The sequence below is a fragment of the Ruegeria sp. YTSC003 genome, assembly GCF_059609785.1.
Window position 1 is genome coordinate 1 of the sequence record NZ_JBXWMK010000012.1, and the last position, 115,343, is coordinate 115,343.

Sequence of the window (115,343 nt, forward strand, 5' to 3'; positions counted from 1 at the left end):
GGCGCGGTGGCGGCTTGCAGCTTGATCCGCAATCCATGCAGACAACAGCCAAGCTATCGGTGCCAGAGGTCTTTGCAAGGTGTTGTCACGTTAACCTCCTGCCCACCAAAGAATGCTGATAATCAGATTTCAAGCTGCTCGAGTAAAGGACAATTCCGACAAATGTTACATTGGATGGCAGGAGAAGAATGATGGCTTCGGTGGGTCCGCGGCGCAGATTGCGCTGATACACCGAATCGTGGCGGAAATACGCAATTGGCTGAGGGCGTTTTAGTCAAACCGGAGCAACCGTAGTCGCTCAGTTTTCACGGCCCAAAGAATACGCGGGCGCTGCCAAAACCACCGCTCATCGATTGCGCAGCATCCTGTGTGATTGGATCGCGTCAATGTCGGGTTGTCGTTGTAGGTGGACATGGCGGATCGGAGGTTCAGTCATGGAGACACCAAACTTACCTGCCATTCGGGCACTTCGCCCAGTCTGTAGCAAAGGACGTGTCCTTGGTAAAAAAGCGCCCACTGAAACCAAAACATCCGAGTTCGCCTTGAGCTTGCTGGCACCCATCGCGATCTTGCACTCTGCAACATGGCAATCGACAGCAAGCTTCGCGGCTGTGATCTGGTGAAGATGAAGGGGTCGTTGTCATGTCATCGGGGCAGACCAAGGAACGCGCTTCAGTACTGCAAAGTAAGACACAGAAACCTGTGCGCTTCGAGATATCCGAGGGCACCCGTGCCTCTGTTCAGAAATGGATGAAAGATGAACTCATGATCCGTTCGGAATACCTTTGGCCTGGCAGAATCCACATCTGAACGCGTCAATATGCGCGGATTGTTCGAGACTGGGTCTCATCGACCGGCCTTATAGCAAGCGCATACGGAAGCCACTTAATGAGGCGCTCAAAAATCACCCAAACCTACAAGAAGACCGGCAACCTCAGAGCGCTTCAGCACTTGCTGGGCCATACCAAGATGGACGGTACAATCCAGTACCTCGGCGTCGAACTCGAGGGTGTCTTGGCTATCGCTGAAGCCATTGAGACTAGTGCCAATAGGTTGCATTCGTAGGCGGCCCAGACTGGACGAGCGAAGGTGCGCATATTGATTCCACGTGTTTGATCCGGCTTTAAGAGTGGATTCCACTTACTCGAGTTCTCAGGTAATACGAAACTATGGATATCGTCGTCGTTACGACCATCATCACTTCTCTTTTTGTTGTCATCGGCGTGGCGGAACCGCTGGCCGCGCGAATGCGCCTGCCTTACAGCGTTATCCTCGCCGTCCTGGGGATAGTGATCGGGCTTGGCGCGACGTTCTTTCTCGACACAGACCTGACGGATGCATTGAACCCGGGGGCGCAGGCGATCATAGATCTGCCGATCCGGTCAGACGTCTTCCTCTATGTTTTCCTGCCCACGCTGCTCTTTCAGGCGACACTCGGCATGAACCTGCGCAGGATGCTGGATGACTGGATGCCCATCCTGATGATGGCCGTTGTGGCAGTGATTGTCGCGACCCTCTCTATTGGCTATGCGCTGAGTTGGGCAAGTGCGCTGCCGCTGGCCGCCTGCCTGTTGATCGGCGCCATTGTGTCAACAACGGATCCCTCGGCAGTTGTCAGTATATTCCGGTCGATTTCGGCACCGCGCAGGCTGTCACGAATAATCGAGGGCGAAAGCCTTCTTAACGATGCTGCTGCTGTGGCTCTGTTCGGGTTATTCATGAGCTTTGTCATGCTCGGAAGACCCAATCCATTGCTAAGTGAAGCCGTGGGGCAGTTTCCGCTGTTGATCGCAGGCGGAGCACTCACTGGTTGGCTCATGGCGCGCATGGCGGTTTGGACGATGGCTTTTGTCGACCGCTGGGAAATGGCGCAGATTTCCATTTCCATCGCGCTGCCATACCTTGCCTATATCGTTGCAGAACAAAGCGTTGGGGCTTCGGGTGTCATTGCGGTGGTGGCTGCGGGGCTTACGCTCAACCTCACAGGCCCTGGTCGTTTGTCACCGGTCGCCTGGACAAATCTGCAAGAGGTTTGGGACCTTCTGGCACACTGGGCCGGCGCGCTGATTTTTATTCTTGCCGCATTGCTGATACCGCGATTGCTGGAAGAGGTGCGACCGTCTGATTTTGGCTTGCTAGTTGTGGTGGTTTTGGCCGCCATGTTCGCGCGGGCGGCAATTCTGTTCGGGTTGTTACCATTGCTGACAGCAATTGGACTATCGCCCGCTGTTGAACGCCCCTATCGCACCGCAATACTGTGGGGTGGGCTGCGTGGTGCCGTGACGCTGGCCCTGGCTCTGGCAGTCACCGAAAGCACACACATCCCGCTTGAGACGAAGCGCCTGGTCGGCATTCTGGCCACTGGCTTTACCCTGTTTACACTGATTGTTCAGGGTACAACCTTGCGCATGGTGATCACAAAACTGGGGCTCGACAGGCTTTCTCCGCTTGATACCGCCCTGTCGCGTCAGGTGGTCGCCGTCGCCTTGCAATCGGTTCGCGAGGACGTGTCCCGCACAGCAGAAAACTATAACCTGACGCACGATATCGTCAGGAACGAAGCCAAACAGTTTAGTGAACGCCTGGACGAGGCGGTAAAGGCCGCCGAGGACAGCGCGCAGATCCTTGATCGTGACCGGGTCACGCTTGGTCTTATTGCGCTGGCCGGTGCAGAGCGGGACTCTGTATTGGCCAGGATGCGGGAACGCACCATGTCATCGGTTCTGAGTGAGAAGATTTTGTCCGATGCGGATCGGCTCATTGAAGGCGCACGGACTGGCGGACGGATCGGCTATCAGCGCGCATCAAATCGGTCGGTCGTTTACGGCAGATCTTTTCGGATCGCCGTGTTTCTGCACAACCGGCTTCGAATTTCGTTCCCACTCACGCGTATCACAACGGACAGGTTCGAAAGATTGCTCATGCAACGTCTGATCCTGCAGGACCTAGATGGGTTCGTCCGCGGCCGCATCCGCCGGATCCATGGCCGCCGGGTTGCGGAATTGCTGGATGAAGTGTTGGCGCGTCGATCCGAGGCGGTTAAGACGGCGCTTGAAGGCCTGCGACTGCAATTTCCCGGTTATGCCGAAAAGCTAGAGCGACGATTCATCCAGCGAACCGCGTTGCGCCTTGAAGAACGTGAATACGCGGTCATGCGCGAAGACGGCCTTGTGGGCGAAGAACTTTATTCTGTTTTGATGCAGGAAGTGGCGACAAGACGTACGTTAACTGAAGGGCGTCCGAAGTTGGACATCACTCTTAAAGGACGGGATCTGGTCAGGCAGTTCCCACTGTTTTCCGATCTCGACAAGTCTTCGCTTAGGAAACTCAGCCGGGCGCTGCGGACCCGATATGCCAACGCGGGTGATACCATCATTTCCAAAGACGAATTCGCCCAGAGTGTATTCTTCATTGCTTCCGGGGCGGTGGAAGTGGAACTCGGCCGGCACACCTCGCGGCTGGGTCGTGGTGAAATGTTCGGGCAATTGGCCATGTTATTGAAACGGCCGCGTCGCGTAAACGTGCGGGCATTGGCACCGTCGACGCTGCTTATGCTCGACGAGGCAAGTTTCCGACGCTTGCTGCGGCGAAGCAAGGCCATGCGAAACTCTGTCAAGATGAGCGCTGACAAGCGCATGATCGACCCCGCGGTGTTGGATCTGGATGAGGCCGAGGTATCCCCTGAAAAAGGGACCAAATCTTGAGAGGCTCTCAATTGGAAAGGAGCCGCGAAATCAAAAGTACTGGTTCACGGGCACCAGTCGGGTCCTGTTTTGGTGAACGTCTACTCCAGTCAGAGGTTTGTTCCCTCGAAAAACCCGTCACTACCCTCAACATCTTGTACAATCAGCGGCAGGTCGCAGCAAGGAGCGGAAATTGGCAACGGCCAATCACCGAAGACATAGAAAAATGGGCGTCGCCTACCCTGCCAAACCAGCTTGGCGCAGACCAGAGGCAATGTGTTCCCAATCCGACAAATTGCGCCACATCGGTTGAAAGCCACCGGCCAGAGCAATCAACGTGTTTTCCGGAACTGCCATCCCGCGGCTTGAAAACTCCTGATGGCGGTGTCGAACAAAGGCTTGCAACGAGGACTCCGCCTCTTTTTGTCGGCCCGAGTGCGCGTAGGCTGCCACTAGAAACGCAACAGCCAATGAGTTCAGCCGTGCTTCGCCAATCAGCTTGCTGACAGCGTCATCATATCGACCCAAAAAGAAATATACCTGTCCGATAATCCAATCGAGAGAAGGCGGGTGCAGGGGGTCAAGTCGCATGGCCTCGACAACTATTCCATGGGCCTTTTCATGCTGCCCCAACAACAGAAACCCATATCCGCACCAAGCCATCGATTCCGCTTCATTTTCGATCAATGACAGTGTCTTTTGAAACTGCGTATCGGCCTGATCCCAGAGGCCCGCGCATAGGTACGCATATCCAAGTTGGTCTTGAATATAGACGTCCTTGTTGTCCAAAGCCGCGCCCTGACGCGCGATTTCCAATGCCTGGGAGGGGGCATCGGCGTCGGCAAGACCGAGCCAAAGGTCGACGACATAGGTGTCGGCCAGATACATATAGATCCGCGCGTAATTGGGATCGATGGCCAGCGCTTTTTCAAAATATCCCTTGGCGGTGGCGTTGTCGGCGGCGTTCAACCCATCTCGGAGTGCTTTCCCTCGCAGCAAGAGTTCATATGCCTTCATCTTGTCTGTGGGCTTGTTCAAGACATTGTTGGCCACGTCGCTTTGAACGCGACCGGGAAGAACCGCGACGACGCTTTGGGTCACCTCATCCTGAACCGCAAAGATGTCTTCCAGTTCGCGGTCATAACGCTCAGCCCAGATATGTTTTCCAGAGTCAGCCGCGATCAGCTGAGCCGAAATGCGCACTCTGTTACCGACTTTTCGAACACTGCCTTCGACAAGGTATTGTACCCCCAACTTTGCCGCGATTTCACCAATCTCCAGATCTGAGTCCCGAAACCGAAACGACGAATTGCGCGCGACCACAAACAAGGTCCGAAAGCGGGACAGTCCGGTAATGATGTCTTCGGAAATACCGTCACTGAAAAACTGCTGCTCAGCATTGCCGCTTACGTTTGAAAACGGCAAAACCGCGACTGAGGGCTTATCCCGTCCAGTTTGATTTGACTCGTATTTTTTAGAACCTTCATGTGACAAATGGTATATTTTGACGGGCTTTGTTATGTTTTTGAGGTGCTGGGCACCGCCATCTTCAAAGGTTTCTTCAATCAGGTTTCCCAGGCTTTCATAAACTATAGAAGAGATGCAAACACCGCCCACTTTTGCTGCGGCTTCCAGGCGCGACGCCAGATTGACACCGTGCCCATAGACATCGCCCTCATCAACAATCACGTCGCCCAGATGCACTCCGATGCGCAGTTTTATCGCTGAGTTTTGAACCGTCAGTTCTTTCTGGATCTCGATGGCACACCGAACAGCATCCACGACTGAGGGAAACTCAACCAATGTGCCATCCCCAATCAACTTGATCACCCGGCCTTTGTATTTGCTGACTTTGGGATCAAAAACACATTCGCGATGGGTCTTGAGGTGCATCAATGTGGCATCTTCGTCTTCGATCATCATCGAAGAGTATGCAACAACGTCAGCGGCGAGTATGGCGGCGAGTCTGCGTTCCAAAAATGACACCTTTGGTTGGGAGGTCATATTCAACTTTGGAAAAGATCATAACAACACCTTTCTGGGAACATCGCGCAAATACAGATTGCCGAGGTATTTAGCGGATGGAGTGGGTGGCTCTTGTTCCACTGGCGTCGCGATGCGCCATACTACAGTTGTCTTGGACTGCTCGGAAAGGAGCCACCCAATGACGGTTAAAACAGCTGGACTGGATCTGGCCAACGACGTGTTCCAGGTTCATGGATTATCGGCTGCTGGCTGCAAGATATTCAACAAGAAGATCAAGCGCCCGAAGCTGCTTGCGTTTTTCGAGACACTTCCGCGCTGTGTTGTCGGCATGGAAGCCTGCGGCTCCGCCCACTATTAGGGCCGTGAACTCAGCAGGCTGGGCCGTGACGTCCGCCTGATGCCAGCAGCCTATGTCAAACCCTATGTAAAGCGCGGCAAGACCGACGCCGCTGATGCCGATGCCCGGCGCCTGATGCGCATGCCGGGCGTCGGCCGTATTACCGCCTCCGCCATCGTGGCAACCATCGGGAATGCTAAGCAATTCAGGACCGGCCTCGACCTTGCAGCCTGGCTGGGGCTGACCCCGCTCAACAAATCCAGCGGCGGAAAGGAAAAGTTAGGCAAGATCACTAAGAAAGGCGACCGATACATCCGAAAACTCCTGATCACCGGCATGACGTCACGGGCGCTGAAGGGCAGGAAGCATCCGGAGCGCCTGGATAATCTGGGTGATGCTGACAAAACAACAGGAATACCGGCAGCCGACCGCCTGACAAGGCCGACCTGCCCAGAGATGCAAGACGTTTGATGTGATGATGCGGACCTAAGTCAACCAAAGGCCAGGACACTCCGACCAACGTCGCGACCCAAACTGAGGTCATTTAGTGGCACTTTTTCCCTTGTATTGCCCAATGGCTTGCAGGCGCGGCGAATGTCGGCAAAGTCCGCGTGTCGGGAATTGAAGAGCCTCGTTGTGAGCGGCCTATTGGGTCGTTTCTCGCCTCTGCATGTTGCAATACTACCGTTTCATTGTGTTAGCTGGTTAATGGCATCGCTGATGGAACTTGTCAGTCGGTTCAATTCTGCGAAACATGCATTACAAGCATGCGCATATTTGACGCGCATATTTCATAGCGATACAGTGCGTGCATAGGGAGAGCAATACAATGAACGCTCAAACGCGAAAGCCCACGAATCTGTCGCTCGATAGCGCGTTACTGTCTGAGGCCAAAGCGCTGAAGGTAAATCTGTCCCGCGCGGCCGAGGAGGGCGTGCGCGCCGCAGTCATCGCAGCAAAGTCTGAGCGCTGGAAAGCCGAAAATGCTGCAGCACTCAGAAGTTCCAATTCATATGTTGAGCGGCATGGTCTTCCGCTGGAACGTTACAGGCAGTTCTGATGCCAAAATACGACGTCTACCCTAATCCATCCGGCGATGGCTACCTTCTGGATGTCCAGACCGACCTCCTAAGCGATCTGAATACGCGTGTTGTTGTGCCGCTGCTACCGAAGTCAAACGCACCAAGGCCAGCGGCACGTCTCAATCCGGTTTTTGACATTGATGGTGGTCCAGTCGTCATGGTCACACAATTCATGGCCGCAGTACCGGTTGGAATTCTAAAGTCCCAAGTATGCGACTTGAGTGACGAGTTCGATCAGATCACTGTCGCGGTCGATATGCTGATGCAGGGATTCTAGCATGGTATGACCTCAATGTTGGTCAGGTTCTCTGATCGTCACCGTTCAATTTCGAGGATGGCTGCAGTGAGCTGCACCAGGTTCAAATGCCTCATACTCGGTAAAGGACGGGGCCGCATTTGCGGTTTCTAGGAATTTAGCCTCGGTGAGTTAAGATTGTGGCAGTAGGTGTCGGTACTTAGCAACTCGTTTATCAGAGACCGCCAAAGCCGGTCGGAGAAGGAATTATCAAGGATGTTCAGTCAGTTTTGATCTGTAGCCTGGGGAATGCCGGACGTCCTTTCAAAGCCTTGTTTCATTGGAGTCAACGGTGAGTTTCCAAGAAAAAAATGGACTCAATAATCTCCTGATGTCATTTTGAGATTGTGGGCGGCATGTCTATTTTAGCACGTACTGGTTTTCCCAACCGGATTTTAGAGGGGGTATTGAGTGTGATGTGCCGCCCCACGAAACCCCAAAAACAGCGGTCAGCGTGCTCGGGTTTCTGCAGAGATTTATGATCTTCTAAAAAATTGAATCAGGAACAGGATACATGGCATGAGGCGAGTTTATTGCCGACTTCTTGGACATAGATGGCTAGTTCGTTTCGCCGGAGGCGCGTCTGTTCATCAGTGTGCGCGGTGTGGTGTCGCCGGTGATGCGTATGGCAATGAAGTTCGCTGAACTTACCGCTCGCTTCGCCTTATCCTACCATATTGTCCATTGCATGAGTTGAAGTTGTAGCCGGGGTGGATTCACAAACGAAGTGCAATTATGCCTTGATGTTGGTCAAAGAGAGTTAGTCCGAATTCGGGCCGACATTGGCCGCAGAGAAGTTAGCTGAGCATCACGGCTTCACGTGAGACATTGCGCAATTGGATGGTGGAAGATTGAAGCTGGCTATCTCGCAAGCAGCGCCGAACATTCCATCAACCGCGCCTGCAGCGGGAATGCTAAGGTGAGTTGATCCAGGTCGACGGCTCCGATCACCCGTTAGTTCGAGGATCGTGGCGACCCCTGCACCCTTCTCGTCTTCATGGATGGCGCGACCAGCACCTTGATGGAACTTTGCTTTGTGAAGTCAGAAAGCACCACCAGCTATTTCGATATGCTTGAAAGCTATCAGTATAAACATGGCCGCCCGGTGGCGTTTTACAGCGACAAACACGGTGTTCCGTGTGGCCAGAAAAGATGCCAAGGGCGGCGCTGGCATGACCCAGTTCGGCCGTGCGCTAAATGCGCTGAATATCGAGATCCTGTGTGCGAACAACTCTCAGGCCAATGGCCGGGTTGAACGCGCCAACCGCACGCTCCAGGATCGACTCGTCAAAGAGTTGAGGCTAGCCGGTTTGAAGTGCGCTGGGAAGGCCGGGCCCTGCCCTAACGGATCTTCGAAATGGACCAACGCGTCACCCACGCCGCAGTCACTGAGAACAAGCGGTTCGGGGCTGTGCTGGCGCATATCAAGGAGATGCAGGAACAAGCTCCCCAAAACCCAAAGTGAGGACAAATTCCGAAAAGATGGGTTACAGCCCAACGGCAGTAAGCCCGGTCAGCCACCGAGAACACGGGCCAGTAGAAGGACGGCACCAGAACCTGAGTTTGTGCAAAAATAGCAGCTGCGCAGAAGACAGCGCGCCCTACAGGTAAGCTTGAAGCCAACGCCAATAACCTGATTGGCTCTGGCTTCTTCAAATTGACTGCATCTAAAATAATAATAGAGCCACCACATCAGTCACTTCGTTTTTCCCTCTCACTTCAATAGAGTAAGGTGGAATTACGTCATTGATGTCACCGGCAATGCTGTCCCACAGCGCATCCAGATTGTGCCCATGCCAGTTTGGAGCAACAAGCGCAGCCAGCAGTATCGTAAATACGTCATCAAAACTTCCTCCGCACCCCAATCCTCCAAAGATCTGGTTTTCCGAGGCAAACTGGATAGCAAGCAGACGCGATAGCTTAAAATAGCTGCAATATTCCCTGATCGTGTCGCGTTGTCGCTTGACAGGATGGCTGCATGCGGCCTGATCAATTCAGTTCGCCGAATCTATGATGAAAACGTCAACGATTTCCGGACAAAACCTTATCGCGGTGGCCTAGCTCTGCCGCACGATCGTGAACCGCTTTCTGACTAAGCACAGGACAAACCTATGATCCAAGACAACCCTGCCCTCATCGAGGCCGTACGCGGCCGGTTCGCCCATGTCGGCACCTGTCCCTTTCAAGGCGAACGCATCTTTTTTGAGAATGCGGGCGGAGCACTGACATTGAAATCCGTCGCTGAAACCTCGGCTTTTTATGCAGCAATCCCGGACAATCCGGGGCGCATAAATCCTGCAGGTCAGGGAACCCAAGGCGTCATCAACAAGGCCAAAGACGACTTGGCCGTGTTCATGAACGCATCTTCTGGGCAGTTCTTCGCAGGTGAAAGCGGAACCGAGCTGCTGTTTCGCATGATCCGCACCGCGTGTCTGGTCGCCCCCAAAGGTGCAAAAGTGATAGGTTCATCAATCGAGCACCCGGCCACCCGAAGCGCAGCACGTCGCTGGGCTGAAATCGCCGCGCTGGAGTACGTTAATGTGCCCCACGACAACGACGCCGGATTGGTTACGGCCGAGGATTATTCTGCGCTGATAACGCCAGATGTCGCAGTGGCAACGATCCTGCATGCATCGCCCGTGACAGGCATGGGCATGGACGTAGCCGCGATTTCCGCGGCGATCCGTGCTGTGGCACCGGATTGTTTGATAATCGTCGACGGCATTCAGCATGCGGCCCACGGGCAACTGGACCTGGACGCCTACAATGTCGATGGCTACGCGATTTCACCTTACAAAGTGTTTTCCCGCCACGGATACGGCATCGCCTGGATCTCCGACAAACTCAGCGCTTTGCCACATGACATGTTGATCGACGCACCCGCAACCGGGTGGGAGTTCGGGACCCGCGATACGGGATCGTATGCAGCCGTATCAGACGTAGTAGCGTATTTTGACTGGCTCGGTGGCGAAGTTTCGGATGAGACCGAGCCGCGCAAACGGATCGAGGCTGCGGGCCGAGCCATTCACGCCTATGAAACCCACTTGACCGATACTGCTATCAACGGCACCGGCAATCTGCCAGGGCTGCGTGATATGGATCACGTGACCATTCTGGCAGGCGCCGATAACCCGGCACGCGAAGGGCTGGTGTCAATCGTGGTCGAGGGTCATGCATCCGAGGACGTGGTCGAGACACTGAATCAACAGGGCATTCGCACCCATACTCGAAAGGCTGACCACTATTCCGGCAACGTTCTTACACCGCTGGGCCTGTCGGATTGTATCCGCATTTCTTTTTGTCACTACAACACGGAACAAGAAATCGCGCGGTTGTTGGGGGCCATCAAAGTTATGGGCGAAAGCAGTTGACCAGATCCGATTTGGTCGTAGCAAACGGTTACATAGATGGCGGTTCTCAACCCAAACCTGCAACGGGCTTTTGCAGAGTTACGAAAAAAGCGTCGCGTTGTTCCGACACCGCGGCCGGAGTATTTCCGCATGCCGCGGCTTTTACGTTGTCCACCAGTTGCCGGTTCACGCCGTGACCCGTTGTCCCCAGATTGATTGCTTCGCGCCAAATCGCAGCATGCAAGAGATTGACCACGTATCCAGACACTTCTTTGTTGTCGTGCCTAGGTTTTCATAGAACGATTGAGCTGCCTCAATGACCTCGTAGGCGGTTTTGTCATTCCCCAGAACCCCGACCAGCGGCATCAGGTGCGGGGGTTCGAACGGGCACCCCAAAACAAAGCGGCGGGGTTTTTTTCAGCCCTGTTGCATCTATCCCAGCGTCAAACCCAAGGCTGGGCTGGCAACCAACGCATCCAGCGGGATCCAGATGATGTTGTCCTACAACCCTTCGGATTCTGACCCGCGCCCGATCCCTTGCCGGCCACCGGTAGCCAGCGCTCGTTTTCTTACCAATCGCATCAGCGTACACCCAACACAAGACGCGCTGACGTGGGGGCGTCCAAAACAGGGACCGATATGTTGCAAAGCGCGCCTGTGCCTTTCATTGCGGCCCATTGCCTTTCCGCCGCGGGCCACTCATGCTTCTTACATCAGGTCTTTCCGCAGCGCAGTTGAGACGTCATTTTCATCGCCATCGAAACATCCTTGGTCAAAACTGTCGAAGCCAGACCATAGCGCCTGGCGTTGGCGATCCGACGAGCGTTTTTCGCCCTGCCAATGTGCGACAGGGTGACAGTTGGTCCGAACACCTCATTATACGCAATCTCCGCATTGTTGTTGGCATTCACTGCGACCGTCGGCGGGTAGAAGAATCCGGCCTGTTCGCCCAGTTCGCCGCCTATCGCGATTTCGGATCGTTTCAGCCACGGCATCAATATCGGCATCGACCCGTTGGCCCGCTCATAGTGCAGACAATCCGACAAACTGCGTGCCCGATCCAAACGGATATCCCAGCAATACAACGTGGGCGTTTTTTGATGTATGTTTCGAACGCCCAGTTCAACCGGCTATGCGATATACCAGCCCTCATGCAAATCTCGGGCGATGGTATCGGATCTTCCAGATTAGTTTCCCTTGCCGGATTGGCCGCCCTGAGCTTGGCGGGAACCGATGTACCCAAATATTCGCCGAGGCGCTGCCGCCACAACATGAAACCCGGTTTTCATCAATCACCAACAGGTTTTCGACCACTTCAATAACCGAGTAAAACCCCTGAAAGCCATCAATATGTTCCTAGTGACCGGTCGCCCGCCGCGCATTCAGAAGTCCGGACCGCGCCGGCATGAATGCCCTCATGTCCAGCTTGTCAATACCACTACGATGTCGGCCACATCAACGTCACCGAAGACAACCCTTCTTTTCCCTGCACCATTGCTTGCGACACAATTGCCGCCTCTCTCGGCCAAGAAGCCTCTTGAAAACTAGGGCTTGCCATCCAATTTGTTGGTCGCGCGAAACAGATCGGCAAACACTATTGTAGCGGCCAGGTTAAGGCCGGACGAGACCGCAAAAATCACACGGGCAGTAAGGTCTGAGATGTTTGCCACCTGGTCTTCGCCTCAATTGCACTACGTAGAGATAAAGAGAGTTTCACTTCAGTCAACGCGCAAGTCAGATGTCGATAAGCCATTGCCAAAACACCGATTGGGATCTTGGTCGGCGGTATATGGACAATCTGCAACGAGATGTATTTCCACTATTGGGACATCAGTCTAGGATGCGCGCAAATACTAGCCCATTCCAAACCTGCGCAACAAAAACGAGAAGCTTCGTTCGTGAATATTAAGAACCACATGGCAGCACAGCCAAGACGTGAAATGCAATCTGCGCGCAACCAGGGGATCACATTCCTGGCGCTTGCGTTTTTGTTCAGCATCTTTGTCAACTTGTTGATGCTGACCGGACCTTTGTTCATGTTGCAGGTCTATGATCGCGTTCTTGGGTCCCGAGCGGTCGAGACCTTGGCGGCGCTGTTCTTGCTGGTCGCGTTATTGTACGGCCTTATGGCTATGCTCGATTTTGCGCGGGGTCGAATCGTGGCGCGTTTCGGCGCTCGGTTTCAGTCCCAATTGGACGAACGGGTGTTTGACGCAACCCTGCGCCGATCGCTGCACCCGCGCGCGCGCGCCGCGCCGGCAACGGCGTTGCGGGATCTGGAGTCGATCCAAAACCTGTGCTCTTCTCCAGTTCTGCTGGCCGTCATGGACATCCCTTGGACGCCTATCTTTATCGCGGCAATTTTTCTGTTCCATCCTCTGCTGGGTTGGCTGGCCGTTGGTGGTGGCTCGCTTTTAGTTGTGATCGCGTTGCTGAACCAAATACTGACTCGTCGCAAGGTCGCCTTGGCTCAATCAGCGTCGGCAAAAGCCAACATCTTTTCCGAACATGCCCGACAGGCAGCCGAGGTAGTACACTCGCAAGGCATGCAAGAGGACATCACGCGTAGATGGCAGCGTCAACGAACAGACGCCTTGCAACAAACAATCGCCGCCAGTGACTGGACCGGCAGCTTTACGTCAGTGACGAAATCGCTGCGGCTGTTTTTGCAATCTGCAATGCTGGCGCTTGGGGCTTTGCTTGTTCTGCGCAATGAATTGACCCCCGGCGCGATGATCGCAGGTTCGATCCTGCTGGGTCGTGCTTTGGCACCCGTCGAGCAGGTTGTTGGGCAATGGGCTGTCGTTGAACGCGCCCGAACGGCGTGGAACTCGTTGAGCCAGTTTCTGGATGCCACGCCGCCAGAAAAACAGCGCACCAAGTTGCCTGTGCCCCAAGCCCGGCTGACGGCCAAGGGTCTGACGGTCATCCCGCCTGGAGCGGATACTCCAACCCTCCGCAACGTCTCATTGAACCTCGAGCCCGGGCGGGCACTTGGTGTAATCGGAAAAAGCGGGTCAGGAAAGTCCACTTTGGCCAAGGCGCTTCTGGGTATTTGGCGTCCTGCAGCAGGCGAGATCCGTCTGGGAGGCGCAACGCTGGATCAGTACGATCCAACTGATCTGGGCCAACATATCGGATACCTTCCGCAAGAAGTTACGTTGTTCAACGGAACTGTCGCCGAAAACATCGCGCGTATGTCGGAAGACCCAAACCCGGAAGCCGTTGTAGCGGCCGCCAAAAAAGCCAATGCGCATGAGCTGATTCTGACGCTGGAAAAAGGCTACGATACCATTCTGGAAGGCAATGACAGTCAGCTGTCAGGCGGTCAGAAGCAGCGGATCGCGCTCTCGCGCGCGTTGTACGGAGACCCCGTTTTGTTGATTCTGGACGAACCGAACTCGGCGTTGGATGCCGATGGAACCGAGGCGCTGAACGCCGCTGTCCGCGATCTTAAGGCCGCAGGAAAGTCTACGATCATTATGACTCACCGTCCCCAAGCGATCTCGGAATGTGATGATCTTGCGGTGGTCGAACGGGGACAGGTTGTCAGATCCGGCCCAAGGGATGAGGTTTTGGGTGCAGTCGTTCAAAACGCCGGATCGATCAAGCGCAACCTCAGCAAGGCTGGCAACTGATGCAGGACAAAACAAATAGTCAGCGCCCCGTATGGCGCATAACCATCCCTGCCCTGGTCGGATTTACGGCCCTTGGCATCCTTGTTGGCGGTTTGGGTGTTTGGGCAGTCAACACGCGTTTGGCCGGGGCCATTATCTCTCAGGGCATTATCGAGGTCGAAAGCAACCGTCAGGTGATTGAACACCCCGACGGCGGCGTTGTTGGTGAGATTTATGTGCGCGATGGCGATGCCGTCACCAGCGGCGAGTTACTATTGCGATTGGATGATACGTTTCTGTCGTCCGAGAAAACCATTGTCGAAGCCCAGCTGTTCGAACTGCTGGCCCGCCGGGCACGTTTGGAAGTCGAGCGCGATGGCGCAAATGCCGAAGCTTTGGCCACCCGGTTGGCTGAGATTCAGCAACAGGAAAACATCGACCCTGATCTGATCGCCGGTCAGCAACGCCTGTTCGAGGCGCGATTGAATACATTGGACCAGCAAACTGAGCAACTGGGCAAACAGACCGTTCAAATCGAAAGCGAAATCGACGGTACCGAAGCGCAGCTTGTCTCGCTGCGGCGTCAGGTTGAATTGATCCAAACCGAACTGGACGATCAGCAAAGCTTGCTTCAGCGCGGCCTTACCCAGGCCAGCCGTGTTTCGGCCCTACAGCGTGAAGAGGCCAGCCTCACAGGGGATATCGGTCGTTTGGAAGCCGCCGCTGCGCGCCTAGGAGGCCAGATATCAGCGACCGAAATCTCGATCCTTGAGCTTGAAGCAACACGGCGAGAAGAAGCCATCACGACCCTGCGTGATATTCAGTCCCAGATTGCTGAATTGGCCGAGCGCCGTCTGTCGCTGGACACCCGCCTTTCGCGACTGGATATCCGCGCCCCAGTTTCGGGAACGGTTTACGGCAGTCAGGTCTTTGCCCTGCAGTCCGTGATCCAACCCGCGGAACCTATGATGTATCTGGTACCGCAGGATACGCCCCTGGTCGTCGCCGCGCGCGTCGATGCAATTCACGTGGACCAGTTGCATGTTGGCCAGCCCGTTTTGCTACGGTTTCCCGCATTCAATCAGCGTGAAACGCCTGAAATTGACGGACAGGTTATGAATGTCTCGGCTGATACGTTTACCGACGAAAACACCGGCCAGACGTTCTATCGCGCCGAAGTCGTTCCACAAGACGGGCAAGTTGATCGTCTGAAAGGGCAGGAACTGCTGCCCGGTATGCCAGTGGAAACGTTGATCAAGACGGACGAACGTACGCCAATGTCTTATTTGGTCAAACCACTGGCAGATTACTTCAACCGGGCGTTCCGAGAGTGACCGCCCGGTCGCACTAAGGCGCTTCGAGGTTGCCCAGCAGGATCGAGGTCATGTCGGAGGCAATCACGCCATCCACAGCCACCACATTTGCCCCGGTATCATAAGAAACGTCGGTGCGCGTGATCCCTGAAAGGTCCGCGTCACTGTCGATGAAAACCCATTCCGGGCGAACGGCAGTGGGCTGTCCGACCGCCACTTGCAGAATCGACAATGCATCGAGCGCATTCACCGAACCATCCCGGTTGAAATCTGCCGCGATCAAATTTTCCGGCGAGGCTGGACCCCATGTCGGGTCCAGACCGACCGAGATCCGCAAAACCTGCAGCGCGTCCAATGCGTTGATGTCCTTGCTCGCGGTAGAATAGGTCTTGATGACGTCGAATTCACCCTCGAAAGTGCCAGACGGTAAATTCAAATCGAACCGCCCATTGCTGTCTGAACGAACACTGATTGTGGCTCCGCCATTTGGGGTAAAGCTGATTTCTGCGTCACTGAGGCTGGGATTGGCGGTTTCTGAATTGATTGATACGTCCCCCAAAGCCCCATCGGAACTGCCCGGATCGAGCCCCCCGAAATCGCCGAAATCGACAGGAATGTGATCGGGGCCGCCAAAACCCTCGCCAAACACCTGAGCACTGGTCAGCGGACCACCAGTGGCGGAAATCACGTTTATCGTCTCGTTGAGGTACTCAATTCGGGCGCCCTGCGCCGTCGCGGTAAAGGTCAACTGTCCAGGCGTTCTGAGCAGCGGATAATCGAACATATCCAACCGGTCGATACCAGCCTGAAAGTCCGTGATCGTGGTGGTTTCCGCTCCGTATTGCATGACAAAGATGTCCGCACCCGACCCACCCGACATTGTGGTCGCGGCAGAACCGGCAATCAAAATGTCATCCCCGGCCCCAGCAATAAGGGTCGTTGGAAGAATATTGCCGCTGAGCATATCGTTACCAGCTGTACCGTTAACTGTTCCCAAGCCACTACGCACGACACCCAGTTCTGCGACATCCACCGTTAGTTGGGTCAGCCCCGCATCCTGTTGCGAAGCGACCAGAATCTGTAGCTCATCACCGACCTGCGCGACGCTGAACGAACTCACATTCTGCAAACCGCTTTGAAGCGTATCGGCAAAACTGTCCAAATGCACCAACTGTCCACCGAGCGTCATGGCGAACAAGGTTATTCCATCATCGCCACCACCCGCGACAACGAACACATGCCCGTTGACCTCGACCACAGAAAGGTCCTGAACTGACTCGAACCGTGTGTGCAGCGAATCCAGAGCATGGTCGGTTGGAATTAGACGGCCATCGGCGGCTAGTTCCATGACACTGAGAGAGCTACTTTCAGCCCCCGCGACCACCACCCAGGACTTGCCATATGCCTGTATCACTTCAACCGCTGTGGGCGTCGCGATTCCCAAAGTCGTCAGGGCCTCGCTGTTGTCTACCACTGCTATGGCTGCGGTTCCCCCGTCAACCCTGTAAGTCGAGACAGTGTTGCTGGCGCCGTCGGTCGCAATAACAAAGTTGTCTGCGCCAATGCTCAATGACTGCATCGAATCAGATCGTGCCACGATCACGCCCGAGGACGTCAATGTGCCGTCCCCATTCACGGTATAGGTGACAATCCGCCCGGTATCTTCATGCGCCATCATCAGCAGATCGCCGGACCCGGTCGACAGTTTCACCAAGGCCGAAATGTCACCGCCGCCGGTCAATATCCCGGTTTCCCGCAAGGATCCAACGGTCCCATCCGGGTTCAAATCATACCCCACCAGCCCATTTGCCGTGTCGATATCCAATACGAGCTGATCACTGCCACCAAACGAAACCGGAGTCCCCGTGCGGCCCACCTGAAACGTGATCGAACCGCTGAAATACTCGGTATCGACCAGTTGCGGAACCGCGCCATCGACAAGCTTCCAAACTGCAACACCGCCGCCGGGGCCGGTCAAACTGTACAGATACGTGGTCCCGTTAAACGTTTTTAAAGCCGTATCACGGATACCTGAATCGAGCGCTGCGCTTCCTGTTGCAACCACGCTTTCGAACTGAAGCATCATACCAAATCACCCCACGCCAAACTTGGCAATGACTGCAGGATGATCCGATGCCCGGCCCGATACCAAAGCGGAATTGTGGTGAAAACGAGGAGTTCGGTTTCAGTTTAACACAATTTTTCCTGGTCCGACCGCATGAGTCACAAACGCGAAAGACTGATGAACAAAACCTGGCCCACCCAGGCGGACACAGACATCACATGTGAGGGTAAGATGACCAAAGAACATGATCCCAAAGCCAAAACTGCAGAACCCGGATCAGACAATGGTCGCAGGGACCACATTCGCCGGTGGATTGATGGCAAAATGCGACGCTGGGTTGGGCGCGGTATTGCCGGGGGGCTTGGTTCGACGCTCATGGCGCTACCCGCCTTGGCGCAGGCAACGATAGAAGAGCTGTACGCCTATCAGTTTGCAGAAACGATTCCCGGCGTACAGTCAGTGAAGCTGCTGAAAAACGGGGATGTTCTGCTGAAGATGATTGATGGCAGTACGATGATTGTCGCCGCGGAAAACGTTCAGGTTCTGGACAGTGGCGCGATCATGATCGCCGAAAATGCCGTGAGCGAAATTGCGCAATTCAGTCTGGCCGCCGAAGCAGGTGGTGCCGCTGCGGCGGGCGGCGGCATTAGTGGCGTCGGCGCTGCATTGGGCGGATTGGGCCTGGCTGGCGCCGCCGCGGCGGGGGCCGGCGGCGGGGGTGGTGGAGACGATGGTGATTTTCACCCCTCGCCGCAGGCACCACCTCAGGTTTTGAACCTCGCGCAAGCACAATCCACTGCGCTCAGCAGCACAGAGGCGAATATCAGGGTCCCGGGTGGAACCGAAACAGTGGAACTTACGATCGGGTCTTTGGTCAAATCCGTGCCACTCAAGCCCAATGGAAGTTGGAGCATTTCGCTGACAGCTGTCGAAGCGGCCAGTCTGCCACAAGGTGTTCAGAACGTCACGGTTCGCCACTTGGACAGCGGCGGGCAAGAGCTTTCGGTCGAGACTGTATCTTACAACATCGACACAATCCCCCCTACTCTGACAATTTCCGGTTTGTCGGACGGTGTGGTTATAAATGCGGCGGAAAGCGCAACGGATCTGACCGTCTCGGGGACGACAAACGCGGAAAACGGTCAAACCGTGACGGTCACTCTGAACGGCGGCACATACTCAGGCACCGTAGCCGACGGGCAATGGGTCGTCACCGTGCCTGCCAGTGATCTTGCCGCGTTGCCGGATGGGGAAACCATTGTGTTGACCGCAGATGTTTCAGATATGGCGGGGAACCCGGCAGCACAGATCAGTGACAGCATTGAGACAGACTTTACGGCACCGACCATAACTTTGGATCCTCTCCCCGTCGACAAAATCGAATTGGTCGACGTTCAGAACGATATGGAGCTGAGCGGATCGACAACAGCAGCTGATGGCCGGACAGTTATGGTCGAATTTGGGGGGCAATCCTATTCGACGACCGCCTCTGACGGTAGTTGGAGCGTCACTATTCCATCCGCTGATCTTGCAAATCTGCCCTCAGGTACTCCTGTGTCGGTAAGGGTCGTTGTCAGCGATGAAGCAGGAAACAGTTCGGTTCCGGCAACGGCCTCGGTTCCGGTGGATCTGACTGGCCCTGCAATTTCTATATCGCCCCTGTCGGTTGGGTCCGCCTTAAACACCGTAGACGTTGGTTCGGATTTAACGCTTTCGGGAATTACCGGGAACGTAGAAGACGGCCAGCAGGTAACAGTCATGTTGGACGGTCAGAGTTACACCGGCGCAGTATCCGACAACAGCTGGTCGGTGACCATCCCAGCGGCCGACCTTGGAGCATTGGCAGACGGGGGCACATTCACCATCACCGCAAATGTATCCAATACGGACGGGCTCGCAGCCAACCAGGCGAATGCACCCGTATCCAAGGATGTCACTGCCCCAACCTTGACCATCGACGGATACTCTGATGGTGCCGTCCTAAATGCCGCTGAGCGTGATACGGACCTGACAATCACGGGATCAACTGATGCAGAGGACGGACAGACCGTAACCGTATCGTTAAACGGCCAGGATTATACTGGTACCGTCTCTGGTGGCGTCTGGAGCGCGACTGTACCCGCGGCAGATTTGACGGCACTGTCCGATGGCGCAACAATCCCGGTGATTGCAGACGTGACAGATGCCGCCGGAAACCCAGCGCTGCAGGCAAGCGGCAGTTTTGACACTGATTTCTCACCTCATTCCATCACCATCACCAATTTGTCCGACGGCCCGGTCATGAACTTGGCGGAACGCGGCACGGATCTGACGGTCTCAGGCGCATCGGATGCCCCGGACGGCACCACCATCACCGTGGAAATCGTCAGGGCAGATGGCACTGTAGACCTGAGCAATACCACTACGGTCAGTGGCGGCACCTGGACGTTGGTTTCGCCGGCGGCCGGTCTAAATGGCCTGCAAGACGATGAAATTTACAGTGTGCATGCGTCGGTCTCAGACACGGCTGGAAACAGCGCCAGCGCGAGTGCTGGGTTTAGAACAGACTTCACAGCACCGACTGTGACGATCAACCCATTGGCTGTCGGATCGGTTCTGGATGTCTCCGAAAGGGGAGGCGATCTGTCCATCTCAGGGGCGACATCGGCGGAAGAGGGGCAAACAGTCACTGTCACGTTGGATGGCCAATCGTATACGGGTGTCGCTACTGGTGGCACTTGGTCGGTCACCGTACCCGCGGCAGATCTTTCCGGATTGGCGGACAGTACAAATTTCCCCATTTCGGCAACGGTCAGTGACCTGGCCGGCAATAGCGCCAGTCCAGCTACCACAACGCTCGCTACGGATTTCCGACCGCTGTTAGACCTGAATTCTATAGGGACGAACAACTCAGTTTCACTCGGCGACGCGCAGAGTTCTGGCATTGTTGTATCTGGAACATCCGTTGGCCTCGCCGCTGGCCAAGCGGTGAATGTAACACTCAACAATAACTCTGTCGGCACCGCTACTGTCGCAGCCGATGGCACCTGGTCGCTTGCAGTTCCGGCGTCAGATTTCACAGGTATTTCAGCAGGTGATGACCTGAACTTTCAGGCTCAGGCCACGGTTTCGGGCGGCCCTGATCCTTTACCGGCAACCGGTGAGGCGACTGCGCATGTACCGGGCGCATATGTCATTGCAGAAGCGGATCAGAGTGGTTCGACTATCACGTACCAAATCTTCGCAGACGCTGACCGCGACGTTTCCAGCGGGCTAGCGATGACGATCGAGTTGGGATTTGATCCGTCAGTTGTGACCTTCGACGCCGGATCCGATGTTGGGAACGGGGCTTTCGGTCTGTATCTGTCCAACCCGGTTGGGGGCTCCGTGGTCAACTTTGCAGGTGTCGCGACCAGCTTTACGGATCTGAACCAACCGTTGGTGACATTCACCATGACCGTTCAGGACCCCAGCAAACCGGTTGAACTGTCGCTTACCACCCCGGATGGGGGGCCGACGACCGTCGTATTCGGCACTGATGGAAATGACACTTTGGTCGCCAGCGATGTGGACAGCTTTGTTCGTGGTCAGGACGGCGACGACGCCATCAATGTCTCGGACGCGGGTCGCGACGTCGTTGTGTTCGAAGCCGCCCCTGCGGCCAACGGGGTAGACACGATCACCGGCTTTTCACTCGGAGCGGCAGCGGATGTGGCAGATGCGTTGATGTTCAATGGCCTCGATCACTCTACCTTGCGCGGCGATGGCACGGGCATTGAGACATTAAATGTAGGCGGCGCGGTTGGTGCCAACACGGGCGTCATCGGCTTAACCACAGTTCTGGCCGACCTGTCGACCAATACAATTGAAACTGCAGTCGAAAGTTTGACGGGACTTCAGGCGGGTGACGAGATCTACGTACTCGCGACAGATGGAGACGATAGCGTTCTGGTCAGGGTCGACTATTCCTCCCCGACTGCAGCCACCGTTGAAACCATGGCGCAATTTTCGGGGTTAGACGATCTGAGCGGATTGAGCGCGGACAATATCCTGATCGCCGACCCGACCGGAGCAACGGCTTGATCAAAACATGGACTGCCGTTTTTCGACCGGCAGCCACTCCATACTCAAAGGATCAAACATGGCAGAGAACGGCCTGTTTCCAGTCACATATGAGCGGCACGGTGACAAATACTGGAAGCGTTTTTCATCTTACCACTTTGCGGAAACCCAGCAGGCTTGCTCAATTGTCGAGAAAGAAATTCTGCTCGTCGCGGCCACGTATCCGGTAATGTTTCGCGAAACCGGGGGGGAAATTGAACCTATAGCACTATTGTCATTGAACCCCAACGCGCCAACCCCTTTTGTGTCCGACGATGGCCGATGGCTGGCCGCCTACATCCCGTCTGGGTTGCGGTGCCCGCCATTTCAAGCGGGTTTACCGAGTAAAACGGGTTGTGATCCGCAACTTCTGGTCGATGAATCTTCTGGTCTAGTCACCGATGCTCCGAAGGACGAACCGTTCTTTACCGATGCTGGTGAGTTGACCGCTGAACTTTCAAACGTCCTAAGATTTTTCCAAGCACGAGAGGCCTCGGCCAAGGACATAAGGTCCGTGTGTAACGTCATTCAAGGGATGGGTCTTTTCGAACAAATGGCAAGCTACGATAACGTCGCGCTGCCGGCAGGGTTTCTGGTCCTGGATGCCCGACGCTTGAAGGCTCTTTCGCAGGCAGAGAAACTCGCATTGTTCGATGTCGGTGCAATTCAATTGCTGCACGCCCATCAAGTATCACTTTCGCACATTTCTTGGTTGTCGCAGGCGCAAGAGCAGCTGACGAAGCCCAAACTTCAAAGCCAATATACCGAAAATTCAGACATTTCGCGTTTCCTCACCGCCATGGCACACGCGCAAAATGACGAATTTTTCATGGCTGGTGAGGTGTGAAAATGCCTCTGATCTCCTGCAACTCTGGCCTAAAGTATCTTGCCTGTTTGTGTATTCCTTTGATGGCGGCCTGCGCACCTCCACCCGACCTTACGGGCGTAGAGGTTTCTCTGTCAGCAGGTTCTGTCGGGGCTGGCGCGCAGCCCCCCCTTCCACGTCTGACGCAAAGCGAGTTTGGTCAACGGGTGCGGGCGGCTGTCGAAACCAACCCAAACCTCGCACAAAGCGCGACACGACTGGAAATCGCAGACGCTGACGAAAATGCGGCCAAGGGTGCTTTTCTTCCTCGCGTATCAATGGGAATCAATGCGCGATCACAGCGTGTGAATTCCGATATTGCAGACTTCACCCCGTATCTGCGCGTTTCGCAACTCGTCTATGACGGAGGCGCTGCGTCGGGCGAACTGGCTGCGGCTCAGGCTCGCGTCCTCGAAAGCCGGGGCGGTCAACTGCAAACCGCTGCGGCGCTGGCCCTTGCCGCAATCGAAGCGTATGTTGTGGTCCTTGATCGACGCAAGATCCTGGAAATCTCAGCCCAGAATGTTGAGGTGCACGCCGAGATCGTGCGCCAGATCACCGAACGCAGCACGCAGGGCGTGGGCTCAAATGCAGACGTTTTGACCGCACGCTCGCGCATGGCAGACGCGCGAACGCAGCTTGCCGATGCAGAGGCTCGGACAGACAGGGCGGAGGCACAGTACCAGGAAGTCTTCGGACGCCCACCGGGGGCACTTACCGCTCCGGTCGCTGCGCCCAAATTGGCCAGAACGGATTCGCAAATCGTTTTGGACAGCCCACAAGTACGGCGTGCGAATGCCGCTTTGATCGCTGCAAAGGCCGAGCAAACTGCAGCCATTGCGCGGCGACAGCCAGGTGTAGAAATCGCGGCATTTGCAGATCGCGATGACAGCAATGATGCTAATTTCGGTGTCGACCTGTCCGTAAACTATGAACTGGACAGCACCGGTCAACGTAAGGCTGCCATAGCTGCAGCCCAAGCTCAGGTGAAAGAGGCCGAATTCGCCCGTGAGACGTTAATTCGAGAAATCCGCCGCGAGTTAGAGTTCATCCGGTCAGATCAGGACGCGGGAGCGGTTCGCCTGCAAGCGGCTCGTTTAGCTGCCCAGGCCAACGCCGAAAGCGTGGAAGCTGCGCGGGCCCAATTCACTATCGGCCGACGCAGCTTGGTCGAGATACTGGATGCACAGCGAGACTATGTGAACGCGCAGCAAAGGCTGATTTTGGCGGAACAAAGCTTCTTCCTCACAAACTACGCCGCCCTCAGCCTGACCGGGGACATTCTGGATTATCTCGGTATTTCAATTGCAAACACAGGTGAAGATTCATGGCCGCGTTGAACCCTTTGGCACCTAAACAAGAGCTTTCTCCGTTGGAAATTTGCCTGCGGCACGTCGCCTCGCATCTTGGTCGCTCAATCACGGTCGGGGCACTTCACGCTGCGCAATCCGGCACAACAGGTCATTTGAGCCAGCGAGATGCAATTGAGGTTGCCCGCCATGCCGGGTTGCAGGCGGGATTTGGGTCGCGAAGACTTGCGGATTTCGATGACACACTGGTCCCAGCAATTTTTCTGTTGGACGACAATAAAGCAGTTGTATTTCACGGGCGTACCAAGAGCGGCCGTTTTCTGATTTTCGACCCTGAGATGGGTGAAGGCATCGGTGAGGTTGAAGAAACAGTTTTAGGGAAAAGCTACACCGGCTACGCACTTTTGTTTCGGCGCAGCCACAATGAGGAAACACCAGGTCGAAACAGGACCGCATCCGGGCATTGGTTTTGGTCGGCCATGTTGGCAAACCGCTGGTCCTATGCGCAAGTGGTGCTTGCCGCAGCGGTAGCGAATTTTTTGGGTCTTTCCACATCCGTTTTCATCATGGTCGTCTATGACAGGGTTCTTCCGAATGAGGCGACGGAATCCCTTATCGCACTGACCGCAGGGGTTGGTCTTGCCCTTTCTTTCGATTTCGCCCTCAAACTCTTGCGCGCTGGCTTTATTGATCGGGCCGGGCAAAAGGCAGACATGTTTATGGGGCGGCGCGTTTTTGACCAGGTTTTGAACATCAAAATGAAATCGCGGACCGGATCGACCGGTGCTATGGCCAGCACGATCCGCGAATTTGAAACTCTGCGCGAGTTTTTTACATCGGCAACTCTGGTCGCACTCGTGGACCTGCCCTTCATCGCCCTCTTTTTACTGGTCATTCACCTCGTTGGTGGACCTCTGGCGCTGATACCTGCCCTTGCCGTTCCGATTGTTTTGATTGCGGGCCTGGCAGTGCAACCAATGTTATCGCGTTTGGCCGAAAAAAGTTTTGCGGACGGTCAGTCAAAACAATCCGTACTGGTCGAGACCGTTTCCGGTCTTGAAACCATCAAAACAACCGCAGCGGCAAAACAAATGCGGGCGCGATGGGAAGATGCTATCGAGCGGCTGTCCTCCCACGGAATCCGCAGCCGGACAGTTACCCAATTCGCATTGAACCTGACAGGATTCACGCAACAGGCGGCGCAGGTCCTGATTGTTTTCTTCGGCGTGTTCCTGATCACTGAAGGGCAGGCAAGTATGGGTGCGTTAATTGCGTCTGTAATGCTGACTGGACGCGCGCTGGCGCCACTGGGGCAGCTTGCCCAGACACTCACACGTGTGAACCAGGCGCGCAGCGCGTATCGCAATCTGAACGCTTTGATGCAGGCGGAAAATGAGCGGCCCGAAGGACGCAACTGGATCAGTCGACCACATGCAAAAGGCCGCATTTCTTTCAAAGATGTGCATTTTGCCTATCCTGAACAAGCCGATGATGCCCTTTCAGGTGTCTCATTCGACATAGAACCGGGTGAAAAAGTTGCCATTCTGGGCGCGATCGGATCCGGGAAAAGCACCATCGCGCGTTTGATGCTCGGTTTATTCGAGCCGAGGACCGGTTCGGTAATGCTGGATGGGGTCGATATCCGTCAGATTGACCCCGGCGACTTACGTCGCAATGTCGGTTCGGTTTTGCAGGACGTTTGGCTTTTTTCCGGCTCAATTCGCGAAAACATTGCCAGCGGTGCGATCCGGCCCATGGATCAAGATTTGATCAGAGCGGGCCACGTGGCCGGGGTTGAAGATTTTATCGCGCATTGCCCCAACGGCTATGACCAACAACTGGCAGAACGTGGCGAAGGAATATCGGGCGGCCAGCGTCAAGCCATCGCGCTGGCCCGCGCGCTGATTGGACGCCCACCAGTGTTGTTGTTGGATGAACCGACCAGTGCAATGGATGTGAAGACCGAAGCCGAGGTTATCAAGCGTCTGAAACAAGAAACCAAAGACACCACAATGGTTATCGTCACACATCGGACCAGCCTGCTTGATCTGGTCGACAGGGTCATTGTGGTCGAACGCGGCCGGGTCGGCGCAGACGGTCCAAAAAGCATGCTGACCCAGCGCGCGCGCGCAACAGGGAGGCATCTGAATGTCGCGGCATCCTGACCTTGCCATGATGGCAAGAGAAATGCGGGGGAAATCTCCGTTGGGGGGATCTCTCCTGTTGCTTGTTATCCTTGCCTGCCTCGTCTCCGCCGGGCTTTGGGCCTACATGACGGAACTCGACGACGTGACCCGCGTGGATGGCCGGATTGTGCCGTCGGCGGACGTGCAGCTGATTGAGGCAACAGAACCCGGAGTATTACAATACTTGCACGTCGCGGAAGGGCTGGTTGTCGACAAGGGAACGCTGTTAATGGAGTTCGACACAACGCAGATCGACAGTCAGTTGAGCCAGGAACAACAGCGCGCATTTGGATTGACGGCTCGTGCCCAACGATTGCAGGCAGAGATTGACGGCACCCAGCTTACTTTCTCAAAAAAGCTCATTGAAGGCGCGCCAGAAGTGGTCAAATCCGAAACTGCTTTGTATCAGGGCCGTCAGGCGGAACTGGCCGCTGAAATTGCCATTCTGGAGCGACAGCGTGAGCTGCGCCAGCGCGAATATGAGGAAGGGCTGGTAGACCAGGTGACAGCCGAAGAGACGCTTGGGATTCTGGCCGAAGAACGCGCCATCATTACCCCCTTGGTGGAAAAACGGATGGAGCCTGCGACAACGCTTTTGTCGCTGCGCCGCAGTTCCGCTGAATGGGAGGGTCGCAAGGTCCGTGCAGTTGCAGTGACCAACAGGTTGAAAACCGGATTGAAAGAAATCGACGATCGTATTCAAGCCGCACATAGCAGGTTCCGGAGCGCAGCGCTCACCGACCTTGCGGTCTCGACAGCCGAACTCGCGGCACTTCGGCCGTCCTTACCGGCCTTGCAAGACCGCGCGGATCGCGCACAGATCAGATCACCCGTGCGTGGAATCATAAATCGCGTTCACCGGACAACGATTGGCAGTTTGGCACGCAGCGGTGAAGAACTGATCGAGATTGTTCCATTGGACGACAGGCTTCTGGTCGAGGCCTATGTTCGCCCCGAAGATATCGCGTTTCTACACGCAGGCCAGCCCGTTAAGGTGAAAATTACGGCCTATGATTTTGCGCGTTACGGCGCGCTGGACGGTGAGATCACCCGCATAGGCGCCAACACGGTGACAAGGCCCGAACGCAATGATGAAGAGGTCTTTGTCATCGAAATCCAGACACGTCACGCTATTTTGGACGCAAGCGGCGTAGCCGTCGAGATCATCCCGGGGATGATTGCGGAAGTGGATATCTTATCAGGCAAGAAAACGGTTCTAGACTACCTTTTGCAACCCGTAATCAAGATCAAAGATCGCGCCCTGCGTGAATAATCAAGCGCTGTGTGAAACGCAGGATCAGCGATTGTACCGCGAGTTTTTTGAGTGAACAAAGTCGGCTTCTTAGAGGGCACACCTATCCCGCAATCTCGGCCAACACCCGAAATCCGGTTGTTGAATTGCTAGGGTAACTGGCGTTTTAGAACTATGTTGGCAACTTCAATTGTAGCGGTTCCTATGTGATCTGACCGTTGGCTGTTTTTCCGGCAGTGTCTGTCCGGTCAAGTTTGGTACAGGAACTTTTCCTTCCAGATCTCTTGCCCTTGATCATGATTTGGAATGGCGTTTGTGGGGTATGGCTGCTCCCGGTACGATTATGGCGGCCTTCGTTCGATCAATGTTCCATGCCCGGCACGATCAAGGGTCCGATTTCGATGACCAGCACCAGACAGATGCCTGTATGCAAAAAACAGTCGTTACGGCAGAATATCTGATACCTTGCTGAATCCCGTCAGATCGAAACCAAAGGAGATTGGATCTCTTGCTGTGTTTTTACTTTCGATCGTAAATTGCTTACCCGCCCGCATCGCAGACATCCACTCTGTTGAGACAGCGGAACGAGCAAAGCAGCCTTGAGCCTCGCAGGTCAGAAACTCCAGACGGGCGACTTCGACGTCATCGACCTTTGCGATCACCCCTTCGGAAAACAGAAGACCAAACGGCAAGGTCAGCACGGCTTCGGTCTCATCTTTCCTCGCAGGCTTCACGAACGCAACGGAGGTAAGCCTCTGGTTGTTTTCGGTCAAAACAATACTCTGGGACATTTCACAGACCAGCTCGGTTCCGTTGCCCGGATTTCCACAATTTACCGACCACGGGAGTGTGCCTTTCTCTTGCGCGGCAAGAGGGTGTGTCAAACCCAGTGAGATTCCTAGCGCGCCAAGCCAAATTTTCATACTGCCGTCCCTCATTGCTCAAAATTGTACCCCAAGGCCCAGACCAACCTGGAGAGCCTTGGTTGAGTCCCCGAACATATGGTCCAGGCTCAGATTGATAAAGCTGCTGTCATCCAACGCATACAGCCCCAATCGCGCCGAAACCAGCCCATGGGCGTCTCCGATAAAGCTGGTATTCGTAAACCCACCATCAGCTGCGCTTGCACCTGCAAAACCGGCGCTTACTGATACTGTGTCGTTCGACGAGATGATGGCGCCGGCGCGGAAGCTTACGCGTAGCTTTTGAGAGGCGCTGAGAATCTGTTCTGTCCCGATCTCAAGCGATGGGGTCAGGGAGTAGATCATCTCGCTATCATCCTGCAGGACGATCCCCGAAAGAGTTGCATCACCGTTGCTTTCTGTCGCCAGACGGGTGGCGTCAACAGCGATCTCGGGTCGCAGATAAGAACTGCCACCGGCAAATCTGTGATCATAGGCAAAACTCAACCGCAGGTTCTGCTGGTTCATCTTGTGCTTGATCGAACTGACGCCAACGGTGTTAACCACGTTTCCGTTGGGCAGCACACCACTGATCCCACCGGACCGGTCGGAGTCATAGTCTGACCAGCCGGCTGACAGCATGGCCGCGAACTCCCACGGGCCGGTGTATTTGGTCAGCGAAGCACCCAGATTGAACCGGTCACCGGTCGCATTGTACTGCGAACCATTCCGCAGGCTTATTTGGTCGTAACCCAACGCGAAACCGGCATAGAGCTCATCCCCAACCGGCAAACGGACACCGGCAGACAGGTTGGTATTGTTGATGTCCAACTCATCGTAGATACCAGTCTGCTCGCGGTCGTAGAAAGACCTTCCTCCGGAGAACCAGACACAATTGCGTGGATCGTCTCCGGCTTGGTAATCGGTAAACCGCTCGCAGTTATGCAGTGCGTTTGCGAATACCCGGGTGCCGTAGTAGGCATCAACTGCATCCGCAGCGTAGTCGGCCACAGTGAATGCACCGATTGCCGCGATGACATCAGCTTCGGAGGTCATGTTCCCGATCAGGGCGAACAACTCACCTTGCGCAGCGGAGCCCTGCCCATTCAGCACCTGGTTGATGTAGTCACCAACGGCCGCCTCGTTCGCGTTCATGTTCGCGGTCGAATAGTCCGGAGTTATCACCAGATCAATCGAACTGCCGTCCGATGTCGAGCCGTTCAAGCCAATCGAGTAATCCAACACTACTGTGTCCTGAATCGTCGTGCCCGCATCCGCAGCTGTCCCATTCGGGTCGACGATGACTAGAGGTAACGCCCGTTGAAGCGTATTGAGCCGTGGTGTCAGTGTGCCGCCCATTGTGGCGTCACCGCTGACATTAACCAGATCGCTATTGCCACCCGATGCACCCGTGGTGAGGTAATATACGTCGAAGGTCGAGGATGCCGTCGCACCAAAGGCTAGGCTTCCCGTCAGGTTCGTGGTCTGGCTGACGTTACCGGTAAAGACAAAGTCACCCGACTTAACAGTCGGCGTCATGTCCGTATTCAGACCCCAGTTCGCCCCTAAAACAAAGTCGCCATTCACTTGCATCAACCCAGAAGCGCCCAGATTGATCGTGTCCAGCGCATAAAAGGCGCCCTGTTCCTCGACGGTCAGACCGTTGGTACCCGCGCCAAGGTCCAGATTGCCCAGTGCCTTACCCGCCAACGAAATCTGTTCATTGCCGTTTCCGCCGTTCACCAACTGGTTATTCCCGGCGAGAAGCACTGTGTCCTTGGACAAAGTCAGCGCGTTGTTCGCGCCGCCGTCCACAACGATTGATGCAATTGCGTCTGCTTGCCCGGTCCCGCCCATGACGACGCCATCGAAGCCAAGCGTGATTGCACCCGCTCCGTCGCGCCCTTCGGATTGGGCCAGAACGCCGATGCCGCCTTCGCCCACGGACAGGATATTGCCATTCAGCGCCATGTCGATGGTGCCACCGGCCCCAGCACCACCCGCAGATCCACGGAAAGCCGAATCCACCATGCCACCACCACCGCCCAGTGACTGCGCCACAACACCAATCGCGTTTTCACCGGTGGTGACGATATTACCGTTTTGGGTGAACGTAATGTCGCCACCGTTACCACCATTAGCAGGCGAGAGATTCACTGTGATTTGGCTTGCATCCAAATCTGTAGAGACAAGACCGCCGCCGCCGCCTATGCTTTGGATTACGAAACCATGAGACCCAGAGCCGCTGGTGGTGATGCCCCCGATATTAGTAAGACCAACAGTTCCGCCGTCACCGGTTGAATCGTCTTGTGCACCCAAAGTTACATCCAAACGTCCTAGTCCAGCAACAACGACCTCACCGCCACCCGCACCAATGCTTTGAACACTCTGACCAAATGACCGATCACCCGTAGTGGTAATGTCTCCGTCCAGAGAGAGGTCGATATCACCGCCGTCATTGCGGAAACTTGGGTCGGAACCCAGGATCACCGAAGCAGCTTTGTTTGTATTCGCGGTGCCAGCGCTGTTCAGCACAAGCTTACCACCGCCGCCTCCGATAGACTGCGCTGCACCCGCCGAGGAAAATGCGCCGTCTGTGCCCACATCTCCGGTCCGGCTGCCGGTCACGTCGCCGCCACTGGCGTCATCCGTGTTAATCGCACCCAGACGTGCGGTGATGTCGATACCGTCACCGTCCTGAACATTGACGTTGTTCGCTGATATACCACCACCACCGCCAACGCTCTGCAGCATCAAGCCGGTCGAGCGGTCGCTTGTCGTCGCGATATTGCCTGTATGTGATTGCGCGACCTGACTGCCAGCCATGTCTGAAACTTCATCGCCACCCAAAGAGATGTCGCTGATATAGGAAGTGCCGGTTCCTCCAGCGCTGGCAGTTTCGGTTGTGAAATCGACTGATGTTTCGGAATTACCACCACCGCCATTCACGGACTGAGCGAAAATAGCCTCGCTACCTGTCCCATTCACAAGAATGTCCCCGGTCGAATTGACGGTAACGGTTCCAACGGACCCATTGGCACCCTCACGCGCACCAAGCAATTGCGAAACCGTGTAGTCCAGCGCCGAGACAAGAGGGGATGACACCGAATATCCGGCATTTCCGCCGCCGCCTCCAACAGATTGCGCAAAGATGCCAAACCCGTTTTCTGCATTCACGACAATCGCGCCTGTATGGTTGACTGTGACGTCTCCGCCATCTGAGCCGTCCCCGCCCGATCCGCCGATGGCGATCTTCGAATAAGATTTGCCCGTCATGGTGTTCTTGAGGTCATTTACATCCATCGCAACAGCCAACCCGCCATTGCCGCCACCGCCGCCAACGGATTGCGCCATGATGCCGTATGCACCCGCGCCATCAACGCGGATGTCACCGCTGTTTGTTACGACCACGTTACCGGCGATGTTGCCGCTGCCTCCGGAACCGCCAATATTCAACTGCGCGGTCGGAGAACTGCTGTCGCCCGTCTTCAGTCGCAGCGTCCCAGTGATCGAACTTCCACCATTGCCACCACCACCACCGATGGATTGGGCGAAGATACCATGCGCGGCTTCACCAGTTGTCACGATCGTCCCTGCGTTGGTCACCAAGACGTTGCCGCCCGTGCCCCCAGTACCACCCGATCCGCCAAGACCGAATTGTAGTGCCCGCCGCGTGCTGGCCTCAGCCCCGCCATAGCGCCCGTCGACCGAGATCGTAGAGCCACCATTGCCGCCGCCGCCACCGACGGACTGCGCAAGGATGCCATGGCTCTCCTTACCGGTGGTGCGGATAGTGGCATCAGCTTCATTGACGACAGTTACGGTGCTGCCAGACCCGCCAGTGCCACCCGTGCCACCAATCAGAATGGCATTTGTCGTTGCTCCGTCCGAGGACCGGCCCAGAATGATGTTGCGCACCTGTTGCGCATCGCCACCCCCACCGCCGACGGACTGCGCGTAGATGCCAATGGACTTGTCGCCCGTCGTCTGGATTAGGTCCCGATTTGTGACGGAAACCGCTGCAGACACTGCTCCGGTTCCGCCAGTGCCACCAATGGACAGCGTCGCTGTGTTCCCGATGTCTTTGCGCAAGCTGATGATGCGGTTTTCAACCAAACCACCCATACCGCCACCGCCGCCAACGGATTGAGCGAAGATGCCATGAGCCATCGTGCCCTCGGTCGTGATGATCCCATCGCTGACTACGGTCACGGTGTCCGAAGTCATGCCGTCGCCGCCTGTGCCGCCGATGTTAACCGAAATTGTCGTGCCGACCGTCGACGGATTGACCACGGCTTTGATGGTGTCGAGGTTCGATTGACCCGCCTGAACCATGCCGCCGGTGCCACCCGCGCCACCGATAGATTGCGCCATCAAACCGACGGAACGATCACCGAAAGTCGCAATTCGCGCGGTGTTGGACACGTCGACTTTGCCGCCTACACCACCTGTGCCTCCTGTGCCGCCAATGGAAAGCGCAACAGACGTACCCTTACCGGCTGAATTGCTGGCCTTGCCACCATTGCCACCGCCACCACCAACGGACTGGGCAAACACGGCGTGAGCATCCGTCCCCTCAGTAACGACTGTTCGGGCGACAACTGTTGTCACATCGCCCGCTTCGCCACCAGTGCCTCCTTCAAGCCCGACTGACAAGCTGGCTTTGTTGCCCTTGCTGTCGCCGGTCTTGGGCGTACCTATGCTGACTGATGTCGAGGACGAATTGCCGCCGCCGTTACCGATGGACTGGGCGAAGAAGCCGTATGAACGGTTACCAGCAGTGCGGACGATGCCATTCGAGCTTGCATAGACATCGCCACCGCTTCCGCCGGTACCACCGGTCCGACCGATTTGAATATTCACGTTGCCGCCATCTACAGATGTCGAGGCAGAGTTGTAGCCCGCATTGCCGCCGCCGCCGCCAACGGATTGGGCAAAAAGGCCATGAGAGTCCGCGCCGCTGGTCGTGATGTCCCCGGTATTGCGAACATCGACCGAACCGCCGATACCGCCCTCACCCGTACCGCCACCGACAGCCAGGCCAAAGCCCTTGTTGGTCGCGTCTGAGGCCAGTTCGTACGTCATACCAAGGTTCAAAGCCGCGTTGCCGCCGCCTCCACCAATGGATTGACCAAAGACCCCGTGGCTGCCGTCCTGCAGCGTAACGATGTCACCATAGTGATCGATATCCACGGTGCCGCCGTCCCCGGCCGTTCCAGCATCACCGCCTATGGCGATAACAGCCGACACGCCGGTTTTATTGCCGGAGGAGTCGGCAGGGTTCACCTTGCCCTCCAACTCATCGAGAACGGCGTTGTAGTTGGCAATTACCGAGTCATCGACGCCCGTGTTGGTGGGCGTTTTCCGGTCAGTTGAATCGCCGGTTCCGCCATTGCTCTTGCTTCCGGTGGTTTTACTGATGCCCACAACCGCGTTGATACCGGCATCACCGCCGCCGCCGCCAATGCTTGAGGCTTCGATCCCGTGCGAACCGGCACCGTCAGTCGTGATGGTACCCGCAGCCGCAGCCGCGGATCCACGCGCAACCGTGACATCGCCTGCATCGCCGCCGCCACCGCCAAAGCCGCCGATACCCATAGCAATTGGCGAGCTGTCTTTCGTGCCGACGAAGGTCGCATTAATCCCACCGGTGCCGCCGCCGCCGCCTATGCTTTGGGCAAAGACACCGCGCGCGTGATAGCCATTTGTCGAAATGTTTCCAGATTGCGTAACTGAAACATCACCAGCATCCGCGCCGGTACCGCCGTGGCCACCCAGACCGCCCACAATGCTCAGATCGGTTTTACCGTCGGAGTTGTTAGAGTCGCCATAGTTCAGCTGTCCGGTCACGTTCAATGCGCCGTTACCACCACCGCCAGCGATGGACTGTGCCAAAACACCGTGCTTCCAGTTACCTGCCACCGAAACGGTGCCGGTATGGCCGACGGTCACATCACCCGAAACATTGCCGTCGCCGCCAAAGCCGCCGACGCCAAAGGTAACCGAAGGGATCTTGCCATCTTTGCTCAGCGCAATACCGCCCGAAACGTTCAGACCGCCGTTACCACCCCCGCCGCCAATGGATTGTGCCATCAGTCCAGCTGAACCATCGGTATCTGGTTTTTCCTCGTTAAAAACTCCCATATCGATGAACAAACGTTCGAGCCCGAAGGACGAGGCCAGCTCTTCGGTGTCGTCGACAATCGTGTCGCCGAGGAAATCGCGCAGCTTGTCTTCAAATGTTGTCGTATCGGGAATAGAGATATCGTCCGGGTTGGTTGTGACTGTGATGTCAGCCTGCGACGTGACCGTGACGTCTCCTGCCTTGCCGCCGTCACCGGCGAAACCCCCAACACCAACAATCAACGAGCTGTCGGATACGATACCACCCGACACATTCAGGCCGCCATTGCCGCCACCGCCGCCAAGGGATTGGGCCAACAGACCGGATTGGCCGGTTCCGTGCGCCCTGATCGTGCTGCCTGCGCCGATATTCACATCGACATTCCCGGCATCACCGCCGCCGCCGCCGAACCCACCGACGCCCACGACCACCGCATAGGACTTGCTGCTGTCCGTTTGGCCCGCACCTGGCTTGCCGCTGATCGCGATACCGCCGGAGACATTGGTGCCGCCATTGCCACCGCCACCGCCCAGCGATTGCGCGATAATACCGCTGGCGCCTTTGCTTTGGTCGACGGCAAATGTGCCGTCGGGTTGCCTGACCATCGGAACGGCCTGAACATTGCCGGTGTAGTCCAGATCAACATTGCTGGCATCGCCACCCGATCCGCCAAAGCCGCCAACACCAGCCGCGACCGAAAAGATTGTGTCCGACCCCGAGGGCTTTGTCAGCGCCAGAGAGCCCGAAATATTCACGCCGCCTGTGCCGCCACCACCACCGAGGCTCTGTGCAAATACGCCATGTGACCCGTCGCCAGCCGTGACTACATCACTTTCCACATCCAGTGTTACCGCCCCGGCATCGCCGCCGCCGCCGCCAAAACCGCCAAGGCCCAAAGTCACCGCCGCACCGGATTTACCTGTCAGATTAACGGCACCCGAGACGTTGAGGCCGCCATTGCCGCCGCCGCCGCCAACGGATTGCGCCATGACACCGATACTGTCCGCCCCTATTGTGACCACCGAGGTTGTGCCACTGCTATCCGTGCTGGACCGCAGGGTGCTGATCACGTCACCGGCGTTACCGGCCCCGCCCCCGAAGCCACCCACGCCCAGACTGACCGAGCCGCCATTTTCCTGACTAATGCCCAACGAGGCCGAGATATTCGTGCCGCCATTGCCGCCACCGCCACCGAGGCTCTGTGTCAGAATACCTGTGCTGCGATCGCCGACGGTGCCAACACCGCCCGTAACAGTCGACTGAACCAGGGCACCGGCATTTGCGCCGCCGCCACCAAAGCCGCCTACGCCGATACCCACGGCCGCATTGGCCGACCGAGACAGGGACAACGCGGCCGAGATGTTAGTGCCACCATTGCCGCCGCCGCCGCCAAGGCTTTGTGTCAGAATCCCGACCGAGTCGTCTCCTGTTGTTACAACACTGCCGGTAACTTGTTGCGTTACATTGTTTGCATCACCACCGTCGCCACCAAAGCCACCAACACCAATCCCGAGACCGCCTGAATAGTTGCTGGCCACCGAAATCGCGCCGGAAATATTCGTGGCACCGTTGCCGCCGCCGCCGCCGAGGCTTTGGGCAATAATACCAGCCGAGCGTGTGCCCGAAGTGCTGACATTGCCCGAGAACGTATTGTCGACGGCCCCACTGGTACCGCCGCTACCGCCAAAGCCGCCCACTCCGATTCCTGCAGCACCGGACCCTGTGCGCGCAATGCTGAGCGCACCCGAGATGTTGACGCCGCCATTGCCACCGCCTCCGCCAACAGACTGAACCAGAACGCCGGTTGCGTTTTCACCGCTGGTGGTAACGTCGCCGGTTACCGAACCAGTGGCCGCACTTGCATTACCGCCGTCACCGCCGGATCCACCGATACCAACGCCAATAGCGCCGCCGCCGGTGCCCGAAATATTCATGGCCGCAGAGACATTCAGCCCTCCGTTACCACCGCCGCCCGCGGCGGACTGGACCAAAACACCGCCCGAATTGTCGCCGGCCGTTGTGACATCACCCACAACCGTGCCGTCGGCCGTATTGGCATCACCGCCACTACCCCCGCTGCCGCCAAGCCCGACAGACGCACCACCGCTGCCGGTTCCGGCAACCGTGACTGTGGCAGAGACGTTCATGCCGCCGTTGCCGCCACCGCCGCCAAGGCTTTGAACTATGAAACCGCCGGACTCGTCCCCTTGCGTCGAAACGTTGCCGTTCAAAGAGGCCTCAGCCGTTCCTCCGTCGCCGCCCGTTCCAGATGCGCCGCCCAGACCAACGGATGCGCCACCCGATCCCGTACCTGCCGCGGCAACCGCGACTGAGATGTTCATTCCGCCATTACCACCTCCGCCGCCGACGGACTGCGCCAGCAAACCGGTCGAGGTTTCGCCCAACGTCACAAGGTTCCCGGTCACGTTTGCGGTTACCGCTGAGGCATCGCCGCCGCCGGTTCCCCGACCACCTAGCCCAACGGCTGCTGCGCCAGAACCTGTGCCCGCGCCGCCAACTGAAGCCGAGACATTGAAGCCGCCGTTACCGCCGCCGCCGCCGATGGATTGGGCAACAACCGCGCTCGATTGCGCGCCTTCGGTTTGCACACTGTTCGCAACGGTCAGACCAACGACACCGCCGGTGCCGCCGCTACCGCCAGACCCGCCCAGTCCGACACTGATCGCGCCTGACCCGGTGCCCGCACCTGCCAAGGCAGGTGAAATGTTAAAGCCACCATTGCCGCCGCCGCCACCAACGGACTGTGCCAGAATACCAACTGAAGCATCTCCCTTGGTCACTACGTTGGCCGTTGTGCTCGCGGTTACCAGGCTGCCGTCGCCGCCGCCGCCGCCTGAACCTCCTAGCCCAACCGAAACTGAACCCGCTCCGACGCCTGCACCTGACAGGGTTGGCGAGACGTTAAAGCCGCCGTTACCGCCGCCACCGCCAAGGGACTGCGCCACAAAACCGCCAGAGGCAAAGCCGTCGGTCAGAATGGTACCGTTCGACGTCAGTGTCACGTTGCCGCCATTGCCGCCAGTGTCGCCTGACCCGCCGAGCCCGACGCTGACGGCTCCGCTACCAGTTCCTGCACCTGACAGAACCGGAGAAACATTGAACCCGCCATTGCCGCCGCCGCCGCCGATGGATTGCGCCACTACGCCCGAGGACTGATCACCACGGGTTTCGACCGAATTGTTCGAAGTTGCGATGACGGTGTTGCCATCTCCCCCGCCAGCACCATCGCCGCCAAGGCCAACCGAAACTCCGCCCCCGCCAACGCCAGATCCCTGGACCGAAGCACTGACGTTGAACCCGCCATTGCCGCCGCCGCCGCCGATGGATTGGGCCAGAAACGCCGTCGCCGAGTCGCCCTGAGTCAGGATTGTCCCGCCGGAGGTCAGAGTGACCGCGCCGCCATCGCCGCCTCCAGCTCCGTCGCCGCCAAGCCCCACGCTAACTGCACCGGACCCGACACCGGCGCCTGCGCCTGTGCCCGAGACGTTGAAGCCGCCATTGCCGCCGCCGCCGCCAATGGACTGAGCGACTACGCCGGACGACCTGTCCCCAGCCGTTACGATTGCATCCGTGGTTGTCAGATTTACCGTGCCACCGGTTGCACCTGTGCCGCCGCTGCCGCCCAGCCCAACTGAAACGGCACCGCTGCCCACACCCGCGCCCGCGAGTGAGGCGCTGACATTAAAGCCTCCATTACCGCCGCCGCCGCCGACGGATTGCGCCAGAACCGCTGTCGAATCCGCACCAGTCGTGCTGACAGTTCCGGTAACCCGACCAGTCACTGAACGACCGATCCCACCGCCGGACGCGTCGCCGCCCAAGCCAACCGTAACCGCGCCGCCACCAGCGCCTGCACCGGCTACCCCGGCGGTTACGTTGAAACCGCCATTGCCGCCACCGCCGCCGATAGATTGGAATACGACACCGCTGGAATTGTCGGAAAGCGTGGTCACGTTGCCCACGACCTGTCCTTCAACAATGCCGCCATTGCCACCTGTTGCACCGCCTCCGCCAAGTCCGACACCAATCGAACCAGCGCCTGCACCGCCAGCGGCCACACCGGCCGTCACGTTGAAACCGCCGTTACCACCGCCACCGCCGATGGACTGGATCACAACACCTGTCGAGCGCAGACCTTCGGTGCGGACATCACCGTTGACAAGAACACCGGTCACGCTGCCGCCGATACCGCCGCTGCCGCCTTCGCCGCCAAGCCCGACACCAACGGTTCCTGCACCGGCTCCGCCTGCGGCCAGACCCGCGGCGACACTGAAGCCGCCATTGCCGCCACCGCCGCCGATGGACTGAAATACAACAGCACCAGAGTCATCGCCCCGCGTTGTGACGTTTGCGTCAACCTGTGCGGTTACTGCGCCGCCGTCACCGCCACCGCCGGCTTTGCCGCCAAGGCCCACACTGACAGACCCAGCTGCCGCCCCGCCAATATCGGCGCTCGCGCCGACGCTGTAGCCGCCATTGCCGCCGCCGCCACCCACGGACTGTGCGACAACACCGCTGGAAAATGCTCCCCTGGTTTCGATGTTTGTCCCGCCTGCAATCAGGGTGACGTCGCCGCCGATCCCGGCACCGCCGCCATCTCCGCCAACACCCACGTTGATCCCAATTGCCGCCACGCCGCTTGCGCTGACACCGGCTGCAATACTGCCACCGCCATTGCCGCCGCCGCCGCCAACGGACTGTGCGATCAAAGCACTCGAACTGGTTCCCGTCGTTGTGATGTCAGCCTTGGTATAGACCTGCACATCGCCGCCGTCGCCGCCACTGCCAGCCTCACCGCCGATACCAACAGAGACATTGCCGGAAAACAGCGCCGAGGCACCACCGGTTGCCGCCACAGCCAAGCCGCCATTACCACCACCGCCGCCAACGGATTGAAACAGCATACCGGTCGAGCGGTTGCCGGTTGTGACAACGGTGCCTTCAAACCCCGCAGCCGTCGGAGAGCCACTGCCGCCAAACTGGCCGACCGTGACCGTGCCGCCTTTGCCACCCGTGCTACCATCGCCGCCGACACCAACTGCCAAAGAGCCCGAAACCGGGCCGCCAGACACTGCAACAGAAACCGCATATCCACCATTGCCGCCTCCGCCGCCAACGGATTGCAGCATGACGCCAATTGCATCGTCGCCACCGGTCTGCACAGATGCAGACCCGCTGCCGCTGATTGACACATCGCCGCCGTCGCCGCCACTGCCGGCCGAGCCACCAACCGAGACCGAAGCCGCTCCAAAGGCACCGACCGCTACTGAAACAGCGCCGCCGCCATTGCCGCCACCGCCGCCGACGGATTGTGCGAACACACCAGTGGAGCGATCGCCTGAGGTTTGAATTGCAGATGGCTGACTGCTGTCGGTGTTCGACAATGTGACGTTCACGTCGCCGCCCTTGCCTCCGGACCCGCCATCGCCGCCGATGGCAACGCCCACGAATGCGCCGACCGCTCCGGAAGAACCGCCATTGCCGCCACCACCGCCGATGGACTGGGCCAGAATGCCCATCGCATCGTCTCCGGTCGTGGTAATGATCCCGTCATTGACGATGGTCACAGTTGATCCAGCGCCACCGCCGCTGCCGTTTCCGCCAACGGATACCATTCCTGCGGACGAGCCACCGTCGCCGCCACCGCCGCCAATCGACTGAGCGATGATTCCGCGCGCGCCGTCGCCCCCGGTCTGGATTTGTCCGTAGTTACTGACGCTTACTGCAGCTCCTGTGCCTCCTCTTGACCCGGTGCCACCGATTGCGACCAACCCGTATGAGTTCGCACCCGTGCCACCACTGCCGCCAATAGATTGCGCCATGACCCCATCGGCACCTTTGCCTGAGGTCAGAATGCTGCCGCTGCCCTGAACCGTCACGCTAACGGCGCTGCCGCTGCCACCATTCGATCCGACCCCGCCCAGAGACAGCGAAACCAGGCCACCACCTGTTCCGCCAGACCCACCGCCGCCGCCAATGGACTGCGCCACAATCCCGCGCGAAAAGTCTCCCTGTGTCTCAATGGCGCCAGCATGGGAAACCGTGACCGTCCCGCCGTTACCGCCGTTGTCGGCACCGCCGATCAAGGACACCAATAGGTTGCCGCTGGTCCCTGCGGACCCACCCGAACCCCCAATCGACTGTGCATAAATCCCGTTCGCATAGTCGCCGCTTGTCAGAATGCTGCCGGTTGATGTGGTATTGACTGTCACAGCTCCGCCGCTTCCGCCATAGCCGCCGTCACCTGAAGATCCTACCAGGCCCCACTGCGCGCCGCCGTTGCCACCATTGTTCGAAACGCTCAGGGCATAGATACCATCGGCGGAATCTCCGGACGTCGAAATCTCACCTCTCTGCGTGACGGTCACATTGCCGCCATCCGCTGAATGCCCGCCAGTACCACCGCCGGGGGCGGCGAACCCGCTGCCGCCATTCCCAGCCTCGCCACTTCGACTGAATGCGAAAATGCCGTAATTGCCACTGCCCGAGGTTTGGATTGTGCTGCTGCTGGACTGTGTTGCGTTGACGGTGCCGCCCTTGCCGCCATCGCCGCCATCGCGTCCGTCCCAGAAGCTCAGGTAGGAGTCACCACCATTGCCACCATCGCCGCCGACGCTGCCGACCTGCCACCCTATGTTGCTGGTGGCGTTGACATCACTGCTAAGGGTCTTTGTTTGCGTCGGACCAGTTGCGCCATTGCCGCCTGAGCTAGGCGGTACAACCAACGCGCCGTCACGGCCATTGCTCCCATCCTGACCATAGACAACTTGGTTCACGCCGTTCGGTCCCGACACATCTTCAGGTGGTGTCACCGCACCTGGAGTCCCAGAGCTGTTGAAATTGCTATTGTACTGCGACAGCGTCAATTGAGTGGACAAACCGGCCGTACCGGATGCTCCGGAATTGCTAATTTGAGCCGTTGTTCCTGAAATGGATACAATTTCGAATGCTAGCGGAGGATTGTCGGAATTGTAGATTGTGTCCCCGGCATCTTTGACTAGGAAAACGTATCCATCTGCTGTCTCTACAAATGCTGTTGTTCCGGCTGTGGGCGTCGAGGCCGGGTCGACAATCAGTGCGCTGACAGTGGTATCCATACCTGTCACCGGGTTGGCCACCGTGTCGCCTACTTTCGAGTCTGCCGTGGGCGCTGCGAATAAAGGTGTTGAAATTAAAGTATAAAAAGAAACAGCCAGCAGCAAACTTGACTTCTTGGACACCCTTGCACCCCACATACGACTTAGTCACAACACATGGGGGCAAACCGCGTTCGCGCAGAACGGCAACCTACAATTCGAATTTCCCCATCACATATCGGAATAAAATAAACACAAGATTAAGGCGATAATTCGAATTAAATTCGCTCTGTTGGAGTTACTCCGCGCTCATTGCCAAAATGCAACATTGAGTCTCAAATCATTACTAAAAATTTATCGGAAGTGTTTTGCACGCAAAAACCCCTTTCTGACACAATTCACGACGGAGATTCACTCTAAGAAATCAGCAGGGCAACTCGGTCGGTGCCGTCACGCTGACCGTCGTTTAGTTGCACATGTTGGCAATTGTGCATTGATGACTTCGATGAATTTTTCGTTAGTCTGCTACTTGCGCTATCGATTGCCTCGTTAGGACAACACTCACACGGTGTGGCTCTCTTTTTTGCTTCAATTCGAGCCTGCGTGAAGTAGAAGAGATGATACTACGCGTAACCAGCGCGCCCTTGCGATGTCTTGAATAATGAAGTTGTTATGAATCCCTCCGAACGCAATTACCGGCTTTGGCGCGTGATCGATCAGGCTGGAGCGTTGCGCTGGCCTAAGGTGATATACAGCTTGAAACCCGCACTCCGGCCCTGACTCTCGGCCGGATGGGTAATGCCGATGCTACGGCACTGGAAAACTACGAGATTCTGGATGTTGGTCTGGAAGACGGACCATTGACCGAACTTCTGCGGTCCAGGGGATTGATCGTAGCGGGACGTGAGGAATAGGCAGGCGTTTTGCCCGCCTAGTCAGACGAGGACGCGACATGGCTATTGCCGATAGATGGCGCGCAAACCCAGATCAACAACTGGAGGCACGACTATTATGAAAACAGGTCATATTCTTCGCTCGGAAACTTGACGCTGAACGTAATCGTGGCCAACTAACCGAAACCCGAAAGGCCGCATGAATACCTGACCGGAAACCGGGAGAGGTCAAAGCCAACCGTGCACTAACTTTCAATTTGAACCGCTCAAGTGGCGCTGCTCCTTGCCAATTGAGCAAGCCGCAGAAACAGAGGGAGTCCGGGTGTGAACTGACTTTTTCATGCTATGTTGACGCCTCAATAAATTTGCACCCACCTACCGCGAACTCGCAGATAGGTTTCATCCAATCCCGTGGGTAAGTGGCAGCCTTTCAAGGAAATCACTCAGAAACCTGCTCGCGATTGATTAACATCAACAAGCACCAAGGCATGCGTTTACCTCTACCTCAGTCAAAAAACCGCGACACGACCGGAACAGCGCCCTGTCTTTTTGTGCGGCAAGTCGTCGTTTTGACCAGTGCTTACCATTCAACATCGCCCAAAAAAATATATCCGGCACCATAGATAGTTTTGATCAGGCGAGGGTTTTTGGGGTCTTCGCCCAGTTTGGTCCGCAACCTGGAAATTCTGACATCCATCGCACGATCAAAACTGTCGCCGGCAGCACCACCCAGAGCATCTTGCATCTGAGTGCGGCTGATCAATCGCTTGGGACTTTCCAGAAACAGCTTCAGAACTTCGCCCTCTGCATGGCTGAACGGAGTTTCGGCACCGGATCCGTCTTCTAGGATGTAGCGATCAAAGTAGGCCGTCCAGCCGTTGAAACGTGCCACGTCAGATTGTGCGGTCTGCGCCTTGGGGGATCGCAACCGCGCCCGAATGCGTGCCACAACTTCGGCCGGGTCGAACGGCTTGGTAATATAGTCATCCGCCCCCAGTTCCAGACCGGTGACGCGATCCTGTACCTGCGCACGACCAGAAATGATGATGACCGAAGCCCCCTGCTCCAATGCCAGCCGATGGACCAGTGCCAACCCATCCGTATCCGGCAGGGACAAATCAACCAGACATACGTCCGGCGTAACCCGTTTGAGCGACGCTTCGAATTCCCGCGCGCGCGCAAAGCTCTGGGTGCGAAACCCTGCTTCTTCAAGCGCGTCGGTCAGAATGCGCCGTATCTCGGGCTCATCATCGACAATGGTTACCAGCGGTTGGGTCATCAGGCAGCCTCGTCACGGATCAGGGCAGACAGTTGCGCCCGGGTGAAGGGTTTCCGCAGCACCGGCGCGCGTTTCAGCGCCTCGCGATACAACGGATCGGAATAAGGCAAGGATGTCATAAGGATACGGGGCAACGCGGGCTCCAGTTTTGCCAAAAGATCCAAACCCGTCTCCTGCCCTTCAAGGCGAATATCGGACAGCACCAAAGCAATGTCTTTGACATCTTTTGCCAGGGTGATGGCTTCGTCACAAGACGTCGCCTCAATCACTGCAAACCCGATGTCGACCAACATATCGCGGAACTGACTGCGCAGATCGTCGCTGTCTTCGACCAACAGAACCAACCCTTCCTGTACTGGCAGGGCTGCTCGGTACGGCAGTCGCAAAATGACCGATGCACCTGACGGAGTATTGCGCAAACTCAGGTCGCCGCCGGCCAGCTTGACGGTGTCGTAGACCATCGGCAGACCAAGACCCGACCCTTTGTCGCCTTTGGTTGTGAAAAACGGGTTCAACGCCTTTTCCAATGCATCTTTCGAAAACCCGGGGCCAGTGTCTGACACTGCGATTTCGGTCCATATCTCACCAATGGTATGGGCGCTGATTGTGATCTGGCCGGATTCTCCACAAGCATCCCGCGCGTTCAAAACCAGGTTCAGCAAGGCGTCCTGAACCATCCCGGGATCCAGCATCAGAGCTTTGTCCGGCAACGTATTAACCACCGACAAGCCGACCCCGCGCGGCAGGGATGGAGAGGCCAGAATGCGCAAATCCTCAAGCAATCCGCGCATGTCCGTCGCTTTGGGTTGAGGTGTCCGGTTACCCGTCATATCGGCGATGCGATTCAACAGTTGCCCACCCCTGCGCGCTGTCTGCTTGGTAGCGTCAATCAGCTCACGAGCATCTTCCGGCAAATCCATCTTTTCCAGCCTGGACTGCATGCCCAGAATAATGGTCAAAAGGTTCGAGAAATCATGCGCCAACCCGCTGGTCATTTGTGCGGCCATCGCGCGGCGACGGGTTTGTTGCAGCGCGACGCGCGCTTGCGTTTCCTCAGTGATGTCGACGGACATGATGTAAACACCACCTTCGCCATCAGGTGTGAAGGATACGCGAATGCGCCTGGAATCCTGATCCTCGGTAAATTCGAAAACAGAGGTTTCTCCGGCATAGGCCTTTTGCAGATGCGCCTGGACCCGTGTAAAAGCGGCAGAGCCCAAAGCCTTAGAAATATGCATACCCAAAATCTCGGACGGGCGACCTGGCATGACCGAGTTTAGCCGCCGGTTGGAGTAATCGTAGCAGCCTTTGGCGTCCAGATGAGCAATATGGGCCGGCATCATCTCGGTCGTCATACGGGTGCGCGCTTCGATCTCGGTCAATTGGCGTTTGGCTTCTTCCAAAGCCGAGTTTGTGGCCGCCAGTTTTCTGTTCGCTGCTGACAGCTCTTCAGCCCGGTCGAACAACTGACCAGAAAGCTCCTCGGAACGGGCGCGCAACAGCGCCTCAGCCTGTTTCGTATTGGTGATGTCTGTATAGACCGCCACCCATCCGCCTTTGGGCAAGGGGGCACCTTCAACCGAAATAACCTGACCATTGGCCCGAACGCGTTCGATGTAATGAGGTTCGAATGTCAGCGCCTGATTGACGCGCAGATCGACAGCCGCTTCGACATCATCGACATCGCCGTATTCGCCACTGGATGCGAGGTGCCGGATTGTGTCGCTGAACAAGGCGCCGGGCTGTACAAGATGGTCCGGCAGATCAAACATCGTCTGAAACGGTCGATTGCTGACCACCAGCCGAAGCTGGCTGTCATAAATTGACAGGGCCTGGCCGATCAGATTCAGACCAGCCGTCGTCATGGACTTTATCTGTTGCTCGGTTATTTCCAAATCCATCCTCCCCGCGACACATGCGTAACACTGGATCTGTTACAGGTGTAGAGGGCAAGAGCGCGACAGGTTGGAAAAACGGGTCGCACATATTTTGCGATCAATACCTGGATTTGGTCTTGGGACCATCCGCCGTAATGGAATCCAGAGACAGTGTATGATCCATATTTTTCATCCGATGGCGCAACATTTGTCTGGATAGGCGCATCAAGACCGACAAATATTCGGGATCATTCGCCTTGTTCCGCAATTCTCCACCATCCTGGTGATCAAACAGCATGGGCGGAAGGTCTGCGGCGAACTCGACCAGAGTGAAACGCTCATCCCTCAGGATGCCCAGACATGAATCGCTATTACCCGTACCCAAAACCTGCTGCCAGATCGTAGGTTGCTCTGGTTCGGCAAAATCCAACTCGCTGAAGGAATAGCTGCGCCAATCGTCAGGGATTTGCCCTTGCATCAGCGGCAGCAACGATCGACCGTCCATGGAATTTGGGATCGGCTGGCCGATCCAATCCAAAATAGTCGGCGTAATGTCGATGGATTCCGTCGGTACCGAGATCACCGACCCGGCATGCGATTGATTGTTGGGGTCCCTAATCATCAATGGCGTTTTATAGGCGGCGTCAAAGACCGCCATCTTGCCCCAGCTGTGTCGGTCGCCCAGCATCTCTCCGTGGTCCGCAGTAATGACAACCATCGTGTTGTCGTATTGGCCACTATCCTTCAGGAATTGGACTACACGCCCGATGTGATGGTCAACCTCGGTTGCGAGACCCAGATAAACCGCGCGCAGCGTTTGGATGTTTTCAAGCGTCGGCTCTACCCCTTCAAAGCCCAAAACAAAGTCACCGGCGGACGTATTGTCAATTGTCGGGCCAATAAACGGATGCATCGCCCGTTCATCCATCGGATCAGAGAACCCTGCGGGCCGAGGCAGGGTCGCTAGGTCATACATATCGTTGTAGGGTGCCGGGGCGACCAATGGCGGGTGTGGTCGAATATAGGTCAGATGGGCAAACCAGTCTTGGCCAACATAAGGCGCCATGCTGTTCAAGAACACGTCCGTCAGAAAGGCTGTATCGCTGTCTTCAGCCCGGTACATAGCCGGGTCATTCAACCGGGGTTCACCCCCATCCGGCGCGACCGGCTTGTGAACATCCCAGTAATCCTCGAACGCGTAGCCCTTTTGCATCAGATGTCCGCGCCAAGGATAGGATTCCTCCAACCGCATTTCGAGGACCTCATGAAACCCAGCCATTGGGTGTTCATAGGATTTCAGGATCGGATCGTTGTGGTCATGTACCCTAGGGTCGGCGGATGTATCCGTGTATCCAAACAGCATGGGCAGATAGCCGGCTTTGCGCATTTCGGTCGCGATGTTCGGGGTGTCATGCCGCAACGGGGTTCCATTGCGAACCGATCGGTGGTTCATCGCATATTGCCCGGTCAGGATTGACACACGCGATGGACCACAGGGGTTGGTCACCGAAAAATGCCGGTCAAACGTCACCGCCTCGTCCATGAATGCACGCAGGTTTGGCAGATCGACATGGGCCGCTAAAGCGCCGTTCAGACAGTCGGCGCGCAACTGATCTATGATGATGAACAAAACATTCTTAGCGTGCCGCATTTCGCTCTCCTTGATTCCACGTCAGTGGCGCCAGAGCGAACTCTGTCTTGGTTCGCAGAACCCCGCAACACCTGAGTCACGACCCATCGGATTTTCGCCCGGCGCGCCCATGCAACAGAAGCAACAGATTTATTTGAAATGATCTTGCGCCGGTCGGCCCAGTTGAGCGCAAAACCAACCACAACCACGACCTTCGTGTCTGGAGATGTCACTTAGACGCTATTGAGCGCCAATAAATACAACACAGTTCGCAAAAATCCGTTGCAGGTCAATGTCCTTTGCCATCACATACGCTCATGACGCAGCCAGTGATACAGTCGGACCGTGACGCCAACGGCGTTTACCTGCGGGTTTCGGGTGATTTGGTGACTCAATCCCTGGACACGGTCGAAAAGGCGTTTGAAGAGTTTAGCGCTGACAGAGACGAACTAACAGTCGATCTTTCGAAGGTCGGAGCACTGGATACCGGTGGCGCATGGCTGATTGCCGATGTTGCACGGCGCGCAAAGGCAAGTGGCGCGACCGTACATTATGAAGGGTTAAAGCCCGCCCATTCCGCTCTTTTAGACACCGTGGCGGAAAACATTCCCGACGACCCCGGTGTGGCAACTGAAAAGCGCAGTTTTACCGACTGGGTCGCAAGTGTCGGGGAACGCACCGCCCAGGCCGGAAAAGACATGCTATCCCTGCTGGGCTTCCTGGGTCTGACGCTGCATCGCCTTGTCCGTACAATTCTAATGCCGCGCCGTCTGCGCAAAGCGGCCTTGGTCTCGCAAATGGAAGAGACCGGACTCAAGGCCATCCCGATCGTTGCCCTTATGGGGTTCCTGATCGGCGTCGTACTGGCCTTTCAGGGCGCAACCCAGCTAAAGCAGTTCGGCGCCGAGATTTTCGTGGTCGAATTGATTTCGATCTCAGTTTTGCGTGAGCTCGGCATTTTGCTGACCGCAATCATCGTTGCGGGGCGTTCAGGATCGGCTTTTACCGCCTCGATTGGCTCGATGAAGGTTCAGGAAGAGATCGACGCAATGCGCACGTTGGGTTTGGACCCAATCGAGGTGTTGGTGATCCCGCGTGTTGTTGCCCTGTTGATCATGCTGCCGATCCTTGGTTTCATCGCCGACCTTGCCGCCCTTATCGGCGGCGGATTGATGAGTTGGATTGACCTGGGTGTTAGCCCGGGCATGTTCGTCACACGCCTGAAAGAGAACACCGGTATTTGGCAATTCGCCATTGGCATGATCAAGGCCCCCTTCTTTGCTTTGGTCATCGGCGTAATTGCTTGTTGGCAGGCCATGCAGGTCAAGGGGTCTGCCCAATCCGTCGGGCAACGAACCACGGCTTCGGTTGTGCAATCCATCTTTCTGGTGATCGCTTTGGATGCTTTGTTCTCGATCTTCTTTTCGGTGATGGAGGTCTGAGTTGGACGGTACGACGCTGGAACAAACTTCTAAATCCGACGCTCAACGCGAAGCGGTTATCCGCGTTCGCAATCTTACAAACCAGTTTGGGCCTCAAGTTGTACATCAGAATCTGAATCTGGATGTGTGGCGTGGTGAAGTTCTGGGGATCGTCGGCGGATCGGGAACTGGCAAATCGGTTCTGCTGCGCACGATTGTGGGCTTGAACAGACCCGCGGCGGGCAGCATCGAGGTGCTGGGTGTCGACGTATTGAATGGCCCAGAGCAGGAACGCCGCCGGATTGAGCGTCGCTGGGGCGTTGCCTTTCAGGATGGGGCATTGTTTTCCTCGCTAACGGTCTTGCAGAACGTGATGGCGCCACTGCGCGAACATACAGGGCTGAGCGAAAACCTGATGTGCGCGCTTGGTAACCTGAAGATCAGCCTTGTCGGTTTGCCGCAACTGAGTTGCGGGAAATTGCCTTCCGAATTGTCCGGCGGAATGCGCAAACGCGCCGCCCTTGCCCGCGCCTTGGCGTTGGACCCGGAAATTGTGTTTCTGGACGAGCCAACCGCGGGTCTCGACCCAATCGGCGCGGCTGCGTATGACGAGTTGATCGGCGAATTGCAGCATGCATTAGGCTTGACGGTCTTTATGGTCACGCATGACCTCGATAGTCTTTATGCCATTTGCGATAGGGTCGCAGTGCTCGCAGAAAAACGGGTTCTGGTTGAAGGTCCGATTGAAGAAATGACCAAAGTCGACCATCCTTGGGTTCAAGAGTATTTCACCGGCCCCCGGGCCCGCGCGGCGCAAGAGAAGGGTCAGGACAGGTAAAGGCTATGGAAACCCGGGCAAACTATATCCTGATCGGCGCGTTCACAATCGCGGGCATCCTTGGTGCCTTCGGGTTTTTCCTATGGCTCGCGAAATTCGAGGTGTCGCGCCAATACGCATATTACGACGTTCTGTTCGAAAACGTATCGGGCCTCTCCTCTGCGGGCGGCGTAAGCTTCAACGGCTTGCCCGTTGGTCAGGTGATTTCGTTGAACCTGGACGAGGACGATCCGTCAAAGGTGCGCGTTAAGCTTGAAGTAGATGCCGACATACCCGTCACCGAAGATACCATCGCGCAGCTACAATCTCTGGGCGTAACTGGCGTCAGTTATGTTGAGCTGACGGGTGGCAAAAGCAGCGACAAACCCTTGCCGGAAAACAGCGTAATCAAAAGCAAGCGCAGCGCGATTCAATCCTTGTTCGAAGGTGCCCCGAAAGTTCTGGATGAGGCGGTTACCCTGCTTGAGAGTCTGAATTCGGTCGTTGACGACAAGAACCGCCAATCCGTCAGCAAAATTTTGGACAACCTGGCTTCTGCATCCGGCAGGCTGGACAAAACGCTGACAGATTTCGAAAGCTTGTCCACCGACCTTGGCGGCGCTGCCAAGCAACTGGGCAACTTTACAACGCGGCTTGATAAATTGGCCGACACAGCCGAAACCACCCTGACGACAGGGACAGACACACTCAAAAGCGTAAAAACTGCATCCGAGTCCGCAACGGAAACACTGAACAGCGCCAAGACCACAATTGAATCGGCCGATCGCATAATACAGGACGACGTGAAACCCTTCATCGATCGCGCCTCGACATTGGCAGAACGCCTGACCGGCCTGTCCGACGAAGGCAGCGTTGCTTTGGCGACCGCGACCGAGACCTTTGTGAATGCAAACAAAACACTGGGGTCGATCACGGCAGCGATGGATACGGCAAACACCACATTGGCTTCTGCGGAACGCGCTTTTGACTCGGCCAATGAGGTCATCAACAAAGACGTCGGCGCAGTCATGGACGATATCCGCAATGCGGCCAATCAGGTCGCCTCGACGGTGTCTAATGTCACAAGCAAGCTGGACGAGATTTCGGCAGATATCCTCAATGCATCGCGATCGGCATCCGAGTTACTGGGGACCATCGACGGCATCGTCCAGGACAATCGGCGGCAATTGTCCGACTTCCTCCGCGTCGGCCTGCCCCAATTCACACGTTTCATAGAAGAGTCGCAACGACTGGTGATCAGCCTGGATCGGCTGGTGGACAAAGTCGAACGTGACCCAGCAAGGTTCTTACTGGGAACCCAAGCTTCGGAGTTTCGCCAATGATCAGGCTGTTTCTTTTGGTTCTGGCGTTGGTGTCGCTGGGCGCATGCACCGGGTTGGGTACGCTGAGGCAGGCCTCCAAGCCAAACGACCTGTATCTCTTGACGCCCAAAAGCACCTTTTCGTCTTCGTTACCGCGTGTGCAAAAACAAATCGTTGTACAGGAACCGACGGCTACGGCCGCGGTCAATACCGATCAGATCGCTGTTCAGCCAACCCCATTGCAGGTGCAATATCTACCGCGCGCCAGATGGGTCGACCGTGCACCGCTTATCGTACAGGCGCTGTTGGTCGAAAGCTATGAAAACAGCGGCAAGGTGGCCGCTGTTGGTCGCTCAACCGTGGGTCTGCGCGCAGATTATGTCATCGTTCCGGACCTGCGCGAATTTCAGGGGTTCGTCGTCAGCGATGTTGAGGGGACAAAAACCATTCGCGTCGAAGTGCGCATGAACATTAAGATCATTGATGAATTCGAAGACAAGATCATCGCGTCCAGTTCATTTCGGGAAGTTGTTGCCTCTGCTAGCGATGCGACGCCTGACCTTGTGAAAGCCTTTGACGATGCTTTGGGCAGGACCATGCGCGACGCCGTAGAGTGGAGCGTGCGCCGGATCAATACACATGCGGCCAACAACCAAAGATCGTATTGACGGGACACGGGCGCTGCCCAACGCAGCGCCCCATTGCCCGCTGTTACCTTGACAGTGTTTGTGCAAGCCGCATGAGCGTGGCAGCTTCGGCCCTGTACCCAAAGGGATCTTCGCCACGCGCCGCGTTCGCCAATCCGATCGCATCGTCGTAGGACCAGTTCCCCAGATACTCTGCACCGCGCAATAACTGCCCGAATCCGGCGACAGCATAGGAAAAGCGGACATCGTCTGTAGCCTCGCCCTGCAGCGCCGCAATGGGCTGTTCGATCAACTGACTTTGGTCAGATCCCGACATTTTGTAACGCAGCTTGAAAAACCCGATCTCATCCGAACCATCGCGCACCGCTTGGGCACCATAGCGCAACGGGTCGTTCAGGATGGCGTCTGAACCAACAGGCGTGACCTCGTAAATCGCCGTGACCGAATGGCCTGCTCCAATATCACCGGCGTCAACTTTGTCATTGGTGAAATCTTCTCGACGCAACGCGCGCGTCTCGTATCCGATCAGGCGATATTCGGCTATTTGTGACGGGTTGAACTCAACCTGGATTTTGACGTCGTTGGCAATTGGGAACAATGCGCCGGTCAACTGGTCTACCAGGACTTTTTGCGCCTCGCTCAGCGTGTCGATATACGCGGCCTGTCCGTTTCCGTTCTGGGCTAGTGCCTGCATCGTGGCATCATCCAGATTACCCCGGCCAAAACCCAAAACACTCAGAAACGTACCGCTGTCACGTTTATTTGCTATGAAGTCTTTCAGCGCATTAGGATCAGACAAGCCAACATTAAAGTCGCCATCCGTTGCCAGGATGACGCGCGTGACCTCGTCGTCGGCGCTCATGCTTTCGGCTACCTGATATGCCTGTTGCAACCCGGCCTGACCTGCGGTCGAACCGCCTGCCTCCAACTGGTCGAGCGCGCCGAGGATTTTGTCACGTTCCACGACCGCAGTGGGTTCCAGAACCTGCCCCGCGCTTCCGGCATAGGTCACGATCGAGACCTCGTCCTCATCTCGCAACTCTGACAGCATCAAACGGAACGATTGTTTTAACAGTGGTAGTTTGTTGGCATCATGCATCGATCCCGACGTATCGATCAGAAAGACCAGATTAAGCGGTGGTCGGTCCTCAATCTGCGGCAATGCTCCTTGGATACCGACATGCACAAGCTGAGTACCCTCATTCCAAGGCGTCGGTGTTACTGTGATCGTCGGCCGGAACGGCGCGTCCCCTTCTGGCGCGGGGTAGGAGTAAGGAAAATAATTTACCATCTCTTCGACACGGACGGCATCCTTGGGTGGAAGCTGACCGCGCATAAGAGAGGACCGGACGATCGAATACGAGGCCGTATCGACGTCAATTGAAAAGGTGGAAACAGGCTCTTCACTGGTGACTTTCAGAGGATTGGCTTCAGCGTTTGAAAACGCCTCGGTATCCGAGAGGGGCAGAATTCCCACCTCGCGTTCAACCATCATATGAGTAGCATCGCCCGAAGTGACGCCAAGTCGCGCAGTGTTTCCAGCAACCAAGCCCGAAACGCCTTGCTGAGGGGCGGCCGCTTTGGATCGCACGGGCGCGGCATACTCTTCAACAACGACCGGGGCCTCAACGACGGGTTCTTCCAATACGGCAGAATCTGCTTCGGGTGCGGGCGCAGGGCTTTCGCTGCGCGATAGGGGCTGCACAACGATGTCGCGGGATTGCGGCACGAACATAATCAGCGCAACAGCGGCAATTGCGGTTGTCGCGGTTAGGGCGCCGCGATGGGACAAAGCATTCAACATGGATTTCGCTCCTTCTGTCATGCGGGCCATTGGGCCTCGCTTAACAGTCGGACGCATCGCAGCATGCGATCCTTGGCTGTGTGCATAATTTTTCTGAGCCCGTTTTAAGTTTTGCGCCCGCCGTTCGGCATCTGGTGCCGGCGTCGCAGCATCCATCAAGGCTTTGAAGTCATCAAGATCATCGGTCATGGTGCCAATTCCTCTTGTCGCAGGGCGCGCAGACGTTTGCGAATGTCCGACATGCGCCAGGACACGGTGCCTTCGGACACGCCCAGAACTGCTGCAGCTTCGGCGTGTGTCATTTCATCCTCTAATGTCAGGGCCAGAGTATCTTGCAAATCGAGTGGCAGAGACCGCATGGCGCGCTGCAACCAATCCATTGCTTGGGCCGTCTCGGTCGCTTCTGCCCGTCGCAATTGCTCCACATCACCCCACCCTGCGGCAGCGCGACTGTGACTTGCTTGGCGACGCCGGGCGTCCTCGGCCGCGTTGACGACAACGCGATAAAGCCAGGTTGTGAACTTGGCCTGCGCCCGAAAACCCGCGATTTTGGTGGGCAACGCCGCACAGATATCCTGTGCCAGATCCTCGGCCTGATCAGCCCGTCCGGTCAGGCGAAAAGCCAGACGAAAGATCCGGTCATAGTGGCGCTGCAACAGGGTCGCAAACGCATCAGCGTCCCCGTCCGCAGCGGCCCTGGCCAAGTCCTCATCCGATGTTTTCATACGCATCACACTGAGTATGACGGATCGAAAACGTCAATCCTTGGCGATGTCGCCAAAAAAATTAAAAGTGGTCCGCCGAGGCGAGTTTCCAATCGGCCGCGTAGTCGGGCGGAATTGTGTCGGTCAACAAAACGCCTTCGTCAATAAGGGTATAGAGTTCGGCATAAGACCGTTCCCGCTCGTCTGCCGTACGACGGCGGATATCTACCGGGTGAAGGTCCGACACCTTGTCTTTGCCCATAGCGCCCAAAAGTTCGCGGAAGCTTTCCAATGTCGCATCGTGAAAGCGGTGTACGCGTTCGCGTTTTTGGGGAACATTGACCGCCCTGCCCCGTATCGGGTCCTGGGTGGCTACGCCTGATGGGCAGCGGTTCGTATTGCAATGCAGCGCCTGAATGCACCCCACGGCAAACATCATTGCGCGCGCTGCATTACACATGTCCGCCCCCAGCGCGAATTTTTCGACCATGTCGTAGCCGGTGGCTACCTTACCCGAACAGATGATCCGGATTTTGTCGCGCAAACCGACGCCACGCAGGCAGTTGTTGACGAAAATCAGCGCTTCGTTCAGCGGCATGCCCAAACGGTTGGTGAATTCGACCGGGGCAGCACCGGTACCGCCTTCGGCACCGTCAATCGTGATGAAGTCCGGCAGGATTCCTGTTTCCAGCATCGCCTTGCAAATCGCCATGAATTCGGACGGTCTGCCAATACACAGCTTGAACCCGATTGGTTTACCGCCAGACATTTCCCGCAGATGCTGTACAAAATGGATCAGACCGGTCGGGCCTTCGAAGGCAGAGTGGGTGGGCGGGGATATCACGTCCTGATGTTCGGGCACGCCACGGATTTCAGCGATCTCCTGATCCACCTTTGCGGCAGGTAACACCCCGCCATGCGATGGCTTGGCCCCCTGCGACAGCTTGATTTCAATCGCTTTGACAACGTCCTTTTTTGCCTTTTCGGCAAACAGGTCCTTGTCAAAACCACCCTCGGGCGTGCGGCAGCCGAAATAGCCTGTTCCGATCTGCCAAATGATGTCGCCACCCTCGGCCAGATGGTGCGGGGACAGGCCGCCCTCACCCGTGTTATGCGCAAATCCGCCGTCCTTGGCGCCGCCGTTCAGTGCCCGGATCGCATTGGCGCTGAGCGCCCCAAAGCTCATGGCGGAGACGTTCAGCCGCGACGCACTGTATGGCTGCGTGCATTGCGGGCCACCCAGCATGATCCGTTCTTCGCTTTCATCCACATGCTTGGGCGCAAGCGAGTGGTTAGCACGATGATATCCGACTGACAGGACGTCGTATTGCGTACCAAAGGCCTGCGTATCCACCTGTCCTTTGGCCCGCGAGTAGACAAGTGATCGTACGATCCTATTGAAAGGGCGGCCGCTTTCGTTGGTTTCCACAAAATACTGCCGGATTTCCGGGCTGACGAACTCCAGCATATACCGGAAATGCCCCAGGACCGGATAGTTGTTCAGCACGTTGTGTTTGGTCGTCAGCATGTCGTAAAGGCCGATCACGGCATATGGAATGAGCACCACCAGCAACCAATGGGCGGGCGGCCAGAAAAAACCCCACAACAGGGTCAGCGGCAGACACACATATGCAATGAAGTAATAGAGTCTGCGTACAATCATTCGTGCTCTCCCAGGGTCGCGTGCTTTCCGGCCTGCGGTAGCAGCCGAGGTGTTCGCCAAACGTGGGGCAAATCGCTGTTAGATTGCAAGCGATTGTGCCCGCCTTCACGCAAACGGGCGAAGATGTGAAATGTAGTCCGGAAATTGGTCACGGTTGATCCGGGCAACGCCAGCTATTATGCCCGAGGAAACGGGATAGGGGCAGGACGGCAGGCTGTGACACAGAAACGAACGCATGTTCGGACCACGGCATTGATGTTCGGAGCCGTGTTCATTGGCGGCGCAGTTGGGTCGCTACTGCGCGAGTTGTTCTCGGTGAATATACCGGGTGCCGGTTTTCTGACGCAGACCTTTGGCATCAATATCGTGGCCTGTTTCATACTGGGGTGGCTTTATTCGGTGCGAAACCGCGTCCATGCCCATGTTCTGCATCTTGGTGCTGTCGGCTTTTGTGGTGGCCTGTCGACCTTTTCCTCATTTGTTGCGGAATTGGAGCGGTTAGCCTTGTCCAACATCTGGATCGCAGCCTCAGCCGCCGCGTTGGAAATCGTCGCGGGACTGGCAGCAGCCATTCTGGGTGAGGCTATCGGAAGACGCTTTTCTCCACCAAGGGCGACCGAATGAGCGAATTGTTTCTGCACGCGATGTTCGGATTGGGCGGCGGTTTAGGGGCCGTTTTGCGCCACTGGATCGCACTGCGGATTGTTCATGACCTGCCGTTTTCGACCCTGATCGTAAACGTTCTGGGTAGCCTGCTGCTGGGTTTGTGGATCGGATACCTCGGAGGATCAAATGAGATGGGCGAAGAACAAAGACGCCTGGTCTTTGGCTTTTGTGGCGGCTTCACGACTTTTTCCAGTTTTGCCTATCAGTCGCTGGAACTCAGACGCGAACGGACCGTTGCGCTGGCGGCGGGCAATATATTGCTCAGCCTGGGTCTTTGCTGGGCGGCATTGGCATTTGGCTTGTTCGTAATGCGTTAATGTGCAGGCACCGACGTCTGCGTTCCAGGTTTAGGTGCTTTGCAAAAGAACAGCAGCGGAATGGTCGCCAAGGCCAAAAGCCCCAGATTGTTGAAGACGGTTAGATATGAAATCAGTTCAGCCTGCTGCGCGATCTCCTGCCCCAGAATGGCGGCCCCCTGCGCACTGTCCGGTGTCAGGTTCAGTGGCGCAAGATAGGCATGTGCGGCGGGGTTATAAGGCGTCACGTTTTGGCTGAGAACTGCCGTGTTTGTTTGAAGGCCCCGAACGACCCAAGTTCCGACCAAGGAAATTCCGACTGATGATCCAAGCTGACGGGTCACATTGAACAGGCCAGATGCCTCGTCCTGCCGCGACTTGGAGATGCTTTCAAACGCCAATATCGACATCGGCACAAACACCAGCCCCATTCCCAGACCGCTTACCGCCCCTGGCCAGGCAAGCTCCCAAAATCCAGCATCCATGTTGAGCGCCCCCATCATGAAATTGCTGACAGCCGTCAAAAGCATACCCAGCCCGGCCAGAACACGCGGATCGAAACGCGTAACCAGAACAGCGCCGGTCAGGACCATCGACAGCCCGGCGGCGACCCCTCGCGGGATAAAAAGATGGCCCGATGTGATGACTGGATAGTCCAGCAAGTTCTGAACGAAAGTCGGCAGGATCGCGATACCTCCGAACAGGGAAATGGCAAATCCGGCGATAACCAGATTGCACAGCGCGAAATTGCGATCCGCGAAAAACCGCAAATCCACAACCGGCTTTTCCGTGGTCAGCACATGGATGATAAACCCAACCGCGCCCAAAACCGACGCGATGAGGGCAACCTGAATGACCCGTGATGACAGCCAGTCCTTGGTCTCTCCCTGATCCAGAACAAATTGCAGGCAGCCTATGCCAATGGCCAGAAGAGCAAGGCCTTTCCAATCGATGCGAACCTCTTCGGTTTCGTCATCCGGCAACTCTCCGGCCAACAAAAGCAACGCCATCGCGGCTACCGGCAGGTTCACGAAAAACACCATTCGCCAAGAGAAATACTCGGTCAGGATCGCCCCAACTGTGGGCCCCAACACCGGTGCTACGACGACTCCCAAACCGAAGACCGCCATCGCCTGCCCACGTTTTTCACGGGGATAGGCGTCGAATAGAATGGATTGGGACAACGGGATCAGAAACGCCCCGAACATGCCTTGGGCCAGGCGAAAGGCGACGATGGTCTCAAGGCTCCAGGACAGGCCACACATGACCGACATCGTCGCGAACCCGGTCACAGCGGTCAGGATCAGACGTCGACGGCCGACACGGCGGGCGACAAAGCCCGTCAGTGGCATGACCACAACGGCCGACACAATATAACTGGTCAGTATCCACGTGGCCTGATCGGTTGTTGCGCCGAACGCCGCCTGAATATGGGGCAGCGCGACATTGACGATTGTACTGTCGAGCACCTCAAGAATAGCGCTGAGGACAACAGCAACCACAATCACCGGATTGATGTGGCCTGCTGCCGGGGATGTCATTTTTGGGCCTGCGGTGTGGTATCCACGGTCACCTTGCTACTGCCACCCACCCGCAATGGGGCATCCGTAGGATCAAGTTCAACCCGCACCGGAAAGCGCCGCGTGACCTTGACCCAATTCCCGCTGGCGTTCTCGGATGGCAACAGCGAGAACGTATCCCCCGACCCCCGTCCGATTGACGCAACTTTGCCCGTCAGGGTGACGCCCGGCATCATGTCGATCTTTACCGTGACCTGCTGACCCGGACGAATGCGCGGCAGTGATGTCTCTTTGAAATTGGCGTCCACCCACCAATCAGACGACTCAACGATCGAAAACTGCGGCGCGTTAGCTGAAACCGACGATCCGGGCCTGAGAGTCAAGTTGGCGATCCACCCATCTGCCGATGCGAAAATCTTGGTCCAATTCTGATTGGCCTGCGCAATTTCCACTTGGGCTTGCGATGACAGAATATCATCCTGTTTTGCCGCTAGACCGCTTTGCAAGGCCAATAGAGCGGATTGGCTTGTGGTAAGCTGCGCCGCGGCGCGCGCAAATTCCGAACTGGTCTGATCCAGTGACGCCTGCGCCAGATCACCATCTGAAAACAGCGCCTTAGCACGTTCCAGGTTGCTCTGAGCCGTATTGTAGGCCGACTGCGTGCTGTTGACCACCGCTTGTGCAGCCGCGATCTGTGTACTGTAAGACTGCGCCTGCTGAACCGCGCTGTCGAGGTTGGCCTTGGCCTGATCGACCGAAGCTTTGAATTGCGTATCGTCGATCGTAAACAGCAAGTCCCCGGTTTTGACCGGCTGGTTCTCAATCACAAGCACTTCGGCAACCTGACCGGTGATTTGTGGTGCCACGTATATGATGTTCGCCCCCACATAGGCGTCATCGGTCGAAGGGTATCGTTCCTGATGGCGCCAGTACAACAGCAGCCCGACGGCAATTGCGCCCAAGATGACCACCGCGCCAACGACCTTAAGAGATTTCATGAACCAGCCCCCTTCATTTGGCTTGGCCGAACGTCACATTGGAAACGTGTGCATCCGAACCGCCAGATTACCCATGATCCAAACAGTTCCAAGAATGATGATCAGCAGCACCATCGTGGAAAACAGGATAAGGTCCAGATCTTCGCGGCTGCTGCGACGTCGGTCGATGTGCAGGAAATAAACCAGCTGTACGATCAGCTGAGCCAACCCAAGCAGACTGATTGCAAGGTAAACGCCCTTTGTCTCAATGCCGTAACGATAAGCGATTCCGAAAACTGCAAAGGTCAACAAAAGCGACCCACCATAGCCGATCACATAACGGCGGCGCTCGCGGCGATGCATTTCGCTACGTTTATCCATAAGTCAGCCCTCCGAAATAAACGATCGTGATGATGCCGATCCAGATGAGGTCCAGAAAGTGCCAGAACAACGCCAGCCGCACCACGCGTGACATCAGGAGATCGGTCAGGCCAAAGACCCTTAGCTGAATGCCCAGCACGATCAGCCAAATGCACCCTGCTGTAACGTGCAGGCCGTGAAGGGGTACCAAGCCATAAAACGCGGACAGAAAACCGCTACGCTGAGGGATACCGCCCTTTTCCGCCATCGCCATGAAATCGCGGATCTCCAGAACCAGAAAACTGAGACCAAGAACCAGAGTCACGAAGAACCAGAATATGATCCGCCACCGCGGAAGATTGTATTTGAGCGCAAGCATCGCCAGACCCACGGTAAGGCTGCTGGTCAAAAGGATCAGCGTCTGCGCAAAGATGCTTTTAAGGTCGAACAGCTCGTGCGGCCCGGGTCCGCCTGCCTGTGCGTCGATCATCGTGATGTAGATCGCGAACATCAGCCCGAAATAGACCAGATCGCTCATCAAAAAGACCCAGAACCCGAAGGTGACGACTTCGCTTGCCTTGTCGGCACTTGCGTGCCGCCGTCCAAGGTTCAGGCCGGGATAGCTGTGGGTGGGCGCGCGTTTCATGTCACGGCCTCCAGATCAGGGCGGGCTAATCCGCGATTTTCCGGGGCAGTTTCGTGATCACGGTTAACGGGCGTAGAATTGTGAACCAGATCCAACCAGGCTTCGTGCTGCTTACGCACGTCGTCTGCCGGAATGACCCGCTCTGTTTCGGCCTTGAACGTCCATGCGATAAAGGTCGCGAGCATAAAGATTGTCATCAGCGCCGCCAGCCACCAGATCCACCAGACCAGCGCAAACATCCAAACCCCGCTGAGTACGCAGAGACTGAACCCAATTCCAGTGTTCAGCGGAACCGAGATATCCTCATAGGCATCAGGCAACGGGTACGCGCTGCCGCGCTCTTTCGCGGCAGCGAAATCGTCGCGATCGGTCACATGGGGGATGATGGCAAAATTGTAGGAAGGCGGCGGGGCCGGAATAGACCATTCCAACGTATGCGCATCCCACGGATCACCGACCGGAACGCGTGCCTTTTCCCGATCACGGATACTAACCCACAGTTGCACGATCACCGACAGCAAAGCCGCCAATATGATCAGCGCGCCGACGACGGCGACGATCATGTACGGGTGGAAGCTCGGGTCCTCCCAGCTGAATGACCTGCGTGGCATTCCCATCAGGCCGACGAAATACAGCGGCAGGAATGTCAGTATGAACCCGACGGTCCACAACGCAACCGAGACGCGGCCCCAGAATTCGTTCAGGCGGAACCCGAATGCTTTGGGGAACCAATAGTTGTATCCGGCAAGCAGTCCGAACAGCACGCCTGGCAACAGGACGTTATGGAAGTGGGCGACCAGGAACAGTGTGTTGTGAACCTGATAGTCCACTGTTGGGTTTGCGAGGATCACACCGGAAAGCCCGCCGATGACAAACAACATCAAGAAAGACAACCCATAGAGCATTGGCACCGAAAACCGGATTCGCCCGCGGAACAAGGTAGCCATCCAGTCATAGACCTTCACCCCTGTCGGGATAGCAATTAGCATTGTAGCGATGCCAAACACGGCGTTGATCAGCGCGCTTTGACCCATGGTGAAGAAATGGTGCAGCCAGACAGTGAATGACAACACCGCAATCGACATGGTGGCGATTACCAGCGAGTTGTAGCCGTACAGGCGCTTGGCCGAGAAGGTTGCGAAGACCTCAGAGTAGATACCGTAGGCCGGCAGAACCAGCAAATAGACTTCGGGATGACCAAACAGCCAGAACATATTGGCATAGTTCATCATGTTGCCGCCAAGGTCGTTGGTGAAAAAATGAAAGTCCAGATACCGGTCCGCTGCAAGCATCAGTGCGGCAACGCCCAGAGGCGGCATGGCAAAGACGATCAGGATTGAGCTGCAGATGATTGTCCAGCAATACATCGGCAGCCGCATGAATTTCATGCCCGGCGCGCGCAGCTTATAGATCGTGACTGCAAAATTGATGCCCGTAAGTGTGGTTCCGACACCAGAGACGACGATCGCCCAGATCCAGTAGTCAGGGCCAACACCGGGATTGAACGCCGCACCAGTGTACGGCGGGTATGCTGTCCAGCCGCCAGTCGAAAACTCGCCCACCACAAGCGAGACCATCAGCATCATCCCGGCTGAGACGGTCAGCCCAAGGCTGATTTGGTTCATCACGGGGAAAGCCACATCGCGAGCGCCGATCATCAGCGGTATCAGGAAATTCGCAAGACCGAACACAAATGGTACGGCGACGAAGAAGATCATGATGGTCCCGTGAGTACTGAAGAGCTCGGCAAAATGCTCGGCCTCTAGAAACCCGTCGCCCGGCCCTGCCGCCTGCTGCGCACGCATTACCACGCCTTCCAACACACCGCGCGCCAGCATGACGATTGCAAAGACGATGTACATGATGCCGATCTTCTTGTGATCCGAACTGGTCAGCCAATCGCGCCACAATGGTCCCCAAAGACGAAACCACGTTAATGATCCGACGACGACGATGACACCGACGATCACTATCGCAGCGGCCGTGTTGGCGACAATCTCATTTGTGTTGGGATCCTGAATAAGCCCTGTGATCGGAAACGCGTCCCAATCCAGGCGGCCGAAGAAGCCAGAACCATTGGTGGTCATTGCTGCGCCTCCCGTCCGAATTCTACCGTCCCTGGCTGCTGGTCGGCGGTCAGAGCATTGTTGCCGTGATACCGATGCACAATTGAATGAAACAGGTTGCTGTCCTCCAGCGTGAAATACAACGCGTTATCTGGCATTTGCGCGGTTCCCAACGCGGCCTGCACCTCGTCCCGGTCCGTCCGCATGGCTAAAATGCGATAGGTCTCGTCATTCAGCGCAATGCCGTTGCTGCGGACCTTGTCGGCCCATTCGTTGAATTCCTCAGCGGACATGGCGACGGTTTGGAACTTCTGTTTGGTGAACCCGCGCCCGTTATATTGGGTGTTCTCGCCCTGCATTGTTGCAGCCACATCCGACACGACATGCAGTTCTGTCGTCATACCGGGCATTGCATAAATCTGGCCAGCCAAAGCAGGGATCATGAAGGACTGCATCACAGTGTCGGTCGTCAGTGTCATTGCGACCTGCTGTTTGACGGGAATGCCAAGCTCTCCGACGCTGGCGATGCCTAGGTCAGGGTAGATGAACAGCCATTTCCAATCCAATCCGACGACCTGAACGTTCAGCGCAGGCATTTCGCCAAAGCGATCCGAATATGGGTCCAATCGGTGGGTCGACGCGTACAGATAGAAAGACAGCAGCGCGACAATCAGGACCGGCACGCCCCACATAACGAACTCCAACGGACCGGAGAAATCCCACTTGGGCCGGTATGTGGCTCCGCCTTCTTTGCGGCGGCGATACCGAAAAGCAATCAGCGGCACCAGAACAAGAACCGGAATAACCGCCAATAGGATCAGGACAGTTGCCCGGAAAAGGTGCACTTTTTGGACAGCGGCAATCGGACCTTGTGGGTCCATGAAACTGTCACTTGCACCGGCAGCTTGCGCCGTAGCAGAGAGAGCCGCAGCGACAATCACAACTTGCATCGCCTTTGGTGACATTCGGAATAGGGCCACGCCTGATTGTCCTCCTAAAGCAAGCTCTCGCGCCAACTATCGGCAGACAAATGAAATTTCTCAAGGCTTTTTCCCAAATAGGTCGGTGCTCTGCTACCGACCCGGATCAACGGTGGGGATGGGCGCAGACAAAACCTCAGGAAAACCGCTGTTGACTTGCGGCTTTGACCAAGCCAGACCTTAAGCGATGCGATGGATCATGTTCGTCCTGGGTCTTTGGTGCCTGTCCACAAGCGCAACCGCACAAGATCGTGCTGCGGTTGAAAGACAATTCCAGTCTTGGCTGCAAGACACCATCTGGCCGAAGGCCAGGGCCAAGGGTGTTTCCAGGCGCACGATGCAGCAGGCCTTTGACGGTGTGACGCTGAACTGGAAATTGCCCGATCTGGTGCCGCCGGGGCAACCGATCAAAACCCCGAAACGGCAAAAACAGGCTGAATTTGGCTCTCCGAGTCGCTACTTCAAGGCGGGTTCCGTACAGGGTGCGACATCAGTCGGGCGGCAAATGGCCCGGCGACACGCCGCAACCTTGTCGCGCGTCGAGGCCGAAACAGGCGTGCCCGCCCGCATCATTCTGGCCATATGGGGTCGTGAGAGCGGCTATGGGCAAGTTCCCATTCGGCACAACACGTTCCAGGTGTTGGGCACCAAAGGGTTCATGAGTACCCGCGCTGACTATTTTACCAAAGAGCTGATCGCGGCACTGCAAATCGCCGAGGCGGGCGATGCACCACCGGGCACAATGAAAAGCAGTTGGGCGGGCGCTTTGGGTCAACCGCAATTCATGCCCTCCAATTTCCTGACCTATGCGGCCGACGGGAACGCGGACGGGAAGGCCGACATTTGGACCTCAGCCGAAGATACAATTGCTTCTATCGGGAATTATCTGGCGCAGCATAGTTGGAGGACCGGGCGAGATTGGGGGTTCGAGGTCATAGTTCCTGACACCATATCCTGCGCACTGGAAGGCCCTGACCAAGGCAGACCCATTCGGGACTGGGCCGAAATGGGAATTACCCGTGTGTCAGGCAAGCCGTTTCCAAGACATGAAATGGCCGGAGAGGGGTATTTGATGATGCCCGCGGGGCGGAACGGCCCTGCCTTTGTCGTCACACCAAACTTCTATGTCCTCAAGGAATACAACAAAAGCGATCTTTATGCCTTGTTCGTTGGACACGTCGGAGACCGCATTCAATATGGCGTTGGCGATTTCACAGGACGCTGGGGCAAGGTGGGAAATTTGTACCGGTCTGACATAGCGTCCATGCAACGCACACTGGAACAACAAGGACACGACGTGGGCGGGGCAGATGGCCTACCGGGTTTTAAAACCCGCCGCTCGATCGGGCGTTGGCAAGAATCGATCGGCCAGACTCCGACCTGCTTTCCTGATGCGGGAATGAAGGCCAGCCTGAAACAGTAGCGATTCGCCCTGTTCCAGAGCCCCCTCAGCTGTTTGACCCGACGGAAACAACCAAACGAAAATCGGCACCCTTCACGAAAATGTCACGAAGCCTCCGAGTTTCAACATAAAATTTCCACTGCACCCCCGTTTCCATTCACATTCCACCTCTGGTTGCCCAATTTTAAGGCAAAGGCTTTAACCTTTTTTGAAATAATGCCACGTTCGACATCAGTGAAAGGCGACTTTTGCAAACACGTTCCCGACTGCAAACCGAAAGACTGCGACGCGGTGTTCATTGCGATCTGAAAAAGCAAAATTCGAACCAGTCCCGGTCTCTTTCTGGGTCGGACAAACATGGTGGCCCTCAGCCATCCTGAAGGGATGCGCGTGGGTTGCTGAAAAAAAAACGGGAGTTGAAAAACATGAACAAGTATATTCGTACATCTCTTGCGGGGCTATTGACCTCGACCATGATAACCGGTGCTGCATTTGCCGCCGGAACCCATCCGACTACCGGCGAAGCGTTGGCGGATGACCAGACCTTTACCTATCGTATTCTGGACGAACACAGCTCGGTCGATCCTCAAGTTGTTGAGGATGTTTCCGGCGCCGAGATCGTGCGTGACCTGTTCGAAGGCCTGATGAACCAGGACGAAGACGGCAATCTGGTCCCCGGTGTTGCCACCGGTTACACCACCAACGACTCCAAAGACGTTTACACCTTTTCCCTGCGCGACGATGCGAAGTGGTCGAATGGTGATCCGGTAACCGCCAGCGATTTTGTTTTCGCCTGGAAACGTGCCGTCGATCCCGCCCTGTCCTCGCCCTATGCATGGTTCATGGAACTGATGTCGATCGAGAACGCATCTGAAATCATCGCAGGTGACAAGTCGGTTGACGACTTGGGCGTTAAAGCCATCGACGACCACACGCTTGAAGTGACGCTCAGCGCACCGCTGCCGTACTTCCCGCAAATGACCACGCATTCGACCACTTTCCCTGCCCCGCAGAAAGTTATCGAAGAGTTTGGCGACGCCTGGACCAAGCCTGAAAACATCGTATCGAACGGTGCATACGTCCTGACCGAGCATCTGCCGCAGGAACGTTCGGTTCGTGAGCGGAACGAAAACTACTGGGATAACGACAACACGATCATCGAAAAAGTCGTGGCACTGGTCATCAACGACGAAAACGTCGCGCTGACCCGTTACCTGGCAGGTGAGCTGGACCGCACAGAAGTTCCCGCAGGTCAGTTCCCACGCTTGCAAAAAGAGCACCCGGAAGAAGCAATCAGCTTCCCGCGCCTGTGTAACTATTATTACACGTTCAACCTGTCCGATGGTGGCCCCGAAGCCTTCAAGGACCCGAACGTCCGTCAGGCGCTGTCCCTGGCAGTTGATCGTAAGATCATCACTGAGAACATAATGGCAGGTGGGCAGCCGCAGGCTTATACCTTTGCCCCGGCAGCAACCGCTGGCTTTGACGTTCCAGACGTAGAAATGGCGTCCATGTCGCAGGCCGAGCGCGACGAACTGGCCAAGGAACTGCTAGCCGCAGCTGGTTATGGTCCCGACAACCCACTGAGCTTTGAGATGGTTTACAACACCTCGGAAGCGCACAAAAAAGTTGCCGTGGCCCTGAGCCAGATGTGGAAGCAAAAGCTGGGCGTCAATGCCGAGCTGGCCAACATGGAATGGAAGATCTTCCTGGAAGAGCGTGGCAACCAGAACTTCGATATGGCACGCGGAGCATGGTGTGGCGACTATAACGAAGCCTCGACCTTCCTCGATCTGCTACAGTCGGATTCCGGTTATAACGACGGCAAGTACAACAACGCCCGCGTTGATGAACTGCTGTCCGAAGCCAAAACCTCTGACGATGCCGCACCTCTGTACACCGAGGTCGAGCGTATCATCGCGCAAGAGACGCCCGTTATCCCGATCTATCACTATGCTGGCGTCTACATGATGGACAGCGATGTCGGTAACTGGCCGGTCAAAAACGTAGAGCAGAACTGGTATTCCAAGAACCTCTACAAAACCGCCGAATAATCTTCCTTAGACCAAGCTTTGCCCCGGAGTTCTTTCCGGGGCAAAGCCAATAATGGGGGCATGAAATGCTTGCCTATATCGTCCGGCGATTGCTGATCGCCGTCCCAACGATCCTTTTGCTGATCGTTGCAAGTTTCTTTCTGATGCACTTCGCGCCAGGTGGGCCCTTCACCTCGGAACGGCCTCTGCCGCCCGCGGTCCTGGCCAATATCGAGGCGCGGTACGGATTGGACCAGCCGCTGTGGAAACAGCTTTGGGATTATCTGTACAACATCGTCGTGCATTTTGATTTCGGCCCGTCCTTCAAATTCAAGGACAGGGACGTGAACGACATCATCGCGCAGGGTTTCCCGATCTCGCTGACCTACGGTTCGCTGTCCTTCCTGGTGGCAACAACCGTCGGAGTCGCGCTTGGGATTGCCGCTGCGATCAAGCACAACAGCTGGATCGACTACTTCGCTGTTGGTCTGGGCATCGCGGCACAGGCGCTGCCGAACTTCATCATGGGCCCGATTCTGATCCTGACCTTCACTCTGTGGCTCGGATGGCTGCCGGGCGGCGGCTGGAATGGCGGCCAGTGGCCGTATCTGATCATGCCGGTTATCGCGCTTGCCACCTCGTATATGGGATCCATTGCGCGGATCACGCGATCATCGATGCTGGAAGTTCTGAACTCGAACTTCATCCGCACGGCCCGCGCCAAGGGTTTGCCAACCAGAACCGTGATCTGGCGCCATGCGCTGAAACCAACCTTGCTGCCCGTCGTGTCTTATCTGGGTCCGGTTTTCGTCTACGTACTGACGGGTTCGGTCTTTGTGGACATCTATTTTTCGACCGGTGGACTGGGGCAGGCCTATGTGGGGTCCGCGCTATCGCGTGATTACGCGGTGCTGTTGGGTGTCACGATCCTATATGGCGTCCTGACCGTACTCGTAAACCTGCTGACCGACCTGGCCTATGCCTGGTTCGATCCGAAAATCCGTTACTGAGGGGCTGGCAATGCTTGGTAAATCACAAAAAGCCGCCCACTTGGCCGAAGACATCACAGATTACACGGTCATTCAGGGGCGATCACTTTGGCAGGACGCACGGATGCGTTTTGTTCGCAACAAGGCGGCCATGGCTAGCCTGTTCATTCTGGTAATGATCGTGTTGTTCACAATCATTGGTCCTTACTTTGCCGTATGGAGCAACGAGGAAATCGACTGGAATGTCATGGGCGATGTTCGCGGCATGGGAATGCCGTCCGCAGAGACCGGACATTTCTTCGGTGTCGACGATCTGGGTCGTGATCTGTACAGCCGTGTCATTCAGGCGACGACAACGTCATTGCTTGTGGGTCTGATCGGTGCCGCGACGGCCCTGATCGTTGGGACCTGCTACGGTATTGCCGCGGGCTATATCGGAGGCCGCACTGATGGCGTGATGATGCGCTTCGTCGATATCTTGCTGGCCATTCCGGCGACGCTGGTCATCATCCTGTTGCTGGTTGTCGCGGGTCGGTCGTTCGTCATGCTGTTTATCGCACTTGGCGCGGTTGGTTGGCTGACGATGGCACGGATTGTTCGAGGCCAGACCCTGACCCTAAAAAATCGCGAGTTCATTGAGGCCGCACGCGCAGCTGGGGTTAGCGAGTTCACCATCATGTATCGCCATATCCTGCCCAACCTTCTGGGCGTGGTGATTGTTTATGCCTCGCTGCTGGTACCAGAAATGATCCTGACGGAAAGCTTCATCTCTTTCCTCGGTCTCGGGATTTCTGAACCCTACACGTCGCTGGGTCGATTGATCGCCGAAGGGGCCGGGACGATGGGCTATGGCACCTTGTGGCAACTGTTGTTCCCGCTGACATTCTACGTCGCAATCATCATCACCATGTTCTTCATTGGTGATGGCCTGCGTGACGCTCTGGACCCGAAGGATCGCTGATATGAGCCTGTTTTCCGTAAAAGACCTGGGCGTCCAGTTCAACACCGCCGATGGCGTGGTCGAGGCCGTCAAAGGCATCAGTTTTGACATCAATCCAGGCGAATGCCTGGGCATCGTGGGCGAAAGTGGGTCCGGCAAAAGCCAGACATTCATGGCCGCGATGGGCCTGTTGCCACCTGCCGGGCAGGCAACCGGTTCCGCCATGCTGAACGGTCAGGAAATTCTGAACCTGCCGGTCAACAAGCTGAACCAGATCCGTGGCGACGATGTCGGCATGATCTTCCAGGATCCGCTGACCGCCCTGACCCCACACCTGCGGATTGGCCAACAAATGCGCGAAGTTCTGCAGGTTCACGAAGGGCTGCAAGGTTCGGCTGCTCGGGCGCGATGCCTGGAATGGCTGGACCGTGTACGCATCCCCGAGGCCAAACGGCGCCTGGACCAGTATCCCCACGAACTGTCAGGCGGTATGCGCCAGCGCGTGATGATCGCAATGTCCATGCTGTGTAACCCGAAGCTGTTGATTGCGGATGAACCCACAACCGCGCTGGATGTGACCGTTCAGGCAGACATTTTGGACCTGATGGTACGCCTGCAAAAGGACGAAGGCACGGCGATTGCCCTGATCACACATGACATGGGCGTCGTCGCGCGTATGTGCGACCGCGTTCAGGTCATGCGTCTGGGTCAATTCGTCGAAGCCGGTGAGACGCGCGAAATCTTCCGTGCACCCAAGCATGAGTACACACGAACATTGCTGGAAGCGATGCCCCGTATTGATGCCGGCGACGCGCCCAAGGCTCTTGATAAAGTTGATGACCCTTTGCTGAAAGTCGACGATGTCAAAGTGCACTTTCCAATCCATGTCTCGGGCGGATTGTTCGGGCACAAAGTCCCGCTGAAAGCCGTTGATGGAGTTAGTTTTGACATCCGCAAGGGTGAAACATTGGGCGTTGTAGGCGAATCGGGTTGCGGCAAGTCAACGCTGGCGCGGGCTGTTCTGCAGTTGATCGAACCCAGCGCGGGTAATGTCAGCTGGCTGGGCCATCCTATTGTCGGGTTGAAACGGCGCGAACTGAACAAGTACCGCAAGGACTTGCAGATCGTGTTTCAGGACCCTCTGGCCAGCCTCGATCCGCGGATGACCATCTCGGCCTCAATTGCGGAACCGCTGAAGACCTATCGCCCTGACCTGACCGAGCGGGAACGCAAGAAGCTGGTCGCCGAAATGATGGAGCGGGTTGGCCTGAAAGCCAACATGATCAACCGCTATCCGCACGAGCTTTCGGGCGGTCAGAACCAGCGCGTCGGCATTGCGCGGGCGATGATCAACAAACCCAAGCTGATCATCTGTGACGAAGCCGTGTCGGCATTGGACGTGTCAATTCAGGCGCAGATCGTGGAACTATTGCGCGAGTTGCAGCAGGAATTTGGTCTGTCGATGATCTTCATCAGTCATGACCTTTCCGTGGTACGCGCTGTGTCGAACCGGATCATGGTCTTATATCTGGGCCGGATCGTGGAGTTGGGTGACGGAGAAGTGATCTGCTCCGATCCGATCCACCCATACACGAAATCGCTGATCTCGGCCGTGCCAATTCCGGACCCGGACGTAGAGCGCAGTCGCACACGCCTGAAATTGCCCGGCGAACTGCCCTCACCGATGGATCCGAAAGCCGCGTTGCGTTTCCTGCCCAGTCGTTTGGCGGCTGGTGAGAATGACTATGTTCCGCAACTTAGCGAAGTAAAGCCCAATCATTTTGTGGCCGAGCACGACTCGCTCGAAGCGATCATGGCAAAGGCATAACTTTCCTGCCCCGAAGCAAGTCCTTGCATTCGGGGCAGGTTCTTCCTGGCAATATCAAGGACGCCACATTGTTTCCTTTTTGAAGCCAATACATGCCGATAAGCGCGCTTTATACTAATTTAGCGCCGCAACCGAGGCTATGATTTGGCCGCCTTGAACAAGGCATTTTGACTTCCCAATTCAACGGTGGCACGATTTCTCCAACTTGGCTGGCATTGCCTATTTGCGTTGATTGTTCTAGCCGCGCGCACTATGAGGTGGCGTCAACAAAACGCATTCATTCGGACAAAACTATTTGCTGAGAGGTAGCATGGCACGTAAGGTCACAAAGGCGATTTTTCCGGTTGCGGGTCTTGGTACTCGCTTTCTGCCCGCGACAAAATCGGTACCTAAGGAAATCATGACCCTGGTCGATCGCCCGCTGGTTCAATACGCAATCGACGAAGCCCGTGCGGCCGGGATTACCGAATTCATTTTTGTAACGTCCCGCGGAAAGTCGGCGCTAGAGGACTATTTTGACCACAACCAAATCCTTGAACAAACGCTTAAGGAAAAGGGCAAAGACGACCTGTTGGAAACGCTACATGCGACCAACATGGAAAGCGGGGCAATCGCCTATATCCGGCAACACAAGGCTTTGGGTTTAGGTCACGCCGTATGGTGCGCACGCCGCCTGATCGGAGACGAACCATTCGCGGTAATGCTGCCCGACGACGTCATCGCGGGGGAAAAGCCCTGCTTGCAGCAGATGATAGAAGCCTATGAAGAAACCGGCGGCAATATGGTTGCCACCATGGAAGTTCCAGCAGAAAAGACAAGCTCTTACGGCGTTCTGGATGTAGGCGATAACATCGGGACAGTTGTCCGCGCGCGCGGCATGGTCGAGAAACCGAAACCCGAGGAAGCACCGTCCAATCTGGCGGTTATCGGCCGTTACATTCTGCGTTCATCGGTGCTGTACAACCTCAACCAGAATAAGCAGGGCAGTGGCGGCGAGATTCAACTGACGGACGCAATCGCCGAAGACATCAGAAACGGTGTCCCGGTCTTCGGGTACAAATTCGATGGGCAGCGGTTTGACTGCGGGTCCAAAGCGGGTTTCCTGCAGGCGACCGTCGCCTTTGCGCTGGCGCGCGATGACCTTCGAGAGGATTTGCAGAAATACCTGCACGACGTTGTCGCCACGGGTCAGGCAGCTCAGTAACCAGGGATGACGGCCTCGAAGACGAGGTAAACGGTATCGTTTAAAGGGCAAACTGCGGGCATTGCAGTTTGCCTTTTTCTTTCGGTGTGGATGAAAGGCCCAGGGGGCGATTGGACAGCCCTTCACTCAGCCAGAATATTGGCACGACATTAACCGAGCGTTCTTACCGGTCAGGTGGGATTCATGTGAGGCACGGCAGTCTGGCGCGCAACGCAATTGTCGATCCGACAACCAACGGAGAATGCCCTTTGTCCCAAAATTCGCCCAAATTGAACCTGCCATTCCTGCAACCTTCGCAAGCGCAAAAGCACATCACACATAACGAAGCCCTGAGACGCCTTGATCTGATCGTCCAGCTGAGTGTTGCGTCTACTAATGCCTCAACCCCGCCCGCAGTTCCGGCACAGGGTGAGCTTTATGCCCTTGGATCGACACCCATCGGCGATTGGTCGGATCATGCCGGAGACCTTGCAGCCTGGTTGGACAATGGCTGGCATTTTATAACCCCCAAATCCGGCTGGCGCGCGTGGGACCAAGAGAATAACCGTCTGACAATTTGGGACGGGTCAGCATGGATCGAACCCCCGACTACAACGCAGAACCTGCCAGGCATCGGAATCGCCACCGGGTACGACACGACCAACCGTCTGTCGGTGCGCGCTCCGGCAACCTTGCTAAGCCACGAGGGTGCCGGGCATCAACTGAAGATCAACAAGGCAAATGCCGATGAGACCGCATCCCTGTTGTTTCAATCCAATTGGACCGGGCATGCCGAAATGGGTCTGTCCGGCAGCACGGGCTTTTCCATCAAGGTCTCGCCGGATGGGAACAATTGGTTTGAGGCGTTGAGCTTTGATCCAGCGTCCGGGGTGGCCTCTGGCACGGCCGTGCAAAACAGCGCAGAGGACACAACAGCGGGCCGCCTGATGCGGGCTGACTATGGGTATGGGCCCGGAAATCTCTTGGGGGCGGTCATGCAAAGTGGCGGAACCCCGACCGGCGCTGTGATTGAGCGAGGAGCCACACCAAGTGGTGATTTCGTCCGGTTTGCTGATGGCACCCAGATTTGCACCGCTACACTGGATGCAACGACCTGCTCAAACACCGCAGGTGCACTGTTCGCAAGCTCGTCGGAAGCATGGGATTTTCCAGTTGCCTTCGCGGCCGGCACGAACCCGGCACTCAGCGGCAGCGGGGGCGCGATCAGCAGGTTCATGGGTTTTGATGAACCGTCCGAAACTCAGGTCGTGTACAAAGTTCTTTCGTCTGCTTCTGACGCGACGGTTTTACCACCAACGGCGATAGCTATTGGCCGCTGGTTCTGATCCGCCAGACTGCCCGGGTCTTTGTCCGGGCGGTCACTTCGCGCGAAGTTCTGCCTCGGCTTGCTTCAGAAACCAGGTATAGGTTTCGCGAATCCCGTCTTCGATCCCGATAGTCGCGCGCCATCCCATGTCGGCCAGCCGGGAAACATCCATCAGCTTCCGCATAGTACCGTCCGGCTTGCTGACGTCTTGCGTAATCCGCCCGGTGAACCCGGTGATCTTTGCCACCATCGCCGCCAGTTCCGCGATCGAGATATCTTCGCCACATCCCACGTTGATATGGCTCAGCATGGGTTGGGTATTTGCCTCATACGCAGCACGGGGCAGGTCCACTACGAACAAAGACGCCTCAGCCATGTCGTCAACATGCAGAAACTCGCGCCGGGGCTTACCTGTGCCCCAGATGACAACTTCGTCCAGCCCATCCCGCTGTGCCTCGTGAAATCGGCGGATCAGGGCGGGCAGAACGTGGCTGTTTTCAGGGTGAAAATTGTCACCAGGTCCGTACAGGTTTGTCGGCATCACGGAACGATAGTCCACGTCGTGCTGCCGATTGTAGCTTTCACACAGCTTGATACCGGCAATCTTTGCCACGGCGTAAGGTTCGTTTGTCGGCTCTAGCACACCGGTCAGCAGGGCATCTTCGCGCATTGGCTGCGGCACTGCTCGCGGATAGATGCAGGAACTGCCCAATTGCAGCAGGTTTTTGACTCCCGCAGCAAACGCCTGATGTATCACGTTACACTCAATCATCAGGTTTTTGTAAATGAAATCCGCTGGGTAGGTGTTGTTGGCGTGGATACCGCCGACTTTGGCCGCTGCAAGAATGACAACGTCCGGCCGCTCGGCCTGCATGAAATCGGCGACAGCGGCCTGATTGGTTAGATCAAGTTCCGCATGAGTCCGTGTCACAAGCTCCAGTGACTCACCTGATTCTTGGCGGTCTTGCAAGCGACGCAGGATTGCGCCTCCGACCATGCCGCGATGCCCGGCGACGTAAATCTTGCGCATGCCCCCGGCCTCAGCCATTTTCCAGTGTGACCGGCAATTCGTAACCATGCTGTTTCAGCAAGGCATGACGTTTGGCTGTCTTCAGGTCCTCGGTGATCATTTCAGCGCACATCTGCTGAACCGTCAGTTCCGGCTCCCAGCCCAGTTTGTTTTTGGCGTTCGATGGATCGCCAAGCAATGTTTCGACTTCTGCCGGGCGGAAATATTGCGGGTCGATGCGCATGATCACGTCACCAGGTTTCAATGCAGGTGCACTATCGCCTTCGACGGACTTGACAGTGGCAACTTCATCGACACCTGTGCCTGAGAATTCAAGCGTCACACCCAGTTCAGCGGCGGACCATTCGATGAACTGACGCACCGAATACTGTACACCCGTTGCAATAACGAAATCCTCGGGGGCGTCCTGTTGCAGCATCAACCATTGCATCCGGACATAATCCTTGGCGTGCCCCCAGTCGCGCAGGCTGTCGATGTTGCCCATATACAGGCAGCTTTCCAGACCCTGGGCAATGTTGGACAAACCACGGGTGATCTTGCGCGTCACAAAGGTTTCGCCCCGGCGCGGGCTTTCATGATTGAACAGGATGCCGTTGCAGGCATACATGCCATAGGCTTCGCGATAATTCACTGTGATCCAATAGGAATACAGCTTGGCCACCGCGTAAGGTGAGCGTGGATAAAACGGCGTTGTTTCACGCTGGGGTGTTTCCTGGACCAACCCGTACAGCTCGGACGTAGACGCCTGGTAAAAGCGCGTGTTTTTCTCAAGACCCAAGAACCGGATCGCTTCAAGCAGGCGCAGAGTACCTATCGCATCGACATCGGCTGTATATTCCGGCGATTCAAAACTGACCGCCACGTGGGACTGCGCGCCAAGGTTATACACTTCGTCCGGCTGCACCTCTTGAATGATGCGCGTCAGGTTCGATGTGTCGCTTAGGTCACCGTAATGGAGGTGCAGGCGCGGATTGGGCACATGCGGGTCCTGATATATGTGGTCAATACGCTGTGTGTTGAACGAAGACGCACGGCGCTTGATCCCGTGAACTTCGTACCCTTTTTCGAGCAGAAATTCGGCAAGATATGATCCGTCCTGCCCGGTAATACCAGTAACCAATGCTGTTTTTGTCATAGCCGAATTCCGAGAATATCTGATTTGCTTTTTTGCAGCCTCTGAAACAGCAATAAACTCCTGAATGCAACCCTGCGCCGCGGTCGGGCTTTGATTTCACATGAGTTGACCGACGCCTGCGCAAATAGTTTCAGGTCGACGCGTACAGAGGCACCGATCCCTTTGCGCCTTCCGAAAGCGCTTTGCTCTGATCGCTGCGAACCTTTTCATACAGCGCTAGCGCATCGGCAGAAAACAACTCGGTTGGTGGCTCAACGTGAACAAAGTTGCTTTGGCCGTCCTGCCCGCGCGCGAGCATGGCATAGTCTCGCTCTGCAACCAGCTGCTTGGCATTCGGGTTGAGATAACGGATAGCAAGACCAATTCGCCGGTCACCCGATTGATTGGGACCCGAACCGTGGATCGTCAGCCCGTGATGCAGGGACATCTGCCCTGGTGCCAATTCGATGTGGGTCTTGTCTTCCTCGGCGACATCCACTGCAACCTCTTGTCCGCGCGACAGAAGATTGGTGTCTGAATACGTATCGTTATGCGGAAGGATCGGGTTCTTGTGGCTGGCGCGCACAAAATCCATGCATCCACTTTCGACCGTTGCCGGCGAAAGCGCAATCCAGGCGGTGACCTGATCCGGGGTTTCGCCCATCCCCCAATAGGTCAAGTCCTGGTGCATCCCAACGGTGTGGGCGGTGTGGGGTTCTTTGATGAAGAACTCGGCGGACCAGACCATGATGTCCGGCCCTAGAACACCTTCGACCACATCCAGAACACGAGGATTCATCGCGACCTGTGCCGCCAGCGGCATCACCAGATGCGCATTGACCCGTTTATAAGTGTTCAGCGGCAAGGGCAGGTCTGCGCCAAGCCAGTCCTGTTCTATCCGCTCAAGCTCAGCTCGGGTTGCGGCGGCCTCGTTTTCGGAAAAGATGGTTAGCGGGAAAAGAAACCCATCCTCCCAATATTTGTCGGATTGCGCCTGGCTAAGTGCGACGTCGCGCGTTGGGGTGCTTTCAGACATCTGGCATACCTTTTTGATAACTTGCTTTCCCAGAGTTTTTACCCTGCGATGCCCGCAGGGCGCTTATCCTACCTGCGACGATAAGTTCAGCTTTGCCTTTGGGGCAAGTCACCTCGCGTTTCATTTCTGACACGCTTTCGTGCTTTCAATGCTCCGACCTGATCCATGCTGATCCGACCCCGTGATTGGATCGAGGGCACCCCCTGCCCCCCCGGACCAAAGGAGTCGCACGTACGCCAAATACCGTAGTTCCCATTTCAGCATCCCAGCTGTGCAAAGACACCTGTGCTGCCCGCATTCACCAACCCGCCACCATCGCCGCAGCGGATAACACGGGTGTTCGGGTCTATCATCTCGGGCTGATCGCTATAGGCGATCAAACCGCTTCCCAGCACCGTATACAGCCCGCTGGGCTGGGGTTCCGAGAAATAGCCTTGGACCTGAACAATGCCGACCGCACCGGCGAACAGTCCGACTTCCAGACGCTCGGCCTCGATCCCTTCGCGTGTTGGCTGCCCGGCGACCCGGACAAGATCACCCGCCGACAGATGTTGCGGCTCAAGCCCACTGACAACGCTTGCCCCGATCACAGTCCGGTCCTGGGTGTCAGACCCAAGATATGTGCCGGACAACCGCGCCTGATGCCCATTGCTTGTCAGTTTTTCAATGTGTGAAGCGCGCACTGACTGACCTTGCCACAATCCGCTGATAGCGACCCAATCGCCGACCTGAATGTCTGCCCGCCGTTCGAACGCAACGTCGGTCCCAAGTACCGATATCGTGCCGTCCTGCACGCTAGACACTGGTCCGACCAGCGGCAGGACCTGACGGATGTGTTTTGCGTGCCACCCACCATTTTCCTGAGTTACAACAACCGCAACGGTATGACCCGGCTTCAACTCGCCCGCAGTGATCAGAGGAACCGAGTCGGCAACCGGCATGTGGCCATCGAACAAAATATGCTGCCCATTTACATGGATGCTGCCCAGATGGGTGATCGTGCCCACGATACCGGTGCCGATAATGCCACCTTCACGATCAGTTTCACCTTTGTCTTCGGCCTGAGTCGGAGCAGGCAGCCAAGACACCATAAAAAACGCCGCGAGCACACGAAGAAACACACCCATGCCTACTCATCCTCTTTCGTGTTTTTACTTGGCACCCTTTGCGGAGAGGGCAGGACAAAAGCGCCCATTGCAAACCGACCGCTGTGATCGCCGTCACTGTCCTTTTCCTGTAACGCGCGAGCGAGGGCATTGATTTCTAGCAACAATGATTGCGCCCGATCTGACGAAAATTGGCGCAACTCTTCAATTGATTCAGGCGACATATGAGAATACCGAACCGCGCGGTCGAAATTTCGCGGTACATCCGGCTCGGCCAGCAGGTTCTGTGTTGCCGCCGCAAGGTGCGCAGACAGTGTCGCCTCGTAGGCCGCCACTTGTTCAGCGCTGCCAGCAGAAGGAAGAAAGGCTTGGGACAACAGGCGAAGATTGCCTTTGCCGACCTGTTCCACGTTCTTTTGGTCGATCAAGGTTTCCAGAACGGTACCTGGGGCCATGTCCACACGCGCGCGCCGCACCAAATCATCAAATCCTGGGCCAGTTTCGTCGCCTTTGCGGCTCAGCAGCCGTGGCGCGCCCAAGTCGTCCAGAAATTCGGGCGTCGTCGACCAAAAGCTGATGACCAGTGCCGCCGCATTACAACTGCGTTTCAAAGGGGCATCATCGTCGGTGTTGCGCAGCCTTTTGACATCCTTGCGATGCAGGCCCGTCAACAGGCTGGCGCGGCTGTCGCTTAGCTTTCCGTCTGTGCTTTGCTCAGCTGCCGTCAGCAGGGCTTGTTTGAGCGCTTCGGTCGCGGTGCCAAGCGTGACCCCATGCGCAACCATTGCCTGCGCCAGTGGGACCAGCAACGCAGACAGGGCGGTTTCAAGAGGAGGTTTGGGATCATTCGACATTTGGGAACTCGTCACGGATTGGTAGTTGATAACATTTTCCTAGAATTAACGAATTCAACGCTTTCGTGTTCAAAATGTGATCGAATGTGATCTTTAATGGGAATTTTTCCCATTATCACTAAGGTGTGACCCCTTCTTGAACTGGAGAATGCCATGCACCTTATCGCAACCGATCCCCAGACAAACTACCCCCCCCTATCTCAAACCGATTTAACCCGCACAAAAAAACCGGGTGCGTTGGACGCGCTCAGCCCCGAAGATCAAGAGCTGTTTCTATCCTTTGGTTGGGGCCCGCAGGTTCCGCCACGCTATGCCACCATCGCCGACGCGCTGCGCCAGTCGTTGCGAGATCAACCCGATGCCACCGCGGTGGAATGCGCGGACCATAACCTTAGCTACCGGGCGCTGGACGAGGCCTCGAACCGATTGGCAAATGTCATGCGCGCCCATGGCGTGAAACGCGGCGACGCGGTGTGCCTGTTCCTGCATCGTTCGGTCGAAATGGTCGTAGGTATCGTCGCCGCCATAAAGCTTGGGGCCGCTTATATTCCGCAGCATGTCGGTGTCGCGCCGACGGAAACCTTACGCCATGTTGCGAATGTAACTGGTGCAAAAATCATACTCAGCCTGAGCAAACTGGCAGATCAAATCCTCGTTGGACTAGACCAGACCCTGATCACAATTGATACGACGATGTTCGACCCGATACTGGACGCCCCGGCCCCCGGCCCTGCTTATCGGGCCAGCCCCGACGATTTGGCGATGATAATGTTCACGTCCGGCACTACCGGCGTTCCAAACGGCGTACAGGTCAGCCATCAGAACCTGGCCAACATCCTGCTGACCGCCCCCGGGGATCTGGGGATGCGACCGGGCTTGCGGGTCGGACAGATCCTGTCGATCTCATTCGACATGGCAGCGTGGGAGATCCTTGGCGCTTTGTCCAATGGCGCAACTTTGGTGATCCGTGGCAAATCGATTCAGGAAACGGCCGAGAAGGTGGATGTGCTGATCGCCACGCCTTCGATCCTGAATGCACTGGACCAGACCCGCTGTACGCAGGTCAAAGCTGTCGCCGTAGCGGGCGAACCCTGCCCCCGACCGCTGGCCGATCGCTGGTCAACTTTTTGCACTTTCTACAATTCCTGTGGTCCGACCGAGACCACCATCATCAATACGGCCGAACCGCATCACCCCGACAAACCAGTTCTGTCGATCGGGCGCCCGACACCAAACAACACGGTCTATGTTCTGGACGACGACCTGCGCCCTTTGCCCATCGGCGAAAAGGGCGAGATGTGGGCTGGCGGCGATTGCGTCACAGCCGGTTACCTCGCCAACCCCAAACTGACGGCCGAGCGTTACCGACCCGACCCATTCCGGCCGGGACATATGATGTTCCGCACCCGTGATCTGGGACGCTGGACTAAGACCGGTGAGTTAGAGCATTTCGGGCGCGTTGACGACCTAGTCAAAGTACGGGGTTTTCGGGTTGAGCTGGACGGCGTTACATCCGCGCTTGAGGCCTCGCCCTGCTGTCAGCAGGCGGTGACGTTGCAATATGACAGCCGCAATCTGGTCAGCTTTATCTCACCGTCGTCGGCCTGCCCCAAGCAGGCGGCACAATCCGTCTCGGATCGCTTGCCATATTACTGCAGCCCCGCCGTTGTAGTCCCGATGGACACGCTGCCCCGCACTCCGCGCGGCAAACTGGACAAGCGTCTACTGCTGGATCTCGCGCGCACCCATATCGCGACAACTGGTGCGGAGTTGAGCTGATGACGACACAGACGACAAATCTTGACACAGGTGGCCTGAACTGGCGGCGGGTGACCCGCCACCCGGCCCTGATGGAATACCGCCGCCTGGTGATGCTTGTTGCATTGGTGAATCTGGCCGCCTTTGGGTTTGGATTGCGCGATGGGACTTGGTTCGCTGAGAATGCATTCACGCTCGGCCCTATTGCGGATATGGCGCTGATCAACCTCAGCCTCGGTATCCTGATCCGACAACAGCGGGTGGTCAACGCCCTGTTCTGGCTGGCCACACGCATTCCCACATCATGGCCACTTTGGATCCGTTGGGGGGCCGGCAAGGTGTTCCACTTTGGCGGGTTGCATTCCGGCGGCACCGTCACTGGGACCATCTGGTTCGGTTTTCTTCTGTTTGCGATGATTTGGAACCGCTCCAACGGCGCCGCCGTGCCCTCAGACCTGACACTGGGCCTGAGCGCCACAATGGTTGTCTTGATGACATTGATGGTGATTTCGGCCCTCGGCCCGATCCGCGCCCGGTTTCACAATGCATTCGAGAAAACGCACCGCTTTGTCGGCTGGACGGTTTTAGGATTGTTTTGGGCGCAGACGATCTCGATCACTAAGGACATGGGGGGCATGTTGTTGCACAGCCCGGCCTTTTGGATGCTCTGCCTGGTCACCTTGTCGATCCTGTCCCCTTGGCTGACCCTGAAACGCGTGAATGTCCGGATCGAAAAGCCGTCAAACCATGCGGTGATTGCGCAGTTTGACTATGGAGATACTCCGTTCCCCGGCAGTTCGAACGCGATCAGCCACACCCCGTTTGGCGAGTATCACTCATTCGCCAATATCCCATCCCCGGACCAGCCGGGTTACCGATTGGCCATCAGCCGTGCGGGCGACTGGACCGCGCGTTTTATCGACAATCCGCCCAAGAAGGTTTGGGTCAAGGGTATCACCACATCAGGTGTCGCACGGATCGAAGTGTTGTTCAAAAAGGTGGTGTATGTAGGCACCGGTTCAGGCATCGGACCGATCCTGCCGCATCTGCTGGCTAAAGAGGTGCCAAACCGCCTGATCTGGTCCACCCGCAGCCCACGCAAAACCTATGGTGACGCGCTGGTGGATGAGATCGAGGCCAACACCGAGCAGCCTTTGATCTGGGACACCGACGAAGACGGCAAACCGAACCTTTCGGCCCTTGCCTTGCAAGCCGTTCGCGACAGTGCGGCTGAGGCGGTCATCGTGATCTCAAACCAAAAGCTGACCCGCAAGGTAGTGCATGACATGGAAAGCCTTGGCATTCCCGCCTATGGCGCAATTTGGGATAGCTGATCATGTTTGAGACAATTGAAACCGAAACACGGGGGCGGGTCGCAACGATCCGCTTCAACCGTCCCGATCAGCTGAACGCGTTGAACACTCAACTAATGAACGAAGTCCTGGCCGCCGCGACCGCGTTCGACAAGGATCCCGGCATCGGCTGCTTGATCCTTATGGGCAGTGATCGTGCTTTTGCCGCCGGGGCAGATATCGGCGAGCTTGCGGTGCAAACCTACGCAACTATGCAAGCAAGTGACTACTTTGCCGAATGGGATAAGTTTGCAGCGCTTCGCCTGCCCAAGGTGGCGGCGGTCAGTGGCTATGCCTTGGGCGGTGGATGTGAAGTTGCGCTGATGTGTGACGTCATTCTGGCCTCGGGCACTGCCAAATTCGGCCAGCCCGAAATCAAAATCGGCTGCATTCCCGGCATTGGTGGCACGCAGCGGCTTACACGGCTGATCGGTCGTGCCAGAGCTATGGACATGATCCTGACCGGGCGCATGATCGACGCGTCAGAGGCCCTGCAGATGGGCTTGGTCAGTCGAGTTGTCACGCAGAATACCCTTTTGGACACAGCACAAGAGGTGGCCGAAACCATTGCAGATTACGCTGATGATATCGTCAATATGGCGCGCACCTGCGTAAACATGGCCGACCAGAGCACACTTGAATCGGGTTTGCGGTTCGAGCGGCAGATGTATCACGCGCTTTATGGATTGCCGGCCCAACAAGAAGGCATGAATGCCTTTCTGGAAAAGCGAAAACCGCAGTTCAGGCGCAGGACCCTGTGATCTTATCCCACGTCGTTAATCACCGCTCGAAAAAAGAGCGGTGATATGACCAATCTTATCGCTTCAGTGCGTTTTCCCAGCCGTGCTATACTCAAAGTCGGAAACCTTGCGGGCCATGGATTCAGAGTCCACAACCAGGTTCGCAAAGATCGTTTCGACCCATGACAAAGCGCCCGAAGTCAGCAAGAACGTCTCTGGGATGACGATCCATTCGCCGATCCACATACCACCCGAACGTTCGTGTTGATGGGTGGTGAATTCGCCGATCTGTTCAGCCCGCTGTCGTCCAAGCCGGGCGACGGCCTCTCCGAATTCTGACGCGCGCTGGTTCTGTTTGTGCGCCATAGCCGAAGACGCGCCTTTACCGGCTTCATGCACCTCGGAACATTCGGAAATATCCGATGAAGACAACAGATTGACGTTATGCGAGATCTTGCACAGCGTCGCACACAGCCCTCCCAGCGCAGTTACAACATCGGCAAGCCCGTCACGGGCGTTTTGCCAATGGGGTTCAACTACATTCAGACCCAAAGTGGCCGCAACGCCTTCCTTGATGCGATGTCCGGTCCCGTTTTCGTAACCGCGCAGATCGCCAACGGGGCCACCAATCTGGGCATTCAAACCGCGAACGCCCGCTTCTTCCAACGCTTGTGAACGCCGCTGCAGTTCAACTTTCCAGACGGTCAGTTTGGTTTCAGCCCGAATAGGCAAGGCATGCTGTCCATTCGTGCGACCGATCATGATAGTATCACCAAGCTGATCGATGTGTTGCTCAATAGCGGTGGTCAGTCTTTGCAGTCCGGTCTGGATGTGCTCCAGACCGATCTTCATTTGCAGGGCCAGAGCGGTGTCCATAATGTCCTGCGTTGTCGCCCTATAGTGGACCTTTTCCGCATGGTCGCCGACCTGCCTTCGCAATTGTTCGACAAGACCAACGATCGGGCGCCCGACAAGCATCATGTCTTCGTGCAACCGCTCGGTATCCAGATTGCAGACTGACACCGCATCCAACGCATCTGCAGCCTCTTGCGGGATTAGGTTTTCCAACGCCTGGTGATGGGCCAGTGTCTGTTCAACCTTCAACCAGGCCGAGATCGTGGCGTGTTCCGACCAGACGGACCGCATATCGGCGCTGGAAAAGCAGTCGCGATAGAGGGAGTGCTCAAGCATCTTCTAATGCTCCCTTCGCGATCTTGCGCTCTTTCATGATCCCGCGGATACGGTAGGCAATTGCCCCTGCGCCGATGACCAGGAAGGCCAAAGCGATCGGACGTTCAACGAAGATCAGGGCGCCACCCTCCGACATCAGCAACGACTGACGGAATGTCTCTTCAGCACCTTTGGCCAGCACGAACGAAATGACAAATGCCGCAACGTTGAAGTCGTATTTCCGCATCAGCCATCCGGCAAAGCCCGCGCAAGTCATGACTGTGACGTCAAACATTGATCCACGTGCAGAATAAGCTGCGACAAACGCGGTCAGGAAGATCAGCGGGTACAGGACATTGGTCGGGATCTTCAGGATAATTCGCGCAACCTGAGTGGCACCGAAGTAACCGATCAGACCATAGGCCACGATACCCAACATCCCGCAGGCGAACAGTTTGTAGACCAGCTCTTTGTCGGTCAGGAACAGGGTTGGTCCGACCTGGATGCCGTGGATCAGGAAAACACCCAAAAGGATCGCACCAATTGTCGAACCCGGGATGCCCAGCGTCAGCAGCGGGGCCATCGACGGACCGGACACCGCGTTGTTTGCAGCTTCGGGTGCTGCGACACCTTCCAGCGCGCCCTTGCCCCACTTCTCGGGATTTTTGGCGCGGCGTTTGCCTTCACCGTATGAAATGAAGGCCGCAATAGCTGAACCCAGACCTGGCAGCACACCGATGCCTGCACCGATGAAGCCACCGCGGAACGCATGGGGCAAGCAAGGTTTGTACTCTTCCCATGTCAGGCTGTTGCCGTCTTCCGTGCTTTCATTTTCTTTGGTTTCACCGGTTGCCTTGCGGCGCGTTTCCAACTGGGCAAAGACCTCTCCCAAAACGAATACACCGATCATCAGGGGCACAAGGCCAATCCCGTTGGACAGGTCGAACGAGCCAAAGGTATAGCGCTCTTCGCTTGAGATTGGGTCCAATCCGACCATGGCGATCAAAATACCCATCAGGGCAGATGCCAATCCTTTGACGATTGAGCTGCCGATGACCGAACCGATGACCACGAAGGCTGCAAAGTAGATCGCAAAGGTTTCTGGCGGGCCAAGCTTCAGGGCAATAGCCGCAATGAAACCGACACCGACGACCAGCAGGATATCCCCCATGAGGTCACCGATGACTGATGATATGGTCGCGACCTTCATCGCCTTTCCAGCCTGCCCAGCGCGCGCAAGGGGATAACCGTCAATCTGTGTCGCGGCACTGGCCGCAGTGCCCGGCGTGTTGAACAGAATTGCCGCGATCGATCCGCCATAGCGACCGGATTTACCGATCACATACAGGAAGGCGAGCGCGAATAGTGGCGACATGTAAAAGGTGATGGGCAGCAGCATGGCAATCGCTGCCGATGCGGTCAGACCGGGCGTGGCCCCAACGACCATGCCCACAGCTGCGGCCAACACGATGGCAAACAGCAAACTGGGGTCGGTTATGACCGAAAGAAGTGCGGGAAAAATTTCCATGACGATTTACCCCTGTATCCAGCTGAGCAGGTCAAAGACCTCGCCATAGGGCGGGTACACACCAAGCAGCACAAAAAAGATGAGGTGGAAGATCAACGGGCACAGAACGACGGAAACCGCCAGACCGATCCAGCTGCGAACTCCGAAGAAGTACAAAACGACCGGCGCAGCGATCGCTGTTGGCAAAAGATAACCAAACCAGCGGAATGACTGCTGATAGATTAGGGCGATGATGAACAGACCGATGATCTGCAGGGTTGCGCCGTTATCCTGTTCCTGACCGGTATCGCCAGCCGGTTGACGGACGGCACCTAACAGTAACAGGCCGGAAAGAAACAGCAGTGCGATGGATGCTGAAAATGGTACGATGCCAGCCCAGGTATCCCCTGGCGAAGCTGCTGGCACTTGCCAGGCGCCCCAAATGGCAACGATGGAAATAAGGGCAAGCACAAGGCCTTCTGCATAGGCGCGCATATCGTTCCTCCCTGATTGCGTTAGATACAAAAAGGCCGGGGGAAGAATATCCACCCGGCCCCGAGGACTTTAGTTGGTCAGACTTTCGACCAGGGGAGCGGCGTCCTCTTTCATGGCGGACAGCGTTGCTTTGGCGTCCGCACCATTCTGATAGACCGGGCCTGTTCCGCGCGAGGCCAGCAGTTCGGCAAATTCGGGTTTCGCGGCGATCTGCTCCAGCGCAGTTTCCATCGCGGCAACGACCTCGGCCGGTGTGCCCTTCGGGGCGAACACGATCACCGGCGAAGAAACAGCGGCAAACGGGATGCCCAGCTCACCAAACGCAGGCACGTCCTTCATGATGCCATCACGTTCTTGGCTGTTGACCGCCAGGGCGCGAAGCTGCTCTTCAAACCCGGCCAGTTGCTGAACACCTAGGAAACCAAAGTCAGCCTGTTCACCGATCAGTGCCGCACGGGTCGGTCCGCCACCTTTGAACGGTACGTCCTGAGCTTCGATGTCGTTACTGGCCAGAAAGCCCATGCCGCCAACGTGGTGGAAGCCTCCGCGACCCGAATGGGCCCAACGCAGTTGACCGGGGTTGGCTTTGGCCGCGTCGATCACGTCCTGAACGGACTCGAACGGGCTGTTCAGCGGCACCATCAGCGACGTTTGCAGCTGACCGACCTGAGCAACAAACTCAAAGCTGTCCAGCGCATCTATATCGGTGTCACGTGTCATGGTCGACAACAGGAACGAACCGCCCGAAGTCATCATCAATGTATAGCCGTCAGGGCGTGCACCCACGACCGAGTTCGCACCATTCAGACCGCCCGAACCGGGCTTGTTCACGACGACAACTGGAACGTCCAGAATGCCTTCGGCTGCTGCCGAAATAGCGCGGGCATAAGCGTCTGTACCGCCGCCGGCTTTGTAAGGAACAACCAGGTTGATCGGACGTTTCGGCCAGTCGGCTGCGAAACTTGCTGTTGCTGTTGCAGTCACGGTTACTGCCGCCAGAACAGCAGTGAGAATTGTTCTACGCTTCATAGCATCCTCCCTAAGATGCGATCAAAATTAGCTTAAATTCAGTGTTAATAAAAATGCAAAGATGTTATCTTATCTTGCAAAATCGTAAAGAGTCCGCCTAATGAATATCAAAGCCCTTCGCGCCTTTCGTGCAACCCTTTCCGAAGGAACGCTCGTGGCCGCATCCGAAATCCTGCACCTGAGTCAGCCTGCAATCAGCCGACTGATTTCCGGGCTTGAGGCAGAATTGGGCCTGACCCTGTTTGACCGCAGTGGCCGCAACTTGACGCCGACACGTGAAGGTTTGGCGTTCTACCGTGAAGCGGGGCGTATCTTGGACAACCTTGATGAAGTGCCCCGCATCGCTGCAGAGATCAAAGCCGGACGTACAGAAACACTGCGCGTGGTCACGATGCCGCGTATCGCCCGGGCAATTTCGGCCCCCGCACTTGCGATGTTTTTGCAAGCCCACCCTGATACAAACGTAACCTTGGATATCCGGGCGCGGCGCGAAGCCAGCAAATGGCTTGCCGGACGTGAATATGACATCGGCATCGGGGCATTGCCGGTCGAGCATCCGGGCGTCAGGACAAAACCCCTGCTGCGGGTCCGGGCGCAGGCTGTTTTGCCTGTTGCGCATGCATTGTCTGATCGCAAGTCGGTAACCGCCACTGATCTCGCCCGCGAGCCGGTCATTCGACTGATGAACGGGCTTCTATTACGCGAACAGCTTGATGACATCTTCCGGTCTGCGGGCGTCAATCCCAGACATACCTGCGAAGTCGCGGCGTCCCAGCTTGCCTGTTCGCTTGTCGCGGAAGGCGCCGGTATAACCATTGCTGACGAGTTGGTCGCAGCACAGGAAACAAAAGAACGTCTGGCCCTGGTTCCAATCGCACCAGAGCGCTGGATGACCTTTGGTTTGTTGTACCCCGCAACGCAGGAGAAATCTCAGGCGCTTCAGGATTTTGAGGACGTCCTGTTTTGGCAGGCGTCCGAGCTATGCAAGAACAGCCCAACTTTGTCTCTTGCCTGACAGTCGTTGTCAGGCAGATTCAGGCCCATGTTCCATGCCATGCATAGGCCAAAGCAACGATTGCAACAGAGCCGATGCTCAAGCATCTTGAAACCCCCGATCCACGATCATTCATGGGCTGCGCGAATTGCGTGGCGCAGCTGACGGACACCAAAATGAAAAAGTTGAGCGCAATCGTCGCAGACTGCCGGGTCATCAATTTACCCGATAACAATAGCAGACGGCTTCATATGACCAACTTGATGAACAGGCACGACATCAGTTTTTCATTTTCAGAAGGCAGCGCCGGACAAAGCCATGCCTTAAACTGCGCCCGCGCCCACCTTGCAGCGCTTGAGACAATCAAAACGCTCCCGGCATTGGTTCTGGAGGATGATGTCTCCGCGTCGACCGAAGACCTGACCATTCCTGAAATTCCAAAAGATGCGGACGTTGTTTATTTGGGGGTTTCGCCCTTCGGCTGCTTTCCCTGGACACGTCGCTATGTTCAACGTTTCAGCCACCGCGCGTATTACAACCTTGCACTCGCTTCGACTGAGAACAGTAATTGGCTGAGGCTGCATTCTATGGCCGGCGCAGTAGCTATTCTCTATGTGTCACCAGCAGGTTTGGATGCGTGGCGGTATTCCGTGCGGGCGGCCATAAAACAGAGTAAGCCGTTTGATGTGTTCACCGCCTACAAGATGACTTCCCTGAACGTTTATGCACCTCATCGCCCCGTTTTTTACGAAGAACCCAGCCTGCAGCGCCCTCTTAAGCATGTTACCCCGGAACAAAGACTGCAATGGACGACAACACCCTTGTCGCCCGTCAAAGAAGGCACAATCGTCACTATGCCCACCAAAGGCGGGGCAATGCGCGCTCGGGCTGAAGTGTGCGGAGATAACCGTCTTGAATGGTCATTGCTTCAATGAGGTCGGAAAAGGGGTATTCTCAAGTTGCTGGCCACGTAATGTCAGTGTTGTTAAGTAAGGTGCGCCTGCTGATACCACCTTCGACACAACGCCTGGACCCACAGATTGCAACCAAGTCGGAGTGCCAAAGCCTTGACATGCCCCTTTGCAAGGAAACCAACGTCTTTTCAGTACAGCGTTGCAACCGATTGCAAACCCGACGCAATAAGGCGTAGTATTTTCCCATGAATTTGACTGAAAGCCACCCCCGAACCCATCGGTGCCAGCCATGAGTGTGACCCTCAAAGAAGTGGCCGCACTGGCCGGTGTATCTCGCTCTGCCGTATCGCGGACTTTTACCGAAGGCGCGTCCGTATCACCAAAGACACGTAGTAAGGTGGAGAAGGCTGCAGCCGAACTGGGGTACAGCCCAAACGCGTTGGCTTCTTCGCTGACAACCGGACGCACCAAGTTGATCGGTTTGATTTCTAACAACTTCCACAACCCCATTTTTCTTGAGGTCTTTGACCAGTTCACCCGCGCTTTGCAGGAACGCGGCCTGCGTCCGCTGATCGTGAACCTGACCGACGAAACCGAGCCGACAAATTCGGTCCGAATGCTGCGGCAGTATTCTGTGGATGCTGCCATCGTCGCCTCATCTACCTTGCCCCCCAGCTTTGCCAAGGCGTTCCACGATGCAGGTGTTCCGGTAGTGCACACTTTCGGTCGATCTGCGACGTCACCTGAGGTGCATGTTGTAGGCATAGACAACGTTGAATGCGGACGCATGGCCGCGCGCGAGCTGTCGTCGCGGGGGTATCGCCGTATCGGCTATCTGGGCGGCCCAAAAGATGCGACATCGGCGATGGATCGGTATCGCGGCTTCATGGAAGAAGTTGAAAAGCACCCGAAACTCGAAGTGACGCATTGCTTCGCAGGCGCCTATTCATTTGAAGCCGGGCGAGAAGAAATGCTTCAGCAACTGGCGGAAGGCCCTGCAGAAGGGTACTTTTGCGGCGACGATATTCTGTCCATAGGTGCCCTGTCCGCATTGTCCGATCACGGGCTGAAACCGGGCAAAGACATCGGCATCATCGGCCTGAACGACATGGAAATGTCGCGCTGGGAAAGCGTGGACCTGACGACGATTCATCAGCCGATCAAACAAATCATTACCGCATCCGTCGATCTGGTCGAAGAGATGCTGAAAGACCCCGAGCGTTACCCCGAGGCCCGTATTTTCCCCTGCCGTGTGATCGAGCGGGGCACATTGCGGCCCCGACCCTGATCAGCGAAACATCGGTGGGCGCGCGTCCGTCCATGCCCCGTCATTTTTCGCAGACGCCACTGCGGCATGCACGGCTGCGATCGACCGCACTCCGTCGGCAGGTGTAGGCAGACCATCACGCGCCTCTCCGCGAATAGCATCGGCAAGATCGCAATAGATGTTGGCGACGGCCAGCGGGAACCCTTCGGGATGGGCGATCGCCACACGGGACAATCGTTGCGCATCATCGTGAAGACCGCCTTCGCCTTTTTCGATGATCTGCGTGCGGCCACCTACAGGCGTATAGATCAACTGATTGGGCTGCTCGGACGTCCAGCGAAGACCTCCGGTTTCGCCAAAGACCTGAATGTCAAACCCGTGCTGCCGCCCAATCGCCACGGACGAGGTCCACAATCGGCCAACCGCGCCGCCCTCTGTCCGGAAGTTGACCATGGCGTCATCCTCGAGTTCGCGACTTGAAATGGTTGATGCCATATCCGCAGACAGGGACTTAACCTCATCATCGCTGATGAAACTGGCCATGTGCAGCGCGTGGATACCGCAATCCGCAAATTGGCCAGACACACCCGCCATCACTGGATCATAGCGCCAGCGAACGCGCGGGTTATCGGCATCGGTCGCGTCGCCATGGTGACCATGGCTGAAATTCGTCACGACCAGACGCACCTTGCCAATGTCCCCGGCGCGCACCATCGCGCGCGCCTGACGCACCATCGGATAAGCGGAATAGCAGTAATTCACCGCACAGATCCTGCCCGAAGTTTCCGCGACGCGGACAATCTCTTCGCCCTCTTCTACGGTCATCGTCATCGGCTTTTCGCAAAGCACATTGAACCCGGCCTTAAGAAACGATTTGGCAATCTCAAAATGGGTTGAGTTCGGCGTGGCGATCGTGACTAGGTCGACCCGGTCGGGACGGTCCTTTTCCCCGGCCAGCATTTCCTGCCAGTCGCCATAGGCACGGTCCGACGCCACTCCAAGTCGTTGCGCATATTCTCGCCCAACATCGGGTCGGTGATCCAAAGCACCCGCAGCGAATTCAAACATCCCATCCGCCAACGCTCCTAACCGGTGTGCGGGTCCGATCTGACTGCCTTCACCACCACCAATCATGCCCCATTTCAGCTTTGCCATGGTTCTCGTCTCTCTTAGATGATCTCTTAGTTTTTGTGTTCAGACAGTGCTGACGTCCTGCCACTGCCGTTGCTCTGACGATTTCAGCGCGGCGGCAAGGACGCAGTTGACCTCATGCCCATCACGGAATGTGGGCCAAATCGTTTTGCCCGTGTGAATGGCCTCAAGAAAATCTTTGGCCTCGATGATGATCTGGTCCTGATAACCTGTTCCATGACCGGGGCCCTGACAGAAAGGCTCATAATCGGGGTGCGCCGGACCCGTCAGGATCTTGGTGAAGCCCCTTTCTTCCTCTGGTCCTTCGCGCCGATAGAGCCACAGGGCGTTCTGATCTTCCTGATCGAACCGGATCGCGCCTTTGGTGCCTGTAATTTCATAGGCATAGCCCATCTTTCGTCCCGTCGCGATCCGGCTGACAAAGATATTTCCCATCGCGCCGCTGGCGAAACGGCACATGATCTGCGCGTGGTCATCATTGGTGACAGTGCCGCCTTGGCGTTCACTATGAACCGTTTCGACTTCGGCCATAACCTCGACAATCGGACCGATCAGGGCCAAAGCACCGTTGACCATATGTGGGGCAAGATCCCCAATTGTACCGTTGGCCATTCCGGACGTTCGCCATGTAGCCGGAGCGTCGGGGTCGGCATAGAAGTCCTCAGTATGCTCGCCGCGAAACCAGGTTATGTCCCCCAATTCACCGTTGGCGATCAACTGACGGGCAAACTGTGTTGCGGGCGTTCTGACGTAGTTGAACCCGACCATATTGGTGACGCCCGTGGCTTCGGCCGCGGCAACCATTGCGCGCCCATCATCCAAAGAAGATCCGAGGGGTTTTTCGCACAACACAGGCTTGCCCAAGGCTAACGCGGCCTCTGCAATCTGTCTGTGCGTTGTTTGAGGCGAGGCAATCACGACAGCATCCACTGCCGGGTCATTGACCAGCATAGACCAATCCGAGGTCGCGCGACGAAAGCCGTAAGCCGCGCGGTATCGCTCGGCGCTTTCGGGCGTGGAGGCGCAGATCATCTCAAGTCGTGGCCGCAAGGCTGTGTTGAACACTGCGCCTACGGCTGACATCGCGACTGAATGAGCTTTGCCCATATAGCCACCGCCGATTATTCCAATTCCGATTTCAGGCATCTGCAACGGCTCCGAACAATGTATTTGCAACCGGTTGCAAAATCAGTATCGTGTGAATCGATTCAACGCAAGGACCAACGATCCTCGCCAGCCCATTTTTGCCGGAGGACATGACGTGAGCGCTTTGATAGACGGTATCAAAGGAAACCGGTTCGCGGTCTTTGGACGCGCGGGCATGGACCTGTATGCCGATCCCGTTGGTGTTAAAAGCGAAGACGCCGACACGTTTCACGCCGATCTGGGCGGTTCATCGGCAAATATCTGCGCGGGGCTGGTCAAATTGGGCAGCCAGGCATCCTTGATCACTTCGGTCTCAGATGATGCGGTTGGCCGCTTCTGCCTGAATAAACTTGCTCACTACGGTGTAGACACGTCCTATATCCGCGTCGTCGGTGGTGAATACCGCATGTCTCTGGCCGTTTACGAAAGCCGGATCGAAGAATTCCAGAATGTCATCTACCGCAACGGCGCAGTCGACTTTCAGGTGACCGAGGATGACATGGACAAGGTCGACTACGGCAAATTTTCAGCCGTGATATCTGCCGGAACGGTGTTTGCCGCTGAACCCTCGCGCAGCGCCACGTTTCGCGCGTTCGACAACGCCCGCAAGGCGGGGTTGCCGGTGATCTTTGACATAGACTACCGCCCCTACAGCTGGCCATCACCTGAGGTCGCCGCAGAAGTCCTGTCTCGCGCAGGCGAAGCAAGCGATCTAATCGTCGGTAACGACGAAGAATTTGGGTTCATGGCAGGTGGCATCGACAAAGGTTTCGCCAAAGCTAAAGAACTGGCGGCGAAACCCGGCCGGATCGTGATCTACAAGATGGGCGAAAAGGGCGCGGTCACTTTGCTCGATGATCAGGAAATCGAAACCGGCATCTATCCCGTCACAGCAGTCAAACCCAACGGTGCTGGCGACAGTTTCATGGCCGGCCTGCTGGCCTCGATCGCCGCTGGAAGCGATCCTAAAGAAGCAGTTATGCGCGGCTCAGCCTGCGCCTCAATCGTCGTGTCCAAGCCCGGCTGCGCTCCGGCCATGCCAACAACTCCGGAACTGGACGCATTTCTTGCCGCCCATCCCGGCCCAACGACATAGGAACCTCTCATGCACATCGCTCCCTATGACAATCAGAACAAACCGATCGTCGACGCCGATGATCCAACGGTTCCGCTGAATTACTTCAACATCGTCAAACTGAAAAAGGGCGAAGCATTTGAATATCAGGTGCCCGGATATGAGACGTGTATCGTACCCGCCACGGGCAGTGTCGATATCGATGTAGAAGGCGAGCAGTTCGCCAAGCTGGGCAAGCGGGGCGAAGACGTCTGGGATGGGGATCCGGAAGGCGTTTATGTGCCGGTCGGCGCTAAGGTCCAACTGGTCTGCGTGTCAGATGAAACCGAAATCTTCATAGCGGGCGCTAAGTACGACAAGGTACTGGATCCGTTCGATGTGCGTGAACACGACCTTGTGCAATACGGCAGCGACGACACGAAAACTCATCGCAAAATCAAACACATCCTCGGCCAGAAACAGCACGACAAAGTGGGTCGCCTGCTGATCAGTGAGCTGTTCACCGTGGGTCAGGGCGGCTGGTCCGGCTTCCCCAGCCACAAGCATGACACGAACCGTCTGCCCGACGAGACGCGGCACGACGAGACCTACAATTTCCGTTTCAAACCCAACTGGGGATCGGGCCTTCAGATGTTGCAGCGTGAGGACAACGAACCGGGCGATGCGTACCACATCGTCGACGGCTCAACGATCTGCATCGACAAGGGGTACCACCCCTGCTGTGTTCTGCCGGGATACGAGATGTACTATTTCACCATCCTGGGCGGTCTGACTCAGCGTTCGCTGGTTCAGTACTTTCAACCAATCCATGCCTATCAGGTCGAGACCATTCCGGGCATCAAAGACATGATTGCCAAATTCAAATGACCCTCGCCACGCTCAAAGACGTCCTCACCCCCGCATACGAAAACGGCTACGCTGTTGGCGGGCTTGTTACGCTGGGATGGGAGGATATGCGCGCTTATGTAGCCGCAGCCGAGGCTGAAAATGCGCCGGTGATCCTACAAGCCGGCCCAAGCTGTCGCGAGCACACACCCCTGCCTGTTTTGGGCAAGATGTTTCGCTTCCTGGCCGAAAATGCCTCGGTTCCGGTCGTGGCCCATCTGGATCACGGTTATACATTCGAGGACTGCAAGATCGCATTGGACAGCGGGTTCACGTCGTTGATGTTCGACGGATCGCGTAAGCCATTGCAGCAAAACATCGACGAAACAGCAGCCATTGCAGAAATGGCCCATGCGGCCGGTATTTCCTGCGAAGGTGAGATCGGCTTTGTCGGCTATTCCGGCGGCGAAGGATCGAACGGGACAGATCCAAACGAGGCCGCGCAGTTCGCTCGTCAAAGCAGTGTGGACGCAATGGCCATCTCAGTCGGAAACGTTCATCTGCAACAGAACAAAGAAGGTGGTTTGGATGAGGTCCGCATTGCCGAAATCGACGCTGCGACAAGTGTTCCGTTGGTCATTCATGGCGGCTCTGGCGTGCCTGTGGAACAACGCAGCCGGTTGGCGCGGGAAACGTCGATCTGCAAGTTCAATATCGGGACAGAACTGCGCATGGCATTTGGCAACGCGCTGCGCGAGGCAGTCAACCGAGACCCTGACAGATTTGACCGCGTGACGATCCTGAAAGAGACCCACGACCCGGTTGAGGCGGCAGCCCGCATGGTCATTCGGGCCTTTGGTGCCCCCGCACAAAGGTAGGCATGGGCGTTACGCGTCTCGCTCCATGATCCATTCAACTTCGGGGGCCGGAACAAAGCGCCACTTGCGCAGCGGACCGGCCATAACATTCAGATAATACATCTCGAACCCATAAGGTGCGCCGCATGGGTGATGACCGCGGGGCACGCAAACAACATCGCCATCGGATACAGCCATAGTCTCATCCAAATGCCCATCATCGGTATAGACACGCTGAATCCCGAACCCATTCGCCGGGTTCAGACGGTGGTAGTAGGTCTCTTCCAGATAGGTGATCCGCGGAAAATCATCTTCATCATGTCGATGGCTGGGATACGATGACCAATGCCCGTTTGGCGTAAACACTTCGGTCACCAGAAGACTATCGGCAAAGTCCTCATTCTCCATCGCAATGTTGTTGATATAGCGCGTATTTACGCCCTTGCCGCGCTCGGTCAACGTAATGCCTTCGGGGCCGATGCGTCGCGCAGAGTGGCCACTCTTGCCCGGGGCTGTACACACCGCAATCACGCAATCCGTTTCGGCTGTGGCCGTCCATTCTGTGCCGTTCGGCAGATAAAGACAGTGTGGCGGCGTCTTCTCAAAAACGTTCATCCGATCACCCAGAACACCCCAGTCCCGCTCAGCTCCGGCGATGCGGGCCTTGCCCTCGACCACGACCAGAATGACCTCGCGATCACCCGTTGCCTCGGCCACTGTATCGCCTGCCCGAAGGTGGTAAAGCCCAAACCCCACATAGCGCCACCCTGCGCTGGCCGGGGTGATATCATGCACTTTTCCTCTGGTCCCAAAGGGCTTTTTGAGCAAGTCGGCCATGTGTTTTTCTCCGTGTGGGGCGGGCTTGAAATGCCCGCCCGTATTCCTTCAGGCAGCTTGCCTTGTTTGCAGCGCCGAGAATGTCTCGGCCAGTTGTTGTTCGGTCCAGCCTTCTGACACAGCACGACGCAAAATGTCGGCCTGACTTTCCGGGGCGTTGCCACCTACGGGCGGGTCCGTATCCAGATTGGTTGGGAAGGGATACCCCTCGGCTGTGGCAGCAATGGCCGCGTCCAATTCGGAAGCGACCAACGCGCCGCGCTGTTTCAACGCAACAAGCGACGGAAACACCACCTCGGACATAGACCGTCGGTCAACAACTTCCATTGCGCGGCCAAAGGCGGATGAGATTTGCAACAAGTTCGCCATCCGGTCGATATCCGCACTGCGATTTTCACCTGCCGCATGGAACAGTGCCGGATTGAAGAACACAGCATCCCCCTTGTCCAGCGCCAGCTGGATATAGCAGTCTTCGAAATGCGCGCGGTGGCCCTCGTCATGAAACGCCAGGTAGCCCGGCGGATAAAGCTGCGAGAACGGCAGCAGCTTGGTTGGCCCGCTTTCGACCGGCATATCGCAATGGGCGACCGCCCCCTGCAACGTCAGTGATGCCGTGACCAGATGTGCATGTGCGGGATAGCGCGCAGCACTTTCTGCGCTCTGAAATCCAAGGTGGTAATCCCTGTGCGCCTGCTGCGCGTTACCGCCTGGACGCACTTGATTGATCTGTGCCGTGACCTGATAGTTTGGCCCCAGCCACGCCTCGCAGGCTGCAGCAACAGCCGTGTTCCCGAAATAGAGGGCAAAGCCCTCGGGGTCGCGCAGGCATTGCTTTTGCAGGGCGTTCCAGATCCGATCATTGGCCCCGGACGCTGCAAAGTGGTCACCCTCTCCCGCGCCGCTTTGGCTTTCGTCAACTATGATCTGGCGAAAGACATCGGTTGCGCGGTCAATCACGGACGTATCGGCGAACGCACGTTTCAGAACGATCACGCCCGACGATTTGTCCAACACATGGCCCCACTCAGCCAGCAGAGCCTTACGCTTACCTACGTTTTCCAGCGCAGGGCGCAGCTCGTCCATGTCATAGACTGGAACGTTCTTTTCGATCGTCGTGGCGTACGGGACGACATCGGCTGTAAGGTTCTGCGAGGTCAACACCTTGAATTCATCCAGATCACAGGATTCCCGGTCGAAATAGCCGATAAAACCTAACTGTTGATCTACCATGATCTTCTCCTTTTTCATGGCTTAGGTGTTAACCCCGTAGGGAGAGTCGTTACGCCTGGACCTCCAAACCCGCCTGTCCACAGACGTCGAGAATGTGCTCGTAACCTTTCTTGGAGTATTCATATGGCGGTGCCTTGGCCGGGTCCTGTTCGGCCTCGACAACGATCCATCCGTTGTAACCCAAGGATTTGAGCGCATTCGCCACGGCCTGAAAATCGATACAACCATCGCCCGGCACGGTGAATGCTCCGGCGACGACCGCATCGAGAAAGCTGCGATCATTCTCCTTTACGTCCTGCACCACAGCCGGGCGGATATCTTTGAAATGCACATGATGCACGCGATCACCCCAACGGTTCAGCGTTGCCATCACATCGCCACCACCGAATAGCAGGTGACCAGTGTCAAAGCACAACTTTACTTCGGGTCCAGACCCTTCCATCAACCAGTTCACGTCATCCTCTGTCTCGATGACCGTGCCCATGTGATGATGATAGGCCATCGGCATACCCTGGTCGGCCATCCATTTAGCCAGCTCAGTGATCTTGGCGGCATAGGCCAACACTTCGTCTTTAGTCAGCCTGGGTCGGTTGTTCACCGGCGTACCCGCTTGACCCTGCACGGTGTTCGAGCATTCCGCATAGACGATGCACGGGCTGTTTAGGGCCACAAATTGTTCAACCTGTTCCCGCACAGCCTCACGTTCTGCAGCGAAATCATTGACCAGCGAGGCACCCGAGCACCACCCGCCACAGAGCGCGATGTCGCTGCCTTCCAGATAGGCACGCAACCCTTCGGTATCGCTGGGCATCCGCTGACCACGCTCCACACCGGTGTATCCGATCTCGCGCGCCTCTTTCAGCGCCTGTTCCATCGTATACGCAGCGGTCAGGTCCGGCAGGTCATCATTCTGCCAGGCGATCGGAGAAATCCCGATTTTCACGCTCATTTCGTGTTTCTTTCCTTGATCGCCAGCTCATAGGCCGCGCGTTTTTCGTTCACTTCGGGGCGGATGCTGACTTCCGGAACCGCCACTTCCCACCACGTCCCGCCGTATTCGGTCGAGGGGTACGGATCGGTGTCGATGACCACCACATAAGGCCCTTTGACATCGCCACGCTTGGCAAGCGCGTCTTCCAGTGCCGCAATCGAGCTGACCTTGACCGAGGTCGCGCCCATTGCCGCGGCGTGGGCCGCGAAATCGATGGCCGAGGGGTTCTCGTGCACAGCATGATCCAGCAGATTGTTAAACTCGGCTCCACCTGTGCCCATCTGCAGACGGTTGATACAGCCAAAGCCGCGATTGTCGGTAATGACCACGGTGAACGAGATACCCATCATCGCAGCCGAAGCCATTTCCGAGTTCGCCATCATATAGGTGCCATCGCCGGTAAAGCAGATCACATCGCGATCCGGTTGCGCCATCTTGATGCCCATCGCACCGGCAATCTCATACCCCATGCAACTGAAACCATATTCCATGTGATAGGCACCCGAACGCGGCGCTTTCCACAGCTTGTGCAGTTCTCCGGGCATGGTGCCCGCCGCGCACATGACGACAGTATCGTTGTTCGAGGCACGCTGGACCGCACCAACCACCTGCATATCGGTCGGCAGCGCATTGCCGTCGCCAGGGGCATCGGTCAGTTTGTCGACCTTGCCGTACCAATCCGCCTTAAGCGTATCTGCCACAGGATCGGCACGGTATCCTTGCAAAGCCGAACCCAGCTCCTCAAGCCCAACGCGCGCATCTGACTGCAGGGGCATCGCGCCGTGCTTTTCAGCATCATAGGCAGCGGTATTCAGGCAAATCATTTCGCGCTGTGGGTTCGAAAACAAACCCCATGAGCCGGTCGTGAAATCCTGCAAGCGCGAGCCAACGGCCAGCACCAGATCCGCTTCAGCGCAGACCGAGTTTGCCGGTTCGCCACCGGTCACGCCCACGGGTCCAAGGTTCAGTGGATGATCCCATGCCAGGGCGGATTTGCCTGCTTGTGTCTCAGTGATCGGGATATTGTGCGTTTCCACAAAACTCTGCAGCGCATCCGTCGCGCCCGAATAGTGAACTCCGCCCCCGGCCACGATGACCGGGCGCTTTGCCGCTTTGATGGCAGCGACGGCGCGGGCCAGTTCGCCTTCGTCGGGGCGAATGCGACGCTGGTACCAGACGCGGGGCTCAAAGAAGCTTTCGGGATAGTCATAGGCCTCGGCCTGAACATCCTGACAGAAGGCCAGTGTTGCCGGCCCGCAATCAGCGGGGTCTGTCATCGTGCGGAAGGCGCGCGGCAGAGCGGTTAGCAGATGCTCTGGCCTTGAGATGCGGTCGAAGTAACGGCTGACAGGTTTGAAACAGTCGTTCGCGCTGACCGTTCCGTCCCCAAAGCTCTCAATCTGCTGCAACACAGGATCAGGACCGCGCGTCGCGAAGATATCCCCGGGGATGATCAACACCGGCAACCGGTTCACATGTGCCAAGGCGGCGGCTGTCACCATGTTGGTCGCACCCGGTCCAATGGACGACGTCACCGCCATCGCACGCGTGCGCCGCATCTGCTTCGCATATGCGATAGCACAATGCGCCATCGTCTGTTCGTTATGGCCGCGATAGGTCGGCAGGCTGTCTTTTACAGCATGCAGCGCCTCACCCAGGCCAGCCACGTTGCCGTGGCCGAAAATAGCCCAGACACCTGCGACAAACGGCTCTCCGGCCTCGTTCATCTGCGCGCCCAAGTAGCGGACCAGAGCTTGCGCTGCGGTCAATCTGATAGTCTTGCCCATATTGATCCCTTTCAACTTGAGGCCACTCAGGCCAATTCGTTGAATACCAGTTTTTCGAAAGCTGGGTCTGCGCAGGATCGCGTCAGACCGTTCCGCCCAAAGACCCTTCCAGCTGGGCCAGTTCCTGACCACCTGCCATCAGGTCCTGTAGTTCTTCGGGCGAGATTTCGCCGCGTTTTGCGGTGCCCAGTGTTTGGCCACGGTTCAACACGGTAAAGCGATCGCCCACAGCCAGCGCGTGACGCACGTTGTGGCTGATGAAAACAACCCCCACACCCTGGCTGCGTACTTTGTCGATGGTCGCCAGAACGTTTGATGTCTGACGCACACCCAGTGCCGATGTCGGTTCGTCCAAAATCAGGATTTTGGCACCGAAATGCACGGCCCGTGCAATCGCAACCGTCTGACGTTCGCCCCCGGACAAAGTGCCGACGGCCTGATCTGGCCCACGCAGGTTGATGCCCATCTTGCGCATCTCTTCCATGGTGATTTCGTCGGCCAGCTTCTTATCGAAGAAGCTCATCCCAGCGACTTTGCGCGTGGGTTCGTTGCCCATGAAGAAGTTCCGGCTGACACTCATCAGCGGGATCATCGCCAAATGCTGGTGCACGGTTGCGATACCAGCTTCAATGGCATCGCGCGGGTCCTCGAAGTGCATAGGTTTGTCTTCGAAGATGATCTCACCTGCTGTCGGCTTGTGGACCCCGGACATTGTCTTGATGAAGGTCGATTTACCCGCACCATTGTCGCCTAGCAGACAGTGACACTCCCCTGGCTTCAGATCAAAGCTGACCCCAGCCAAAGCAATTACGGAACCGAAGTGCTTTTGGATGTCGATCATCTGGATGATCGGCTTTTTGTCCTGTGCATCACCGTGGTGGAATTTTGAATCTTCGGTCATCTCAGCGTTCTCCTGTGATGATGCGACGAATGTAGGTGTTCAGAATCACGGCACCCAGCAGGATCACACCCAGGAACACCCGGAACAGAGAGCTTTCGACCCCGGCAAAGAACAGCCCCTGCTGCACCACGCCAAAGATCAGCGCCCCAAGGGCCGCACCCAAAACCGAGCCGTATCCGCCGGTCAACAGCGCGCCGCCAATCACCACGGCGATGATGGCCTCGAATTCCTTCAGCAACCCGCGATCCGCACCGGCGGAACCGAATTCCATCACCTGACAGGTCGCAAAAACCGTCGCGCAGAAGGCGGTGAACATGAACATCAGAACTTTGACTCTGTTCACCGGAACGCCCGAGTTTCGCGCGGCCTCAGCGTCACCGCCAGAGGCGAAGATCCAGTTGCCAAACTTTGTTTTGGTCAGAAGCACATGGCCGAAGATGATAATCAAGATGGCCCAAATGATCAGCATCGGGATCCCATCAACCACCGGCTGACCCTCGCGCGTACCGCGTTCGAAAGTTTCTATAATGCCATTATCGCCCAGCCAGACGAAAAAGCCCTGCCCAATCTTGCCGCCAAACATCGATGCCAGCCAGTCACCTTCGGCCACATCCCGGATGCCGCCAATGATGGTCTTCCGCTCGATGGTTTGCGGCAGGAAAATGGTAAAGCCACGCAGAATGAACAGGAAGGCCAGCGTTACGATAAAACTTGGCAACCCGGTGCGCACGACGATAAAGCCGTTCAGGGCCCCAATCGAGACGCAAAGTACAAAGGTCACCATAATAGCAATCCAGACCGGCCAGCTAAGAGTAACCGAGAAAATCGCGATCATCATGCCTGCGAACCCGATCATTGAGCCGACAGAAAGGTCAAACTCGCCCGCAATCATAAGCAAACAGGCACCAACAGCGATGATCATGAACTGCGCGGAAACCACGGACCAGTTCATCACGCCCTGGCTGGTGAACATGCCGCTGTCAAAAGCGAACAGCAGGAAAAACGTGAACACCGCGACTGTGCCGACCATTCCGCCCAATTCGGGGCGTATCAGGGCCTGGCGCAGGGGTGAGATCTCTTTTACCCGCTCGTCGCCGCCGACTGTGGATTGCGCTGACTCAGCCATTGTTGCCTCCTTGGCGCGTTCGTCTGAATGCTTGCATCAGGTGGTGCGGACACACGTCATGCGTCCGCACCGTTTTGAAGGTCAGCGGTATTCGCCCGCGAACTCTTCGATCTTTTCCAACCCGTCAGCGGTCACAAAACCGGGGCCAGAGTTGATGTTGTTGCCCGGCAGAACGCCGTAACGGTGGTAGTTTGTCATCACGACAACTGGCAGGTAGGCCTGCAGGAAAGGCTGTTGGTCGATGCCCCACTGGATCACGCCGCTTTTGATGCCTTTGACGATTTCGCCACCCAGATCGAAGGTGCCGAAGTAGATGTCACCGGCCATGCCATTTTCTTCCAGTGCCAGAATGGTCGGGTCAGCCGAAGTCGGGCCAAGTGTCAAAACGGCGTCAGTGTCGGGGTTTGCCGACAGGTATGCCAGAACGCGGTTCTTGATCTCGGCCGGATCTTGTCCTGCGTCGATCATCTGCTCGCCCAGTTCGATGCCCAGACCGTCTGCAAAGCCCTGACAGCGTTCTTGGCTGGATGGCTGCACGATGTAGTGGTTCACGCACAGGAACGAGCTGATGCCATCGCCTTTGGCGCGCTGGCCAGCAGCCAATCCAGCGTCATATTCCGGCTGTCCGACATACATCAGCGCACCAACTTCGCGCGCCTTTTCCGGCGTGCCGGTGTTCATGATGATGACGTCGATACCGGAATCCACGGCGGCTTTGATCGGACCTTCCAGAATGTCCGGGTCGGCAAGCGTGGTGATGATACCATTGGGTCCCGAAGCGGCGGCTTGATCGATAATCCGCGCCATGTCGGCAAGGTCACCGGTGGGCGGGTTGCGATATTCAACCTCAACACCCATCTGATCGCCCGCCAGGGCAATACCGTTCTTGATGGTGTTCCACCAGCTGTCACTGTCCGGAGCATGGCTGACCAGAATATATTTCTCGCCTTCCGCCGCAACACCTGTGGCGCCGGCAAATGCGACTGCGCTGGCCATCAGCACACCTTTTACGATTTTTTTCATTTCCATTCCTCCCAATAGAAAATTCAATCTTGGTGCCGGGTCCGCCCGGCCATTCGGCTAAACCGAATCTCGTCTGCTCCGATCGGTGATCGGGCTTCCTTCAGTTTCCGGATATCCGATCATTTTGCAACCGGTTTCAAAAAACTTCCTCCATCGCAACGGGCCTTTCGGACTGCGCCGAGCGCGTTGCAGCTTCGGCCATCGCCAACGCCGCGACACCATCCTCAAGTGTTACCGGCACGTCCGAGCCGGACTGAATGGCGCGCGTAAACGCATCCCATTCGGCGCGATAAGCGGCCATGTAGCGTTCAAGAAAGAAGTATGTTGGCTTCGCTCCGGTCACGCCGTCGGCTGTTGATTTAACAACTGAGTTCTCAAGGACATTATGCGCCTGCAAAAGACCTTTTGAGCCTAGTAGTTCGACCCGTTGATCATACCCGTATGCTGCCCGCCGCGAGTTCTTGATCACGGCCAGACTGCCATCCGGATAAGTCATTGTTACCACAGCCGTATCCACGTCACCGGCCTGCCCTATTTCCGGATCGACGACCGAGGTTCCCACGGCTGAAATGGTGACAGGAATTTGTCCCGTCAGGTAGTTGGCCATGTCAAAATCATGGATCATCATGTCCCGGAACAACCCGCCTGATACCTTGACATAACTTACCGGAGGCGGCGCCGGATCAAACGACGTAATGGACAATAGTTCAGATTTACCGACCTCGCCCGCATCATAGGCGGCTTTCAGCGTCTGGAAATTTGGGTCGAAGCGACGGTTGAAGCCAAGCATGACCGGTTGACCAGTCGCGCCCGCGGCTTTTTGGCAAATTTTTGCTCGCTCAAGGTTCAGATCGACGGGTTTTTCGCACAGGACCGCTTTGCCGGCCTGCGTTGCCGCTTCGATCAGATCGGAATGCGTATCGGTAGGCGTTGCTATCAGAACCGCATCAATGGTGGAATCACCGATAATCTCGTCAGAGCTTTGCACCCTGGCTCCGTACTCAGCAGCCAATCCGACAGCGGCATCATTCACCGCGTCTGAAATAGCTGTCAATTCGGTTTTGGGGTGTGCCGAAATCGCTTCCGCATGCACGCGACCAATACGTCCGGCCCCCAGCAATCCGATCTTCAACATACGGTCCCCCGAATCAATTCTCAGGTGACACAATCAATATTTTTGCAACCGGTTGCAACATTTAATTTCGACCGCCCTATTCTGCCTTGAAAGGCTCAAGGCTATCTCGGAACTGTTCGATGAATTCCAGAGTCACCAGTGAAGGTTGCTTCAAAATTGGTCGAACAAGAGAAAGAGTATGCGGCAGAAATGGCTTGAACGGTCGATAGCTTAACCCGTGGGCTGCGTATTGGACGGCGTCCAGTTCGCTCACGACGGAAACGCCAACGCCTTTCACGGCCAATTCACATGCCGCCGTGAACTGCCTGACTTCAATATGGGAATTCAATTCCACGTTGGCACTTTGAAACGCTTTTGAGAGCCGTCCAAAAAAGTCGCTGTCGCGTCGCGTGTGGATAATTTTGCGGTTTACGAGGTCCGTCGGAGTAACCTCGGTGAGGTTTTCCAATTCACTTCCGGTGGCGAACACACAAACCGTCCGGACCTCGATATCCCAGCTTTCGACGGCGGGGTGACCGTTAAAGCTGTCTGTGATCCCGAAATCATACTGCTCGCCGATCATCCATTCGAGAATGCGCTCGGGTCTGTCAGGTTCAATCGTCAAAGTGACGCCGGGCCGATCTTTCAAGAATCTGGCGACAACGTCGGGCAAATGGCTGGTGGCGAAACCGGGCAGGCATGCAACACGGATATGACCCGCTTTGCGCTGTGTGATGTCCTGGCTGACGTCAGAGATCTGGCGCATAAGTTCGAGCACACGCTCGACGCTGGGCAAAAGATACCGAACCTCCTGCGTTGGCACCAACCGGCCTTCGCGACGATCGAAAAGCTGAAACCCAAGTGACTTTTCAAGATCCGAAAGCAACCTGCTGACGGCTGGCTGGCTCACCCCCAGGTCGGCCGCTGCCGCCGTGACAGAGCCGTTGGTGGTGACAGCCATAAGGGCTTCTAACTGCCGGACCCTAAGAATTTGACTCATTACCGATCCCAATCTGCCGCCCTCGCCTCATAACACTATGTTATTTTTTTATCCAGTAAATTGGGCTTGAATTATATTTCTGTAACGTTAACGTCGTGAAATCGTCATGTGTGCCGTTTACCCGTTGCGGTCGGTATTCAACGAAGCATCGAACCTGATGCATGGGAGGAATCATGAAAAAGAATTTTCTCGGCGCTCTCGCCGTAACAACTGCATTGTCCCCAGTGGCGGCAATGGCACAAACCGAGGTTCAGTTCTGGCACGCCTTTACCGGCCGCCTTGGTGAGCTTGTCAAAGCCCAAGTGGAAGAATTCAACGCCAGTCAGGACGAGTATGTCGTGGTTGAAAGCCACAAGGGCAACTACTCGGAAACCCTGAACGCAGGCATTGCTGCCTTCCGCGCCGGTGAGCAGCCGCAAATCCTGATGGTATTCGAGGTCGGCACGGCAACTATGATGTCAGCCGAAGGTGCGATCCGACCGGTCTACGAAGTGATGGCTGAAAGTGGCGCGTCTTTTGATCCCGACGCATATATCGGTGCCGTCAAAGGATACTATACGACCACTGACGGGGACATGCTTTCGCTGCCCTTCAACTCATCCACACCGGTTCTGTGGGTCAACCGCGATGCGTTCGAAGCGGCAGGCGTTGATCCAGACACGGATCTGTCCACTTGGGAAAAAGTTGGAGACGTACTTGAACAGCTCAAGGCCGGGGGCGAAGACTGCCCGCTGGTCACCGCATGGCAAAGCTGGATCCATCTTGAAAACATGTCGGCCTATCACGACGTTCCATTCGCGTCTCAGGACAACGGTTTTGCCGGTCTGGATACCGAACTGATGCTGAACGGTCCAGCGCAGGTGGCACACCTGACCGCGATGGGTGACTGGGCCAAGGATGGCAAGTTCATCTACACCGGTCGCAGAAACGAAGGTGGTGCGAACTTCCGGTCAGGCGAATGCGCATTGTTCACTGAAAGTTCGGCAGGTTACGCGGGCATCAAGGCAGAGGCCGAATTCGACTTTGACGTCCGCCCGCTGCCCTACTGGGAAGCCGTCACAAGTGAGCCGCAGAACACCATTATCGGTGGCGCATCCCTTTGGGTAATGGAAGGTCATGACCCTGAGGAGTACAAGGGCGTCGGAGAGTTTCTGAGCTTCCTGTCATCGTCTGATGTGCAGTCGGCCTGGCACCAGAACACCGGATACCTTCCGATCACGGCCGAAGCGGGTGATGCGACCCGTGCGGCAGGTTTTTATGACGAAAACCCCGGCACCGACATCGCAGTGATCCAGATGACCGCGAAAGAGCCGACCGCGAATTCCAAAGGTCTGCGTCTGGGGTCATTCGACCAGATCCGCGGTATCATCGACGAAGAGCTTGAGGCCGTCTGGGCCGGTGAGAAAACTGCTCAGGAAGCGATGGATAGCGCGAAGGAACGTGGTGACGCGCTGCTGCGCCGCTTCGAATCCGCCAATCAATAAGTCATAACTTCATGCGGGCCCTTCTCGGGCCCGCATAGTCATTCTCCAGTGGACTTTCAGGATGGAAAAACGCGTCACCTTTCGCGGCTGGCTATTGCCATTGGCGCTGATCGCCCCACAGGTCATCATTTCCGCCGTCTTCTTCTTTTATCCCGCCGGTCAGGCGGTGTGGCAGTCCCTGTTCATTCCCGACCCGTTCGGTCTGTCGTCGCAGTTTGTGGGGCTTGGCAACTTTGAGTTCCTGCTGAGCGACAAGTATTATCGCGCATCTTTCGTCACAACCGCCGTGTTTTCGACGCTTGTGACGCTCTGTTCAATGATTCCGGCGCTATTTCTGGCAGTTATCGCGGACAGGCTCATTAAAGGTTCGGGTGTTTATCGCACATTGCTGATCTGGCCCTATGCCGTGGCCCCCGCTGTGGCCGGTGTGCTTTGGCTGTTCATGTTCAATACACGCGTTGGTGTGGTGTCATGGTATCTCAGCCAGCTTGGCTATGACTGGAACCATGTCCTGAACGACACCGAAGCTATGGGGTTGGTTGTTGTCGCCTCGGCCTGGGGCCGCATCAGCTATAACTTCCTGTTCTTCTTTGCAGCGCTGCAATCCGTTCCCCGCTCGGTCATCGAAGCGGCGGCAATTGACGGCGCGCATTTCTGGCGCCGGTTCTTCACAATAGTGTTGCCGCTGCTATCTCCGACAGCCTTCTTCTTGCTGGTAGTCAACGTTGTTTACGCCTTCTTTGAAACCTTCGGCGTTATCCACACAATCACCGGCGGCGGCCCGCAACAGGCGACTACAATTCTTGTCTACAAGGTCTTCTCAGACGGGTTTGTCGGGCAAGACCTTGGCTCATCCTCGGCGCAATCGGTCATTCTGCTGATCGTGGTCGGCCTGCTGACCGTGATCCAATTCAAATACGTGGAAAAGAGGGTGCATTACTGATGGCGGCCCAACAACACGGAATGGTCGAGAAACGCGGTGCGGGCATCTGGTTGACCCATGCGTTCATGATCCTTGGCGTTTTGATAATCTTCTTCCCGATCTGGCTGGCCTTTGTGGCCTCGACCGTGACCCAGGCCGACATCGTCTCGCCGCCCATGCCCGTGGTGCCGGGTGATCAGTTCTGGGTGAACTACAAAGCGGCGCTGTTCTCAGGGGTAAACGTGCCGGTTGCGACGATGCTGTTCAACAGTCTGGTGATGGCCATTGGCATCGCGGTGGGCAAAATCATCATCTCGCTACTGTCCGCTTTTGCGATTGTCTACTTCAAGTTTCCCGGCCGCACGACGTTCTTTTGGTTGATTTTTCTGACCCTGATGCTGCCGGTCGAAGTGCGGATCGTTCCAACATTCGAGGTTGTGGCCGGGTTTGGCATGCTCAACAGTTACTACGGTCTGATCTTTCCCCTGATTGCCTCCGCCACGGCAACGTTTCTATTCCGTCAGTTCTTCCTGACCATCCCTGATGAACTGGCCGAAGCTGCCCGCGTGGATGGCGCGCGACCGATGCGGTTCTTCATCGACATTTTAGTGCCCATGAGTCGAACCAATATCGCGGCGCTGTTTGTAATCCTGTTTATCTACGGCTGGAACCAATACCTGTGGCCGCTGCTGATCACGACAGACCCTGAAATGAACACCATCGTGATGGGCATCAAACAGATGTTCCCATCGGGTGATGATTTTGCGCATTGGCCCACAATTATGGCGACCTCAATTCTGGCAATGATCCCTCCGGTCATCGTGGTGGTGTCGATGCAAAAGCTCTTTGTCCGCGGCCTTGTCGATAGCGAGAAGTAAGAAATGGCAACAGTAACACTTGAAAATGTCAAAAAAAGCTTTGGCCCGACGGATGTGATCCACGGTATTGATGTCGATATCGCAGACGGAGAGTTCATCGTGATCGTCGGCCCCTCGGGCTGCGGTAAATCCACGCTGCTGCGAATGGTGGCAGGGTTGGAAACGGTTACGTACGGGGAAATCCGGATCGGCGAGGAACGGGCCAACGACAAAGAGCCAATGGATCGGGACATCGCGATGGTGTTCCAGAACTATGCGCTCTACCCGCACATGTCCGTGCGTCAGAACATGGGTTACGGCCTGAAGATTGCCGGACTTCCCAAAGATCAGATCGATCAAAAGGTGACTGCCGCGGCCAAGCTATTGCAGTTGGAACCCTTGCTGGATCGTAAGCCCAGACAGCTGTCGGGCGGTCAACGCCAAAGGGTGGCCATGGGCCGTGCCATTGTCCGCGAACCAGCTGTCTTCCTGTTTGATGAGCCGCTCTCGAACCTCGATGCCAAGCTGCGTGTTCAGATGCGCCTGGAGATCCGAGAGCTTCAGGAAAAGCTTGGAGTCACCTCCCTGTACGTTACGCACGACCAGGTCGAGGCCATGACAATGGCGGACAGGATGATCGTGATGAATGGCGGTATCGCCGAGCAGATTGGAACGCCACTGGAAGTTTACGAAACACCCAGAACTCTGTTCGCAGCGCAGTTTATTGGCAGCCCTGCGATGAATGTGTTTGATGCCCGACGTGAAAACGGGATGGTCAAGATCGGAGAAATTGAGATCGGTGCATCCCAGGGGCCTGATATCGAGGTAAAATTGGGCATGCGGCCAGAGCATCTGTTGTTGGATGAAAACGGTCCGCTGGAAGCTACGATTCAGATTGCGGAACCGTTGGGGGCAAACACACTATTGCATGGCCAACTCATAGGCACTGGCAGCGCGATTACGATAAGCCTTCCGGGTGTCCACCCAATCGAAGGCCAGCATCCGAACATGCGGTTTTCGATCGCCTCAGAGAATATGCACCTGTTTGACCATTCAACCGGTGAAAGGCTGCAAAACTGATGACGTTTCCACAGGTTGAAGCCTTTCGTGGCGGTGAAAACCTGATCCGGGTTGTGGGTCATCGCGGCGCACGCGGCGTTCTGCCTGAAAACAGCATGATCGGCTTTGACTTTTCGCTGTCCATCGGCGTCCCGCTCCTGGAATTTGACGTCGTGCTTACGGCAGATGACGTTCCGGTCATAACCCACAACCACCGACTGCACGCACCGACATTTCGTGACGCCAATGGTCGATTTTTGGTGGGAGAAGAGCCAAAGGTTTCCTCGTTGACCGTCGAACAGATTCAGCAATTCGACATCGGGCGGTTGGACGGGCATTCGGCTTATGGTCGTCGCTTTCCAGACCAGGCCCAAATGGATGGTGTTCGTGTTCCAACGCTGATGAACCTGCTGGAATTGGTCGATGACCCAAAATACAGCGATGCCTGTCTGATGCTCGAACTAAAGTCAGATCCCGATCTGGCCCATGATACGCCCTACAGAGAGAATTTTGTCGGGCGGGTTCTTCAAGACGTTCGCGCCAAGAAATTGTCATCGCGTGCGGTTCTGCACAGTTTTGACTGGACTCTATTGGAAGAATGTCAGCGACAGGCCCCCGATATGCCGTCTTCGTACCTGACGCAGCTTCCAGAGAACGCAGCCGATGTGGGCGAGGACTCATCAAAAACAGTTTGTCCGGACTTTCGTGGCCGTCGCGATGAAATTCCAAAGTTGGTCAAGGAAGCGGGTGGTGGGCTTTGGTGCCCGTACTTTGCAGATGTGACCGCAGAAAATGTTGATCATGCAAAATCGTTGGGCCTGTGTGTTGCAGTGTGGACAGTCAACGAACCCGACGACATAGACAGGATGATCAATCTTGGTGTGGATTCAATCGTGTCGGATTATCCCGGACGAGTTCAAAGACATCTTTCGGATTTCGGCATCAGGTGGAATACCGCGCGATAGGACAGCCAGAATTTGCATGAATGCAAAGGGCACTGTCCTGTCCGGACTTTAAAAGCCGGGTGTCCAATCCTCTCCCCAGACCTCACGCCATAGGAAAGATCGGGGCGAGTTCGATTTGACATGCCCCACATTCCAAAGGGCCCATTTCGGATCCGAATATGGCCCCCACTGCTGATCCAACCGAGCACAAAGCTCTTTCACAACAGACGCATATTCCGGATCATCTGCCATGTTCACACGTTCATCAGGGTCATTCGCCAAATCAAAGAGCGTATGTCCAAATCCAAAAGAGGTGGGCTAAAAGCGGCGCATGAAGTTCCATCGGCAGGTTCGGGTCGAGCGAATTTCCTCCTGCTCCATGAAAATCTCATCGGCCCAATCCGCCGTATCCTGTTCAAGCAGAGGCCGCATCGTACGCGCGTGGCTTTCTCTCGCTCCAATGGTTTAGCGCCTGTGTAATCAAGCATCGTGGCAATGATGTCCGTTGCCCCAACCAGATGATCGCAAACCTGTCCACGGCGCGGCGCGTGCTGTGATTTGATGATCATCGGGATGTGGCTGGCCTCGCAATGCGTATTTGACGGCCGGCTATCTTCGCCATGACCCCAAAAGCCATGTTCGCCTGAAGCCATGCCATGATCGGACATATAGATCACCACGTATCGTCGGTTTGGCTATGCACCTCAGACGGACCTGTTCGGGTGCCTTTGACGTATAGCAAGGAAGATTTCAGACCCGAGACCTAAAGGCATAGCTCATATGCGCACATGGCCCGCAAAGGTCAGCTCAAATGCTTCTAAACAGATACGTCATTGTTCCGAACGCAACCGCATCTTGTGATGGGCGGCAATGCGGCGGGATACATCTGTCGGATTGCCACAGGGATCAATTGCGCCAACTCTTGCGAAGTAACCGCGATCCACATCCGCAAGCGTATCGCAATACACCCGTAGCGATGAAGGCCGTTCAGAAAACGCCAACACCTGTTCGATACGTCCAAGCAGGTTCTTCCGGTCCGTCGCAGGTTCAGCCGGGTTCGCGGCACCGCATTTGAAATGTACCGAGGCTTGCAGACACCGTGCCGATGTAACCGCATTGATCTCGGCCAAGCCCGACGGCACATCCTGATCAGAACCAAGCCGGAAAACAGCCCCCGATATCCCCTTGTCCCGATGGGCGGCCAATGTGTCCAGCATACCGGTATCAGATGCGGAAAAACCGTGATTGATCACATGGTAGTACACTGATCCAGCTGCCAGATCATCTTTGGACCTCATCCGGGACAGATAAATCGGCAGCCCTGTGAACGCCTGCGCAACCGAAATTGCAGGTAGACAGTCTTCATACTTATCCCAATCGATGGTGATCTCCCAACCCGTAAGGACTCCGTACAACGATTGGGCCAACCCAACATCGGCCTCCGTCGGGGCACCAAAGCTGAACAAGGTCGGGCGGACACCCAAACCGTGCAGCGCCCGCAGCCTGTCGACGCGATCGGGGCGTCGGATGTCGGACATGGGTATTCTGATATCGCGGACACCCATCTCAATCAGGGCCAGCAGCGGATAGTCATTTCGGGCCAATTTGCGGTCAAACTCATCCAATCCGCCGGACGGGGCGATTTCGCTGATTTCAGCCCAGTTGGCCCGCAGGTCGAAACCGATGGATGGACGCTTGTTTTCCAATGGGGTTGGCCCTGCCGGACATGCCAGTGCAGCCTCTTGTTCGGCCCCCTGCTCTGCCCCCTGCGTTCTGACGATCTGAACCGTATGCCCATTTTCGTAGATATTGACGACAAAGTAGCCAAGCTTTCCCCGGTCATCCCGACCATACTCGGTACCTTCCGGCGGCGCAGCGCGCAGCATTTCACTGTAGTCCTGCCGCACGAAACTGGTTGCGGGCGCAAGGTAATAGTCAGTCCCCAACACGCGGTCATACCAGAAGTTGTGGGCATGACCGCAGAACATCAGATCCACTTTGTGTGTCTTGAGCAATCCAAGCAGCCACTCTCGGCCCGGAGGATCTGTGTTGTCGTAATGCGGAGACTCATCTGGCGTGCAGATATAGGCCGGGTGATGATAGGCTAAGACAATGCGCCCAGTTGTCTGTTTCAAAGTGGTCTCAACCCATTGGCGTTGCTCTGCTTCCTCGGGCAGGCCCGAATTGAGCAGTTGGGCATTGAACATCACAAATGTGATGCCCTTATGGACAATGCTTTGGTATTGCGGCCCGAACTCCTGCGTCCAGGCCGCGATCATCGGCGGCGTGGTCGGGGCGGCAGGGGCACCCGAGACGGGTGTATCCCCGATATCGTGGTTTCCCGGTGTGAAATAGATCGGCACCGAAAGCTCCGAGGCTATCCTGCGAAATGCGTCGGCGGCCTGACTGTATATCGGTCCGGATTCGGGAACGGGGTGCACCAGATCACCCAGATGCAGAACAAAGTCGATGTCACGTTGGTTGAGGTCGGACACCACGTGCCGGAACCTGCGATTCGCGCGCGCGTTTACAGGGAAGGGTGAATTGCAGCTGTCTTCATCGACATTGACATGTGTATCGGAGATCACGGCGAACGAAAAAACCCGCTCGCCGAGATGTGTATTTTGTGGAATGGCCATCGCTCAGCCGCCCGTGGTCAAGACTGACGCCTTGCCAGTGCGTGCCGCCTCGATCCGACTGCGGATCAGGACAAATACCGACAGTGCAGTCAGACCCCAGAAGACAATACAGATCGCATTGCGGAAGAAGATCGTCGGATCACCATCAGAGATCAAAAGCGATTGTCGGAAGTTGTCTTCAAGCAACGGCCCCAGCACAAAGGCGATAAGGAAAGGTGCCACTGGAACATCCAGCTTAAGCATCAAATAACCGACCAGCCCCATCGACAGCATGATGAAGACATCAAACAGTGTGTTGTTCACCGCATAGGCACCGTAGACGCACAGTACGAAAACGATGGGGTACAGGATTCTGTTCGGCACCGTTGCGACCCGGCTGAAGAACTTGATCGCGACTTTGCCGACCACAAACAAATAGGCCGAGCTGAGCAGGATGCCCATGAACAAGGCGTAGATCATTGGCAGGTTCTGGTCGAACATCAGCGGACCAGGGCGCAAGCCGTGGATCATGAAAGCACCCAGAATAACCGCCGTAATCACATCGCCCGGGACACCCAGAGCAAGCAACGGGATCATGGTTGCACCGGCAACCCCGTTGTTGCCCGCCTCAGCGGCGGCAATGCCCTCGATTTCACCCTTACCGAAGTTTTCCGGGTTCTTCGAGTTCCGGCGCGCCTCGGAATAGGACAGAAACGCTGCTGGCGCACCCCCGATCCCGGGAATTGCACCCAGGATAACGCCAAAGATACTGCCGCGCACAACGGACTTCAGCACGCGCTTGAACTCGGCAAAAGTCGCGCCTGTGCCCAATTCCTGCTTAGACGCTCCGGGCGGTCGGGCACGTCGCGTCGCACGGTCAATGATTTCGGGCAAGGCAAAGAGCCCGATCAGAACCGGTATAAAACTTAGGCCGCTCATTAGGCGATAGTCGCCAAAGACAAAGCGTTCCGTGCCATAGATCAGATCCAGACCGACTGTCGCCAAGATCAGGCCAAGCGACGCGGATACGATGCCTTTTGACAGGCTGGGACCGGATACACCGGCGATGATGGTCAGCGAGAAGACAATCAGCGTGAAGAATTCTGGCGGACCAAACCGCAGCGCGAAGCTGGCCAGAACGCCAGCAAACAGGATCAGCGCAATGTTCGAGATCAGATCCGCCACACAGGACGAATACAGGGCAATGTCCAGTGCCTTACGTGCTTGCCCTTTCTGTGTCAGCGGATAGCCATCCAAAACGGTACAGGATGCCGCCGGCGTCCCCGGCGTCTTGATCAGGATCGCGGTCAGAGAGCCACCATAAAGGCCGCCTTTGTAAACACCCAGCAACAGCAAGATGCCCGCCACCGGAGGCATGCTGAACGTAAATGGCAGCGCCAGCGCCACGCCCATCGGCGTGGTCATGCCGGGGATTGCCCCGATCACTGTCCCAATCGCAACACCGATGCCTACGACAAGAATGTTTTGAAGGCTGAAGAAAATCGAAAAGGCTTCGAGAATGATATCCATAGGTTACGACTCCTTTTCACCCAAACATGCCAAGCGGAATTGGAACGTTGGCGACATAGCGAAAGAACAGATACAGCAACACCGGCACCCCGATGCTCAGACAGGCGATCATTACGTATTTGCGTTCGCCAAAAAACAGCATCATCGCGGCAATCAGAAACACCGATGTCACCACCATGCCAAGGGTCGTCAGGCTGAAATAAAAGCCGAACAGGACGACGATCATAACAAGTGTGCGCAACACCGCCGGGAGTGTGGCCAACTTGTATTGCGCTGCCGCCTCGGCATCTTCCTCATCATCAGCCGGGGGCTGTTGCAGAAAAATGCTTTCCAATATTAGGGCCACTGATGCGAGCACTGCCCCCCAGGCGATTATTCTTGGCCAGAAATCCGGAGACAACGCCGATATCTTCACGCTTCCCGGCACCGCAACGCCTTTTGGAATAAACAAGAATATCGCCGCAAGCCCCACCGCGCAAAAAATGACCCCGGCCAAAAGGTCTCTGCTTTTGGTGAATTGCATTTCGTTTCCTCCCTGGATGGCCGTCATCTGCAAAGTCCGCAAAGACACACCACCTTTGACTTTCGCCTCCGCGTTGACGTCCGGAATCGCACCTCACCCAAACCCTCCGACGGTATGATGCGTTTCACTAAATAGTTGCCAACGGTAAGTAAATAACATATGGTTTTGATAAGGGCAATAAAAAAAACACGTCCAAACAAACCTAGTTAAGGGAGGTAACCTTATGGTTTTTTTAAATAAAATAGCTGCAGCCGCCGGATTCGCTGTGGCGCTTACCGCATCTGCGGCGATGGCGGAGTATCCATCCAAACCCGTCACGCTGGTTGTTCCATACGGCCCAGGCGGCGCAGCTGATCTGGCGGCCCGCATCATCGGCGCCGAGGCCCCGGAATACCTTGGCGGCAATGTGCTTGTGGTTAACCAGGCCGGTGCCGGTGGCGTCACCGGCTCAACCATGGTGGCCAAGGGGAACCCTGATGGGCACACTCTGCTGATGTCACGCGTTGGCTCGCAGGCTACGGTGCCCGCCATGAACACCACCATTCCCTACACGTGGGACGAGTTCACCTTTTTGGGGCTGGTGGAGACCAACCCCTTTGTGATCGCAGTTGGCGCGGATTCCGAATACCAGTCCTTCGAAGATCTGGCCAACGCGATCCAAAGCGGTGAACGTCTGACCTATTCCTCCGCTGGTGTCGGAACATTGCTGCACATGGCTGTTTTGATCCTGTTGGATGATCTGGGCGTCGATCCCGAGGCGTTGATCCACGTGCCCTTCAAAGGGGGCGGCGCAGCAACCACAGGTGTTGTCAGCGGAAATGCCGACTTCATCTTCCACAACCTCTCAGGTCTGATCGGTCCGATCGAAAGTGGTCAGCTTCGCCCCCTGCTGACCAGCACGACCGAACGCGTACCATCTCTGCCCGACACGCCGACCGCCGCAGAAGCCGGTCACCCGGCGCTTGAAGCGGTGGTAGGCTGGTCCGGCGTCTGGGGCCCGAAAGACATGCCGCAGGAAGCTGCGGACAAGTGGGTCGCAGTTCTGGAAAACCTGTCCACCGATGAAAGCTGGATCGCATCCACAGAAAAGCTGGGCTCAATCCCGCAGGTCATGTCACCAGAGGACACCAAGATCTTTGTCGAAGCCCAGTATAACAAATTC

84 protein-coding genes and 5 pseudogenes (1 of these 89 running past the window's edge) are annotated in these 115,343 nt (G+C 56.5%); 44 read left to right on the forward strand and 45 right to left on the reverse strand.

What is annotated here, in order from left to right; all coding sequences use genetic code 11:
* Window positions 1–888: 888 nt before the first annotated feature.
* Both AC2FFH_RS18970 and AC2FFH_RS18975 read left to right on the forward strand, forming a co-directional pair.
* Window positions 889–1,065 (forward strand): hypothetical protein, encoded by a 177-nt coding sequence (locus tag AC2FFH_RS18970; protein WP_496769323.1) that lies wholly within the window; start codon window positions 889–891, stop codon window positions 1,063–1,065.
* 104 nt (window positions 1,066–1,169) lie between these two features.
* Entirely contained in the window at window positions 1,170–3,704 is a 2,535-nt protein-coding gene (locus AC2FFH_RS18975) for a cation:proton antiporter (RefSeq protein ID WP_496769321.1), read from the forward strand.
* A 216-nt stretch (window positions 3,705–3,920) separates the two neighbouring features.
* On the opposite strand, the gene AC2FFH_RS18980 is transcribed toward AC2FFH_RS18975, so the two are convergent.
* Window positions 3,921–5,660, reverse strand: a complete 1,740-nt coding sequence (locus AC2FFH_RS18980) for an adenylate/guanylate cyclase domain-containing protein (protein ID WP_496845090.1) — start codon at window positions 5,658–5,660, stop codon at window positions 3,921–3,923.
* Between the two features lie 187 nt (window positions 5,661–5,847).
* On the opposite strand from AC2FFH_RS18980, the pseudogene AC2FFH_RS18985 reads away from it, so the two are divergent.
* From AC2FFH_RS18985 to AC2FFH_RS19005, 5 genes and pseudogenes are all read left to right on the forward strand, one after another.
* Window positions 5,848–6,132, forward strand: a pseudogene (locus AC2FFH_RS18985) (IS110 family transposase); the annotation flags it as partial.
* Window positions 6,133–6,138: 6 nt separating this feature from the next.
* Window positions 6,139–6,351, forward strand: a pseudogene (locus tag AC2FFH_RS18990) (transposase); the annotation flags it as partial.
* A gap of 484 nt (window positions 6,352–6,835) precedes the next feature.
* Window positions 6,836–7,066 (forward strand): type II toxin-antitoxin system CcdA family antitoxin, encoded by a 231-nt coding sequence (locus AC2FFH_RS18995; protein WP_496725008.1) that lies wholly within the window; start codon window positions 6,836–6,838, stop codon window positions 7,064–7,066.
* On the forward strand, window positions 7,066–7,365 hold the full coding sequence (locus AC2FFH_RS19000; protein ID WP_496780334.1) for a CcdB family protein: 300 nt from the start codon (window positions 7,066–7,068) through the stop codon (window positions 7,363–7,365). Before AC2FFH_RS18995 ends, AC2FFH_RS19000 begins: the two co-directional genes overlap by 1 nt.
* A gap of 782 nt (window positions 7,366–8,147) precedes the next feature.
* Window positions 8,148–8,690: pseudogene (locus tag AC2FFH_RS19005) on the forward strand (ISNCY family transposase); the annotation flags it as partial.
* Between the two features lie 360 nt (window positions 8,691–9,050).
* Here the strand turns inward: AC2FFH_RS19005 and AC2FFH_RS19010 are convergent.
* Window positions 9,051–9,248, reverse strand: coding sequence for a barstar family protein (locus AC2FFH_RS19010; protein ID WP_496740319.1), 198 nt, complete (start codon window positions 9,246–9,248; stop codon window positions 9,051–9,053).
* A 246-nt stretch (window positions 9,249–9,494) separates the two neighbouring features.
* Here AC2FFH_RS19010 and AC2FFH_RS19015 point away from each other — a divergent pair, with 246 nt between their 5' ends.
* Window positions 9,495–10,754 (forward strand): aminotransferase class V-fold PLP-dependent enzyme, encoded by a 1,260-nt coding sequence (locus AC2FFH_RS19015; protein ID WP_496845091.1) that lies wholly within the window; start codon window positions 9,495–9,497, stop codon window positions 10,752–10,754.
* 165 nt (window positions 10,755–10,919) lie between these two features.
* Here the strand turns inward: AC2FFH_RS19015 and AC2FFH_RS19020 are convergent.
* From AC2FFH_RS19020 to AC2FFH_RS19030, 3 genes and pseudogenes are all read right to left on the reverse strand, one after another.
* Window positions 10,920–11,138, reverse strand: a pseudogene (locus AC2FFH_RS19020) (3-hydroxyacyl-CoA dehydrogenase NAD-binding domain-containing protein); the annotation flags it as partial.
* 308 nt (window positions 11,139–11,446) lie between these two features.
* Window positions 11,447–11,818 carry an aldehyde dehydrogenase family protein gene (locus tag AC2FFH_RS19025; RefSeq protein ID WP_496769311.1) on the reverse strand — a complete coding sequence of 124 codons (372 nt, stop codon included), beginning with the start codon at window positions 11,816–11,818 and terminating at the stop codon, window positions 11,447–11,449.
* A 459-nt stretch (window positions 11,819–12,277) separates the two neighbouring features.
* Complete coding sequence (locus AC2FFH_RS19030; protein WP_496769309.1) at window positions 12,278–12,403, reverse strand: hypothetical protein; 126 nt, start codon at window positions 12,401–12,403, stop codon at window positions 12,278–12,280.
* Window positions 12,404–12,673: 270 nt separating this feature from the next.
* On the opposite strand from AC2FFH_RS19030, the gene AC2FFH_RS19035 reads away from it, so the two are divergent.
* Together AC2FFH_RS19035 and AC2FFH_RS19040 are read left to right on the forward strand one after the other, a co-directional pair.
* Window positions 12,674–14,371, forward strand: a complete 1,698-nt coding sequence (locus AC2FFH_RS19035) for a type I secretion system permease/ATPase (protein ID WP_496769329.1) — start codon at window positions 12,674–12,676, stop codon at window positions 14,369–14,371.
* Window positions 14,371–15,684, forward strand: a complete 1,314-nt coding sequence (locus AC2FFH_RS19040) for an HlyD family type I secretion periplasmic adaptor subunit (RefSeq protein WP_496769307.1) — start codon at window positions 14,371–14,373, stop codon at window positions 15,682–15,684. Before AC2FFH_RS19035 ends, AC2FFH_RS19040 begins: the two co-directional genes overlap by 1 nt.
* A 13-nt stretch (window positions 15,685–15,697) precedes the next feature.
* On the opposite strand, the gene AC2FFH_RS19045 is transcribed toward AC2FFH_RS19040, so the two are convergent.
* The gene (locus tag AC2FFH_RS19045; RefSeq protein ID WP_496845092.1) at window positions 15,698–17,746 is read right to left on the reverse strand and encodes a dockerin type I domain-containing protein; all 2,049 of its coding nucleotides are present in this window, start codon (window positions 17,744–17,746) and stop codon (window positions 15,698–15,700) included.
* Between the two features lie 135 nt (window positions 17,747–17,881).
* Here AC2FFH_RS19045 and AC2FFH_RS19050 point away from each other — a divergent pair, with 135 nt between their 5' ends.
* Genes AC2FFH_RS19050 through AC2FFH_RS19070 form a run of 5 tightly spaced genes read left to right on the forward strand, consistent with a single transcriptional unit; the run spans window position 17,882 to window position 27,442 of the window.
* A complete protein-coding gene (locus AC2FFH_RS19050) occupies window positions 17,882–21,790 on the forward strand; it encodes an Ig-like domain-containing protein (RefSeq protein WP_496845093.1) in 3,909 nt (1,302 codons plus the stop codon).
* A 58-nt stretch (window positions 21,791–21,848) separates the two neighbouring features.
* Window positions 21,849–22,655, forward strand: a complete 807-nt coding sequence (locus AC2FFH_RS19055) for a SapC family protein (RefSeq protein ID WP_496845094.1) — start codon at window positions 21,849–21,851, stop codon at window positions 22,653–22,655.
* A gap of 2 nt (window positions 22,656–22,657) precedes the next feature.
* On the forward strand, window positions 22,658–24,013 hold the full coding sequence (locus tag AC2FFH_RS19060) for a TolC family protein (protein WP_496769299.1): 1,356 nt from the start codon (window positions 22,658–22,660) through the stop codon (window positions 24,011–24,013).
* Complete coding sequence (locus AC2FFH_RS19065; protein WP_496769298.1) at window positions 24,001–26,148, forward strand: type I secretion system permease/ATPase; 2,148 nt, start codon at window positions 24,001–24,003, stop codon at window positions 26,146–26,148. The genes AC2FFH_RS19060 and AC2FFH_RS19065 overlap by 13 nt, the downstream gene beginning before the upstream one ends.
* Before the next feature lie 22 nt (window positions 26,149–26,170).
* Window positions 26,171–27,442 (forward strand): HlyD family type I secretion periplasmic adaptor subunit, encoded by a 1,272-nt coding sequence (locus AC2FFH_RS19070; RefSeq protein ID WP_496845143.1) that lies wholly within the window; start codon window positions 26,171–26,173, stop codon window positions 27,440–27,442.
* A 422-nt stretch (window positions 27,443–27,864) separates the two neighbouring features.
* Here the strand turns inward: AC2FFH_RS19070 and AC2FFH_RS19075 are convergent, their stop codons facing one another.
* Together AC2FFH_RS19075 and AC2FFH_RS19080 are read right to left on the reverse strand one after the other, a co-directional pair.
* Window positions 27,865–28,344, reverse strand: coding sequence for an invasion associated locus B family protein (locus AC2FFH_RS19075; RefSeq protein ID WP_496769293.1), 480 nt, complete (start codon window positions 28,342–28,344; stop codon window positions 27,865–27,867).
* An 18-nt stretch (window positions 28,345–28,362) separates the two neighbouring features.
* Complete coding sequence (locus AC2FFH_RS19080; RefSeq protein ID WP_496845095.1) at window positions 28,363–41,565, reverse strand: hypothetical protein; 13,203 nt, start codon at window positions 41,563–41,565, stop codon at window positions 28,363–28,365.
* Between the two features lie 770 nt (window positions 41,566–42,335).
* Between AC2FFH_RS19080 and AC2FFH_RS19085 the strand changes: the two genes are divergently transcribed.
* Window positions 42,336–42,458, forward strand: a complete 123-nt coding sequence (locus AC2FFH_RS19085; RefSeq protein WP_496725038.1) for a hypothetical protein — start codon at window positions 42,336–42,338, stop codon at window positions 42,456–42,458.
* A gap of 559 nt (window positions 42,459–43,017) precedes the next feature.
* On the opposite strand, the gene AC2FFH_RS19090 is transcribed toward AC2FFH_RS19085, so the two are convergent.
* The 3 genes from AC2FFH_RS19090 to AC2FFH_RS19100 form a co-directional block, all read right to left on the reverse strand.
* On the reverse strand, window positions 43,018–43,716 hold the full coding sequence (locus AC2FFH_RS19090; RefSeq protein ID WP_496725040.1) for a response regulator transcription factor: 699 nt from the start codon (window positions 43,714–43,716) through the stop codon (window positions 43,018–43,020).
* The gene (locus AC2FFH_RS19095; protein ID WP_496845096.1) at window positions 43,716–45,581 is read right to left on the reverse strand and encodes a PAS-domain containing protein; all 1,866 of its coding nucleotides are present in this window, start codon (window positions 45,579–45,581) and stop codon (window positions 43,716–43,718) included. The genes AC2FFH_RS19090 and AC2FFH_RS19095 overlap by 1 nt, the downstream gene beginning before the upstream one ends.
* A 130-nt stretch (window positions 45,582–45,711) precedes the next feature.
* Window positions 45,712–47,244 (reverse strand): sulfatase-like hydrolase/transferase, encoded by a 1,533-nt coding sequence (locus AC2FFH_RS19100; RefSeq protein ID WP_496769285.1) that lies wholly within the window; start codon window positions 47,242–47,244, stop codon window positions 45,712–45,714.
* 296 nt (window positions 47,245–47,540) lie between these two features.
* Between AC2FFH_RS19100 and AC2FFH_RS19105 the strand changes: the two genes are divergently transcribed.
* Genes AC2FFH_RS19105 through AC2FFH_RS19120 form a run of 4 tightly spaced genes read left to right on the forward strand, consistent with a single transcriptional unit; the run spans window position 47,541 to window position 51,451 of the window.
* Entirely contained in the window at window positions 47,541–48,665 is a 1,125-nt protein-coding gene (locus AC2FFH_RS19105) for an ABC transporter permease (protein ID WP_496725046.1), read from the forward strand.
* A 1-nt stretch (window position 48,666) separates the two neighbouring features.
* Complete coding sequence (locus AC2FFH_RS19110; protein WP_472725066.1) at window positions 48,667–49,482, forward strand: ABC transporter ATP-binding protein; 816 nt, start codon at window positions 48,667–48,669, stop codon at window positions 49,480–49,482.
* Window positions 49,483–49,487: 5 nt separating this feature from the next.
* A complete protein-coding gene (locus tag AC2FFH_RS19115) occupies window positions 49,488–50,804 on the forward strand; it encodes an MlaD family protein (protein WP_496769283.1) in 1,317 nt (438 codons plus the stop codon).
* Window positions 50,801–51,451, forward strand: coding sequence for an ABC-type transport auxiliary lipoprotein family protein (locus AC2FFH_RS19120; protein ID WP_496740334.1), 651 nt, complete (start codon window positions 50,801–50,803; stop codon window positions 51,449–51,451). Before AC2FFH_RS19115 ends, AC2FFH_RS19120 begins: the two co-directional genes overlap by 4 nt.
* Before the next feature lie 43 nt (window positions 51,452–51,494).
* Here AC2FFH_RS19120 and AC2FFH_RS19125 read toward each other — a convergent pair whose 3' ends face one another.
* The 3 genes from AC2FFH_RS19125 to AC2FFH_RS19135 all read right to left on the reverse strand — a co-directional run bounded on the left by AC2FFH_RS19125 (window position 51,495) and on the right by AC2FFH_RS19135 (window position 55,601).
* Complete coding sequence (locus tag AC2FFH_RS19125; protein WP_496845097.1) at window positions 51,495–53,423, reverse strand: vWA domain-containing protein; 1,929 nt, start codon at window positions 53,421–53,423, stop codon at window positions 51,495–51,497.
* The gene (locus AC2FFH_RS19130) at window positions 53,420–53,959 is read right to left on the reverse strand and encodes an RNA polymerase sigma factor (protein WP_496845144.1); all 540 of its coding nucleotides are present in this window, start codon (window positions 53,957–53,959) and stop codon (window positions 53,420–53,422) included. The genes AC2FFH_RS19125 and AC2FFH_RS19130 overlap by 4 nt, the downstream gene beginning before the upstream one ends.
* A 61-nt stretch (window positions 53,960–54,020) precedes the next feature.
* Window positions 54,021–55,601, reverse strand: coding sequence for an FMN-binding glutamate synthase family protein (locus tag AC2FFH_RS19135; RefSeq protein ID WP_496845098.1), 1,581 nt, complete (start codon window positions 55,599–55,601; stop codon window positions 54,021–54,023).
* A gap of 216 nt (window positions 55,602–55,817) precedes the next feature.
* On the opposite strand from AC2FFH_RS19135, the gene AC2FFH_RS19140 reads away from it, so the two are divergent.
* On the forward strand, window positions 55,818–56,225 hold the full coding sequence (locus AC2FFH_RS19140) for a fluoride efflux transporter FluC (RefSeq protein ID WP_496769275.1): 408 nt from the start codon (window positions 55,818–55,820) through the stop codon (window positions 56,223–56,225).
* The gene (locus AC2FFH_RS19145; protein ID WP_496769273.1) at window positions 56,222–56,584 is read left to right on the forward strand and encodes a fluoride efflux transporter FluC; all 363 of its coding nucleotides are present in this window, start codon (window positions 56,222–56,224) and stop codon (window positions 56,582–56,584) included. The genes AC2FFH_RS19140 and AC2FFH_RS19145 overlap by 4 nt, the downstream gene beginning before the upstream one ends.
* On the opposite strand, the gene AC2FFH_RS19150 is transcribed toward AC2FFH_RS19145, so the two are convergent.
* From AC2FFH_RS19150 to AC2FFH_RS19175, 6 genes are read right to left on the reverse strand one after another with little or no spacing between them, the layout of a single operon-like run.
* The gene (locus AC2FFH_RS19150; protein ID WP_496845099.1) at window positions 56,581–58,104 is read right to left on the reverse strand and encodes a DHA2 family efflux MFS transporter permease subunit; all 1,524 of its coding nucleotides are present in this window, start codon (window positions 58,102–58,104) and stop codon (window positions 56,581–56,583) included. The genes AC2FFH_RS19145 and AC2FFH_RS19150 overlap by 4 nt on opposite strands.
* Complete coding sequence (locus AC2FFH_RS19155; RefSeq protein WP_496845100.1) at window positions 58,101–59,081, reverse strand: HlyD family secretion protein; 981 nt, start codon at window positions 59,079–59,081, stop codon at window positions 58,101–58,103. Before AC2FFH_RS19155 ends, AC2FFH_RS19150 begins: the two co-directional genes overlap by 4 nt.
* 33 nt (window positions 59,082–59,114) lie before the next feature.
* On the reverse strand, window positions 59,115–59,441 hold the full coding sequence (locus tag AC2FFH_RS19160) for a cytochrome o ubiquinol oxidase subunit IV (protein ID WP_113790775.1): 327 nt from the start codon (window positions 59,439–59,441) through the stop codon (window positions 59,115–59,117).
* Window positions 59,434–60,066 carry a cytochrome c oxidase subunit 3 gene (locus AC2FFH_RS19165; protein WP_282152113.1) on the reverse strand — a complete coding sequence of 211 codons (633 nt, stop codon included), beginning with the start codon at window positions 60,064–60,066 and terminating at the stop codon, window positions 59,434–59,436. Before AC2FFH_RS19165 ends, AC2FFH_RS19160 begins: the two co-directional genes overlap by 8 nt.
* Window positions 60,063–62,153, reverse strand: coding sequence for a cbb3-type cytochrome c oxidase subunit I (locus tag AC2FFH_RS19170; protein WP_496845101.1), 2,091 nt, complete (start codon window positions 62,151–62,153; stop codon window positions 60,063–60,065). The genes AC2FFH_RS19165 and AC2FFH_RS19170 overlap by 4 nt, the downstream gene beginning before the upstream one ends.
* Entirely contained in the window at window positions 62,150–63,112 is a 963-nt protein-coding gene (locus AC2FFH_RS19175; RefSeq protein WP_496769265.1) for a ubiquinol oxidase subunit II, read from the reverse strand. Before AC2FFH_RS19175 ends, AC2FFH_RS19170 begins: the two co-directional genes overlap by 4 nt.
* A gap of 199 nt (window positions 63,113–63,311) precedes the next feature.
* Here AC2FFH_RS19175 and AC2FFH_RS19180 point away from each other — a divergent pair, with 199 nt between their 5' ends.
* From AC2FFH_RS19180 to AC2FFH_RS19210, 7 genes are all read left to right on the forward strand, one after another.
* On the forward strand, window positions 63,312–64,535 hold the full coding sequence (locus AC2FFH_RS19180) for a lytic murein transglycosylase (protein ID WP_496845102.1): 1,224 nt from the start codon (window positions 63,312–63,314) through the stop codon (window positions 64,533–64,535).
* Between the two features lie 404 nt (window positions 64,536–64,939).
* A complete protein-coding gene (locus AC2FFH_RS19185; RefSeq protein WP_496706595.1) occupies window positions 64,940–66,568 on the forward strand; it encodes a peptide ABC transporter substrate-binding protein in 1,629 nt (542 codons plus the stop codon).
* A 65-nt stretch (window positions 66,569–66,633) separates the two neighbouring features.
* On the forward strand, window positions 66,634–67,557 hold the full coding sequence (gene oppB / locus AC2FFH_RS19190; protein ID WP_058277210.1) for an oligopeptide ABC transporter permease OppB: 924 nt from the start codon (window positions 66,634–66,636) through the stop codon (window positions 67,555–67,557).
* A 10-nt stretch (window positions 67,558–67,567) separates the two neighbouring features.
* On the forward strand, window positions 67,568–68,497 hold the full coding sequence (locus AC2FFH_RS19195; RefSeq protein WP_496706597.1) for an ABC transporter permease subunit: 930 nt from the start codon (window positions 67,568–67,570) through the stop codon (window positions 68,495–68,497).
* A gap of 1 nt (window position 68,498) precedes the next feature.
* Entirely contained in the window at window positions 68,499–70,304 is a 1,806-nt protein-coding gene (locus AC2FFH_RS19200) for an ABC transporter ATP-binding protein (protein WP_496845103.1), read from the forward strand.
* A gap of 310 nt (window positions 70,305–70,614) precedes the next feature.
* Window positions 70,615–71,508 (forward strand): UTP--glucose-1-phosphate uridylyltransferase GalU, encoded by an 894-nt coding sequence (gene galU, locus AC2FFH_RS19205; RefSeq protein WP_496845104.1) that lies wholly within the window; start codon window positions 70,615–70,617, stop codon window positions 71,506–71,508.
* Between the two features lie 248 nt (window positions 71,509–71,756).
* Complete coding sequence (locus tag AC2FFH_RS19210; RefSeq protein ID WP_496769256.1) at window positions 71,757–72,833, forward strand: DUF2793 domain-containing protein; 1,077 nt, start codon at window positions 71,757–71,759, stop codon at window positions 72,831–72,833.
* A 33-nt stretch (window positions 72,834–72,866) separates the two neighbouring features.
* Here the strand turns inward: AC2FFH_RS19210 and fcl are convergent, their stop codons facing one another.
* The 5 genes from fcl to AC2FFH_RS19235 all read right to left on the reverse strand — a co-directional run bounded on the left by fcl (window position 72,867) and on the right by AC2FFH_RS19235 (window position 77,954).
* Window positions 72,867–73,844 carry a GDP-L-fucose synthase gene (gene fcl / locus AC2FFH_RS19215; protein WP_496769254.1) on the reverse strand — a complete coding sequence of 326 codons (978 nt, stop codon included), beginning with the start codon at window positions 73,842–73,844 and terminating at the stop codon, window positions 72,867–72,869.
* A gap of 10 nt (window positions 73,845–73,854) precedes the next feature.
* Window positions 73,855–74,979 carry a GDP-mannose 4,6-dehydratase gene (gmd, locus tag AC2FFH_RS19220; protein ID WP_496769252.1) on the reverse strand — a complete coding sequence of 375 codons (1,125 nt, stop codon included), beginning with the start codon at window positions 74,977–74,979 and terminating at the stop codon, window positions 73,855–73,857.
* Window positions 74,980–75,109: 130 nt separating this feature from the next.
* A complete protein-coding gene (locus AC2FFH_RS19225; RefSeq protein ID WP_496769249.1) occupies window positions 75,110–75,994 on the reverse strand; it encodes a phytanoyl-CoA dioxygenase family protein in 885 nt (294 codons plus the stop codon).
* Window positions 75,995–76,251: 257 nt separating this feature from the next.
* Window positions 76,252–77,121, reverse strand: a complete 870-nt coding sequence (locus AC2FFH_RS19230) for a DUF5666 domain-containing protein (RefSeq protein WP_496845105.1) — start codon at window positions 77,119–77,121, stop codon at window positions 76,252–76,254.
* A gap of 2 nt (window positions 77,122–77,123) precedes the next feature.
* Window positions 77,124–77,954, reverse strand: a complete 831-nt coding sequence (locus tag AC2FFH_RS19235) for a DUF6502 family protein (RefSeq protein ID WP_496769246.1) — start codon at window positions 77,952–77,954, stop codon at window positions 77,124–77,126.
* A gap of 153 nt (window positions 77,955–78,107) precedes the next feature.
* Here AC2FFH_RS19235 and AC2FFH_RS19240 point away from each other — a divergent pair, with 153 nt between their 5' ends.
* The 3 genes from AC2FFH_RS19240 to AC2FFH_RS19250 are packed head-to-tail and all read left to right on the forward strand — an operon-like array spanning window position 78,108 to window position 81,825.
* The gene (locus tag AC2FFH_RS19240; RefSeq protein ID WP_496769245.1) at window positions 78,108–79,733 is read left to right on the forward strand and encodes an amino acid adenylation domain-containing protein; all 1,626 of its coding nucleotides are present in this window, start codon (window positions 78,108–78,110) and stop codon (window positions 79,731–79,733) included.
* Window positions 79,733–81,046, forward strand: coding sequence for a ferredoxin reductase domain-containing protein (locus AC2FFH_RS19245; RefSeq protein WP_496769243.1), 1,314 nt, complete (start codon window positions 79,733–79,735; stop codon window positions 81,044–81,046). The genes AC2FFH_RS19240 and AC2FFH_RS19245 overlap by 1 nt, the downstream gene beginning before the upstream one ends.
* Window positions 81,047–81,048: 2 nt before the next feature.
* Window positions 81,049–81,825 (forward strand): enoyl-CoA hydratase-related protein, encoded by a 777-nt coding sequence (locus AC2FFH_RS19250; RefSeq protein WP_496725091.1) that lies wholly within the window; start codon window positions 81,049–81,051, stop codon window positions 81,823–81,825.
* Between the two features lie 63 nt (window positions 81,826–81,888).
* On the opposite strand, the gene AC2FFH_RS19255 is transcribed toward AC2FFH_RS19250, so the two are convergent.
* From AC2FFH_RS19255 to AC2FFH_RS19270, 4 genes are all read right to left on the reverse strand, one after another.
* Window positions 81,889–82,995: a lyase family protein gene (locus AC2FFH_RS19255; protein WP_496725093.1), complete on the reverse strand. Its 1,107-nt coding sequence runs from the start codon at window positions 82,993–82,995 to the stop codon at window positions 81,889–81,891.
* Window positions 82,988–84,502, reverse strand: a complete 1,515-nt coding sequence (locus tag AC2FFH_RS19260; RefSeq protein ID WP_496740357.1) for a tripartite tricarboxylate transporter permease — start codon at window positions 84,500–84,502, stop codon at window positions 82,988–82,990. The genes AC2FFH_RS19255 and AC2FFH_RS19260 overlap by 8 nt, the downstream gene beginning before the upstream one ends.
* 6 nt (window positions 84,503–84,508) lie before the next feature.
* Entirely contained in the window at window positions 84,509–84,976 is a 468-nt protein-coding gene (locus tag AC2FFH_RS19265; protein WP_109310957.1) for a tripartite tricarboxylate transporter TctB family protein, read from the reverse strand.
* A 69-nt stretch (window positions 84,977–85,045) separates the two neighbouring features.
* Window positions 85,046–86,005, reverse strand: a complete 960-nt coding sequence (locus tag AC2FFH_RS19270) for a tripartite tricarboxylate transporter substrate binding protein (protein ID WP_472725086.1) — start codon at window positions 86,003–86,005, stop codon at window positions 85,046–85,048.
* 100 nt (window positions 86,006–86,105) lie between these two features.
* Between AC2FFH_RS19270 and AC2FFH_RS19275 the strand changes: the two genes are divergently transcribed.
* The 3 genes from AC2FFH_RS19275 (at window position 86,106) to AC2FFH_RS19285 (ending at window position 89,201) form a co-directional block, all read left to right on the forward strand.
* Window positions 86,106–87,020 (forward strand): LysR family transcriptional regulator, encoded by a 915-nt coding sequence (locus AC2FFH_RS19275; protein ID WP_282152132.1) that lies wholly within the window; start codon window positions 86,106–86,108, stop codon window positions 87,018–87,020.
* 74 nt (window positions 87,021–87,094) lie between these two features.
* Window positions 87,095–87,934: a hypothetical protein gene (locus AC2FFH_RS19280; protein ID WP_496845106.1), complete on the forward strand. Its 840-nt coding sequence runs from the start codon at window positions 87,095–87,097 to the stop codon at window positions 87,932–87,934.
* 268 nt (window positions 87,935–88,202) lie between these two features.
* Complete coding sequence (locus AC2FFH_RS19285) at window positions 88,203–89,201, forward strand: LacI family DNA-binding transcriptional regulator (protein WP_496706616.1); 999 nt, start codon at window positions 88,203–88,205, stop codon at window positions 89,199–89,201.
* Here AC2FFH_RS19285 and AC2FFH_RS19290 read toward each other — a convergent pair whose 3' ends face one another.
* A complete protein-coding gene (locus AC2FFH_RS19290) occupies window positions 89,202–90,335 on the reverse strand; it encodes a Gfo/Idh/MocA family protein (protein WP_496845107.1) in 1,134 nt (377 codons plus the stop codon). It lies immediately after the preceding gene.
* A 39-nt stretch (window positions 90,336–90,374) separates the two neighbouring features.
* A complete protein-coding gene (locus AC2FFH_RS19295; protein ID WP_496845108.1) occupies window positions 90,375–91,478 on the reverse strand; it encodes a Gfo/Idh/MocA family protein in 1,104 nt (367 codons plus the stop codon).
* A 115-nt stretch (window positions 91,479–91,593) separates the two neighbouring features.
* Between AC2FFH_RS19295 and iolC the strand changes: the two genes are divergently transcribed.
* Genes iolC through AC2FFH_RS19310 form a run of 3 tightly spaced genes read left to right on the forward strand, consistent with a single transcriptional unit; the run spans window position 91,594 to window position 94,256 of the window.
* Window positions 91,594–92,574, forward strand: a complete 981-nt coding sequence (gene iolC / locus AC2FFH_RS19300) for a 5-dehydro-2-deoxygluconokinase (protein WP_496845109.1) — start codon at window positions 91,594–91,596, stop codon at window positions 92,572–92,574.
* A gap of 9 nt (window positions 92,575–92,583) precedes the next feature.
* Window positions 92,584–93,420 (forward strand): 5-deoxy-glucuronate isomerase, encoded by an 837-nt coding sequence (locus AC2FFH_RS19305; protein ID WP_496769232.1) that lies wholly within the window; start codon window positions 92,584–92,586, stop codon window positions 93,418–93,420.
* Window positions 93,417–94,256: a class II fructose-bisphosphate aldolase gene (locus AC2FFH_RS19310; RefSeq protein ID WP_496845110.1), complete on the forward strand. Its 840-nt coding sequence runs from the start codon at window positions 93,417–93,419 to the stop codon at window positions 94,254–94,256. The genes AC2FFH_RS19305 and AC2FFH_RS19310 overlap by 4 nt, the downstream gene beginning before the upstream one ends.
* Window positions 94,257–94,265: 9 nt before the next feature.
* Here AC2FFH_RS19310 and iolB read toward each other — a convergent pair whose 3' ends face one another.
* The 9 genes from iolB to AC2FFH_RS19355 all read right to left on the reverse strand — a co-directional run bounded on the left by iolB (window position 94,266) and on the right by AC2FFH_RS19355 (window position 104,244).
* On the reverse strand, window positions 94,266–95,072 hold the full coding sequence (gene iolB, locus AC2FFH_RS19315) for a 5-deoxy-glucuronate isomerase (protein ID WP_496845111.1): 807 nt from the start codon (window positions 95,070–95,072) through the stop codon (window positions 94,266–94,268).
* Window positions 95,073–95,120: 48 nt separating this feature from the next.
* Entirely contained in the window at window positions 95,121–96,302 is a 1,182-nt protein-coding gene (locus tag AC2FFH_RS19320; protein WP_496845112.1) for a phytanoyl-CoA dioxygenase family protein, read from the reverse strand.
* A gap of 49 nt (window positions 96,303–96,351) precedes the next feature.
* Window positions 96,352–97,251, reverse strand: coding sequence for a myo-inosose-2 dehydratase (gene iolE / locus AC2FFH_RS19325; protein WP_496845113.1), 900 nt, complete (start codon window positions 97,249–97,251; stop codon window positions 96,352–96,354).
* A complete protein-coding gene (gene iolD, locus AC2FFH_RS19330) occupies window positions 97,248–99,080 on the reverse strand; it encodes a 3D-(3,5/4)-trihydroxycyclohexane-1,2-dione acylhydrolase (decyclizing) (RefSeq protein WP_496845114.1) in 1,833 nt (610 codons plus the stop codon). The genes iolE and iolD overlap by 4 nt, the downstream gene beginning before the upstream one ends.
* Before the next feature lie 82 nt (window positions 99,081–99,162).
* Window positions 99,163–99,981 (reverse strand): ATP-binding cassette domain-containing protein, encoded by an 819-nt coding sequence (locus tag AC2FFH_RS19335; protein ID WP_496769223.1) that lies wholly within the window; start codon window positions 99,979–99,981, stop codon window positions 99,163–99,165.
* Between the two features lies 1 nt (window position 99,982).
* Window positions 99,983–101,107, reverse strand: coding sequence for an ABC transporter permease (locus AC2FFH_RS19340; RefSeq protein WP_496845115.1), 1,125 nt, complete (start codon window positions 101,105–101,107; stop codon window positions 99,983–99,985).
* 81 nt (window positions 101,108–101,188) lie between these two features.
* Window positions 101,189–102,130: a sugar ABC transporter substrate-binding protein gene (locus AC2FFH_RS19345; RefSeq protein ID WP_058277254.1), complete on the reverse strand. Its 942-nt coding sequence runs from the start codon at window positions 102,128–102,130 to the stop codon at window positions 101,189–101,191.
* A gap of 136 nt (window positions 102,131–102,266) precedes the next feature.
* Window positions 102,267–103,265, reverse strand: a complete 999-nt coding sequence (gene iolG / locus AC2FFH_RS19350) for an inositol 2-dehydrogenase (protein WP_496845116.1) — start codon at window positions 103,263–103,265, stop codon at window positions 102,267–102,269.
* A 76-nt stretch (window positions 103,266–103,341) separates the two neighbouring features.
* Complete coding sequence (locus AC2FFH_RS19355; RefSeq protein WP_496845117.1) at window positions 103,342–104,244, reverse strand: LysR substrate-binding domain-containing protein; 903 nt, start codon at window positions 104,242–104,244, stop codon at window positions 103,342–103,344.
* A 173-nt stretch (window positions 104,245–104,417) separates the two neighbouring features.
* On the opposite strand from AC2FFH_RS19355, the gene ugpB reads away from it, so the two are divergent.
* The 5 genes from ugpB to AC2FFH_RS19380 all read left to right on the forward strand — a co-directional run bounded on the left by ugpB (window position 104,418) and on the right by AC2FFH_RS19380 (window position 109,531).
* Window positions 104,418–105,728, forward strand: a complete 1,311-nt coding sequence (ugpB, locus tag AC2FFH_RS19360; RefSeq protein WP_058277255.1) for a sn-glycerol-3-phosphate ABC transporter substrate-binding protein UgpB — start codon at window positions 104,418–104,420, stop codon at window positions 105,726–105,728.
* 61 nt (window positions 105,729–105,789) lie between these two features.
* Complete coding sequence (gene ugpA / locus AC2FFH_RS19365; RefSeq protein WP_170415890.1) at window positions 105,790–106,671, forward strand: sn-glycerol-3-phosphate ABC transporter permease UgpA; 882 nt, start codon at window positions 105,790–105,792, stop codon at window positions 106,669–106,671.
* A 20-nt stretch (window positions 106,672–106,691) separates the two neighbouring features.
* Window positions 106,692–107,528: a sn-glycerol-3-phosphate ABC transporter permease UgpE gene (gene ugpE, locus AC2FFH_RS19370; protein ID WP_496769325.1), complete on the forward strand. Its 837-nt coding sequence runs from the start codon at window positions 106,692–106,694 to the stop codon at window positions 107,526–107,528.
* Between the two features lie 3 nt (window positions 107,529–107,531).
* Window positions 107,532–108,587, forward strand: coding sequence for a sn-glycerol-3-phosphate ABC transporter ATP-binding protein UgpC (gene ugpC / locus AC2FFH_RS19375; RefSeq protein ID WP_496769216.1), 1,056 nt, complete (start codon window positions 107,532–107,534; stop codon window positions 108,585–108,587).
* Window positions 108,587–109,531: a glycerophosphodiester phosphodiesterase family protein gene (locus AC2FFH_RS19380; protein WP_496769214.1), complete on the forward strand. Its 945-nt coding sequence runs from the start codon at window positions 108,587–108,589 to the stop codon at window positions 109,529–109,531. The genes ugpC and AC2FFH_RS19380 overlap by 1 nt, the downstream gene beginning before the upstream one ends.
* A 48-nt stretch (window positions 109,532–109,579) precedes the next feature.
* Here AC2FFH_RS19380 and AC2FFH_RS19385 read toward each other — a convergent pair whose 3' ends face one another.
* The 5 genes and pseudogenes from AC2FFH_RS19385 to AC2FFH_RS19405 all read right to left on the reverse strand — a co-directional run bounded on the left by AC2FFH_RS19385 (window position 109,580) and on the right by AC2FFH_RS19405 (window position 114,181).
* Window positions 109,580–109,762, reverse strand: coding sequence for a hypothetical protein (locus AC2FFH_RS19385; RefSeq protein ID WP_496845118.1), 183 nt, complete (start codon window positions 109,760–109,762; stop codon window positions 109,580–109,582).
* A 227-nt stretch (window positions 109,763–109,989) separates the two neighbouring features.
* A pseudogene (locus AC2FFH_RS19390) lies at window positions 109,990–110,190 on the reverse strand (sulfatase-like hydrolase/transferase); the annotation flags it as partial.
* A 150-nt stretch (window positions 110,191–110,340) separates the two neighbouring features.
* On the reverse strand, window positions 110,341–112,149 hold the full coding sequence (locus AC2FFH_RS19395) for a metallophosphoesterase family protein (RefSeq protein ID WP_496845119.1): 1,809 nt from the start codon (window positions 112,147–112,149) through the stop codon (window positions 110,341–110,343).
* A gap of 3 nt (window positions 112,150–112,152) precedes the next feature.
* The gene (locus AC2FFH_RS19400) at window positions 112,153–113,658 is read right to left on the reverse strand and encodes a tripartite tricarboxylate transporter permease (RefSeq protein WP_496723089.1); all 1,506 of its coding nucleotides are present in this window, start codon (window positions 113,656–113,658) and stop codon (window positions 112,153–112,155) included.
* 16 nt (window positions 113,659–113,674) lie between these two features.
* On the reverse strand, window positions 113,675–114,181 hold the full coding sequence (locus AC2FFH_RS19405) for a tripartite tricarboxylate transporter TctB family protein (RefSeq protein ID WP_496845120.1): 507 nt from the start codon (window positions 114,179–114,181) through the stop codon (window positions 113,675–113,677).
* 223 nt (window positions 114,182–114,404) lie between these two features.
* Here AC2FFH_RS19405 and AC2FFH_RS19410 point away from each other — a divergent pair, with 223 nt between their 5' ends.
* On the forward strand, window positions 114,405–115,343 hold the 5' portion of the coding sequence (locus AC2FFH_RS19410; protein ID WP_496769208.1) for a Bug family tripartite tricarboxylate transporter substrate binding protein. Its footprint extends 39 nt past the window's final position; only the first 939 of its 978 coding nucleotides appear in the window; it begins with the start codon at window positions 114,405–114,407; the stop codon falls past the right edge of the window.

Coding starts and splice junctions, on each gene's coding strand:
- AC2FFH_RS18970 (WP_496769323.1), top strand. CDS start 889: ATGAGGCGCTCAAAAATCACCCAAACCTACAAGAAGACCGGCAACCTC.
- AC2FFH_RS18975 (WP_496769321.1), top strand. CDS start 1,170: ATGGATATCGTCGTCGTTACGACCATCATCACTTCTCTTTTTGTTGTC.
- AC2FFH_RS18995 (WP_496725008.1), top strand. CDS start 6,836: ATGAACGCTCAAACGCGAAAGCCCACGAATCTGTCGCTCGATAGCGCG.
- AC2FFH_RS19000 (WP_496780334.1), top strand. CDS start 7,066: ATGCCAAAATACGACGTCTACCCTAATCCATCCGGCGATGGCTACCTT.
- AC2FFH_RS19015 (WP_496845091.1), top strand. CDS start 9,495: ATGATCCAAGACAACCCTGCCCTCATCGAGGCCGTACGCGGCCGGTTC.
- AC2FFH_RS19035 (WP_496769329.1), top strand. CDS start 12,674: ATGCAATCTGCGCGCAACCAGGGGATCACATTCCTGGCGCTTGCGTTT.
- AC2FFH_RS19040 (WP_496769307.1), top strand. CDS start 14,371: ATGCAGGACAAAACAAATAGTCAGCGCCCCGTATGGCGCATAACCATC.
- AC2FFH_RS19045 (WP_496845092.1), bottom strand. CDS start 17,746: ATGCTTCAGTTCGAAAGCGTGGTTGCAACAGGAAGCGCAGCGCTCGAT.
- AC2FFH_RS19050 (WP_496845093.1), top strand. CDS start 17,882: ATGAGTCACAAACGCGAAAGACTGATGAACAAAACCTGGCCCACCCAG.
- AC2FFH_RS19055 (WP_496845094.1), top strand. CDS start 21,849: ATGGCAGAGAACGGCCTGTTTCCAGTCACATATGAGCGGCACGGTGAC.
- AC2FFH_RS19060 (WP_496769299.1), top strand. CDS start 22,658: ATGCCTCTGATCTCCTGCAACTCTGGCCTAAAGTATCTTGCCTGTTTG.
- AC2FFH_RS19065 (WP_496769298.1), top strand. CDS start 24,001: ATGGCCGCGTTGAACCCTTTGGCACCTAAACAAGAGCTTTCTCCGTTG.
- AC2FFH_RS19070 (WP_496845143.1), top strand. CDS start 26,171: ATGCGGGGGAAATCTCCGTTGGGGGGATCTCTCCTGTTGCTTGTTATC.
- AC2FFH_RS19075 (WP_496769293.1), bottom strand. CDS start 28,344: ATGAAAATTTGGCTTGGCGCGCTAGGAATCTCACTGGGTTTGACACAC.
- AC2FFH_RS19080 (WP_496845095.1), bottom strand. CDS start 41,565: ATGGATACCACTGTCAGCGCACTGATTGTCGACCCGGCCTCGACGCCC.
- AC2FFH_RS19085 (WP_496725038.1), top strand. CDS start 42,336: ATGGGTAATGCCGATGCTACGGCACTGGAAAACTACGAGATTCTGGAT.
- AC2FFH_RS19090 (WP_496725040.1), bottom strand. CDS start 43,716: ATGACCCAACCGCTGGTAACCATTGTCGATGATGAGCCCGAGATACGG.
- AC2FFH_RS19095 (WP_496845096.1), bottom strand. CDS start 45,581: ATGACGACGGCTGGTCTGAATCTGATCGGCCAGGCCCTGTCAATTTAT.
- AC2FFH_RS19100 (WP_496769285.1), bottom strand. CDS start 47,244: ATGCGGCACGCTAAGAATGTTTTGTTCATCATCATAGATCAGTTGCGC.
- AC2FFH_RS19105 (WP_496725046.1), top strand. CDS start 47,541: ATGACGCAGCCAGTGATACAGTCGGACCGTGACGCCAACGGCGTTTAC.
- AC2FFH_RS19115 (WP_496769283.1), top strand. CDS start 49,488: ATGGAAACCCGGGCAAACTATATCCTGATCGGCGCGTTCACAATCGCG.
- AC2FFH_RS19120 (WP_496740334.1), top strand. CDS start 50,801: ATGATCAGGCTGTTTCTTTTGGTTCTGGCGTTGGTGTCGCTGGGCGCA.
- AC2FFH_RS19125 (WP_496845097.1), bottom strand. CDS start 53,423: ATGACCGATGATCTTGATGACTTCAAAGCCTTGATGGATGCTGCGACG.
- AC2FFH_RS19130 (WP_496845144.1), bottom strand. CDS start 53,959: ATGAAAACATCGGATGAGGACTTGGCCAGGGCCGCTGCGGACGGGGAC.
- AC2FFH_RS19135 (WP_496845098.1), bottom strand. CDS start 55,601: ATGATTGTACGCAGACTCTATTACTTCATTGCATATGTGTGTCTGCCG.
- AC2FFH_RS19145 (WP_496769273.1), top strand. CDS start 56,222: ATGAGCGAATTGTTTCTGCACGCGATGTTCGGATTGGGCGGCGGTTTA.
- AC2FFH_RS19150 (WP_496845099.1), bottom strand. CDS start 58,104: ATGACATCCCCGGCAGCAGGCCACATCAATCCGGTGATTGTGGTTGCT.
- AC2FFH_RS19155 (WP_496845100.1), bottom strand. CDS start 59,081: ATGAAATCTCTTAAGGTCGTTGGCGCGGTGGTCATCTTGGGCGCAATT.
- AC2FFH_RS19160 (WP_113790775.1), bottom strand. CDS start 59,441: ATGGATAAACGTAGCGAAATGCATCGCCGCGAGCGCCGCCGTTATGTG.
- AC2FFH_RS19165 (WP_282152113.1), bottom strand. CDS start 60,066: ATGAAACGCGCGCCCACCCACAGCTATCCCGGCCTGAACCTTGGACGG.
- AC2FFH_RS19170 (WP_496845101.1), bottom strand. CDS start 62,153: ATGACCACCAATGGTTCTGGCTTCTTCGGCCGCCTGGATTGGGACGCG.
- AC2FFH_RS19180 (WP_496845102.1), top strand. CDS start 63,312: ATGTTCGTCCTGGGTCTTTGGTGCCTGTCCACAAGCGCAACCGCACAA.
- AC2FFH_RS19185 (WP_496706595.1), top strand. CDS start 64,940: ATGAACAAGTATATTCGTACATCTCTTGCGGGGCTATTGACCTCGACC.
- oppB (WP_058277210.1), top strand. CDS start 66,634: ATGCTTGCCTATATCGTCCGGCGATTGCTGATCGCCGTCCCAACGATC.
- AC2FFH_RS19195 (WP_496706597.1), top strand. CDS start 67,568: ATGCTTGGTAAATCACAAAAAGCCGCCCACTTGGCCGAAGACATCACA.
- AC2FFH_RS19200 (WP_496845103.1), top strand. CDS start 68,499: ATGAGCCTGTTTTCCGTAAAAGACCTGGGCGTCCAGTTCAACACCGCC.
- galU (WP_496845104.1), top strand. CDS start 70,615: ATGGCACGTAAGGTCACAAAGGCGATTTTTCCGGTTGCGGGTCTTGGT.
- fcl (WP_496769254.1), bottom strand. CDS start 73,844: ATGCGCAAGATTTACGTCGCCGGGCATCGCGGCATGGTCGGAGGCGCA.
- gmd (WP_496769252.1), bottom strand. CDS start 74,979: ATGACAAAAACAGCATTGGTTACTGGTATTACCGGGCAGGACGGATCA.
- AC2FFH_RS19225 (WP_496769249.1), bottom strand. CDS start 75,994: ATGTCTGAAAGCACCCCAACGCGCGACGTCGCACTTAGCCAGGCGCAA.
- AC2FFH_RS19230 (WP_496845105.1), bottom strand. CDS start 77,121: ATGGGTGTGTTTCTTCGTGTGCTCGCGGCGTTTTTTATGGTGTCTTGG.
- AC2FFH_RS19235 (WP_496769246.1), bottom strand. CDS start 77,954: ATGTCGAATGATCCCAAACCTCCTCTTGAAACCGCCCTGTCTGCGTTG.
- AC2FFH_RS19240 (WP_496769245.1), top strand. CDS start 78,108: ATGCACCTTATCGCAACCGATCCCCAGACAAACTACCCCCCCCTATCT.
- AC2FFH_RS19245 (WP_496769243.1), top strand. CDS start 79,733: ATGACGACACAGACGACAAATCTTGACACAGGTGGCCTGAACTGGCGG.
- AC2FFH_RS19250 (WP_496725091.1), top strand. CDS start 81,049: ATGTTTGAGACAATTGAAACCGAAACACGGGGGCGGGTCGCAACGATC.
- AC2FFH_RS19255 (WP_496725093.1), bottom strand. CDS start 82,995: ATGCTTGAGCACTCCCTCTATCGCGACTGCTTTTCCAGCGCCGATATG.
- AC2FFH_RS19260 (WP_496740357.1), bottom strand. CDS start 84,502: ATGGAAATTTTTCCCGCACTTCTTTCGGTCATAACCGACCCCAGTTTG.
- AC2FFH_RS19265 (WP_109310957.1), bottom strand. CDS start 84,976: ATGCGCGCCTATGCAGAAGGCCTTGTGCTTGCCCTTATTTCCATCGTT.
- AC2FFH_RS19270 (WP_472725086.1), bottom strand. CDS start 86,005: ATGAAGCGTAGAACAATTCTCACTGCTGTTCTGGCGGCAGTAACCGTG.
- AC2FFH_RS19275 (WP_282152132.1), top strand. CDS start 86,106: ATGAATATCAAAGCCCTTCGCGCCTTTCGTGCAACCCTTTCCGAAGGA.
- AC2FFH_RS19280 (WP_496845106.1), top strand. CDS start 87,095: ATGCTCAAGCATCTTGAAACCCCCGATCCACGATCATTCATGGGCTGC.
- AC2FFH_RS19285 (WP_496706616.1), top strand. CDS start 88,203: ATGAGTGTGACCCTCAAAGAAGTGGCCGCACTGGCCGGTGTATCTCGC.
- AC2FFH_RS19290 (WP_496845107.1), bottom strand. CDS start 90,335: ATGGCAAAGCTGAAATGGGGCATGATTGGTGGTGGTGAAGGCAGTCAG.
- AC2FFH_RS19295 (WP_496845108.1), bottom strand. CDS start 91,478: ATGCCTGAAATCGGAATTGGAATAATCGGCGGTGGCTATATGGGCAAA.
- AC2FFH_RS19305 (WP_496769232.1), top strand. CDS start 92,584: ATGCACATCGCTCCCTATGACAATCAGAACAAACCGATCGTCGACGCC.
- AC2FFH_RS19310 (WP_496845110.1), top strand. CDS start 93,417: ATGACCCTCGCCACGCTCAAAGACGTCCTCACCCCCGCATACGAAAAC.
- iolB (WP_496845111.1), bottom strand. CDS start 95,072: ATGGCCGACTTGCTCAAAAAGCCCTTTGGGACCAGAGGAAAAGTGCAT.
- AC2FFH_RS19320 (WP_496845112.1), bottom strand. CDS start 96,302: ATGGTAGATCAACAGTTAGGTTTTATCGGCTATTTCGACCGGGAATCC.
- iolE (WP_496845113.1), bottom strand. CDS start 97,251: ATGAGCGTGAAAATCGGGATTTCTCCGATCGCCTGGCAGAATGATGAC.
- iolD (WP_496845114.1), bottom strand. CDS start 99,080: ATGGGCAAGACTATCAGATTGACCGCAGCGCAAGCTCTGGTCCGCTAC.
- AC2FFH_RS19335 (WP_496769223.1), bottom strand. CDS start 99,981: ATGACCGAAGATTCAAAATTCCACCACGGTGATGCACAGGACAAAAAG.
- AC2FFH_RS19340 (WP_496845115.1), bottom strand. CDS start 101,107: ATGGCTGAGTCAGCGCAATCCACAGTCGGCGGCGACGAGCGGGTAAAA.
- AC2FFH_RS19345 (WP_058277254.1), bottom strand. CDS start 102,130: ATGAAAAAAATCGTAAAAGGTGTGCTGATGGCCAGCGCAGTCGCATTT.
- iolG (WP_496845116.1), bottom strand. CDS start 103,265: ATGTTGAAGATCGGATTGCTGGGGGCCGGACGTATTGGTCGCGTGCAT.
- AC2FFH_RS19355 (WP_496845117.1), bottom strand. CDS start 104,244: ATGAGTCAAATTCTTAGGGTCCGGCAGTTAGAAGCCCTTATGGCTGTC.
- ugpB (WP_058277255.1), top strand. CDS start 104,418: ATGAAAAAGAATTTTCTCGGCGCTCTCGCCGTAACAACTGCATTGTCC.
- ugpA (WP_170415890.1), top strand. CDS start 105,790: ATGGAAAAACGCGTCACCTTTCGCGGCTGGCTATTGCCATTGGCGCTG.
- ugpE (WP_496769325.1), top strand. CDS start 106,692: ATGGTCGAGAAACGCGGTGCGGGCATCTGGTTGACCCATGCGTTCATG.
- ugpC (WP_496769216.1), top strand. CDS start 107,532: ATGGCAACAGTAACACTTGAAAATGTCAAAAAAAGCTTTGGCCCGACG.
- AC2FFH_RS19380 (WP_496769214.1), top strand. CDS start 108,587: ATGACGTTTCCACAGGTTGAAGCCTTTCGTGGCGGTGAAAACCTGATC.
- AC2FFH_RS19385 (WP_496845118.1), bottom strand. CDS start 109,762: ATGGCAGATGATCCGGAATATGCGTCTGTTGTGAAAGAGCTTTGTGCT.
- AC2FFH_RS19395 (WP_496845119.1), bottom strand. CDS start 112,149: ATGGCCATTCCACAAAATACACATCTCGGCGAGCGGGTTTTTTCGTTC.
- AC2FFH_RS19400 (WP_496723089.1), bottom strand. CDS start 113,658: ATGGATATCATTCTCGAAGCCTTTTCGATTTTCTTCAGCCTTCAAAAC.
- AC2FFH_RS19405 (WP_496845120.1), bottom strand. CDS start 114,181: ATGCAATTCACCAAAAGCAGAGACCTTTTGGCCGGGGTCATTTTTTGC.